Here is a 114,230-nt window from a genome sequence, read left to right as displayed (position 1 = left end):
GACGACGTCTGACCGACCAAGGCTTCCTCGGCGTCGCCGGGTGCCGCTGCGGACCCCACTTGCCGCTCTCAGCCCAGAGCGGCGCGATTTGCCCGTTTCGCTGCGCCTGCGGCCGAAGCCGCCGGGCGACGAACGGGCGCCCCACCTGTGCTCATCATCACCGCGCGGATGCCGAAGCGGTCATTAGCGCAATCAACGACGAGCTCAATCACACAGGAACACGAAGGGACCTCAAGCCGCCTTCGCTTCCTTGCTCTCGGGCGTTTGCGCGACCTCATGATTCGCCATGATTTCGAGCGCGCGCACCATCGCCGAGTGATCCCACGCCTTGCCGCCGTTTGCCGCGCACACGCTGAACAACTGCTGCGCGCTCGCAGTATGCGGCAGCGCGATGCCAAGCTTGCGCGCGCCATCGAGCGCGAGATTCAGGTCCTTCTGATGCAGCTCGATGTGAAAGCCCGGATTGAACGTGCGCTTCGTCATGCGCTCGCCATGCACTTCGAGAATTCGCGACGACGCGAAGCCGCCCATCAACGCGCGGCGCACGCGCTCCGGGTCGGCGCCCGAGCGCGACGCGAACAGCAGCGCTTCCGCGACCGCTTCGATGTTCAGCGCGACGATGATCTGGTTGGCGACCTTGCAGGTCTGACCCGCGCCGTTCTCGCCGATCAGCGAGATGTTCTTGCCCATCAGTTCGAACAGCGGCTTGGCTAAAGCAAAGGCTTTCTCGGGACCGCCGACCATGATCGTCAGCGTCGCGTCGCGCGCGCCAATTTCGCCGCCGGACACCGGCGCATCGAGATAGTCGACGCCGAGCGCGTTGATCTTCTTCGCGAACGCCTGGGTGTCGAGCGGCGAGATCGAGCTCATGTCGATCACGAGTTTGCCTTTGGTGAGGCCAGCGGCGACGCCGTCATCAGCGAACAACACGTTGGCGACGTCCGGTGTGTCCGGAACCATGATGATGACGATGTCGGCGGCCTGTGCGACGGCGGTCGAACTGGCGACCACACTCGCGCTTTTCGCGATGTCGTCCGGTACCGGATAGGCGCCGTTCACGAACAGCGTGTGACCGCCTTTGATGAGGTTGCGCGCCATGTGCGCGCCCATGATGCCGAGCCCGATGAAGCCGATCTTTGCCATGTGTGTGAATCTCCAGGGTTATAGGGGGCGTGCATTGAGCCTGACGCGTCTCAAGCCGCCGCATGTGCCGCGCCGCGTGCCTGACCAGCGACGCTTTGCACCCAGCCGAGGCCGGCTTCGGTCGTCGTGCGCGGCTTGTATTCGCAACCGACGTAGCCGTCGTAGCCGAGCGAGTCGAGCAGCGCGAACAGATACGGATAGTTGATCTCGCCGGTGCCCGGTTCATGCCGTCCGGGGTTGTCCGCAAGCTGGATATGCGCGATCTGCGCGAGGTTCTTTTCGATCGTCGCCGCGAGTTCGCCTTCCATCCGTTGCATGTGATAGATGTCGTATTGCAGGAACAGATTGTCCGAGCCGACTTCGCGAATCACGTCGAGTCCGTCGCGCGAACGGTTCAGCGCGAAGCCCGGAATGTCGTACGAGTTGCACGGCTCGACGAGCAGCCGGATGCCGGCCTTCTTCAACTCGCGCGCGGCAAAGCGCAGGTTCTCGACGATCGTCGCGCGGGCGGTGTCGGCAGACACGTTCACACCCGGAATGCCGACGAGGCAGTTCAGTTGCGGCACCTTCAACGCGCTTGCGTATTCGATCGCGCGGCCGACGCCTTCCTGGAACTCGGCGACCCGATCCGGCAGACACGCGATGCCGCGTTCACCGGCTTCCCAGTTGCCCGCCGGCAGGTTGTGCAGCACCAGCTTCAGGCGGTTCTGCTGCAGACGTTCGCTCAATTCGGCGATCGAATACGGATACGGGAACAGGAATTCGACGGCATGGAAGCCGGCATTGGCTGCTGCCGCGAAACGGTCGAGGAACGGCACTTCGTTGAACAGCATCGTCAGGTTCGCTGCGAATTTCGGCATGGTGCTTTTGTCTCTCAGGTCGGTCAGGGAATGGCGCGCTGGGCATGATGAGGCGAGGGCGCGGAGCATGAGCTCGGCCCTCGCGCATCGTGCGCGCTGAATGCTGCGGGTACTGCGAACGCGCGACGCTCAGTCGAGCAGGCTGATCGCCGTCGGCGCGTCCTCGCGCTTCTCGGCGAGTTCCTCGAACTCGTTGATCGCGTCGATCTCGGTGCCCATCGAGATGTTGGTCACACGTTCGAGAATCACTTCGACGATCACCGGCACGTTGAACTCGGCGAGCATCGACTGCGCTTTTTGCAGCGCCGGCTTCAGCTCTTCGGGCTTGAACACGCGAATCGCCTTGCAACCGAGACCTTCGGCGACCGCGACGTGATCGACGCCATAGCCGTTGGTCTCCGGCGAGTTGATGTTCTCGAAGCCGAGCTGCACGCAGTAGTCCATTTCGAACGCGCGCTGCGCCTGGCGGATCAGCCCGAGGTACGAGTTGTTCACGACGACATGCACGTACGGCAGCTTGAATTGCGCGCCGGCCGCAAGCTCTTCGATCATGAACTGGAAGTCGTAGTCGCCCGACAACGCGACGATCGGCCGTTGCGGGTCGGCCGCGCGCACGCCGAGCGCCGCTGGAATTGTCCAGCCGAGCGGGCCGGCCTGGCCGCAGTTGATCCAGTTGCGCGCCTTGTACACGTGCAGGAATTGCGCGGCGGCGATCTGCGACAAGCCGATCGTGCTCACGTAGCAGGTGTCGCGGCCGAACACCTGGTTCATCTCTTCATACACGCGCTGCGGCTTCATCGGCACGTTGTCGAAGTGCGTCTTGCGCAGCATCGTGCGCTTGCGTTGCTGGCAATCGGCGACCCATGCGCTGCGATCCTTCAACTTGCCCGCGGCCTTCCATTCGCCGGCGACTTCGACGAACAGTTCGAGCGCGGCCTTCGCGTCCGACACGATGCCGAGATCCGGACCGAACACGCGGCCGATCTGCGTCGGTTCGATATCGACGTGCACGAACTTGCGGCCCTTCGTGTACACATCGACGCTGCCGGTGTGACGGTTGGCCCAGCGGTTGCCGATGCCGAGCACGAAGTCGGATGCGAGCATCGTCGCGTTGCCGTAGCGGTGCGAGGTCTGCAGACCGACCATGCCGGCCATCAGCGGATGGTCGTCGGGAATCGCGCCCCACGACATCAGTGTCGGGATCACCGGCACGCCGACCGTTTCGGCGAACTTCACGAGCAGGTTTTCGGCGACCGCGTTCAATACGCCGCCGCCCGAGACGATCAGCGGCTTGTCGGCATCGTTGAGCAGCGCGAGCGCCGCTTCGATCTGCTTGCGGGTTGCCTTCGGCTTGTAGACCGGCAGCGGTTCGTACGTGTCGATATCGAATTCGATTTCGGCCAGCTGCACGTCGATCGGCAAGTCGACCAGCACCGGACCCGGACGGCCCGAGCGCATCAGATGGAACGCCTGCTGGAACACGCGCGGCACCAGCGCCGGCTCGCGCACGGTCACGGCCCACTTGGTGACGGGCTTCGCGATCGCTTCGATATCGACGGCCTGGAAGTCTTCCTTGTACAAACGCGCGCGCGGCGCTTGACCCGTGATAGCCATAATAGGGATCGAGTCAGCCTGGGCGGAGTACAAACCGGTGATCATGTCGGTACCGGCAGGGCCCGACGTGCCAATGCATACGCCGATGTTGCCCGGCTGTGCACGCGTATAGCCCTCGGCCATGTGCGATGCGCCCTCGACGTGACGCGCGAGCACGTGGCTGATGCCGCCGGCTTTGCGCATCGCCGAGTAGAACGGGTTGATCGCGGCGCCCGGCACGCCGAACGCGGTATCGATGCCTTCTTTTTCGAGCACCAGAACGGCGGCGTCGACGGCTCTCATCTTGGCCATGGATGTCTCCTCAATGTCGGTAATTACGTCGGTTGAGGGACACTGTAGGCCTGCGCCAAAGGTTTGATAAGATCAGTCCGGGTCGCTTATTCCGAAACAAAAAGTATCGAATGGCATGGCGCCCGGCGCACGGCCGGCATCATCAGCCCGGCAAGAGACAGGTGGGAGACGAGCATGGACCGCTTCAAACAGATCGAAACCTTCGTGCGGGTTGCCGATGCGGGCAGTCTCGCGGCGGCGGCGCTGGAGGAGGGCGTTTCGCCGGTGATTCTCGGGCGGCGCATCGACGCGCTCGAGAAGCGCCTCGGCGTGAAGCTGATGTATCGCACGACGCGGCGGCTGGTGGTCAGCGAGGACGGCGCGGCCTTTCTCGAACGCTGCCGCGGGCTCCTCAGCGAGTGGGATCAGGCGGAAAACGAACTGAGCGCGGGGCGCCGCGCGGTGAATGGCCATCTGATCGTGTCGGCGCCGGCCGCGTTCGGCCGCAAGCACGTCGCGCCGCTCGCGCCCGCATTTCTGCGCGACAAGCCCGGGTTGCAGATGTCGTTCAATCTGACCGACCGGGTCGTCGATCTGGTGCGCGAGGGCTACGACCTGTCGATTCGCATCGGCGGCACGGTCGATCCGAACTTCGTCGCGGTGAAGCTCGCGTCGAACCGGCGCGTGGTGTGCGGTACGCCCGAGTATTTCCGCCTTCACGGCAAGCCGAAGACGCTCGAGGATCTGCCGGCCCACAACTGCCTCGCGTTCAATCTGCAAGGCGGGCAGAACCGCGGCTGGTACTTCCGCCGCAACGGCAAGCTCGCGACGGTGCGGGTGGGCGGCTCGCTCGACTGCAACGATGGCGAACTGCTGCATCGCTGGGTTTCGGAAGGGCTCGGACTCGGCTGGCGCTCGACATGGGAAATCCAGCAGCAGCTCGCGCGCGGCGAGCTCGAAACCGTGCTCGATGAGTATGCGCTGCCCGATTACGACATCCTCGCGGTCTATCCGCAGCAGCGCTACGTGCCGGCGCGGGTGCGCTATTTCATCGACTATCTGAAAGACGTGTACGCCAGCGACGACTACTGGAACCGGCCGTCGTACTAGCGGGCGTATTGGTTGGCGAGAGAGGTGGCGAGAGAGTTGGCGAGAGGCGCGCGGGCGAGCCCGAACTTTTTGGGATTGCTGGCGGAACTCGGGAATAAACTGGGTCTATGGCCAGTTCTGCTGTGAAAGACAGCAACGACACCACGCGGGGCGCTCGACAGCAGCGACCCGCACGACGCAGCCGCCATGCCCTTGGAGGGACCCACGTGGTCCAGACCGACTCAGACGCCGCCCACGCGCGCGGCGAGCCAGATGCCGGCGCCGACGCCGATGCAGCGAAAAGCCGCCGCTTCCAGCAGCTGGCGTTGCCGCATCTCGACGCCGCGTACAACCTTGCGCGCTGGCTGTGCGGCAATCCGAACGATGCCGAGGACGTCGTGCAGGAAGCGTTCATGCGCGCGTTCCGCTTCTTCGATACGTTTCGCGGCGACTCCGCGCGGCCGTGGCTGCTCGCGATCGTGCGCCGCACCTGGTACACGGAATGGCGGCGGCGCGCGCCGTCGCACGACATGCTCGAATTCGACGAAACGATGGACGACGCGACCCTCGACGGCTGGAGCGCAGGCGGTGACGATCCGCAGACGCTGCTGATCCGCGACGAGGATGTGCGACTGGTGCACGATGCGCTGGCGCTTTTGCCGGTCGAGTATCGTGAGGTGCTGATCTTGCGTGAGCTCGAAGAGATGGGATATCGGGAGATCGCGGTGGTGGCCGATGTGCCGATCGGTACGGTGATGTCGCGGCTCGCGCGTGGGCGGCGCAAGCTGGCGGAGGTGTTGATGGCGCAGCAGCGAGGCGGAGGGGAGCCAGTCGGCAAGGCGCGTAAAGGCGGGCAGGGCAGCCGGCAGGAGGGGCCGCCGGATCGGGACGCGCAGTCCGGGCGACTCGCACGGTCTGCGGCCACCGCGGCCCCTGCACCTTGCGTCCAGCCGGCCAGAAGTTCAGGCGACGGTCGCCCGGCCTCGTCGGCGGGTATGCCCGCCACCGCAACAGTGACACAGCTCCGGGCGTTTGCCGACGGCCGGCCCCTCAACATTCCCGGCGCTGCCGCCGACCCCGCTCAGGAGACGCCGGATGGACTGTAACGAAGCTCGGCCGCTCCTCGATGCGAATGCCGATCACGAATTGCCGGCGCCCGATGCGCGCCGCGTCCAGCAGCATATCGAGAGCTGCGACGATTGCCGGCGCGCGAGCGACAACGTGCGTGCGCTGAGTGGCGCGCTGCGCGCGGCGCCGTATCATCGGGCGCCGCAGTTGTTGCGGGCGCGGATCGTGGCGGGTTTGCCCGGCGTCGTCGACGAAGGGGGCGTGGTCTCGGCCGCGACGGGTGCGCCTGACGATGTGCCGAAGCAGTCCGCCTCCGGGATGACGCAGCCGGCGACGCAGCAACCTCGGCGTCAGCGTCGCGCGGCGAGGTGGTCCGTGTGGCTCGACGGCTGGCTCGGGGGCTTCGGCGGCCCGCTCGGCGCGGGCGGGGCAAACCGCGCGGCCGCGCGCGGCGGTCTTGTGGCACTGGTGATCGCGTTGTGCGCAGCCGCCGCGGTCCTGACGCTGACACTGCACCGTCCGGCCGAATCCTCGCCGTTCACCGACGAACTCGTCGAAAGCCACGTGCGCGCGCAGGTCTCCGGCCGCGACATCGACGTGATTTCGACAGACCGTCACACGGTGAAGCCATGGTTCAACGGCCGACTCGACTATTCGCCGCCGGTCGAGGACCTCGCGGCGGCCGGCTTCGCGCTTCAGGGTGGCCGGCTCGACTACCTCGCGCATCAGCGGGTCGCGGTGCTCGTGTACCGCTACGGCAAGCACGTGATCGACGTGTACGTGTTTCCGCAGTCCACGGCGGGGGGCGCGGCGCCGGCGGCGCTTGGTCACGACGGCTATTCGATCGCACACTGGGACGCGGCGGGCATGACCTGGTGGGCGATCACGGACGCCGCGCCCGATGCGCTCACGGGCTTCGAAGCGGCGCTCAGAGCGCGGTTGCAGAGCGGCAGCCAACGCAGGGAAGCGGGTTGAGCGGCTGCCGCGGCCGGATTTCCCCGGTTCTGTAATCCCTAAGCTCTTGAAAACACATTCGATTCCATGGCCGAATCGGCGGAATGCCTTGCAACCCCTCACCATTCGGGTTACACTTTTGGGCTTCTCACTTGCCGCACCGGTTCCGACGCCCGGGCGGCTTCTATCCAAAAGTCAGCACAAGGAGTGTGTAATGCGTCATTACGAAATCGTCTTTATCGTGCATCCCGATCAAAGCGAGCAAGTGCCCGCCATGATCGAGCGTTACAAGAGCACGATCACGTCGCACGGTGGTCAGATTCACCGCGTCGAAGACTGGGGCCGTCGCCAACTGGCCTACATGATCGAGAAACTCGCGAAGGCTCACTACGTCTGCATGAACATCGAATGCGACCAGACCACGCTCGACGAGCTGGAACACGCGTTCAAGTTCAACGACGCCGTTCTGCGTCACCTGATCGTCAAGATGAAGAAGGCCGAAACCGGCCCGTCGCCGATGATGAAGGAAGTGCAGCGCGAAGAAGCCAAGAAGTCGGCAGCCGCTCAGCCGACCGAAGCGCAGGCTTAAGACACACTATTTAAGCTACCAGACACGCAGCGTCGCTCCGCTCACGTACACGAAGGCATCTCAAGTACATGAACCGGCTGCAACTTACGGCGAGCGTCGTCGAACGCGAAGCGGTGCGGTACACCCCCGCCGGCGTTCCGATTGCGAGCTGCACGTTGCACCACCGCACGGAAGTCGTCGAGGCGGGCATTGCCCGTCAGGTCGAACTAACCATGCAGGCGGTCGCCGCGGGCGAAGCGAGCGGTAAGCTCGAAAACTGTCAGATGGGCGTCGAAACGCTCTTCACAGGTTTTCTGGCTAAAAAGCACCGTAACGCGCGAACTCTGGTATTTCACATCACAGCATTGCAGGACATTGGAAAGGACTAATCATGCCCCGCCCGACTGGTAAGAAATTCGACAAGCGTCGTCAGCAACAGAACCCGCTCTTCAAGCGCAAGAAGTTCTGCCGTTTCACGGCCGCTGGCGTCGAGTACATCGACTACAAAGACATCGAAACGCTGAAGGACTTCATTGGCGAGAACGGCAAGATCACGCCGGCACGTCTCACGGGTACCAAGGCGCACTATCAACGCCAGCTGGACACGGCTATCAAGCGCGCGCGTTTCCTCGCGCTGATGCCGTACACCGACCAGCACAAGGCCTAACCCGACGACGCGATAAGGAGCATCCGAATGCAAATCATTCTTCTGGAAAAAGTCGTCAATCTGGGTAACCTGGGCGACATCGTGAAGGTCAAGGACGGTTACGCACGTAACTTCCTGATCCCGAACAAGCAAGCTCGCCGTGCAACGAAGGAAGCCCTGGCTGAATTCGAAGTGCGCCGCGCAGAACTCGAAAAGGTCGCCGCTGAAAAGCTGGCAGCCGCTCAGGCTCAAGGCGAAAAGCTGGCAGGCCAAACCGTTCAGATCAATCAAAAGGCTGGCGTCGACGGCCGTCTGTTCGGTTCGGTGACGAACGCCGACATCGCCGAAGCACTGGGCAAGCAAGGCTTCGCAGTGGAAAAGGCGCAAGTGCGTCTGCCGGAAGGCCCGCTGAAGATGGTTGGCGAGCACCCGGTTCAGGTTTCGCTGCACACCGACGTTCTCGTCGATCTGACGGTGGCTGTGATCGGCGAGCACGTCTAAGTCGAGCGCTGAGCATCACGCAGGATCAGCCAGCACTTCGCTGGTGAAGGGCAGGGGCCGGGTAACCGGCCCCTGCTTTTTTTGTGCCCGACTATCGTCGTGTATCCCCCGAGTTGGCGTTTTTTCCGCTCGCAGCCGTCGTCGGATTGCCCGATAATTCCTCCCCATGAACGCACCGTCCAAAGATCCCCAACTCGAGTCGCTGAAAGTCCCCCCGCATTCGATCGAAGCCGAGCAATCGGTGCTGGGCGGCCTGCTGCTCGACAACGCGGCGTGGGACCGCATCGCCGACTTCCTCGCGCAGAGCGACTTCTACCGTTACGACCACCGCATCATCTTCGAGCACATCGGCAAGCTGATCGCGGCCACGCGTCCGGCCGACGTGGTCACCGTCTATGAAGCGCTCGGCACCTCGGGCAAGGCGGAAGAGGTCGGCGGCCTTGCTTACCTGAACGCGCTCGCGCAGAACACGCCGAGCGCCGCCAATATCCGCCGCTACGCGGAAATCGTGCGCGACCGCGCGGTGCTGCGCCGGCTCGTGTCGGTCGCCGATGAAATCTCCGCCGACGCGTTCAACCCGCAAGGCAAGGAAGTCCGGCAATTGCTGGACGAAGCGGAATCGAAGGTGTTCTCGATCGCCGAAGACGGCGCGCGCGGCACGCAGGGCTTCCTCGAGATCGGGCCGCTGCTGACCGAAGTGGTCGAACGGATCGACACGCTCTATCACACCGCCAATCCGAGCGACGTGACCGGTACGCCAACCGGCTTCGTCGATCTGGACCGCATGACCTCGGGCATGCACGGCGGCGAGTTGATCATCGTCGCGGGCCGTCCGTCGATGGGTAAGACGGCGTTTTCGATGAACATCGGCGAGTACGTCGCGGTCGAGTACGGACTGCCGGTCGCGGTGTTCTCGATGGAAATGCCGGGCACGCAGCTCACGATGCGTATGCTGGGTTCGGTTGGCCGGCTCGATCAGCATCGCATGCGGACCGGGCGTCTGACCGACGAGGATTGGCCGAAGCTCACGCACGCGGTGCAGAAAATGAGCGAGGCGCAGATCTTCATCGACGAAACCGGCGGTCTGAACCCAATGGAACTGCGCTCGCGCGCGCGCCGGCTGTCGCGCCAGTGCGGCAAGCTCGGGCTGATCATCATCGACTATCTGCAGCTGATGAGCGGCTCGTCGGCGGGCGAAAACCGCGCGACCGAAATCTCGGAAATCTCGCGTTCGCTGAAGAGCCTCGCGAAGGAGCTCGACGTGCCGGTGATCGCATTGTCGCAGCTGAATCGCGGCCTCGAGCAGCGGCCAAACAAGCGGCCGATCATGTCGGACCTGCGCGAATCGGGCGCTATCGAACAGGACGCCGACGTGATCCTGTTCATCTACCGCGACGAAGTGTACAACCCGGACAGCCCCGACAAGGGCACTGCGGAGATCATCATCGGCAAGCAGCGGAATGGTCCGATCGGCCCCGTTCGGCTCACGTTCCATGGTCAATACACGAAGTTCGACAATTTTGCGGGTGCGCAGAACTTCTACGGCGGCGAGTGAGGCGAGGCGCCGTGGGCTGTTGTAACGGCGCTGTTGCGAGTGCGGCAATGATGGCGGAACGGTACAATATGGCGGTTTTATGTCAGCCATTACGTGACCCATTTCCAGGATCCCAATGTTCGGTCGATTCATGCCCACCGAGGGCAAGTTCTTTGAAATCTTCAATTCGCACGCAACGTGCATCATCTCGGCGAGCCGCGAACTCGAGCTCCTGATCGACAATCTGCAGGACGCCGAAATCCACAAGCAAAACGTGCAAAAGGCCGAGAAAGCGGCCGACAAGCTCACGCACGAAGCCATCGACCTGCTGCACAAGACTTTCATCACGCCGCTCGACCGTGACGAGATCCACAAGCTGATCACGACGATGGACGACATCCTCGACCTGATGGAGGACGTCGCCACCGCGATCTCGCTGTACGACGTGCAAGCGGTCACCTCGGAGGCGAGCCAGCTCGCGCATATCTGCACGGCGACCTGCGAGCGCGTGCAGTTCGCGGTCAGCCTGCTGTCGGACATGAAGGAGGCGCGCCAGATCCTGAAGGCCTGCGAGGAAATCGACCGGCTCGAATCGGAAGCCGACCGCGTGCTGCGCGCGGCGATGTCGAAGCTGTTCCGCGAGGAAGACGACGTCAAGGTCCTGATCAAGCTGAAGGCGATCTACGAGCTGCTCGAAACGATCACGGACAAGTGTGAGGATGTGGCGAACATCATCGAAGGCATCGTGCTGGAAAACGCATAATGCAATCGATACAACTCGCTATCTGGGTCGTAACCGGCCTGGTTGCCATTGCGCTGGTGTTCGACTTCATGAACGGCTTTCACGACGCGGCGAATTCGATCGCCACGGTCGTATCGACCGGCGTGCTGAAGCCGCAGCAGGCGGTGGCGTTCGCGGCGGCGTTCAACGTCATCGCGTATTTCGTGTTTCACCTGAAGGTGGCCGCAACCGTCGGCAGGGGCACGATCGATCCGGACATCGTCGATCATTACGTGATCTTCGGCGCGCTGGTCGGCGCGATCGCGTGGAACGTGATTACCTGGGTCTACGGCATTCCGTCCAGCTCATCGCACGCGCTGATCGGCGGCCTCGTCGGCGCGGCGCTCGCCAAGTCGGGCTGGGGATCGCTGAACTGGGACGGCCTGATGAAGACCGTCGCGTTCATCTTCATTTCGCCGCTGCTCGGCTTCGTGCTCGGTTCGTTTTTCATGCTGCTGGTGTCGTGGCTGTACTTCCGCACGCCGCCGAGCAAGGTCGACAGGCGCTTCCGCCGCCTGCAACTGCTCTCCGCCGGCCTGTACAGCCTCGGTCATGGCGGCAACGACGCGCAGAAGACAATCGGCGTCATCTGGATGCTGCTGATCGCAACCGGGTTTGCGTCGATGAAGGCGGATGCGCCGCCGCTGTGGGTGATCGGCGGCTGCTATCTGTCGATGGGTCTCGGCACGCTGTTCGGCGGCTGGCGCATCGTCCGCACGATGGGACAGAAAATCACGAAGCTGAAGCCGGTCGGCGGCTTCTGTGCGGAGGCGGGCGGAGCGCTTACCCTGTTCACCGCGTCGGCGCTCGGCATTCCCGTCTCCACCACCCATACGATCACCGGCGCGATCGTCGGGGTCGGCGCGACGCAGAAGTTGAGCGCGGTGCGCTGGGGCGTGGCCGGTAACATCGTGTGGGCGTGGATTCTGACGATTCCGGCATCCGCGCTGCTGTCCGGCGGAGCCTGGTGGCTGGGTCACCACTTCCTGTAATCGCCGTGCGATGCAGGCCTGCGCTGCTGGATTTGGCTGACTCTGGCTGAACCGCACGCGCGGGCTTCGGCTTCATGCCGCCCGTTGCATCGCACCGGTTTCCCTGCATAGTTCGATTGAACGCGCGACTGCGCCGTCCTGAAGGCCGTCGCGTCGCTCTTTCCGTTCAGATCAGCGGTGCGTTTGCGCCGTCCATCGGGATGATCGCGCCCGTCACATAGCTTGCACGGCGACTCGCGAGGAACAGCGCCACGTCGGCGATTTCCTCCGGCTTTGCGTAGCGGCCGAGCGGCGTCCTGGCCTGGCCGCGCGCGAGCGCTTCGTCGTTGCCGATGCCTTGTTGCGCCGCCTCCAGCCGAACCGCTTCCTCGACGCGCTCGGTCAGCGTCGCACCCGGATTGATCGCGTTGATGCGGATGCCATAGCGCGCGTAGTAGTGCGCGAGGCCGACGGTCGCGAGCATCAGCGCCGCGTTGGCCGCGCCGCCTGCGATATGGATGTCGCTCGCGATCTTGCCGCCCATGCCGATGATATTGACGATCGTGCCCGGCTCGGCACCGCCGTTGGCCTTCGCGCGCTCGGCCATACGGCGCAGCACCTCCTGCTGCGGATAGATATACGGGAAATACTTCGCCTCCATCGTCGCCCGAAATGCGTCGGCATCGAGCGTCTCGGGGTCGTACCGGCGCGCGGCGCCGGCGCTATTGATCAGCACGTCGATCGGGCCTACCGCGGCGCTGACTTCCTCGACGATATCGGCGGCACTGTGCGGCTCGTGCAGGTCGGCACGCGTGCGATGCACGTGGAATCCTTCCTGTTTCAGCTGTTCGTAAGCGCGCGCGAGGTTGGCGGGGTCGCGCGACACGATCGCGACCTTCGCGCCTTCCTGTGCGAAGGCCCGCGCGCAGGCGAAACCGATGCCTTTGCTGCCGCCGGTGATGAGCACCACCTTATTTTTGAGCCCGAGTTCCATGGTCGTTACCCGCCGTCGAAAGAATATCGATGACGATAGCAGATCACGACGTCAGAAGTTGCCGTTCGCGAAACGGGCGATCGGGTCGTCGCTGCTTTGCGCGGGGGCGGGCACGCCGTGGGAAACCGTCGACGCGCGCATCAGCTGCACGGCGCCAGCGCCGTCGGTCTGCTGTGCCTGGCGGGCCTGGCGTTCCGCGATGGATGCGGGCGGCGGCGGCTCGAATGCATCGGCGGCGGCGTCGATTGCGTCGGGTGCGGTTGGCGGGAGGACGCGGGCAGTCGTGGCTGGCTGGATCGGTTGAGCGGATGAAGGAGCGCCGCTTTCATACGTGCGTGTCTGAGCCACCGGGACCAGCGGCGGTGCCACCGCGCCCGCCGAGCGCGCCTGCAGTTGCGCGGCGCTGAGGCCCGACGGCGGCGGCTCGAATTGATCGGATTGCGCGACGGGCGTGCCGCTGCCTGCACCGGTCGGCGGGATCGTGCCGACATAGGTCGACGCTGGTCGAACCGCCACCGTCGCCGCCGCGCCCGCGGCAGCGCGCTCCGTTTGCGGCGCGGCCGCCTGATAGCTCGGCGTATCGAACGGCGCGGGCGTCGCCGCCGGTCCCGCCATCCGGCGGATGCCGTCGAAACGCTTCGCCCAGTAGGGATTGGTCAGATAGTCGAGCCGCACTGTGCCGCCGGTCGATGGCGCGTTGACGAAGCGCAGCTTGCCCACGTAGATGCCGACGTGCGAATGCGCGCGCCCGGTAGTATTGAAAAAGATCAGATCGCCGGGCGCGATTTCGTCCGGCTCGACGGATTCGCCGCGCCCGCTCATCTCGGCCGTCGTGCGCGGCAGGTTCACCGACGCCGCGCGCAGCACCACATAGCGCACCAGACCGCTGCAGTCGAAGCCGCTGTCGGGCGTATTGCCGCCCCAGCGGTAGGGCACGCCGACGAGGCTCATCGCCTGAATCGAGATTTCCTCGCGGCCGATGCTGTGATCGACGAAATGGGGGAAGCCGGGCGGCGGCTCGTGGTAGGCGCCGTTCGCGACGACGGTGCCGCCGGACCCGCGCGACGTCTTTTGCGGCGCGCCGGCGCAAGCGGCGAGCAGCAGGACGGGCAGCAGCGATAGGGCGAGTCGGCGCATGAAGACAGCACGGGCGGTAAGCGCCCATTTACTCACTGACGATGTCGGGATGGTAGCCGCCCAACAAGGCTGCCGCAAGGATTGTTGATAAATTACTTGAAGTTTGTGCGCTAAGTGTTGCCTGCGGAGAACGTCGGCGCAATAAAAAAGCCGCGTCCGGATCGAACCGGACGCGGCTTGCGATGAAAGCCGGAAAAAACCTGCGAACGCCTAGAGAATCTCCGACGCGTAGTCAGCGAGGCGCGAGCGCTCGCCGCGCGCGAGCGTCACGTGTCCGCTGTGCGCCCAGCCCTTGAAGCGGTCGACCACATAGGTCAGGCCCGAACTACCCTCGGTCAGGTAAGGCGTGTCGATCTGCGCGATGTTGCCGAGGCAGATGATCTTCGTGCCCGGACCCGCGCGCGTGACGAGCGTCTTCATCTGCTTCGGCGTCAGGTTCTGCGCCTCGTCGATGATCAGATACTTGTCGACGAACGTGCGGCCGCGCATGAAGTTCATGCTCTTGATCTTCAGGCGCGAGCGGATCAGCTCCTGGGTCGCGGCGCGGCCCCATTCGCCGGCGGCGTCGTCGGTTTTCTGCAGCACTTCCAGGTTGTCGTCGAACGCACCCATCCACGGCTGCATCTTTTCCTCTTCGGTGCCCGGCAGGAAGCCGATGTCTTCGCCGACCGGCACGGTCGCGCGGGTCACGATGATCTCGTTGTAGCGCTTGTCGTCGAGCACCTGCGCGAGGCCCGCCGCGAGCGCGACCAGCGTCTTGCCGGTGCCGGCCTGGCCGAGCAGCGTGACGAAGTCGATTTCCGGATTCATCAGCAGGTTCAGCGCGAAGTTCTGCTCACGATTGCGCGCCGTGATTCCCCACACGTTGTTCTTGTGGTGGCCATAGTCACGCAGCGTTTGCAGCAGCGCGGTCTTGCCGTTCAGCTCGCGCACCAGTGCATGAAACGCGGGCTCGCCGTTCTGCGGCTCCAGATAAACGAACTCGTTGACCAGCATCGATGCGCACAGCGGACCCGTCACACGGTAGTACGTGGTGCCGGTTTTGGTGTCCTGCCAGCTTTCCATGCCCTTCGCGTGCCTGGTCCAGAAGTCTTGCGGCAGCGCGCGGATGCCCGTGTACAGCAGGTCGCTGTCCTCGAGCACCTGGTCGTTGAAGTAGTCTTCGGCGGGCAGGCCGAGCGCATGCGCCTTGATGCGCATGTTGATGTCTTTCGACACCAGCACGACCTGGCGATCCGCGCGATCGCGCTGCAGCGCGCGCACGACGCCGAGGATCTGGTTGTCGGCCTTGCCTTCGGGCAGCCCTTCGACGGGCTCGATCGCGGTCAGCCGGGTCTGGAAGAACAGCCGTCCGGAGGCCTCGCGGCTGCCCAGCCGCGCGAGCGAAATGCCGTCGGTGATGTCGCCCGCGTTCGCGACCAGCGCGTCGAGCGTGCGGCTCACCTGACGCGCGTTACGCGCGACTTCCGACATCCCCTTCTTGTGGTTGTCGAGCTCTTCCAACGTCATCATCGGCAGATAGACGTCGTGTTCCTCGAAGCGGAACAGGCAGCTCGGATCGTGCATCAGCACGTTGGTGTCGAGCACGAAAAGCTTCTGCACCTCGACTGGCGCGGCGCCGGTGCCGCGTTTCTTGCGCGTGGCGGCCGGGGTCGCCGCGGCGGGTGCGGCGGCTGTTTCGGCCGTGGGGTGCTTCGCGCGTGCCACGACCGGTTGAGCTTCGGCCGCGTCGGCGTCGAGCTGCGCATGCGCGGACGGAACCGGCTGCAACAGCGCGGCGGTCTGCCTGGTCTTGCGGCCGCGCGCCGGCGCGGGTTGCGCGGCGGGCGGCGATTCGACGGCGGGCACGGGCCACAACGTGGTGGCGGCGTTGGCGGCGTGCGCCATCGGGGTGGCAACATTGGCGCGGCCGTAATCGGCCGACTCTGCGGATTCCCCTTCACGCGCCTGTTTATTCGCAGTGGAGCGCGCGGGCGTGACGGCTTTGGCCTTGTATTCGTCAGGCGACAAAAGATTGCCGAGCTTGCTGGGGGGAGTAGGCAAAGGCATGGTTTCCCTCGAAATGATCGGGTCACATATCGTGCGCCGCCCGTCGCATTCTGACGATGTCCTCATGGGACACCCAGTCTGCGCGAGGAGGCGCGCATTCGGTCTAGAGATGCCGGTTCGCCTGGTCTTCGATAGGCTCCTTGACGGAAGCGCGCGAACCAGTGAACGAGCGGCTGCGCGCAATTAAAAAAGCCGCCGCCCCGGCATTCGGGGCTAGCGGCTCGACGATGATGCTCGCATTGCGCCTCACGCTCCGAACGGCACCGGTGGATCCGGTCAAGCGGCCGTCAGAGCTGGCGCAGCGGAGAAAAATATGGGGTGGACAGGCACTCATTGCGGCCCAATATAACGCGCATCAAAGCGCTTGTACAGCCTCCAGAATTTCGTCGACGTGGCCCGGCACCTTGACGCCGCGCCACTCCTCGCGCAGCACGCCAGCGGCGTCGATGAGGAACGTGGAGCGCTCGATTCCCCGTACCTCTTTGCCATACATTTTCTTCATTTTGATGACGGAAAACAGCGCGCACAGCGTTTCTTCCGGATCGGAAATCAGCGGGAAGGGTAGTTCGAGCTTGGCCTTGAAGTTGTCATGCGAACGCAAGCTGTCGCGCGATACGCCGATCACTTCCGCGCCGGCCTTCTTGAACTTCGGATACAGATCGCGGAACTGCAGACCTTCGGTCGTGCAGCCCGGCGTGTTGTCCTTCGGATAGAAATACAGCACCACCTTTTTGCCCCGCAGCTTCGACAGCGTGATTTCGCCGCCCGTCGCGGCGGCGGTGAAGTCGGGGATGGGTTGGTCGACTGCGATGGACACGAGGTTCTCCGGTGGTTGGGGCCGGCGTCGCTAGGTGCCGCGGCGTCGGCCGGTCTGTCGTCGAGGTTGTTGTTGTTCGGGGATTCGGTCAGCGTGCGGCTTGCGGTTGCCTTGAGGTTGCCTTGCGGCTGCCCGATCGGCAGGCCACGCGGCGAACGGGCAGGCAGCAAGCGGCGTGCTTACCGACGACTTTCGCGCCGCGCCGCAGCCCTTCAGGGCTGGACGATCAGTTCGCCGGAGCGCCCCGGAATCTCGCCCCACGTAACAGGGTACGATGGCAGCGTGGCGCGGTCTAGCGTGGCGTAGTAATCGCCCATCGTGGCGAACGTGTGGCCCTGCGCGCGCCAGCCTTCGAGCAACTGTTCGAATACCGGCGCGAGCTTCTGTCCTTCGAGCTCCGCGTGCAGCGTGAACACCTGGTCGTGCGGATTTTTTTCGGTTTGTTTCAGCATCCACGCGGCGACGTTGTGCGTGTCGACACCATCGACACCGAGCACTTCGTCGAGCGTCGGCAGCGTGGTCGGCATCTGCACGTGCTTGAGCGTCCTGCCGTCGACCACCGGCAGATACGGCGAGTGGCCGCGACCATCAGACGCGTAGTGCATGCCCCACGCGTCGATCTGCTCGAACGCGTGGCCGTTCATCTGCCAGCCCGCCGCACCGTGCGTGACAGGCGGCGCGCCGAATACCTCGATGAAGCGCGCGTGGCTCTGCTGCATCTGCGCGACGGTCCACGCGCGATCTTTGGCGCGCACGTTGTCCTGCCAGTACACGTGATCCCACGTATGGATGCCGCACTCGAAGCCGGCTTCGTGGATCGCGCGCATTTCGGCCGCGGCTTTCGCGCCGATGTCCGGACCGGGCAGCAGCACGCCGTACATCAGCTGTTTGACGCCGTAATGCTCGACCACCGACGTGCGCGACACCTTCTTCAGAAAACCCGGCCGCAGCACACGGCGCATCGCCCAACCAGTGTGGTCGGGTCCGAGGCTGAACAGGAAGGTGGCGCGCGCCTTGAAACGGTCGAAGATGCGCGCGAGATTCGGCACGCCTTCGCGGGTGCCGCGCAGCGTGTCGACGTCGATCTTCAGGACGATGCGAGCCAAGGACGCGCCCTTTTATTGCTGTTCGACGAGTGCGCGGGCGTCCGCGACATGGCCGCGATACGCTTCGAAAATCTTGCGCAGCGCTTCGTCGAAAGTCGACGTGGGTGCCCAGCCGAGTTCCTGCTTCGTGTTGTCGATCTTCGGCACGCGGTTCTGCACGTCCTGATAGCCGTTGCCGTAGTACGCGCCCGACGACGTTTCGACCAGTTGTACTTTCTTGGCCGAGTCCGCGTATTCGGGGAATTCGGCCGCGAGTGCCAGCATCTTGTGCGCGAGCTCGCGCACCGAGAAGTTGTTGGTCGGATTGCCGATGTTGTAGATCTTGCCGGTGGCGACGCCGTTCTTGTTCTCGATGATCTTCATCAGCGCGCTGATGCCGTCGTCGATATCCGTGAATGCGCGCTTTTGCGCACCGCCGTCGACGAGGCTGATGTTCTCGCCGCGCACGATGTGGCCGAGGAACTGCGTGACCACGCGCGAGCTACCTTCCTTCGGCGTGTAGATCGAGTCGAGGCCCGGGCCGATCCAGTTGAACGGACGGAACAGCGTGAAGTTCAGGCCTTCCATGCCGTAACCCCAGATCACGCGGTCCATCAGCTGCTTCGAGCACGCGTAGATCCAGCGCGGCTTGTTGATCGGGCCGTACGACAGCTGCGATTCTTCCGGATCGAACTGCTCGTCCGTGCACATGCCGTAGACCTCGGAGGTCGACGGAAACACGAGGTGCTTGCCGTACTTGACGGCCGAACGCACGATCGGCAGGTTCGCTTCGAAGTCGAGTTCGAACACGCGCAGCGGCTGCTTCACATAGGTTGCGGGCGTGGCGATCGCGACGAGCGGCAGGATCACATCGCACTTCTTGATGTGATATTCGACCCACTCCTTGTTGATCGTGATGTCGCCTTCGAAGAAGTGCATCCGCTCATGATTGACGAGGTCGCCGAGACGTTCGGTCTGCATGTCCATCCCGAACACTTCCCAGTCGGTCGTTTCGAGAATGCGTTTGGACAGGTGATGGCCGATAAAGCCATTCACACCCAGAATCAGGACTTTTTTCATGAATGAGATTGGATGAGCTGGGCGAATTTCGCCGGACTGACGGCAGTCTCGCCGCCATCGTGCTGGTGCCGCAATTCGTGGATGTTGATCGCGCGGCCGTCGCCGCAAATTGCGAAAACGGCATTATCGCTTACGTGCAGGCCCGGGGGCAAATCCGAGCGGAGCGCGCCGGGCACGGCCAGACGCGCGCGTGCGACGATGAACCGATGGCCGTTCAGATCGGTGAAAGCGCCCGGATACGGCGGCGCGACCGCGCGGATCAGGTTGTAGATCTGCTGCGCGGACTGGCTCCAGTCGATGCGGCCGTCTTCCGGTTTGCGCCCGCCGTAGTAGCTGCCGTGTGCGAGATCGTTCGGCAGATGCGGCGCCTCGCCTGCGAGCAGCGCCGGCAGCACCCGCCACAGCGTTTGCTCCGCCGCGACCGTTACCTTGTCGAAGACCTGTGCGGCGGTGTCGTCGGGCAGGATCGGCACCGGGGTTTGCGCAATGATCGCGCCGGCGTCGGGCTTCGCGGCCATTTCGTGCAGCGTCGCGCCGGTTTCGCTCTCGCCGTTGAGCACCGCCCAGTTGGTCGGCACGCGGCCGCGATACTTCGGCAGCAGCGAGCCGTGCATGTTGTAAGCGCCCCGTGCGGCGATCGCGAGCAGATCGAGCGGCAGCATGTGGCGGTAGTAGAACGAGAAGATGAAGTCCGGCCGCGCGGCGCTCACCGCGGCGCGCAGTTCCGGACTCTTCGGATCGGCCGGCGTGACGACGGCGATGCCGTGCTCGGCCGCGACCGATGCCACGCTGCCGAACCAGATGTTCTCGCTCGGGTTGTCTTCGTGCGTGACGACGAGCGCGACGTCGACGCCGCGCGCGAGCAGCACCTGCAGGCAGCGCACGCCGACATTGTGATACGCGAATACGACGGCGCGCGGCTTCATGGCTGACGTCCCTGATCGGCGACCGGCACCGGCTGCACGCCTTGCGCGACGGTCTGGCGCGGTGCTTCGGCGACGGCGCCGCCGTCGCGTTCTTCGAGAATGGTCTGCACCAGATAACGCGGCCGCGCACGCACCTGCTGATAGATCCGGCCGATGTACTCACCGAGCAGGCCGAGCGCGAAGATGATCACGCCGAGCAGGAAGAAGGTGATAGCGAACAGCGTAAACACACCTTGCACTTCCGCGCCGATGATGAAGCGCCGAATCAGCAGCAGGACGAACAGCGCCGCGGAGCCTAGCGACAGGATCACGCCGATGAACGACAGCCATTGCAACGGCACCACCGAGAAACCGGTGACGAGGTCGAAATTCAGGCGGATCAGCGAGTACAGCGAGTACTTCGACTCACCGGCGAAGCGTTCTTCGTGCGCGACCTCGATTTCCACCGGATTCTGCGCGAACGTGTACGCGAGCGCGGGGATGAACGTGTTGATCTCGCCGCAGCGGTTGATCGTATCGATGATGTGACGGCTGTACGCGCGAAGCATGCAGCCCTGGTCGGTCATCTTGATGCGCGTGATGCGCTCGCGCAGATGATTCATCGCGCGCGACGCCTTGCGGCGCCACAGGCTGTCCTGGCGCTGCCGACGGATCGTGCCGACGTAGTCGAAGCCCTCGCGCATTTTCGCGACGAGCTTGCCGATTTCCTCGGGCGGATTCTGCAGGTCGGCGTCGAGCGTGATCACGATGTCACCCCGCGACTGCTCGAAGCCCGCGAGAATCGCCATGTGCTGGCCGTAGTTGCCGTTCAGCAGGATCACGCGCGTCGTGTCGGGCCGCGCGCGGAACTGCCCGGCAAGCAGCGCCGCGGATTTGTCGCGGCTGCCGTCGTTGATGAAGATCACTTCATAACCGGTGCCGAGCGCGTCGAGCGCCGGATAGAGGCGCGCGAACAGCGCGGCCAGTCCGGCTTCCTCGTTGTACACCGGAATGATGATCGACACTTCCGGTGCGACGGCGCGATGTTCCGAATAAGTCATGTCCGCTTACTTTCCGTAGTGTTCGCAAATTTCGTTGACCGCGCGGCACACGCGCTCGACGTCGCCTTCGTTCATCAGCGTGAAGAGCGGCAGCGTGACGGTGGTGGCGCCGAAGCGTTCGGCATGCGGGAACATGCCTTCCTTGAAGCCGCGCGCACGGTACAGGGAAAACAGGTGCAGCGCCGGGTAGTGCACGCCCGAGCCGATGCCGCGCTCCTTCAGCTCGCCCATGAAGCCGGCGCGGTCGATCGACAGCTTTTCGAGCGGCAGCGTGATCTGGAACATGTGCCAGTTGCTGTTTTCGAAGTCTGCGACAGGCAGGCCGACGCCGAGCTTCACGGCCGCGCCGCCTTCGAGCTGCGCGAAGTACGCGCGCGCGAGCTTCTTGCGCTGCGCGATGAAGCGCTCCAGATGCGGCAGCTGGCCGAGCCCGACGCGCGCGGCGACGTCGGTCAGGTTGTACTTGCCGCCGAGCACGTCGCAGTCCATGCCGTCGAAGCCGGTGCGCGTGATGCCCTGCAGCCGGTACTTCTGCGCGAGCACCGCTTCTTCCTCGTTGTTGAGCACGAGCGCGCCGCCTTCGACCGAGGTCAGGTTCTTGTTCGCGTGGAAGCTGAACGACACGATGTCGCCGAGCTTGCCGATGCGCTCGCCGCGCCAGGTCGAGCCGAATGCCTGCGCGGCGTCTTCGATCACGCGCAGCTTGTGCTCGCGGGCGATCGCGTACAGACGGTCCATGTCGACCGGCAAGCCGGACAGGAACACCGGCAGCAGCGCCTTGGTGCGCGGCGTGATGGCTTTTTCGAGCAGATCGAGATCGATGTTGCGCGTGACCGGGTCGATGTCGGCGAACACCGGCGTCGCGCCGGTTTCGAGGATCACGTTGCAGGTCGACACCCAGGTGGCCGGCGTCGTGATGACTTCGTCGCCGGGACCGACGCCGGCGATGCGCAGGCCGATTTCGAGCGTCGCCGTGCCGGAATTGAACGTGCGCACCGGGCGGCCGCCGCAGAATTCGGACAGCGCGGCCTCGAACTTCTGGTTCTGCGGGCCGGTGGTGATCCAGCCGGAACGCAGCACGTCGGCGACGCCCTGGATCGTTTCCTCGTCGATCTCGGGTTTGACAAACGGCAAAAACGGGACTTGTGACTGGCTCATGAATGCATCGCTCGATTGAAAGGGGCGCGGCCCGACGGGCGCGAAGTAAACCACAAACTACGCGCAAACCCAAGGCCGCGGCGGAAAAAACGCAACCGTGCAGCTTACCGCGCCCTACCTTACGTCAGGCTTAGGCGGCTCGTGCGCCGCGCGGGTTCCTGCGCGAGGCGCCGCGCCTAGCTGCGCGCGAGCACGACCACGCCGACCAGAATGATGCCGATGCCGACCAGCTTCTGCACGGACATCACTTCGCCGAACAGGTACCACGCGGCGATCGCGTTGACGACGTAGCCAAGCGACAGCATCGGATAGGCGATCGACACGTCCACCCGCGAGAGCCCGATGATCCACACCGCCACGCTGATCACGTAGCAGGCGAGCCCGCCGATGATCGGCGGCTGGGTTGCCAGCTTGAAGCCGATGGGCAGGATGTTCGCACGGGTGAATTCGAAGTGTCCAACGGCATTCGTGCCGGCCTTGAGCAGCAGCTGCGCGCCGGCGTTCAGCGTGACGCCGGCGAGGATGCAGAAGAGGGAAATCGGGTTCATCGAACGGTCTGGTTCTCTATAGGGTTAGGGCTTTGCCGCGGGCGTGGAGGCGGGGGCAGCGGCGGCGGGAGTCGCGTCGGCGAGCGGCTTCATCACCACCACGCGACGCGAATCGCGCGCGATCACCTGCATCGGCACGCCTTGCTTGACGAAGCGCTCGTAGGTCGGCGGCGGGATCAGCGCGAGCGCGTAGCGATCGGCCTTCCAGCGCTCGATCCACTCGTCGACCGTCGGCACCCATTTTTGCGGCTCGACGGACACGCCGAAGGCGAGCTCGTCCGGGTGCGCGACCATGATCATCGTGTGGCCGATGTAGAACGGCAGCGTATGGTCGAGCACGCCGACCGAGTAGAACGGCGTGTCGGGCGGCAGCTGCGCGAGTTTTGCCTTGATCGCGGGCGCGAGCGGCGCGCCGGAGCTCAGGCGTCCGAACACGTCGTGGCCGGTGCCCGCGATCGTGGCGAGCAGCAGCCAGCCCGCGCCGAACGCGGCGAGACTGCCGAGGCCGGCCCGTGCGTTGGCGCCTGCGCCATTCTCACCGCGACGGTTCAGCCACAACGCGACCAGCGTGAGCACGAAGGCCACGGCCAGCCCGGCGAGCACCCACACGCGGAACTCGGCGTACAGCGCGGCCGGATTGCGCTCCGAGCCGAGGCGCGACAGGAACAGCGCCGCAAACGCGGCGACTACGAAAAACAGCGCGTAGCCCGCCAGATGCCGGCGCAGCTGCTCGCGCGTGACGAGCGGCAGGTACATGCCGATCAGCATTGCGATCGGCGGCGCGATCGGCAGCGTGTAGGACAGCAGCTTCGAGTGCGACGCGCTGAAGAACAGGAAGATGAAGACGATCCACGTGAGCATCAGCGTTACCGGCGCGAAGCCGTTCGGCTGACGCGGCTGACGCCACGCATGGCGCACGCTTTGCACGGTTACCGACAGCCACGGCAGGAAGCCCACCAGCAGCACCGGCACGAAGTAGTAGAACGCGCCCGGGCGATTCTGCTCGGGCGTCAGATAGCGCTTGAACTGCTGGACGATGAAAAAGAAGTTCAGGAATTCAGGATTGCGCTGCTGCACGAGGACGAACCACGGCGTGACGATCGCGAAGAAGACGATCAGGCCGCTCACCAGGTGCAGTCGCTTCCACAGCGCCCAGTCGCGGGCAATCAGCGTGTAGAGCACCAGCACCGCGCCCGGCAGGATCAGCCCGACGAGACCCTTGGAGAGCACCGCCAGCGCCATCGACGCCCAGCACACCCACATCCAGCCGCGCACGCACGGGGGGCGCAGGTTCGGCCGCTGCGCGAGCAGCAGCGCGCAAAGCGTGAGCGTCATCCAGAACGACAGGCCCATGTCGAGCGTGTTGAAGTGGCCCATCAGGTTCCAGTACGGCGCGCAGGCGAGCACGAGCGCCGCGAACACGCCAGTCGCCGCGTTGAACACGCGCGCACCGGTGAAGCCGATCAGCAGCACGCCGGCGAAGCCCGTCAGCGCGGTATAGAGGCGCGCCTGCCATTCGCCGATGCCGAACCACGCGAACGTCAGCGCGTTCGCCCAGGTTTGCAGCGGCGGCTTCTCGAAGTACTTGTAGGCGTTGTAGCGCGGCGTGATCCAGTCGCCGGTCAGGAACATTTCGCGCGCCATTTCGGCGTAGCGGCCTTCGTCGCTCGGCAGCAGATGGCGCCAGCCGAGCGGCACGAACCAGATCACGGCGAGAACCAGCACCAGCAACAGGATGGCGGTGCGGTTGAGCGGTAGCCTCGACGGCGTATCGTTCATGAAATATCAACCCTTCTTGTTATCGACGACGCGCGCACAGGCGCGGCGCGGGGGCCAGAACGGGGCCGGCCGGGCGCCGGCTCGCGCGGGATGCGCCGGCGCCGGGCCCGCTCAGGCTTCGATCAGCAACGCGGCCGCGACCTTGCGGCCCTCGGCCATCAGAATGTTGTAGGTGCGGCAGGCGGCCTTGAAGTCCATCGTTTCGACGCCGATGCGTTTCGCGGTGAGTGCGGCGGTCAGCCGCGGGTGCGGAAAGCGCAGCCGCTCGCCGCTGCCGAACACGACCACTTCGGGCGCGGCGTCGACCAGCATCGCGAAATGCTCGGCGCTCAGCTGCTCGAACGACGAGACGGGCCAGGGAATGACCGGCGCGTCCGGCAGCACGAGCAGACTGCCCGCGTGACGCACCAGATTGATTTCGACGTAGTCGGCGCCGTAGCCGGTAACGGTATTCAGCGCGCCGCTGGAATCCTGATGTAATTTCAAATTGGTTTTCCGAAGTCGTCGTGAGACGTCATGCGTATGGCCGGCCTGGATGCACGTCGCACAGGGCGCGCGGTTCGACGCGTGTGACACACGAGAAGGCCGAAAAGGCTTGCCGTTGCGGGTGGTGCATTGCGGAAGTCGGCCAAAATCCGCTAAATTATAACTTTTTAGCCGCCTTGCGGCGCCCCTCGCTCAAGTGCCGCCACAAGCTGCGCTGGGCACATCGGCGTGGCCCACCGGCTACCTGTGCTGGCATCGCCCGCTTTCGCTGCGTTTTTTCCCCGCGCCGGAACCCGGAAAGCCGCGGCCGCTCGACAGTTCGACCCCATTTCGCAGTTGGCCGCCTTCGCTGGCGCCGCCGCGTCCGAATTCCCGTATCGGTGAATCCGAGCGGCCCGGCGCCGTCAGCCGGGCCCCGTTTGCCCAAGGTTTGCCCCCAGCCATCAACCAGGATGAAGTGCCCGCCGTGAAACCGATTCTCAAGTCCAATAAATTGTTGAATGTCTGCTACGACATTCGCGGGCCCGTCCTCGAACACGCGAAGCGGCTCGAAGAAGAGGGCCACCGCATCATCAAGCTGAACATCGGCAATCTGGCGCCGTTCGGATTCGAGGCACCCGATGAAATCATTCAGGACATGATCCTGAATCTGCCCAGCTCGTCGGGCTACTCCGATTCGAAGGGCGTGTTCGCCGCGCGCAAGGCGATCATGCACTACACGCAGCAAAAGGGCGTGCACGGCGTCGAGCTCGACGACATCTACATCGGCAACGGCGCGTCCGAGCTGATCGTGATGGCGCTGCAGGGCCTCGTCAACGACGGCGACGAAGTGCTGCTGCCCGCGCCCGACTACCCGCTGTGGACCGCCGGCGTGAGCCTCGCGGGCGGCACGCCGGTGCACTACATCTGCGACGAGTCGAATAGCTGGATGCCGGACCTCGACGACATCCGCGCGAAAATCACGCCGAACACGCGCGCGCTCGTCGTGATCAACCCGAACAACCCGACCGGCGCGCTGTATTCGGACGAACTGCTGCTCGGCCTGATCGAGATCGCGCGCCAGCACGGCCTCGTGATCTTCGCCGACGAGGTGTACGACAAGATCATCTACGACGGCAAGAAGCACACGTCGATGGCGTCGCTGTCCGAAGACGTGCTGACTGTCACGTTCAACAGCCTCTCGAAGAGCTACCGCTCGTGCGGCTACCGTGCCGGCTGGATGGCCATTTCGGGCCTGACCGGCGAGAACCGCCGGCTCGCGAAAGACTATCTGGAAGGCCTCGGCATCCTCGCGTCGATGCGGCTGTGTCCGAACGTGCCCGGCCAGTATGCGATCCAGACCGCGCTCGGCGGCTATCAGAGCATCAACGACCTGATCGTGCCGAGCGGGCGCCTGTACAAGCAGCGCGAACTCGCCTATGACATGCTGACCGCGATCCCCGGTGTAAGCTGCGTGAAACCGGAAGCGGCGCTCTACATGTTCCCGCGCCTCGACCCGAAGGTGTATCCGATCCAGAACGACCAGCAGTTCATCCTCGACCTGCTGCTCGAAGAGCGCGTGCTGCTCGTGCAGGGCACCGGCTTCAACTGGAAGACGCCGGATCACTTCCGCGTCGTGTTCCTGCCGAACGTCGACGACCTCGCGGATTCGATCAACCGGATCGCGCGCTTCCTCGATGGCTACCGCAAGCGTCACACAGCCTGAACCGCCCTCGCGTACGATGTGGCGCGTGACGTGGCGCATCAGGCGCGCCGCTCGTGCCACCCTTGACACCCTTTTCAAACCTCTATTAGAAACACACGCTGCATGGAACCGATCAAAGTTGGACTGCTGGGCTTCGGCACGGTAGGCAGCGGCACCTTCACGGTACTGCGCCGCAATCAGGAAGAAATCAAACGTCGCGCGGGTCGCGGCATCGAGATTGCGCGCATCGCCGTGCGCAACCCGGCCAAGGCGACCGCGGCGCTCGGCGGCGAAGCCGGCAGCGTAGCGCTGACCGATGACTTCAACGCGGTCGTCGACGATCCGTCGATCGCGATCGTGGCGGAAATGATCGGCGGCACCGGCATTGCGCGCGACCTCGTACTGCGCGCGATCAACAACGGCAAGCACGTGGTCACCGCCAACAAGGCGCTGCTCGCCGTACATGGCACGGAGATCTTCCAGGCGGCGCGCGCGAACGGCGTGATGGTCGCGTTCGAAGCGGCGGTGGCGGGCGGCATTCCGATCATCAAGGCGTTGCGTGAAGGGCTGACGGCGAACCGTATCCAGTACATCGCCGGCATCATCAACGGTACGACGAACTACATCCTGTCGGAGATGCGCGACCGCGGGCTCGATTTCGCCACCGCGCTGAAGGCCGCACAGGAGCTCGGCTACGCGGAAGCGGACCCGACCTTCGACATCGAAGGCGTCGACGCCGCGCACAAGGCGACGATCATGAGCGCGATCGCGTTCGGCGTGCCGGTGCAGTTCGACCGCGCGTACGTCGAAGGCATCAGCAAGCTCGCCGCGATCGACATCAAATACGCCGAGGAACTCGGCTATCGCATCAAGCTGCTCGGCATCACGCGGCGCACCGATAAAGGCATCGAACTGCGCGTGCATCCCACGCTGATTCCGGAAAAGCGCCTGCTCGCGAATGTGGAAGGCGCGATGAACGCGGTCGTCGTGCACGGCGACGCGGTCGGCACGACGCTGTACTACGGCAAGGGCGCGGGCGCGGAGCCGACGGCTTCCGCGGTGGTCGCCGATCTGGTCGACGTGACTCGTCTGCACACGGCCGACCCCGAGCATCGCGTGCCGCATCTGGCGTTCCAGCCGGACAGCCTGTCGAACACGCCGATCCTGCCGATCGAAGAAGTCACGAGCGGCTACTACCTGCGCCTGCGCGTCGCCGACGTGACCGGCGTGCTCGCCGACATCACGCGCATTCTGGCGGACACCGGCATTTCGATCGACGCGCTGCTGCAAAAGGAATCGGAACTCGTCGACGCGAACGGCAAGGGCGAAACCGACATCCTGCTGATTACGCACGAGACGGTCGAAAAGCAGGTCAACGCCGCGATCAAGTCGATCGAAGGGCTCGAGACCGTCGTCTCGCAAGTCACGAAGCTGCGCATGGAAGCGCTGAACTAGGCCGAACTATGAACTACCTCTCCACGCGCGGCGCCGGAGCCGGCGAGCGCCATACCTTCTCCGACATCCTGCTCGGCGGTCTCGCGAAAGACGGCGGACTGTATCTGCCGGCCGAATATCCGCGCATCACCGCGGACGAACTCACGCGCTGGCGCACGCTGCCGTACGCGGATCTCGCGTTCGAAATCCTGTCGAAGTTCTGCGACGACATCCCCGCCGACGATCTGCGCGCGCTGACCCGCAAGACCTACACGGCCGCGACCTACTGCAACGTGCGCGACGACGAAAGCGCCGCGCAGATCACGCCGCTGAAGACGCTCGGCGTCGAAGACGGCGCGCCGCTGTCGCTGCTCGAACTGTCGAACGGGCCGACGCTCGCGTTCAAGGACATGGCGATGCAGCTGATCGGCAACCTGTTCGAGTACGCGCTCGCGAAGCACGGCGAAACGCTGAACATTCTCGGCGCGACCTCGGGCGATACCGGCAGCGCCGCTGAATACGCGATGCGCGGCAAGAAGGGCATCCGCGTGTTCATGCTGTCGCCGCACAAAAAGATGAGCGCGTTCCAGACCGCGCAGATGTACAGCCTGCAAGACCCGAACATCTTCAATCTCGCGGTGGAAGGCGTGTTCGACGACGCGCAGGACATCGTGAAGGCGGTGTCGAACGACCACGCGTTCAAGGCGAAGTACAAGATCGGCACGGTGAATTCGATCAACTGGGCGCGCGTCGTCGCGCAGGTCGTCTACTACTTCAAGGGCTACTTTGCCGCGACGAAGTCGAACGACGAGCGTGTGTCGTTCACGGTGCCGTCGGGCAACTTCGGTAACGTGTGCGCGGGTCATATCGCGCGCATGATGGGTCTGCCGATCGAGAAGCTCGTCGTCGCGACCAATGAGAACGATGTGCTCGACGAGTTCTTCCGCACCGGCATCTACCGGGTGCGCAAGGCAGCAGAGACGTATCACACGAGCAGCCCGAGCATGGACATCTCGAAGGCGTCGAACTTCGAGCGTTTCGTGTACGACCTGCTCGGCCGCGATCCGGCGCGCGTGCTGCAACTGTTCCGCGACGTCGAGGAGAAGGGCGGTTTCGACCTCGCGGCGAGCGGCGACTTCGCGCGCGTGAGGGAGTTCGGTTTCATGTCCGGCAGCAGCAGCCACGACACCCGCGTCGAAACGATCCGCGACGTGTTCCAGCGCTACGACACGATGATCGACACGCACACGGCCGACGGCGTGAAGGTCGCGCGCGAGCATTTGCAACCGGGCATTCCGATGATCGTGCTCGAGACCGCGCAGCCGATCAAGTTCGGCGAGACGATCCGCGAAGCGCTGCTGCGCGAACCGGAGCGGCCGGCGGCGTTCTCGGGACTCGAAGCGCTGCCGCAGCGCTTCGAGGTCGTGCCCGCGGATGCGCAGAAGGTGAAGGACTTCATCGTCGCGAATACCGGCGCATAAGGGCGACCGGCGACGTCAAACGGGCCGCGCGGGCCGTTTTCGGCTCACGCGGCATCCCGCTGCCGTGTCGATTCGCGTTAATCGACTCCCACGCCCGCACTACGAAAAAACGCTGGCCGCACCCTCGGCGGCCACGCAGCGAAAATCACAAAAAGCTCTCCATGACGCCCGGCCGCCCAGGCTAACGGCATCGGCCGCTACAATGTTCTTTTAACCTGCGGCTTCGACACATCCCGATGTCCACACCCACGCCCCGCGCCCCGATGCTCGCCACTGCCGATGCGTTGGCCATCCTGCTCGACGCCGCCCGCGCAATCGACGGTATCGAAACGCTGCCGACGCTCGACGCGCTGAATCGCGTGCTCGCCACCGACGTCACGTCGCCGCTCGACGTGCCGCCGATGCACACGAGCGCGATGGACGGCTACGCGGTTCGTATCGCCGATCTCGCGCACGGCAGCCGCCTGCCGGTCTCGCAACGGATTCCGGCCGGCCATGCGCCGGCGCCGCTCGCGCCCAATAGCGCGGCACGCATCTTCACCGGTGCGACGGTGCCCGCTGGTGCGGACGCGGTCGTGATGCAGGAGCAGACCGAGGCGGCCGGCGACGAAGTGACGATCGTGCATCGTCCGCAGGCGGGCGAGTGGATCACCGCGCAGGGCGCCGATATTCGCGCGGGCTCGGTGATCCTGCCGGCCGGCACGCGGCTCACGCCGCAGGCGTTGGGGCTTGCCGCGTCGGTCGGATGCGCGCGGCTCGAGGTGCGCCGGCGCGTGAAGGTCGCCGTGTTTTTCACCGGCGACGAACTGACGATGCCCGGCGAGCCGCTGAAGCCCGGCGCGATCTACAACTCGAATCGCTTTACGCTGCGTGGCCTGCTCGAGAAGCTCGGCTGCGACGTGACCGACTACGGCATCGTCGCCGATCAGCTCGACGCGACCCGCGCAACCCTGCGCGAGGCCGCTGAGGCGCACGATCTGATTCTCACCTGCGGCGGCGTGTCGGTCGGCGAGGAGGATCATGTGAAGCCGGCGGTCGAGGCCGAAGGGCGTCTGTCGATGTGGCAGATCGCCATGAAGCCGGGCAAGCCGCTCGCGTTCGGCGCGGTGCGCCGTGGCGCGGGGGGCACGGCGGAAACGTTTTTCATCGGCCTGCCCGGCAATCCGGTGTCGAGCTTCGTCACGTTCCTGCTGTTCGTGCGTCCGTTCGTTCTGCGGCTGGCCGGGGTGCAGACGGTCGCGCCGCGCGCGTTGTCGCTGCGCGCCGACTTCACGCAGGGCAAGGCCGATCGCCGCAACGAATTCCTGCGCGCGCGCGTCAACGCAGCGGGCGGGCTCGATCTGTTTGCCAATCAGAGCTCGGCCGTGTTGACTTCGACCGTGTGGGGCGACGGCCTGATCGACAATCCGCCGAACCATGCGATCAGCGCCGGCGAAACCGTGCGCTTCATTCCGTTTTCCGAACTGCTGAACTGAGGCCGGCTATCCGCGGCATGCACCGCATGCGCGGCACAAACCGGCGGTATCCCGATGAAGATTGAACTTCGATACTTTGCGAGCGTACGTGAAGCGCTCAATACCTCCGACGAAACCGTCGAGGTGCCCGACGGCATCGCGACCGTCGGCGACGTGCGCGCGTGGCTGCGCGTGCGTGGCGGCATCTGGGCCGAGACGCTTGCCGAAGGCCGCGCGCTGCGCATGGCCTGCAACCACGTGATGACCGACGCGAGCACGCGTATCACCGAGGGCTGCGAGGTCGCGTTCTTTCCGCCCGTCACCGGCGGCTGAGCCGGGCTCAAGCCCATCATCACGTCCACGCCAGCGTCACAAGCCCTCAGGAGTCGTCCATGCCCGTTCGCGTCCAGACCGAAGACTTCGACCTCAGCGCCGAGGTGGCCGCGCTGCGCGCGCGCAATCCGAGGATCGGCGCGATCGCGTGCTTCGTCGGCACCGTGCGCGACCTGAACGAGGGCAGCGCGGTCGAGACGATGGAGCTCGAACACTATCCGGGCATGACGGAGAAGTCGCTCCAGGCTATCGTCGAGCGTGCGCGCGAACGCTGGCCGGGCATCGAGGTGCTGATCGTGCATCGTGTCGGCAAGCTTTATCCGCTCGATCAGATCGTGCTTGTTGCGACGACGGCCGCGCATCGCGGCGATGCGTTTGCGTCGTGCGAATTCGTGATGGACTATCTGAAGACCGAAGCGCCGTTCTGGAAGAAAGAGAAAACCGACGCGGGCGAGCGCTGGGTCGACGCGCGCGTGACCGACGATGCCGCGCTCGCGCGCTGGGGCGTCGAATCGGGGAACCAGACTGCGGAGTAGCCGAACCGCGGGCCGCGGCGCTGCGGTGGCGCACGCGGCGTGTTTGTGTCAGGCGCGTCGGCGCCGACCGACGTTCACTGATCCCTTGAGCGTCCGATGATCGGCACCGGAAACGGCTCCCCAGCCGGCCGCGACGGATGCTCGCCATCGTCGTCAGCATCGCGGGGCCGACGCTTCGGCGCCACCCGCTCGAGCAGCGCCTGCTGCTCCGCCGGAATCTTGTAATCCCAGCCGTAACGGCTCAGCTGCAGACTCTGCGCAATCCGTAGTGCCGGCTCCATGAAACGGATCGCTGCGGCCGGTTGATAGCGCGATTCGACCGTATCCAGGAACAGATACAGCCAGCGGCTGAAGTGCTGCGGCTCGATGCCTTCGAGCGGCTGATGCACCTGCTGCACGTTGCCGCGATATTGCTTCGCACCCAGCACGAGGCTGTTCCAGAACGTGCACATCTTCGGCAGATGGTCGTCCCAGCGGCCCTCGAGCTTCGCGTCGAAAACCGGACCCAGCAGCGGATCGGCGCGCACCCGATCGTAAAAGCCGTAGACGAGCTCGCGGATATTGGCCTCGGTGGGTTCGGCCGCGCGCTCGACCGGTGGCGCGGCGGGGAAAGACGGATTCATGCGGATTCCAGAAAAATACGTTTGCCGGTGGCGGTTGACTGAACTTCGAACCCCCCGTTTTTCTAACAAACGGTTGATGCGGAAAAAGCTACTATTGCTATCCGATACAGTTTTGCAACGCGATTCGAGGAACGACGCCGCCAGCCAGTGATGTTAGGGCGCGGCGCAGGTTCACCGCAACCCTTGCGTCGACGCGGTTTTCGGGCACGTTCAACGCACTTGCTCGCAGCTTTTCAAGCTATACCAGGACCTATGAGACTTACCGACTATACGGATTACGCGCTGCGCGTGCTGCTGTACCTCGCGGTGCGGGGCGACGGATTATCGACGATCCACGACATTTCGGAAGCTTACGGGATCTCGAAGAACCATCTGATGAAGGTCGTGCAGCAACTGGGCGAACTCGGCTGGGTCGAGACCGTGCGCGGCCGCAACGGCGGGTTGCGGCTCGCCGCACAGACGCTGTCGCTGACCGTCGGCGACGTGGTGCGGGTCACGGAAAGCGACTTCGCGCTGGTCGGCTGTCTGCCGGACCGGCAGGGCCAACAGCGGCCTTGCGTCATCACGACGCACTGCCGGCTGCGCGGCGCGTTGCAGGCGGCGAACCTCGCTTTTCTCGCCGAACTCGATCGCTTTACCATCGGCGAAGTCGCGCAACCGAAAAGTCCGCTCGCGGCATTGCTCGGGTTGGGACCCAATATTCAGAGGGTGCCGCTGCCGATTCCGGTGGCATCGGATGGCACGCGTGGCGGCAGTTCGGCGACGTTGGGCCACAAGAGCTAGAACCTCGGGCCGGTTCCAGGGTGCGCAAACCACTCCGGTCGCCCCCGGGGAAGGATCGCGGCAGTTCTTGCGCTCAAATGTTAAATAGTTGCGACCGAGGCCAAAAAAGCGCTTGAAACCCTAATAAATCGCCTCATTTTGGTGGTAATCGAAATTGGAGGTCTCTTGATGAGAATCGACAAACTCACCACTAAATTCCAGGAAGCGCTCGCGGACGCCCAGAGTCTGGCGGTTGGCCACGACAATCAGTACATCGAACCCGTCCACGTGCTCGCGGCACTCGTCGCGCAGCAGGACGGCTCCGCCCGCTCGCTACTATCGCGCGCCGGCGTGCATGTACAACCTCTACAGACCGCACTGAACGACGCGATCACGCGACTGCCCCAAGTGCACGGCACCGACGGCAACGTGCAGATCGGCCGTGAACTGACCGGTCTGTTGAATCAGGCCGACAAGGAAGCGCAGAAGCTCAACGACACGTTCATCGCGAGCGAAATGTTCCTGCTCGCGGTCGCCGACGATAAGGGCGACGTGGGCCGTCTCGCGCGCGAGCACGGCTTGTCGCGCAAGGCGCTCGAAACCGCGATCGCCGCGGTGCGCGGCGGCTCGCAGGTGCATAGCCAGGACGCCGAAAGCCAGCGCGAAGCGCTGAAGAAATACACGATCGACCTGACCGAGCGCGCCCGCGCCGGCAAGCTCGACCCGGTGATCGGCCGCGACGACGAAATCCGCCGTTCCATCCAGATCCTGCAACGCCGCACCAAGAACAACCCGGTGCTGATCGGCGAGCCGGGTGTGGGCAAGACCGCGATCGTCGAAGGGCTCGCGCAACGGATCGTCAACGGCGAAGTGCCGGAAACGCTGAAGAACAAGCGCGTGCTGTCGCTCGACATGGCCGCGCTGCTCGCGGGCGCCAAATATCGCGGCGAGTTCGAGGAGCGCCTGAAGGCCGTGCTCAACGACATCGCGAAAGACGAAGGGCAAACCATCGTCTTCATCGACGAGATTCATACGATGGTCGGCGCAGGCAAGGCCGAAGGCGCGATGGACGCAGGCAACATGCTGAAGCCGGCGCTCTCGCGCGGCGAACTGCATTGCGTCGGCGCGACCACGCTCGACGAATACCGCAAGTACATCGAGAAGGATGCCGCGCTCGAGCGCCGCTTCCAGAAGGTGCTGGTGGACGAACCGTCGGTCGAGGCGACCATCGCGATCCTGCGTGGTTTGCAGGAGCGCTATGAGTTGCACCACGGCGTCGACATCACCGACCCGGCGATCGTCGCGGCGGCGGAGCTGTCGCATCGCTACATCACGGACCGCTTCCTGCCGGACAAGGCGATCGATCTGATCGACGAAGCCGCCTCGAAGATCAAGATGGAAATCGACTCGAAGCCGGAGGAGATGGACCGGCTCGACCGTCGTCTGATCCAGCTGAAGATCGAACGCGAAGCGGTGAAGAAGGAGAAGGACGAAGCGTCGCAGAAGCGTCTGCAGCTGATCGAAGAGGAAATCGAGCGCCTGAACCGCGAATATTCGGACCTCGAAGAAATCTGGACCGCCGAAAAAGCAGCGGTCCAGGGCAGCGCGCAGTTGAAGGAAGAGATCGAGAAGACGCGCGCGGAAATTGTGCGTCTGCAGCGCGAGGGCAAGCTCGAGAAGGTCGCCGAACTGCAGTACGGCAAGCTGCCGGGGCTCGAAGCGCAGTTGAAGGAAGTCACGCGCGCCGAAGCCGAGGAGCAGAACAGTCCGAAGCGTCCGCGTCTGTTGCGCACGCAGGTCGGCGCGGAAGAGATCGCCGAGGTCGTGTCGCGGGCCACCGGTATTCCGGTGTCGCGCATGATGCAAGGCGAGCGCGAAAAGCTGCTGCAGATCGAGTCGAAGCTGCATGAGCGCGTGGTCGGCCAGGACGAGGCGATCAGCGCAGTCGCCGATGCGATCCGCCGCTCACGCGCGGGTCTGTCGGACCCGAACCGTCCGTACGGATCGTTCCTGTTCCTGGGGCCGACCGGCGTCGGCAAGACCGAGCTGTGCAAGGCGTTGGCGTCGTTCCTGTTCGACTCGGAAGAGCACCTGATCCGTATCGACATGAGCGAGTTCATGGAGAAGCACAGCGTCGCGCGACTGATCGGCGCGCCGCCGGGATACGTCGGCTACGAGGAGGGCGGTTATCTAACCGAGGCCGTGCGCCGCAAGCCGTATAGCGTGATCCTGCTCGACGAAATCGAGAAGGCCCATCCGGACGTGTTCAACGTGCTGCTGCAGGTGCTCGACGACGGCCGCATGACAGATGGCCAGGGCCGCACCGTCGACTTCAAGAACACGGTGATCGTGATGACCTCGAACCTCGGTTCGCAGGTGATCCAGGCGATGGTCGGCGAGTCGCAGGAAGCGATCAAGGACGCGGTGTGGGAAGAGGTGAAGCTGCACTTCCGGCCCGAGTTCCTGAACCGGATCGACGACGTCGTCGTGTTCCATGCGCTCGACCGCTCGAACATCCAGTCGATCGCGCGGATCCAGTTGCAGCGTCTGCACGAGCGGCTCGCGAAGCTCGACATGCAGCTGGTGGTATCGGACGCGGCGCTCGAGCACATCGGCAAGGTCGGCTACGACCCGCTGTTCGGTGCGCGGCCGCTGAAGCGCGCGATCCAGCAGGAGATCGAGAACCCGATCGCGAAGCTGATTCTGGCCGGCAAGTTCGGTCCGAAGGATGTGATTCCGGTCGAAGTGGACGACGGCCAGCTGCGGTTCGAACGCGTCGTGCACTGAGCGCGATGGCCTGATGACGTGACGGGGCGGCGGCGGTCGAGCCGTTCCCGCCAATGTTAAGAAACCGGCAACGAAGGCGACTTCGTTGCCGGTTTTCTTTTGCCCGCCGTTCTCAAACCGGGCGTCGACCCGGACCGGCAGCCTGAGCCGCCGTCAGCGCATCGCGCACAGCGTGTTCAAGCGTTGCCCTTGTTGCCGAGCAGCGCCGACAGGCCGCCGAGCGCGCCGAGCACCGTGGTCGCGTTCAGCTTGCCATCGGCCGGCACCTCGCCTTCCGGCGTCGCCGCGTTGACGACGTGCGGCAGGATCTGCGACAGCAGCCCCGTCACCTGATCCGGCTGCACGCCGGCCTTGGCGGCGAGGCCGCTGACGGCCTCGGAGCCGAGCACGTTATGCAGCGCGTCGGGCGCGATCGGCTGGTTTTCGCCGTTGCCGACCCACGACGACACGACGTCGCCGAGGCCTTTTTCCTGGAAGCGCTGGATCAGGCCGTTCAGGCCGCCAGGCTGGTTATTGACGAATTCGAGCGCGGCTGCGATCAGCGCTTGCTGGCCGCCGCCTTCTGGCGATTTGCCAAGCAGGGAACCGATGGTGTCGAGTAGGCTCATGACGGTCTCTCTTGAATGCCGGCGCGTGCATGACGGCCGGGCGGGTGACGACGACGCGCGGTTGCGCGTCGCGGTGAAACGCAAGGGCGGCAGCCCGCCGGCCTCAAGCGCCGGACGCGGCCGCGGCGGATGCCGCGTTGCTCTTCTTCGTTTTCTTCTTCGAAGCCTTGGTGCCGGATGCTTCGGCCGGTGCGCTAGCTGCCGCGGCGGCCGGCGCCGCAGCAGCCGCCGCTTCTGATGCAGCGGCCTTCTTCTTCGATTTCGACGGCTTCGCGGCCGACGCGGGAGCGGCCGCGGCCGGCGCTGCTGTCGTGGCGGCGGGCGCGGCCCCGGTGGTTGCCGCGGGAGCCGCTGGCGTCGTTTTCGTGGTCGACCTGGTCGACGTCTTCGCGCCGGTCGGCGGCGCCGACGAGCCGTTGATCGTCAGTCCGGCCGCTTCGAGGTTCTCGACCGACTTCTGGCCGATGCCCTTCACGCGCGCGGCGAGATCGTCGGCGTTCTTGAACGGGCCGTTTTTGGCGCGTTCGTCGAGGATCGCTTTCGCATGCACGGGGCCGATGCCCTTGACCGATTCGAGCGCGGCCTGATCGGCGGTATTCACTTCCACTGCCGCGGCAAATCCGGCCGACAGCGACAAAGCCACAGCGACGCAAAGCATGAAAAGCTTCTTCAGCATGGCAAGCACTCCATTGAGGGCAAAAAGTTAGCCGGGAACGGTCGACCTATCCTGTCAGCGGGCGCTGCGTTTAAGCATAGGACAAATCACAGGCCCGATTCGAGATAGCGGTCGATTTATACCGATCGATCGATGACAAGTAAATCCGGCCACACAATCTTTAAAACTTTTAGCGGCAGGTTATTTCCGATGATTTATCGGTCGATACCCGTCGCGATAATGCTTTTGCGATAAAGAATCGGTAACGCTGACGGACCACACCGTCCGACGCTTGACTTGGAGTGCACTCGAAGTCCTAAGCTGAGTCCGTCATGTCGAAACACTCGACCGCGCTCACCATCGGTCAGGTTGCCGAAACGTGTTCGCGGCGCGGGAAGAAAGAGCAGGTCGCGGCCGCAGCGTGAGAGGGCCCGGCTGCGCGGGGAGGGGAAAAGGGGATGCGGAGCGGGTTTGTCTCACTCAGGATGGGACGCAACTAACCGTCCGATTGATTCCGTTCGGGGCCTTCTGAGACCCCATGCCTCATACAGCCGAATCGACCCGCACTGCAGCGGTCTCGTGCAAATAGCGCTGGCTCACGATCCGCCAATACACCAGCAAGCCGACCCCGGCAATCGCGAGACTCGCGGTATTCGCGACCCAGAATCCGCGCGCGCCGGTCAGCCAGGGTGGTGTGAGGCCGGTCGTATCGAAGCCGAGCGCATAGCCGCCGCCGAGCCCGACACCCCACAGCGCGACCGCATAGATGACGGTCGGCACGACTGCGACCTTGTAGGCACGCAGCACGAACGCGGTCGTGATCTGCAAAGCATCGAACAGGTGGTAGCAGGCGACGATCAGCACCAGCGGCAACGCCTTCGCCGCGACCTGCGCGTTCGTCGTATAACCATCGACGATATACGGCCGCAGCACCAGCACGAGCGCGCCATAGCAGCACGCGATCGCAACCGCCATCGCGATGCCGTGACGCGACAGCGTGCGCGCCGCTTGCGGCCGATGCGCGCCTAGCGCCTGCGCGACCAGCGTCGACGACGCGATGCCGATCGACAGCGGCGTCATATAAAGCACCGCGCCGATATTGCCGGCGATCTGATGCCCGGCGAGCGTCGTCGTGCCGAAGCGCGCGATGAAGAGCGCCATGAACGTGTACGACGTGACCTCGATCAGATACGACAACCCCATCGGAATACCGAGCCGCAGTTGCGCGGCCTGGCGCTTCCAGACCGGCCAGCAGAACTGCGTGAAGATACCGAGCGCCTTGAAATCGTCGATGCGCGCGAGCAGCAGCATGCCGAGCGCCGCGAGCGCCCAATTGAGAAGCGTGCTCGCGAGCGCGCAGCCCGGACCGCCCAGCGCCGGCACGCCGAGGCCGCCGAAAATGAACCAGGTATTGAGCGGAATTTTCAGCAGCAGCGCGGCGATCTGCAGGAACATCACGAGCCGCGGTTTGCCGAGCGCATTGGCAACGGAACTGTAGACCCGGAACGCGAGGCCGGCGGGCAGCCCGAACGCGAGAATCCGCAGATACGCGAGCGTGCGCTCGTGCAGCGCGTCGGGCACGTGCGACAACGACAACAGCGGCCCGGGGAAGAACAGGATCAGAAAGCCGATCACCGTCAGCGCGGCGGCGAGCCACCATGACTGGCGCACCTCTTCGCCGATCTCGCCGTAGCGGCGCGCGCCGTACAGTTGCGCGGTAATCGGCTGCAGCGCGGTCAGGATGCCGGTCAGGCCGATATAGACCGAGACGTAGATCGACGAGCCGAGCCCGAGAGCGGCCAGATCGACGGCCGAATAGCGTCCGACCATCGCCGTGTCGATCACGCCGAACGCGATGATGGCCAGTTGGCCGATCAATACGGGCCACGCGAGCGCGGCGATTTTCCGTACGTCGGCGAACATGGTCAGTTGGGCTTCTTGTGCCAGTTGCGGTGCTTGCCGGGCGGCGGCTTCGGACGGTCGATGCGCACGTACAGGCGGAAGCGCTCGTCGCGGTCGGCCGCGCGGCGGCCTTCCCACACGAGCTTCCAGATGTAGTCGGGCAGCGCGCTGGGGTCGCCGTAGTCCTGCGAGTCCTGGCGCAGGATCACATCGCAGTCCTGGTCGAACGAGAAGTGCATGTCGCCGAAATACGCGAACGTCGCGATCTGCGCATTGCCGAGGCGCACCGGCGAGATGCAGGTGTAGTCATCAGGCAAGTGGTTGGCGATCTGCTGCGCGACGTCGCGATAGGTACGGCTGTAGTTGACCACCGGCAGCCATAGCGTCATCAGCAGCACCCACATCAGCGTCGTGCCGGCGCTCGACAGCACCACGCTACGCCACAACACCTTCGGATGACGCGCGAGGCGCCAGCGCACCAGCAGGAACCAGCAGACGGTTACCGCGATCGCGCAGATGAACGACAGAATCTTGAATTGCGGCACGAAGCCGGGCGCGAGCCGCGCGAGATTGCGCGCGAGCGGGTGCGGAAAACCGGTCAGACTCGCCGCATACACGGCCCACACGAAGCTGCCGAGGATCGTGAAGCTCAGCAGCGCGAACCAGTCGATCGCGTTGATCGCGCCGCGCTTGAGCGTCGGCAGCGCGAAAGTGGCGAGCACCGCCAGCGGCGGCAGCAGCAGCATATAGAGTCGATTCGATTGATGGCTTTGCAGCACCACGAGTACAAACAGCGGTCCGATCACCGACAGCGGAATCGCCACGTGCGGCGCGCGCCGCAGACCCTTCCAGCTGAACCACGACCACAGCGCGAGCGGCCAGGCGGGCCACGTGAAGAGCGGCAGGTTTTTCAGTGCATACGCGGCGACGGAGCCGGGTGGGCCCGCGAACGAGCTCAGGCTCACGTGCAGCCATTGGTTCAGGTACCAGACGGCGTCGTCGGGGAAAGCGGCAAGCGCGATGATCGGCCACGATACCGCGAGCACCAGCGCGACGGGTAGACCCGCGAGCAGCAGCGAGCGCGAACGCGTTTCGCGCACGATCAGCGTCATCGCGAGCGTGCCGAGCAGCAGCGCGCCGACCAGCACCGGGCTGCTCGCGAGTGTGACGAGGCCGATCGCGAGGCCCCAGATCAGCGCTCCCTGGATCGGCTTGTCGATCATGCGCACGAGGCCGTACACGAGCATCGCGATGCAGACGAACTGGACGAGCTGCGGCGTGGTTTCGTGGCCGCGCTCGGCGAGGCCGAAGCACGCGAGCAGGATCAGCAGTGCGCCATCGGCGAGCGTGCGGCCATAGTCGCGTGGTTCGGGCTCGCCGCCAAACGCGTATTTGAACGGCTGCACTTCGGCACGCCGGCCGAGCAGATACGCCGCGTACCAGACGAACGCACAGCCCGCGCAGAACAGCAGACCCGTGAACACGCGCGACGCGTTGCTCGCGTCGACCCATGGCGCAAGGACCCGGATCGCGCTCGCGCCGAGCCAGTAGCCGAGCGGGCCGTCCTCGGTCAGATATTTGCCGACGAGATTCGGCAGGAGCCAGTCGTGCGCGCCGCCATTCGCCATCGTCCACATGACACCGAAGCCGGCCGCGTCCTCGTTCTTCCACGGATCGCGGCCGAACAGGCCGAACGAGGCGTAGACGATACAGATGGCCAGCAGCAGCCAGCGCGGCAACGCACTGGTCGCAGAGGCGGTGAGGCGGACGACAGGTCTCATGCGGTGTGTGGAGTCTGGATAAACGATGCGGCCGGAGCGACTTGGCAAGTCAGGGCGGGAGGGCCCGTTTCGAGCATCCGGCATTGTAGTCGTGCGGTGCGATGCACGTCACGGCCGGTAACGCCCGGCAACGTCGATGGACAACCTGTAACAGGTGTCGTGAAAGCGCGGTGTGCTGGTTCCGGGTTATGCCATCGCAAGTGTGCGACGCAGCGGCCGCCCGCGCGTGGGCGACAAAAAAGGGCAGCTCGCGCTGCCCTTTCTGTTTGCTCCGTTGCCGGCCGGAAGCCGGCACCGTTGCCGTATTACTTTGCTGCCTTGCCCGAAGCGCGGGAGCCGAACTTCTTGTTGAACTTCTCGACACGGCCGGCCGTGTCCATGATCTTTTGCTGGCCGGTGTAGAACGGGTGCGATTCCGACGACACTTCGATCTTCGCGAGCGGGTAGGTCTTGCCGTTGAATTCCGCGGTTTCGCGCGTTTGGATGGTCGAGCGGGTCACGAACTTGAAGTCGTTCGACATATCGATGAACAGGACTTCGCGGTAATCCGGGTGAATGCCTTCTTTCATGGTCTTTCCTTTAATCTGGCGGTAGCCAACCCGCGTGCAGCCTTAAATTAGACTGCCTTCAGGCGCGAGCCACTTGCCTACGGTCGAAAAACCGCGATTATGCCAGAAAATCAGTCCCTTGGCGATTTTTCTGCCACCAGATTCTATTGTGGCGCAAGCGGCGCCGGTTCGCAGCGTCTCAAACCGGCGTGAATGTCAATCCGACGCGCGCTGGGTCTTGCCGGTAGTAGCGCGCGAGCAGCCGGTAGAGTTCCGGATACTCCGCCTCGAACGCTTGCGGCTTCACGAACAACGCCTCGCTGCACACGGCGAAGAATTCCGACGGATGGTCCGCCGCATACGGATCGATCAGCGACTCGCGTTCGAAACGCGTCCAACGTCGCTCGGGCACAGCGTCGACTTTCGCGCAGAAATGATCGTATGCGTGGTCGAACACGTCGGCCCATGCCTGCGTATCGAGCGGCGAGTGCCAGCGGCGCATCAGCGGTGGGTGGCCATCCGCTTCGCCGTTCAACATGTCAATCTTGTGCGCGAACTCGTGGATCACGACGTTGTATGCGTCGCTGCCGTCGGTCATCTGCGCGTCTTCCCACGACAGCACCACCGGGCCGCCTTCCCACGCCTCGCCACTGGCGTCGTGTTCGATCTCGTGCACGACGCCGTCTTCGTCCTCGACGGTCTTGCGGATCACGAACTCGCCCGGATAGACGATTACGCCAACCCAGCCGCGATACAGATCGAGGCTGAGGTTCAGCACCGGCAGGCACGCCTGCGCGGCGATGGCGACCGTCATCGCGTCGGTCAGTTCGAGTTCGTGCGCGGTCGAGAATTCCTTCTGCGCGAGGAAGAGACTCGTCAGTTCGCGTAGCCGCGCGAGATCGGGGGCTTCCAGATGCGTGAGAAAGGGCAGACCAGCGAGTGTTGCCTGCCACAAGGAATCGTCGATCGCGTAATCGCGCAGCGCGCGCTCGCGACGCCGTGTGCCCAGCCAGTTCGTGAGTTTCGACAGCATGCTTGAGCCCACCTTCAGTCGATCTGTTTTTGCCACGCGGCGAACAGGCCGCCGCATATCGCGACGCCGATCAGAAAATCGAAGCCGTCGAGCGACGCGAGGAAATTGGCCTGCTGTGCGACCAACCGGCTGATCGACGCGATTCGCGAGCGTGTTCTGGTAGACCGGATTGTACGGATTCACGGACGCCGCGAGGCGACTTTGATGCAGCGCGAGCCGGTGCTGGTCGATGATGATCACCGAGGCAGTCGCGAAGGAGATGGTCAACTGCCGCACGATGTTCTTCAACCGGTAGCCGTGCATGGACTCTTCGATCGCGAAGATAGCTGGCGAAAAACGAGAACGTCGCGTTGTGCGAAATTGTCGAGACTGGTGACGCCGCATTGTCCAGGTGGGCGGGCGGCGAAAAAAAACCGCTCGCAATCTGCGAGCGGTTTTTCATGCGATGCAGTTGCCGGCGACTACGGCCAGCACGAACGTCGCGCGTTAGCTGCCGCCACCACGACGCATCATGTCGAAGAACTCGGAGTTGCTCTTCGTCTGGCGGATCTTGTCGAGCAGGAATTCCATCGACTCGACTTCGTCCATGTCGTGAATGAACTTGCGCAGCACCCAGATCTTTTGCAGCACTTCGGGCTTGATCAGCAACTCTTCGCGGCGCGTGCCCGACTTGTTCAGGTTGATCGACGGGTAGACGCGCTTCTCGGCGAGACGGCGCTCGAGGTGCACTTCCATGTTGCCGGTGCCCTTGAACTCTTCGTAGATCACGTCGTCCATGCGGCTGCCGGTTTCGATCAGCGCCGTGCCGATGATGGTCAGCGATCCGCCTTCCTCGATGTTGCGCGCCGCGCCGAAGAAGCGCTTCGGACGCTGCAGCGCGTTCGCGTCGACACCACCCGTGAGCACCTTGCCGGAGGCCGGCACCACCGTGTTGTATGCGCGCGCGAGACGTGTGATCGAGTCGAGCAGAATCACGACGTCGTTCTTCATTTCGACGAGGCGCTTGGCCTTCTCGATCACCATTTCGGCGACCTGCACGTGACGCGCAGCGGGTTCGTCGAACGTGGAGGCGATCACTTCGCCTGCCACCGAACGCTGCATTTCTGTCACTTCTTCCGGGCGCTCGTCGATCAGCAGCACGAACAGCACGACGTCGGGATGGTTCTGCTTGATTGCGTGCGCAATGTGCTGAAGCATCACGGTCTTGCCCGACTTCGGCGAGGCGACGAGCAGGCCGCGCTGACCCTTGCCGATCGGCGCGATCATGTCGATGATGCGGCCCGTGACATTCTCTTCGCCACGCATTTCACGTTCGAGCAGCAGCACCTTGTTCGGGTGCAGCGGCGTCAGGTTTTCGAACATGATCTTGTGCTTCGAGGCCTCCGGCGGCTGGCCGTTGACCTTGTCCACCTTCACCAGCGCGAAATAGCGCTCGCCGTCTTTCGGCGTGCGCACTTCGCCTTCGATCGTGTCGCCCGTATGCAGATTGAAGCGGCGGATTTGCGACGGGCTGATGTAGATATCATCCGTGCTGGCGAGGTAGGACGTTTCAGGCGAACGCAAGAAGCCGAAACCGTCCGGCAGCACTTCGAGGGTGCCGTCGCCGAAGATCGTGTCGCCCGCTTTGGCTCGTTTTTTTAGAATGGCGAACATCAATTCCTGCTTGCGCAGGCGGTTCGCGCTTTCGATCTCGAGGCCATTGGCCATCTCGATCAATTGGGACACGTGCAGAGTCTTAAGCTCGGATAAATGCATACGGAGAACCCGCAGGAGAAGGTGCGACGAAATGAAATCTGGGAGGAGGGTGAGCGGAACCGCTCAAAGACTTACACGTCTTTTCGACGTTTTCTGGATTCTAGCATAGCACACGCCAATTTCCGCCAGTGCGGCGGAGTGGCATCTTTGTCGTAAAGCGTGTTGCCGGCTGACAACACGCTCGACCGGCGGGCGCGGTGATATGCATCCACCGATGCGCCCGATTCCTGATGGCTCGCGGCGGGCGATGAACCCGCGAGCGCCGCGAGGTACTTCTGTATGTATTACAGGTTGCCGTCGAGGAACGCTGTGAGTTGCGACTTCGACAGAGCGCCGACCTTCTGAGCGGCGACGGCGCCATTCTTGAACAGGATCAGCGTGGGGATGCCGCGCACGCCGAACTTGACCGGCGTGGACTGATGCTCGTCGACATTGATCTTCGCGACTTGCAGGCGATCGGCGTAGTCCTTCGCGACTTCGTCGAGGATCGGCGCGATCATCTTGCAGGGACCGCACCATTCGGCCCAGAAATCGAGCAGCACGGGTTTATCGGATTTCACGACGTCCTGTTCGAACGATGCGTCGCTAATATGCTTAATTTGTTCGCTCATTTATGAATACCTCTGTCGGTTCGAGGCCCGCCTGAATTGCTCGCCACGATACGTCAAAAACCGGGAAAATTTCCGTTCGCTATGCCGCATCCGGAGACTTGCCGGGCATGCCTGTGAAAATCAGAAAAAACGTCTGAAAAAACGCCGGATTTTCACGGAATGCGCGGAAAGAGTCGCGTATGCGGGTCTTTCAACTGGCAGTGTAGCTTAATTCGCTATGCGTTGCCGATGGCGATAGTACTCATCAGGTCAGTGTGGCTAATAGGTCGCCGCCGCGGCGTCGGCCGGTGTCTGCGGCTCACGGATGCCGCGTTGCAATCTAAATGGTGGCGGGCCCGGCGAACTCAAGTGCCTCGCGTGGCGGGCGGCGTCGCGGCGCTGCGAGCTCGTCGGGCGGCGCGCAGGACGCGGGTGTAAACAGTACGAAGCCGTTCGAGGCCGAGCGTCGTTCGCGTTTTGCGCGTATCAACAGTCGCACAATGCGCGCGGCAATGATAGAATCTTTCGTGACGGGCCTCCTCGCATGGAGGGATGGTCAACCTGGTCAGGTCGGGAACGAAGCAGCCACAGCCGTTTTCCACCAGTGCCGAGGGTCGGGCTCGTCACCTTCCGTTTGCTTTTTTCTCCACTGCCGTTTTCTCGGCTTCTCTGCAGTTTCCCCGCAGTCATTCCCAGCTTCCGTATTGATCGTTCGCCGTATTCGGATGGCGCATCGTCGTGGCCATGTCGCGCGTTCGCGCGTCTTGCCGAATCGGTTTTGCGCGCCATTGTTACTGATACAATTTCCGGATGACCTATCAAGTTCTCGCACGCAAATGGCGGCCGAAGGATTTTGCTTCGCTCGTCGGACAGGAGCACGTGGTGCGCGCGCTCACCCATGCGCTCGACGGCGGCCGTCTGCACCATGCCTATTTGTTTACAGGTACGCGCGGCGTCGGCAAGACCACTCTGTCGCGTATCTTCGCGAAGGCACTCAATTGCGAGACCGGCGTGACGTCGACGCCGTGCGGCGTGTGCCGTGCGTGTCGCGAGATCGACGAAGGGCGCTTCGTCGATTACGTCGAGATGGACGCGGCGAGCAATCGCGGCGTCGATGAAATGGCCGCGCTGCTCGAGCGCGCGGTGTATGCGCCCGTCGATGCGCGCTTCAAGGTCTACATGATCGACGAAGTGCACATGCTGACGAACCACGCGTTCAACGCGATGCTGAAGACGCTCGAAGAGCCGCCGCCACACGTCAAGTTCATCCTCGCGACCACCGACCCGCAGAAGATTCCGGTCACCGTGCTGTCGCGCTGTCTGCAGTTCAATCTGAAGCAGATGCCGGCCGGCCATATCGTGTCGCATCTCGAACGCATTCTCGGTGAAGAGAACGTGCCACACGAGGCGCAGGCGTTGCGGCTGCTCGCGCGCGCGGCCGACGGTTCGATGCGCGACGCGCTGTCGCTGACCGATCAGGCGATCGCCTATTCGGCGAACCAGGTCAGCGAAGACGCGGTGCGCGGCATGCTCGGCGCGCTCGACCAAAGCTATCTGATCCGTCTGCTCGACGCGCTCGCGCAAGGCGACGGCGCGGCAGTGCTCGCGGTCGCCGATGAAATGGCCTTGCGCAGCCTGTCGTTTTCGACGGCGCTGCAGGATCTGGCGAGCCTGCTGCATCGGATCGCGTGGGCGCAGTTCGCACCTTCGTCGGTGCTCGACGAGTGGCCGGAGGCGGCCGACTTGCGCCGCTTCGCCGATACATTGAGCGCCGAGCAGGTGCAACTGTTCTATCAGATCGCGACGATCGGCCGAAGCGAACTGGGCCTCGCGCCCGACGAATACGCGGGCTTCACGATGACGCTGCTGCGCATGCTCGCGTTCGAACCGGCGCCGACGGGTGGCGGTGGCGGGGCGGCGGGAGCCGCTGGCACGCAGACCGGTGCGGCCGGCGCCGGTGCGAAGCGTTCTGGTGCACCGACGGTTGCCGCGCTGCGCGCGCTGTCGCCTTCGTCGGCGACGGCCATGGCAGCCGCTGCGCCGACTCGTGCAGTTCCGGTGGGCGTTGCCGGCGAGGAGCAGGACGATGCGATGAAATTGGCTGTGCCGGTTGCAAAGCCGATCGCTAAGCCCACGGCCGACACCGCGCAAGCTGAAGCAGCGCGCGTGACAGACGCACCGGCTATGCCCGCACGTCCGCTAGCACCGTGGGAAGATGCGCCCGCGAATGACGGTGCCGCGATCGCCAGTTCGACTGCGCCGGTCTCGAACGAATCTTCTGAAATTGCGCCTAGGTCCGAGCCGAGCGCGCTGACCCGCGCGGAAGAGACCGCGCCACCGGAACCGGAAGCGCGCCAGGAATTGACTGCCCCTGCTTCAACGGCGGCACCGGCGGCCTCGGCGGCCTCGGCCGAATCCGCGCCGCGTCGCGCAGGCGGCGCGAGCGCCGCGCTCGACGTGCTGCGCAACGCCGGCATGAAAGTATCGTCCGACCGCGGCCGCGCCAATACGCCCGCGGCCGCGAAGCCGGCCGCGCCGGTCGCCCCAAAACCCGCCGCGCCGCGCGTGGTCGTGCCGGTGCCGACGCCCGGTGCGCCCCGCCGCGCGTCGCAAGACAGCGCCGCTCAGGCTGCGCCCACTCGCGACGCCCGCAGCGACGCCAGCAACAACGCGCAACAGAACAGCCCGTCGAGTGCACCTTGGGACGACATGCCGCCGGACGACTATATGCCACTGTCGGCCGCAGACGACGCGTACTTCATTCCGCCAGACGACAACTTCGTGCCAGTGTTCGACCGCGGCCCCGACGACGTCCGCATGGACGGCCCGGCCGCGCAGGCCGCCGCACCGGCGCCGGTCGTCGATACGCGCCCGCTGCCGCCCGCCGTGCCGCTCGATCCGCTCGGTTTCACCGGCGACTGGCCCGCGCTCGCGGTCGATCTGCCGCTGAAGGGCATCTCGTATCAGCTTGCGTTCAACAGCGAACTGATGGCGCTCGAAGGCAAGACGCTGAAGCTCAACGTGCCGGTGCCGCAATACGCGGAAACGTCGCAGGTCGCTAAACTGAAAGCAGCGCTCGTCGAGCGGCTCGGCCAGAACGTCGACGTGCAGGTCGAAGTCGGCCCGGCGCGCCGTACCGCTGCCGCGCACGACGCGAAGTTGCGCGCGCAGCGCCAGCAGGAGGCCGAGCGCGAAATCAGCGCCGATCCGTTCGTGCAGTCGCTGATTCGCGAGTTCGGCGCGAGGATCGTGCCGGGCTCGATCCGCCCAATTACCCCGGATGCCGCCCCGAACGGCGCGGCGCCGGCCCACTGATCCATCGTTCGCGGCGTCGTCGCAGAGCGGCGCCGGAATGCCAGATTTCACGCTATCTAGAAGGAGCACGTCCATGATGAAAGGCCAACTCGCCGGGCTGATGAAGCAAGCCCAGCAGATGCAGGAAAACATGAAGAAGATGCAGGAGCAACTCGCGCAGATCGAAGTCGAGGGGCAGTCGGGTGCCGGTCTCGTCAAGGTGACGATGACCTGCAAGAACGACGTGCGCCGCGTGTCGATCGACCCGAGCCTGCTCGCGGACGACAAGGACATGCTGGAAGATCTCGTCGCCGCCGCGTTCAACGACGCCGTGCGCAAGGCCGAGGCGACCGCGCAGGAAAAGATGGGCGGCATGACCGCCGGCCTGCCGCTGCCGCCGGGCTTCAAGCTGCCGTTCTGAATCTGCTCTGATTGAGACCCGGCTGAGCGGTTGAGCGCCGCGGCGGTTCATTGCCGCGGTGCGAAAGCGCGCCCCGCTCCGCCACCACTTCGCATCCCGATTCGCCTACCCGAGCACCATCCACGTCGACGCCGATCCGCATGAAACAACCTTCCGCCCTGTCGGCGCTCGTCGAAGCGCTGCGTGCGCTGCCCGGTGTCGGGCCGAAGTCCGCGCAACGCATGGCGTATCACCTGATGCAGCACGATCGCGAAGGCGCCGAAAAGCTCGGCCGCTCGCTGTTGTTCGCGACCGAGCATCTGCGCCACTGCGAAAAGTGCAACACCTTTACCGAAGCGCAGATCTGCGAGGTCTGCCTCGATGAGGAGCGCGATCCGTCGCTGCTGTGCGTCGTCGAAACGCCGGCCGACCAGATCATGCTCGAACAGACGATGACCTATCGCGGCCTCTATTTCGTGCTGATGGGGCGGTTGAGTCCGCTCGACGGCATCGGCCCGAAGGAGATCCATTTCGACCGGCTCGTGAAGCGAGCGTCGGATGGCGTCGTCAAGGAAGTCGTGCTGGCCACCAATTTCACCAACGAAGGCGAAGCTACCGCGCATTACCTCGGACAGACGCTGAAGGCGCGCGGCCTTGCCGTCACGCGTCTCGCGCGGGGCGTGCCGGTGGGCGGCGAGCTCGAATATGTCGACGCGGGCACGATCGCGCGCGCGATGCTCGACCGTCGTTCGATGTAGCCACGCGGTTTGTTGGCCGCCGCGGCACCCGTGAAGCCACGCGTCATCGCCAGCCGTGATGCAGACCGCGCGCACGGCGATACAAAACAATGCAACCCACTTGCAGGGGACCAGAGTAAGCGCCGCTGTGCACCAACTCTGGCCGACAAAGGAGACTCATGAGCGCCAACCCCGATTCAGGCGCGAGCACCGCACCGCATGACGCACGCGGTCCGCTCGCCGGCGTCAAGGTGCTGGAACTCGGTACGCTGATCGCCGGGCCGTTCGCCGCGCGTTTTCTCGGCGAATTCGGCGCCGACGTCATCAAGATCGAAGACCCCAAAGGCGGCGACCCGCTGCGCAAATGGCGCAAGCTGTATCCGGAAGTGGGCGGTACGTCGCTGTGGTGGGCCGTGCAGGCGCGCAACAAGAAGTCCGTCACGGTCAACCTGAAAGCCGAAGAGGGCAGGCAGATCGTGCGGCGGCTCGCGAAAGAGGCCGATATCGTCGTCGAGAATTTCCGGCCCGGGCTGCTCGAAAAGCTCGGGCTCGGCTACGACGTGCTGTCCGCCGAGAACCCCGGCCTCGTGATGGTGCGTCTGTCGGGCTACGGCCAGACCGGGCCGTATCGCGATCGGCCCGGCTTCGGTGCGATCGCCGAATCGATGGGCGGTCTGCGCCATATCACCGGCTATCCGGACCTGCCGCCGCCGCGCATCGGCATTTCGATCGGCGATTCGATCGCTGCGCTGCACGGCGTGATCGGCGCGCTGATGGCGCTGCATCACAAGCAGGTGAACGGCGGCAAGGGGCAGGTCGTCGACGTCGCGCTGTACGAGGCCGTCTTCAACATGATGGAAAGCGTGGTGCCCGAATACGGCGTCTACGGGATGGTGCGCGAGCGTACCGGCGCGTCGCTGCCGGGCATCGTGCCGTCCAATACGTATCCGTGCCGCGACGGCAGCATCGTGATCGGCGGCAATAGCGATCCGATTTTCAAGCGGCTGATGATCGCGATCGAACGCGACGATCTCGCGAACGATCCGGCGCTCGCGCATAACGATGGCCGCGTGCCGCGCACGCAGGAAATCGACGCCGCGATCGCCGCGTGGCTGTCCACGCGCACGATCGACGAAGCGCTCGCGGTGCTGAACGCGGCCGATGTGCCGGTAGGCCGCATCTACAGCGTCGCCGATATGTTCACCGATCCGCAGTTCATCGCGCGACAGATGATCCAGCGGTTCAAGTGGCAGGACGGCAAGGAAATCACGCTGCCCACGGTCACGCCGAAGCTGTCGGCGACGCCCGGCGAGACGCGCTGGCTAGGGCCGGAACTGGGTGAACATACCGATGAAGTCCTTCAATCACTAGGTTATGATGCTGATGGCATCGCGCGGTTGCGGGCGCAACAGATCGTCTGATGCGCACAATGCAACGCATTGAGAAGAGCGCTTAAGGCGCGGCGCTGACGCACGATCCGCGCCGCGCGACCGGCAAGCCACACACCATGTCCAAGCGCGTGCGCAATGCGCACACGGGCGGTGAAAAGCCGGACTAAAAAAATCTGGAGACGACGGACCATGCAACGCAGAACCTTCCTCGCAGGCGGTGCGGCGCTCGCGGGCGCCTCGCTCGCGGCCACACCGTTCGCTTTCGCGCAGGCCAAACCCGAGACCACCAAGGTCGCCATCGCGGTCGGCGGCAAGAACCTGTTCTACTACCTGCCGCTGACGATCGCCGAGCGCCGCAACTACTTCAAGGACGAAGGGCTTGAAGTCGAAATCTCCGACTTCGCGGGCGGCTCGCAGGCGCTGAAGGCGGCCGTCGGCGGTAGCGCCGACGTGGTCTCCGGGGCATTCGAACACACGCTGCTGTTGCAGGCGCAAAAGCAGATGTTTCGCGAATTCGTGCTGCAAGGCCGCGCGCCGCAGATCGTGCTCGCGGTATCGAAGAAGACGATGCCGAACTTCAAATCGATCGCCGATCTGAAGGGCAAGAAGATCGGCGTGACGGCGCCGGGTTCGTCGACGTCGATCATGGCGAGCTTCGTGCTCGCGAAAGCCGGGCTCAGTCCGAAAGACGTCGCGTTCATCGGCGTGGGCGCGGGTGCCGGTGCGATCGCCGCGCTGCAGTCCGGGCAGATCGACGCGATCGCCAATCTCGATCCGGTCGTCACGCGCCTCGAGCGCGCCGGCGAAGTGCGCGTCGTGTCGGATACGCGCACGCTCGCCGATACGCACACCGTGTTCGGCGGCGATATGCCGGCGGGCTGCCTGTACGCGTCGCAGTCGTTCATCACGAAGAACCCGAACACCACGCAGGCGCTGACCAATGCGATGGTGCGCGCGCTCAAGTGGCTGCAGAACGCGAGCGGCAGCGAACTGATCAACACCGTGCCGGAAAGCTATCTGCTCGGCGACCGCGCACTCTATCTCGACGCGTGGCAGCACGTGCGCGAAGCGATGTCGCCCGACGGCCTGATGCCCGCCGACGGTCCCGCGACGTCGCTGAAGACGCTGAAAGCGTTCGATCCGATGATCCAGAACGCGCAGATCGATCTGTCGAAGACTTGGACCAACGACTTCGTGAAGAAGGCACTGACGACCGTCAAGGCGTAAACGACGCGGTGCGCGCGTAGGTGTATCGAAGAGGACGTGGGCCGGGCGATTCGCCTTGTCCACGCCCACCGCCTTCAGCGTCGCCGCCACAACTCCCCGCAAACCCGATCCCTGAAGCGAGCCGTACGATGACCGTTGCTGCCCTGGCGCTCGAAAACATCACCTGCACGTTCGCTGCGCGCGACAACCGCGCGCAGCGCTACACAGCGGTCAAAGACACGACGCTGCGTATCGAGCCGGGCGAGTTCGTGTCGGTGGTCGGGCCGACTGGCTGCGGCAAGTCCACGCTGCTGAACATCGGCGCGGGGCTGCTGCAGCCGTCGACGGGCGCGGTCAGCGTGTTCGGCGAGAAGCTCGATGGCCTGAATCGCCGCGCGGGGTACATGTTCCAAGCCGATGCGCTGATGCCGTGGCGCTCGGCGCTCGACAACGTGATGGCCGGCCTGTCGTTTCGCGGTATGTCGGCCGCAGACGCGCGCGCGAAGGCCGAAGAGTGGTTAAAGCGCGTCGGACTCGGCGGCTTCGGCGACCGCTATCCGCATCAGCTGTCGGGCGGCATGCGCAAGCGCGTCGCGATGGCGCAAACACTGATCCTCGATCCCGACATCATCCTGATGGACGAGCCGTTTTCCGCGCTGGATATTCAAACGCGGCAGCTGATGGAAAACGAACTGCTGGATCTCTGGGTCGCGAAGCGCAAGGCGGTGCTGTTCATCACGCACGATCTCGACGAAGCGATCGCGATGTCCGATCGCGTGGTCGTGCTGTCGGCCGGGCCCGCCACGCATCCGATCGGCGAGTTCCGGATCGATCTGCCGCGGCCGCGCGATGTCGCCGAAATCCGCTCGCATCCGCGCTTCGTCGAATTGCACGCGCAGATCTGGGGCGTGCTGCGCGATGAAGTGCTCAAGGGGTATCAACAGCAGCTCACCGCTGTTTGAGTGTGCCGCGCATCCCTGCATGCGTATTTAAAGAGAAGACGCGTTCAACAATCGTCCAAGGCAATCCAAGTCATGTGGAAGACGTTGCGCCCAAACCGGGCGAATCTGGTGATCTGGCAGTGGCTGCTGCTCGTGCTGTGCTTCGTGCTGTGGTACGTGCTGACGAGTCCGACGCTGATGCCGCCGTTCTATTTCGACGATCCAAACAAGGCGGCCTTCTTCTTCGGCGAGCCGCAGAAAGTGCTGCAGCGGATCTGGGAGTGGTTCACCGGCGGCGAGATCTATCTGCACCTGTGGATCACGCTCGTCGAGACCGTGCTCGCGTTCGTGTTCGGCACCGCGATCGGGCTCGGCGTCGGCCTGTGGCTTGCGCTTGCGCCGACCGCGAGCGCGCTGTTCGATCCATACGTGAAGGCCGCGAACTCGATGCCGCGAGTGATTCTCGCGCCGATCTTCGGCGTGTGGTTCGGCCTCGGCATCTGGTCGAAGGTTGCGCTCGGCGTCACGCTGGTGTTCTTCATCGTGTTCTTCAACGTCTACCAGGGCGTGAAGGAAGTGAGCCCGGTCGTGCTCGCGAACGCGCGCATGCTCGGCGCGAACCGCAAGCAGCTGCTGCGCTTCGTGTATCTGCCGAGCGCGATGAGCTGGGTGTTTTCGAGCCTGCATACGTCGGTGGGGCTTGCGTTCGTCGGCTCGGTGGTGGGCGAGTATCTGGGCTCGGCGCGCGGCGTCGGCTATCTGATCCTGCAGGCCGAAGGCACCTTCGATATCAACACCGTGTTCGCGGGCATTCTGGTGCTCACCGCCTTTGCGCTGATTCTCGACGCGATCGTCGGGATCGCGGAGCGGCGTTTGATGAAGTGGCAGCCGCGCACCGGAGATACCGAGAAGCTGTGAGCGTGGATCGCAAGCGGCGCGGCGCCCGAAATCGCCTTCGGGCGCCGCGCCGTTTTTCACGCTGCCTGATTGGTTGCACTATGGCGTGATCACCACCTTGCCGATCACGCGACGCTCGGCCATATCGCGCAACGCGCGGCCGGTGTCCTCGAGCGAATAGCGGGCCGATACGTAAGGCTTGAGCTTGCGTTCGCGAATCCAGCCGGTCATCTGCTCGAATGCCGCGCGGTTGCGCTGCGGCTCGCGCCTGGCGAAATCGCCCCAGAACACGCCGACCACGCTCGCGCCCTTGAGCAACATCAGGTTCAGCGGCAGCTTCGGGATCTCGCCGTTGGCAAAGCCGACCACCAGATAACGCCCCCGCCAGCCGATGCTGCGAAACGCCGGTTCGGCATACACGCCGCCGACCGGGTCGTAGATCACATCTGGGCCTTTGCCGTCGGTGAGCGTCTTGATGCGCTCGCGCAGATCCTCGCTGCTGTAGTTGATCGTCGCGTCCGCGCCGTGCTTGACGCAGGTCGCGAGCTTCTCGTCGTTCGATGCCGCCGCAATCACGCGCGCGCCGAGCGCCTTGCCGATTTCGACCGCAGCCAGCCCGACGCCGCCAGCCGCGCCGAGCACGAGCATCGTCTCGCCAGCCTGCAGCGCGCCGCGATCGACCACCGCGTGATGCGAGGTGCCATACGCGAGCGTGAACGCGGCCGCGAGTTCGAACGACACATCGTCGTCGAGCGGCACGCAGGCCGCGGCGGGTGCGAGCGCCTGCTCGGCGAAACCGCCGGAGCCGGTGAACGCCGCCACGCGAGAACCCGGCTTGAACTGCGTGACGCCTTCGCCCACCGCGCGCACGATGCCCGCGGCTTCCGAGCCCGGCGTGAACGGCAGCGGCGGCTTGAACTGGTATTTGTTCTCGATGATCAGCACGTCGGGAAAATTGACGGCTGCGGACTTCACGTCGATCACGACGTGGCCTGGCGGCGGTTCGAGATCCGGCAGGTTATCGACGACCAGGCTCTCGGGCGGCCCGTACTGCTTGCAGCGAATCGCACGCATCGTGTCTCCATATCGTTCAGGGTTCGCAACGGTTTCGAGTGTAAAGCAAAGCGCACGACCGTACGATTTATTGCGCTGCGGGTTGCGACGCAAGGCAGCATCTTTGCGCTCGACGCAAGCATCCGCGCACCTGAAAAACACCAGCTCGCACGACGCTCGTGCACGCCACGCCGACACCCCGAGCATGCCGTTCGCGTGCCATCTTTCCTCGGTTACAATCGGCGCATGCGAATCCTACTCAGCAACGACGACGGTTATCTGGCGCCGGGCCTCGCCGCGCTTTACGAAGCGCTGAAGCCGATCGCCGACGTCACCGTGATGGCTCCCGAACAGAACTGCAGCGCCGCGTCGAATTCCTTGACGCTGTGGCGGCCGCTCTCGGTCCTGCGTTCGGCGAATGGCTTCTACTACGTGAACGGCACGCCGACCGACTCGGTGCACATCGCACTGACCGGCATGCTCGACCATACACCGGACCTCGTCGTGTCGGGTATCAACAACGGCCAGAACATGGGCGACGACACGTTGTATTCCGGCACCGTTGCGGCCGCCACCGAAGGCATCATGTTCGGCGTGCCGGCCATCGCGTTTTCACTGGTCGACAAAGACTGGGTGCATCTCGAAGACGCGGCGCGCGTTGCCGCCGAAATCGTCGCGCATTATCTCGAACGGCCGTTGCCGGGGCATCCGCTGCTGAACGTCAATATTCCTAACCTGCCGTATGACCAACTGCGCGGCTGGGAGATCACCCGACTCGGCAAACGTCATCCGTCGCAGCCGGTGATCCGCCAAACCAATCCGCGCGGCGAACCGATCTACTGGATCGGCGCCTCGGGCCAGGCGCGCGACGCGAGCGAAGGCACGGACTTCCACGCGGTCGCGAACGGCGCCGTGTCGATCACGCCGCTGCAGCTCGATCTGACTTACACGCAAATGCTGCCCGCGGCGCGCGACTGGCTACGCGCCGGGAGCGGCAGTTCATGACCGGCGAGCGCGCGAAGCGCTTTCCGCTAGGTCTCGAGGACCTGGTGCGCGAACCGCGCCGGCCCGAGGGACGTCCGGGGGAGATGCGCGCGGCGGCGCTCGCGGCGAGCGCGGCGTTGAATGCGCGGCAGCAGTCGGCGAAACCGACGCAGGGCGGCGCGGCCGCACGAGCGCAAGCGAGGACTTCCGCTGCTGCCCAATCCACGCCGACGACACGACCCCAGGTGATTCCCCAGGCGAAGACGCAAAGCACTACGTTGGGCACGCCAACGGGAACCACCGGTGCGATGCCGCCGAAGCCGCAGGCCGCGCCAGTCGCAAAGACAACGGCGAATTCGTTGTCCGGTGGATTGGCGGGGCAGCCTGTCAAGCAAGCACCGAAGTCGTCGGTCAAGCCAGGCAAAACCTCGACGCATGCGTCTGCACACAGCGCACGTCCGACACCATCACCACTTCAGCCGCAACTGCAGCAAAGCGCGAAACCCGCGTCGAACGCCGCGCTAGCCGGTGCAATGAGCGGCGCATTCGGCGGCGCGAGCAGCGGCGCGATGAACAACGCCCTCGCGCTGACCTCGGAACGGGTTCGCGAACGCATGGTCGAACGCCTGCGAGCCAATGGCGTCAGCGACCAGCGTGTGCTGAACGCGATGGCGGCGGTGCCGCGCCACATGTTCGTCGATCCGGGGCTTGCGGCCCAGGCGTACGAAGATGCCGCGCTGCCGATCGGTCATCACCAGACCATCTCGAAGCCGTCGGTGGTCGCGCGGATGATCGAACTCGCGGCGGCCGGGCGCGCGCTGAACACGGTGCTCGAAATCGGCACCGGTTGCGGCTATCAGGCAGCGGTGCTGAGCCAGGTCGCGCGCGAGGTTTATTCGATTGAACGCATCAAGCCGCTGTCCGAGCGCGCGAAGACCAATCTGCGTCCGCTGCGCATTCCGAATATCCGGCTGCACTACGGCGACGGTCGGCTCGGCTTGCCGTCGGCGGCGCCGTTCGACGCGATCGTGATCGCGGCTGCCGGGCTCGACGTGCCGCAGGCATTGCTCGAGCAGCTTGCGATCGGCGGACGTCTGGTTGCGCCGGTCGGCTCGCAGGAAGGACAGAGCCAGGTGCTGACGCTGGTCGAGCGCCTCGGGCCCGCGCAATGGCGCGAGTCGCGGCTTGATCGCGTTTTCTTTGTACCCTTAAAATCCGGAGTGATTTGACACCGATGAGTATGTTGCGCGCGATGCAGAGAACCACCCCGAATACCCCCCTGACCGTAACCCAGCGCAGCGTGTGCGTGCTCGCCTTGTCCCTGTTGATGACGGCCTGTGCATCCCGGCTCGACCAGGCGCCCGTCGTCGACCGCTCCGGCGGCGGCGTGCTCTCCACCGCGCAGGGCGCGGCGCAACCGGCGGTGCCGCTCGGCCCGCCGCCGCCCGGTTACTATCGCGTGAAGCCGGGCGATACGCTGTACCGCATTGCGCTCGAGAACGGCCAGAATTACCGCGACATCTCGACGTGGAACAACCTGACCAATCCGAATCAGATCGAAGTCGACCAGTTGCTGCGCGTCGTGCCGCCGGGTGCGAATACCGCGGCCATGACGCCGGGCGTGTCGACCGCGCCGATCGGCAGCTCGGGCGCGGTGCAAAGCGCGCCACTGAATAACAACGCACCGGCCGCGGTCGGCGCCGCGATGCCGCCGCTCTACGGCGGCGCGACGAACGGAACGCCCGCGAATGGTGCGGTAGCTGCGCCTGCGGCCAATTCCTCTGCGGCGAACGCCGAGCTCGGCAGCGCGGCGGCGGGCAACGTAGCATTTGCATGGCCGGTGCGCGGTCCGCTGCTCAACACCTTCAACGACTCGACCAATAAAGGCGTCAATATCGGCGGCTCCGCGGGCGAGCCGGTTAAAGCGTCGGCCGATGGTCGCGTCGTTTATGCCGGAAATGGGCTGCGTGGTTACGGCAATCTCATTATCATCAAGCATGATGCAACTTATCTCACCGCGTATGCACACAACCGCGCTTTGATGGTAAAAGAGGGGGACGCGGTAACGAAAGGGCAGAAGATCGCTGAGATGGGCAATAGCGATTCCGACCGCGTGATGTTGCATTTCGAAGTTCGCCGACAGGGTAAACCAGTCGACCCACTGAAGTATTTGCCGCCGCAATAAGCGATACGACCATGCCGAAATCGAAGCGCCGCCCGCCGCAAGCCGAGTCTGAGACGATCAGCGAAGTCACGTCCGCCGCAGTGGACGAAAGCGGCGCTTCGGAAGTGGAAGAGGAGATCGTCGAGGAGCGCGATCTCGACGAACGCCAGAGCGGCCTCGACGACAGCGAGGGCGCCGACGCGCGCGAAAGCACCAGCGACGCGCTGCCCGACGCCGACGACTTCCGCGCACTGCTGCAGGCCGAACTCACGGCCGACACGATCCAGCATTATCTAAACCGCATCAGCGTGAAGCCGCTGCTCACCGTCGAGGAAGAGCAGAAATATTCGCGCCTTGCCAAGGCCGGCGAGTTCGAAGCGCGGCAGGTGATGATCGAGCGCAATCTGCGGCTGGTCGTCAGCATTGCCAAGGGTTATCTGAATCGCGGCGTGCCGCTGCTCGATCTGATCGAGGAGGGCAATCTCGGCCTGATGCACGCAATCGAGAAATTCGATCCGACGCGCGGCTTCCGTTTTTCGACTTACGCGACGTGGTGGATTCGCCAGAGCATCGAGCGCGCGATCATGAACCAGGCGCGCACCGTGCGCTTGCCGGTGCATGTGATTCGTGAGCTCAACCAGGTGTTGCGGGCGAAGCGCCATCTGGAAAAGAACTCGATGAATTCGGGGGAAGCCGCCGAGCGCCGCGACGCGAGCATCGACGACATCGCCTATCTGACCGGCAAGACCACCGACGAAGTCACCGACATCCTCGCGCTGAACGAGCACACCGCGTCGCTCGACGCGCCGCTCGACCTCGATCCGGCGAGCAGCCTGCTCGATCTGCTGTCGGACGACCAGAGCCAGTCGCCAGACGCCGAGGTGCAGCATCGCGAGCTCGAAACGCTGACACGCGCATGGCTCGCGCGTTTGTCGGACAAGCACCGCCATGTGATCGAGCGGCGCTTCGGTCTGAATCATATCGAGCCCGCCACGCTCGAAGAGCTGGCCGACGAAATGGGCCTCACGCGCGAGCGTGTGCGCCAGATCCAACAGGAAGCGCTGGTGCGACTGAAGCGCTTCTTCGCCTCAAACGGTGTCCGCAAAGACGCCGTTCTCTGACCTGATGACACCGATTCTTGTTTTCGACATCGAGACGATTCCCGATGTCGCCGGCATCCGCCGTCTTGAAGATTTGCCCGCGTCGATGAGCGACGCCGAGGTCGCCGAGCACGCGTTCGCCGCGCGCCGCGAAAAAACCGGCAGCGATTTTCTGCCGCATCACCTGCAACGGGTCGCGGCGATTTCCTGCGTGTTTCGCGACAACAACGGTTTTCGCGTGCGCTCCCTCGGCACGCCCGAGGACGGCGAGGCGACGCTCGTGCAGTCTTTCTATCGCGTGATCGAAAAGTACACGCCGCAACTCGTGTCGTGGAACGGCGGCGGTTTCGATCTGCCGGTGCTCAACTATCGCGCGCTCGTCAACGGCATCCCCGCCTATCGGTTCTGGGATGTCGGCGAGGACGACCGCGACTTCAAGTGGAACAACTACATCAGCCGCTACCACGCGCGCCATACCGACCTGATGGACGTGCTCGCGATGTACCAGGCGCGCGCCAACGCGCCGCTCGACGCGCTCGCGAAGATGTGCGGCTTTCCGGGCAAGATGGGGATGGACGGCAGTCAGGTGTGGCAGGCGTTCCAGCAAGGCCGCATCGAGGAAATCCGCAATTATTGCGAGACCGACGTCGTCAATACGTACCTGCTGTATTGCCGCTTCCAGCTGATGCGCGGCGGCTTTTCGCCGTCGGAGTATGCTGATGAGATCAACCTCGTGAAGAACGCGCTCGCGCTGGAAACCGCGCCACAGTGGGCGGAATATCTGGCGGCGTTCGAGCCGTAAGGGCGGCGCGCGAGTAGGGCGTCCGCCGGGGCGCCGCGCTGCAATCCGGGCCGCGATATGGACACGCTCCGGGCGCGGTCCACGCCACGCCACTGGCAAGCCCGGCGCTTCGTCTACAATCTCGCCTTTCCCCATAGTTTGCCAGGAAGTCCGCAGGTGTCCCGAACTGCCCCCCAACGTCGCTCGCCGCGGCGCTCATCGAAGCATGCCAGGGCGCACGCCCCGGCGCCGGCGCCCGCCATTACCGGCAACGAACCAGTCATCGAAATCGTTTCGCTCGATATGGAAGCGCGCGGCGTGGGCCGCACCGCGGGCGAAGACGGCACGCCAGGCAAGGTCGTGTTCGTCGAAGGCGCACTGCCGGGTGAACTCGTCAGTTATTCGACGCATCGCAGCAAGCCGAAATTCGAGCAGGCCGAAGTCGTTCAGGTGTTCCGCGAGAGCGTGACCCGCACGACGCCGAAATGCACGTACTTCAACATCTGCGGCGGCTGCTCGATGCAGCATCTCGACATGCGCGCGCAGGTCGCGGTCAAGCAGCGTGTGCTCGAGGACAACCTGCAGCATCTGGCGAAGCTGCGCCCCGAAACGGTGTTCCGGCCGATTCACGGACCGTCCTGGGGTTACCGCTATCGCGCGCGGCTCGCGGTGCGCTATCTGCCGGAGCGCGGCGGCATGCGCATCGGCTTTCACGAGAAGAAGAGCAGCTATATCGCCGACATGAAGACTTGCGAGGTGCTGCCGCCGCATGTGTCGGCGATGCTGATGCCGCTGCGCTTCATGGTCCGCAAGCTGTCGATCTACGACCGTATGCCGCAGCTCGAGCTCGCGGTCGGCTCGTCGGTCACGGCGCTCGTCGTGCGCAACCTGGAACCGCTGACGGCCGCGGACGAGCAGGTGCTGCGCGAGTTCGCGGACGAACACAAGGTGCAGTTCTGGGTCCAGCCGGGCGGTCCCGACACGGTCACGCCGCTTTATCCGCTCGACGTGCAGCTCGACTACACGCTGCCGGAATACGGCATCCGCATGCCGTTCAAGCCGACTGATTTCACCCAGGTCAATCACGCGATCAACCGTGTGCTGGTGAGCCGCGCGTTGCGCCTGCTCGCGCCGGCGCGCACGGACCGCGTGCTCGACCTGTTCTGTGGGATCGGCAACTTCACGCTGCCGCTCGCGCGAATCTCGCGGGAAGTGGTCGGTATCGAGGGCAGCGAAGTGCTGACCCAGCGCGCGCTCGCGAACGCGGAGCTGAACGGCGTCGCCGGCCATACGTCGTTCGCGTGCCGCAACCTGTTCGAAGTCACCGCCGACGACCTGCGCGCGCTCGGCCATTTCGACAAGTTCCTGGTCGATCCGCCGCGCGAAGGCGCGCTCGCGATCGCGAAGGCGCTCGCGGAGATCGCCCAGAGCGGCAACGGGCCGCTGCCGAAGCGCATCGTCTACGTGTCGTGCGCGCCGGGCACGCTCGCGCGCGATGCCGGGCTGCTCGTGCATGAGGCCGGCTATCGGCTGGTAGGCGCGGGCGTCGTCAACATGTTCCCGCATACGTCGCACGTGGAATCGATTGCGCTGTTCGAGCGCGATTGAGTCTCGCCGCGCGCACAAACGAAAACGCCACGACCGAGCTCGTGGCGTTTTCGTTTTCAGACGACGGTCTATGCCGTCGGCGCGTGAGGCGTCAGAACTGCCACCACGACTTCGCGGTGCCGGGCCGTGCGTGGCCGGTCACGTACGGGCTGTCGGGGAAAGTGCCGGCCAGCACGCGGCGCGTGTCGTCAGCGAGTTGCTGGTTGTTCAGCTTCTCGTACGACAGAATCATGATATGCAGCGCGTCTTCGATGGCCGGCGCGTTCTTGTACTCGCGCAAGGCGAGCTGTGCGCGGTTGATGGCGGCGACATAGGCGCCGCGGCGATAGTAATAGTCCGCCGCGTGGACTTCGTGCGATGCCAGCGCATTCACGATGTAGCGCATGCGCTGCGCGGCGTCCGGCGCGTACTTGCTGTTCGGGAAGCGGTCCACCACGACCTTGAACGCGTCGTACGACTCGCGCAGCGATTTCGGATCGCGTTCGCTCATGTCCTGGCCCGAGAAGCGGCCGAACAGACCGAGGTCGTCGTTGAAGTGGATCATGCCTTTCAGGTAATACGCGTAGGCGATGTCCGGGTGATCCGGGTGCAGCTGGATGAAGCGGTCGATGGCCTGGTCGGCGGCGGCGTTTTCGTTGTCTTTCCAGTTGCAGTACGCGACGTTGATCTGCGCCTGCTGCGCGAAGTGGCCGAACGGGTCGCGGCCTTCGAGCAGCTCGAAATACTTCGCGCATTTGCCCCAGTCACCACCGGTCAAGGCGTCGTTCGCCTCCGTATATAATTTGTTGTTATTCCACGTTGCCGTTTCGTCGGTCTTCTCCGGCAGGCCGTGGCAAGCCGCAACAGCGACGACGGCCGCGGCGCACGCAATGTATCCGGCCACTTTCCGGGCCGCCTTCTTGATGGCCGCCATATTGATCGCCGCTTCAGTGATGGTGTTCAAGGCTCGCATTTTCCAGTCTAGCTTTACGTCCAGGTGACCCAGATTCAATGACCCGCTCAAATACTCCAGGCACCGCAGGCGCCGGGAATAGCAACAAAGATTATAGCGTAAGCGCCGACCCGGCCGACGCGTTGGGCGTCGATTCCCTCGATGACGATTTCGCCGGCGACGCGCTCGCCGAAAGCGGTCCGCAAGGCTCCGCGGCCACGGCGGCGCCCGTGCCCGTGCGCGCGGCCGACGAAGCGCCGCGCAGCGTCGTGGTGCCCGACGAACTGGCCGGCGAGCGCCTCGACAAGGTGCTCGCCAAAGTGTTCCCGGAGTTCTCGCGCAGCCGTCTGCAAAGCTGGATCGAGGCGCAGCGGGTGCGAGTCGACGGCAAGCCGGCGAAGATCCGCCAGCCGGTGCCGCTCGGCGCCACGATCGAGCTCGTGCCCGATCTGCTGCCCGAGCAGCTCGCGTTCACGCCCGAGCCGGTGCCGCTCGAGATCGTCTACGAGGACGACACGCTGGTCGTCATCAACAAGCCGGCCGGCATGGTCGTGCATCCGGCGGCCGGCAACTGGAGCGGCACCGTGCTGAACGGACTGCTGCACCGCTATGGCGAGGCCGCGGCGGGTCTGCCGCGCGCGGGCATCGTGCACCGGCTCGACAAGGAGACCTCGGGGCTGATGGTGGTCGCGCGCACACTCGAGGCGCAGACCGACCTCGTGCGTCAGTTGCAGGCGCGCACGGTCAAGCGCCGCTACCTCGCGCTCGTGTGGGGCAACATGCCCGACGAAGGCACGATCGACGCGCCGATCGGCCGCGACCCGCGCGAGCGCACGCGCATGGCCGTGGTGACGGGCGCGGCAGGCAAGCCGGCGCGCACGCATTTCCGGCGCGTGGCCGCGGCGATCTGGCAGCGTCAGCCGGTCACGGCGATCCACTGCGATCTGGAGACGGGCCGCACGCATCAGATTCGCGTGCATTGCGCGCATATCGGTCATCCGCTGCTCGGAGACCCGGTGTACGGACGCGCGCGCGGCAAGCGCTCGGTCACGCCGCTGCCGGACGGCTTCGCGCGCCAGGCGCTGCACGCGTGGCGGCTCGGCCTGATCCATCCGAAGACCGGCCGCTCGATGCAATGGCGCGCCGACGTGCCGGCCGACATCGAGGCGTTGTCGGCAGCGCTCGGCCTGGGTCGCGACGACACGGGCGAGTTCGACGACGCCTATGACGAGGACGAGGACTACAGTGCATCGTTCGACGACGGCGCGTACGATGAAGACAGCGACCACGACGAGGACGATCACGCATGAGCGCCAATCTGCCTGAGCTGGGTTTTGCCGATGTCGTGCAACCCGCATGGAACGTCTCGCCGCGCGTGCGCGCGCTCGTGACCACGCGCGACGGCGGCGTCAGCGACTCGCCGTTCGGCCGCTGGCGCGACGGCGCCGACCAGCCCGGCGGGCTGAACCTGGGCCTGAAGACCGGCGATGATCCGGCCGCGGTCGCGAGCAATCGCGCACGGCTCGTCGCGCTGACCGGTGTTCGCGAAACCGCGTGGCTCGAACAGATTCACGGCGCCGGCATCGTGCGCGCCGAGGACGCCGTCGCGCACGCGCGCGAGCACGGCGCGCCGCCGCGCGCCGACGCGAGCGTCACCGATCGCGCGGGCGTCGCGTGCGTCGTCATGGTGGCCGATTGCATGCCGGTGCTGTTGTGCGACGAAGCGGGGCGCGCGGTCGGCGCCGCGCATGCCGGCTGGCGCGGACTCGCGGCAGGCATCGTCGAGCAGACTGCCGCGCGGGTCGCGGCGCTGGCGGGCGTGCCGGCCGCCGAGTTGCATGCGTACCTCGGACCGTCGATCGGGCCCGACGCATTCGAAGTCGGTCCAGACGTGCGTGACGCCTTCATGACTGATGTCGACGGCGCACAACGCGATGCGACCGCGAAGGCGTTCGTCGCGCATCCCGCGAATGCCGGCAAATATCTCGCCGATCTGCCGGCGCTGGCGCGCCTGCGCCTGCAGCGGCTCGGCCTTACGCGTATCGGCGGCGGCGATCTGTGCACGGTCACGCTGCGCGAGCGCTTTTATTCGTATCGCCGTGACCGCGAAACCGGCCGTATGGCCGCGTTGATCTGGATCGACGAACAGGCGCAATCGATTGCCGATTAATTCGGGGTGGCGCGCGCGCATCTTGTCATATTTTTAAAATCGAACGGTTGCTTATTTTGCGTGAATGCGCACCGGTTCGAGCTTCACGAATGGCACTGCAGAACCGTCACTGAAGGCCTTGCCCGGCCTTCAGACACATTTTTTGTTGCACTGCCGGAAGGATTGCCGATAGCGCGAATTCCCCGCCTGCTCTGTGGGCGACCGAACGAATAAATATGCTTAAGTACCATGCGCCGCAGGACTTTTTTCGATTGGCGTGCGGCATGGAACATTTATTCGCAAAAGCGCGATTTGCCATACAGGGAAAACGATAATTAAAAAAATATCGCACTGCGGCAAAATCGGGAGCAAGCATTGACATGCCTTGTGATGGGGAGCAAGAATGTTCCTTCTAAGCTCCTCCTCGTTCATGGGACAGGGTGTGACGAAGTCGCGAGCAATCGCTCCGTGCGCACGAACCTGCCTCTCAACCCGTCCGCAAGGACTTACCGGTCAAAAGCAGGCATGGCAGCATCTCATTCCTCAGCTTCCCCCAGCACGGACTCCTCGAAGGAGCAGACGCAGCAGGCCGGTACGAGCGGTGCATCGTCAGCCGCAGGCATGCAGCAATTTCTCGACGCCTGGATGAACGCCTGGCGTTCGTTCGGCGCTCAGCCCAATGGCGCGGCATTCCAGATGCCTTCAATGCCGCAGATGCCGGACCTCGCGCAGATCACGGCGGGCTTTCCGCAAATCCCGGCATTTCCCGGCATGCCCGACTTCAGCAAGTTGGCCGCCGGCGCGCTGCCGGGGTTGAGCATTCCCACCGCCGCGATTCCGCCCGAGCGTTTGCAGAAGCTGCAAACCGACTATTCGCGCGAGGCGATGGAACTGATCCAGCAGGCCACCACCTCGGCGATCAAGGCGCCCGAGCTCAAGGACCGGCGCTTTAGCGCGGACGCCTGGAGCCAGGCGCCCGCTTACGCGTTTACCGCCGCGTGGTATCTGCTGAACGCGCGCTATTTGCAGCAGATGGTCGACGCGCTCGATACCCAGCCGAAAACCCGCGAGCGCATTCGCTTCGCGGTCCAGCAGTGGACCGCGGCGGCCTCGCCGAGCAACTTCTTCGCGCTGAATCCCGAAGCGCAGAAAACGCTGCTCGACAGCAAGGGCGAGAGCCTGCGCCAGGGCGTGATGAACCTGCTCGGCGATATGCAGCGCGGCAAGATTTCCCAAACCGACGAATCGCGTTTCACGGTCGGCGAGAACCTCGCGAACACCGAAGGCTCGGTCGTGTTCGAGAACGATCTGCTGCAGCTGATCCAGTACAAGCCACGCACGGCGACCGTGCGCGAGCGGCCGCTCCTCATCGTGCCGCCGTGCATCAACAAGTACTACATCCTCGACCTGCAGCCTGAAAACTCGCTGGTCGCGCACGCGCTCGATTCGGGCCACCAGGTGTTCCTGATTTCGTGGCGCAACGCGGATCAGTCGATCGCGCACAAGACGTGGGACGACTACATCGGCGAGGGCGTGCTCACTTCGATCGACAAAGTGCGCCAGATCAGCGGCCGCGAGCAGATCAATACCCTCGGCTTCTGCATCGGCGGCACCTTGCTCGCCACCGCGCTCGCGGTGGCCGCGGCGCGCGGCGAACATCCGGCCGCGTCGATGACGCTGCTCACCGCGATGCTCGACTTCTCCGACACGGGCGTGCTCGACGTCTTCGTCGACGAGGCGCACGTGCAGATGCGCGAGCAGACCATCGGCGGCAAGAACGGTGCGCCGCCCGGGCTGATGCGCGGCATCGAATTCGCGAACACGTTCTCGTTCCTGCGCCCGAACGACCTCGTGTGGAACTACGTCGTCGATAACTACCTGAAGGGTCGCACGCCGGTGCCGTTCGACCTGCTGTACTGGAACAGCGACTCGACCAGTGTGCCGGGGCCGATGTACGTCTGGTATCTGCGCAACACGTATCTCGAGAACAAGCTGCGCGAGCCGGGTGCGCTGACCACCTGCGGCGAGCCGATCGATCTGTCGAAAATCGACGTGCCGACCTTTATTTACGGTTCGCGCGAAGACCATATCGTGCCGTGGCAAACCGCGTATGCGTCCGCGCCGCTGCTCTCCGGGCCGCTGAAGTTCGTGCTCGGCGCGTCGGGTCATATCGCCGGCGTGATCAATCCGCCCGCGAAGAAAAAGCGCAGTTTCTGGAAGCTCGAGAGCGACGCGAAGACGCTGCCCGCAAGCGCGGACGAATGGTTCGACGCGGCGACAGAAGTGCCCGGCAGCTGGTGGCCCGAATGGACCGAGTGGCTCGATCAGTACGGCGGCAAGAAGGTGAAGCCGCGCGCCACGCTGGGCTCCGACGAATTCCCGGTCATCGAGCCGGCGCCGGGCCGCTATGTGCGGCAACGGGAGTAGCTTTCACGCACGGGCTCGACGCGCCGTCCGGAGTTGCTGCGCAGTCGGCCGGTGCATAGGTGTTTGGCAGGTGAATGAGCGTCTGGTTGATGAAGGCGTGAGAGCAACGCAAGTTGCAACGCAATTTTTAACGTAACGGGCTGCGGCGCAGTTTGCCGGGATGCCCTGAGGATATGGAAATGACTGATGTTGTGATCGTATCGGCCGCTCGTACTGCAGTGGGCAAGTTTGGTGGGTCGCTGGCGAAGGTTGCCGCACCTGAACTCGGAGCGATCGCGGTGCGCGCCGTACTCGAACGGGCAGGCGTGAAGCCGGAACAGGTGAGCGAGGTTATCCTGGGCCAGGTGCTGACGGCGGGCTCCGGTCAGAACCCCGCGCGTCAGGCGCTGATCAAGGCGGGTTTGCCGTCGGCCGTGCCGGGCATGACGATCAACAAGGTTTGCGGCTCCGGTCTGAAGGCCGTGATGCTCGCGGCCAACGCGATCATCGCCGGTGATGCGGACATCGTCGTCGCAGGCGGCCAGGAAAACATGAGCGCCGCGCCGCACGTGTTGCCGGGTTCGCGCGATGGTTTCCGCATGGGCGACGCGAAGCTGATCGACTCGATGATCGTCGACGGCCTGTGGGATGTGTACAACCAGTACCACATGGGCGTGACGGCTGAGAACGTCGCGAAGGAACACGGCATCACGCGCGAACAGCAGGACGCGTTCGCGGCGCTGTCCCAGAACAAGGCGGAAGCCGCGCAGAAGTCGGGGCGCTTCAACGACGAAATCGTGCCGGTCGAGATTCCGCAGCGCAAGGGCGAGCCGCTGCGCTTTGCCACCGACGAATTCGTGCGTCACGGCGTGACGGCGGAATCGCTCGCGGGCCTGAAGCCGGCGTTCTCGAAGGAAGGCACGGTCACGGCGGCGAATGCGTCGGGCCTGAACGACGGCGCGGCCGCGGTGCTCGTGATGTCGCTGAAAAAAGCGGAAGCGCTCGGCCTCACGCCGCTCGCGCGCATCAAGGCGTACGCGAATGCGGGTGTCGATCCGAAGGTGATGGGCATGGGCCCGGTGCCGGCTTCGCGCCGCTGCCTCGAGCGCGCGGGCTGGACGCCGGCCGACCTCGATCTGATGGAAATCAACGAAGCGTTTGCCGCACAGGCGCTCGCCGTGCACAAGCAGATGGGCTGGGACACGTCGAAGATCAACGTGAACGGCGGCGCGATTGCGATCGGCCACCCGATCGGCGCGTCCGGCTGCCGGATTCTCGTTACGCTGCTGCACGAAATGCAGAAGCGCGATGCGAAGAAGGGGCTGGCGTCGTTGTGTATCGGCGGCGGCATGGGTGTCGCGCTCGCGGTCGAGCGAGTTTAAAGTACGCTGGGTACGCCGCGCGCGATCGCGACCGTTCGCGCGCGGCCTTCGCCGGCACAGGCATCTGGCCGCGCCGCACGCCAACTGGCGGTGCGGCGCGCTGCAACAGATGACTCGTGTCGGCAGCGCGCGTTGCCAGACGGTCGCCCGGCGGCAACGTGAACCGGCATCAGGCCAGGCACGAGGCCGCCGGCAGGCGCCTCGACAACGATAACGGAGTGTGGTTTATGACACAGCGAATTGCGTACGTAACGGGCGGCATGGGCGGCATCGGCACCAGCATCTGCCAGCGTCTGCACAAGGAAGGCTTCAAGGTGATCGCGGGCTGCGGCCCGAATTCGCCGCGCCGTGCGAAGTGGCTCGACGAGCAGAAGGCGCTTGGCTTCGACTTTGTCGCCTCCGAGGGTAACGTGGGCGACTGGGAGTCGACCAAGGCCGCGTTCGACAAGGTCAAGGCCGAAGTCGGCGAGATCGACGTGCTGGTCAATAATGCCGGAATCACGCGCGACGTTGTGTTCCGCAAGATGACGCACGAAGACTGGACCGCGGTGATCGACACCAACCTGACGAGTCTGTTCAACGTCACCAAGCAGGTGATCGACGGCATGGTCGAGCGTGGCTTTGGCCGCGTGATCAACATTTCGTCGGTGAACGGCCAGAAGGGCCAGTTCGGCCAAACCAATTATTCGACGGCGAAGGCAGGCATCCACGGCTTTACGATGTCGCTCGCGCAGGAAGTCGCGACCAAGGGCGTGACCGTCAACACCGTGTCGCCGGGCTACATCGGCACCGACATGGTCAAGGCCATCCGCCCGGACGTGCTGGAAAAAATCGTCGCGACGATTCCGGTGCGTCGCCTCGGTCAGCCGGACGAAATCGGCTCGATCGTCGCATGGCTCGCGTCGGACGAATCGGGCTTCGCCACCGGCGCGGATTTTTCGCTGAATGGCGGCTTGCATATGGGCTGAGCTATCGGCGCGCCGGACCGGAAGGCGGCGCGCTTCGGCTCAGATGGTTTCGCCGGCGTCCCGGCTGCGCAATCGATTCGATCGCACAGCCCGGACGCCGTTTCCGCGTTTGCTTAACTCGAGCTTAAAGGCGTTACATGACTACTACTACAAAGAAAACGGCCGAACGACTGATCAAGAAATATCCGAATCGTCGGCTCTACGACACGGAGACGAGCACCTACATCACGCTGACTGATGTGAAGCAGCTCGTGCTCGATCAGGAAGATTTCAAGGTGATCGATGCCAAGAGCAACGAGGACCTCACGCGTTCGATCCTGCTGCAGATCATTCTCGAAGAGGAGAGCGGCGGCCTGCCGATGTTCTCTTCTTCGATGCTGTCGCAGATCATCCGGTTCTACGGTCATGCGATGCAGGGCATGATGGGCACGTATCTGGAAAAGAACATCCAGGCCTTCATCGACATTCAGGCGAAGCTCGCCGACCAGTCGAAGAATCTGTATGAAGGCAAGGCGATGAACCCTGAAGTCTGGTCGCAGTTCATGAACATGCAGGCGCCGATGATGCAGGGCATGATGACCAGCTATATCGAGCAATCGAAGAACATGTTCGTGCAAATGCAGGAGCAGATGCAGAACCAGGCGAAGACCATGTTCGCCACGTTCCCGTTCACGCCGGGCGGCGCGGTCAATGCGAACAACGCGAGCAATGCGCCCGCTACGCCACAGGGCAATCCGGAGCCGGAAAAGAAGTGAGCGAGTGAATGGCGGCGAGATCCGCTCGGTTCGACCGGGGCTTCCGGGTAGCCCGCGGACGCGCAGCCGGCCTTCATAGCTGCAGCGGCATCGCGCGACCTGGCTGAGCGAGCTACTGGCCGTCGGCGTACCGTTGGCATCCGGCTGCTGCGTTGCCAATCTCCCAGATGGCTCGCAGGAGTGCGCAGCCACCGGCGCGCTACAATATCGGCCCGCGCGTGGGGACGCTTTTCCGTCGGAACCGGATTCAGGCCGCGGTTTAAGGTCCGTCGCGCCCCTCTGCCGGCACATCGCTGCTAGCGCCGTTATCGTTTTCCTTCCGCTGACCCGCCTTATGTTTCAGACCGTCTCCCCGATCGCGTCCGAGTCTTCCGTTGCGAAGGCCGCACGGATCGTTCTTCGCTGATCCGCCGTTCACCCATATTCTCATGAGCCGGCTGTTTCTCGCCCCAATGGAAGGGCTTGCGGACTACGTACTGCGCGACGTGCTGACCAGCGCGGGCGCTTTCGACGGCTGCGTGTCCGAGTTCATCCGCATCACGGGCTCGATGCTGCCCACGCGCGTCTATGAGCGCGAGGCGCCCGAGATCCTGCACGCGAGCGTGACCGCCAGCGGCACGCCGATGGTGATCCAGCTGCTCGGCAGCGATCCCGAGTGGATGGCACGCAATGCCGCGTACGCCGCCACGCTGTCACCGTACGGTATCGACCTGAACTTCGGCTGTCCCGCCAAAGTCGTCAATCAGCATGGCGGCGGCGCGATGCTGCTCGCGATCCCGAAGCTGCTGAACCAGATCGTCTCTGCCGTGCGCGCCGCGGTGCCGGCCGATATCGCGGTGACGGCAAAAATGCGCCTCGGCGTGTCCGACACGTCGCGGGCGATCGAATGCGCGCTGGTGGACGGCGGCGCGGCCTCGCTCGTCGTGCATGCGCGCACGCGCGACGACCGCTACCGGCCGCCCGCCCACTGGGAGTGGGTCGCGCGCATCGACGACGCCGTCGATGTGCCCGTCATCGCGAACGGCGAGGTCTGGACGGTCGCCGACTGGCAGCGCTGCCGCTCTGTCAGCGGCTGCGCGGACGTGATGATCGGCCGCGGCGCGGTGTCGGACCCGTTCCTCGCGCAGCGAATTCGCGGGCGCATGGACCCGTGCCCGTCGGCCGGCGAATGGCCGCAGGTGCTGGGTTCGATCGCCGGCTATCTGAACAAGCTGCGGGCGCACGGTTCACTGACCCATGAGCACGGCCGCGTCAAGCAGTGGCTCAGCTACCTGCAGCGGACCTGGCCGCAAGCGGCCGAGCTGCATGCGGCGATCCGGCGAGTGCAGGACTCTGACGAAATTCTTACGGTGATCGGCCAGGCGCTGGCGGCCGCAGGCGCATCGGCGCCGACGCGTGAGCACGTTTTGAGCGCCGAAAACAGCGAGCTGAATCAACCCGATCCGGCCGAACTGATCCCCGTTTGAAGACTAGAATTCAAAGACTTACGAGCGGTGGCGGTGGCGAACCGCTACAATTCACGGTTTAACGTCTTCAAGCGGTTCCCCATGTCTTCCACCCCCTCGAACGCTCCGGCCGCGCCGGGCGCCACGCCGAAAGTCGGCTTCGTTTCCCTCGGCTGCCCCAAGGCCCTCGTCGATTCCGAGCAGATCATCACGCAACTGCGCGCCGAAGGCTACGAGATCTCCGGCACCTATGACGGCGCGGACCTCGTGGTCGTCAACACCTGCGGTTTCATCGACGAAGCTGTGCAGGAAAGCCTCGACGCGATCGGCGAAGCGCTCAACGAAAACGGCAAGGTGATCGTCACCGGCTGCCTCGGCGCGAAGAAAAGCGCGAGCGGTTCCGGGCTGATCGAGGAAGTGCATCCGAAGGTGCTCGCGGTGACCGGCCCGCACGCGGTCGGCGAGGTGATGCAGGCGGTGCACAGCCATCTGCCGAAGCCGCACGATCCGTTCGTCGATCTTGTGCCTGCCGCCGGCGTCAAGCTCACGCCGCGCCACTACGCGTACCTGAAGATTTCCGAAGGCTGCAATCATCGCTGCACGTTCTGCATCATCCCGTCGATGCGCGGCGATCTGGTGTCGCGTCCGGTCGCCGAAGTGATGCTCGAAGCGGAGAACCTGTTCAAGTCCGGCGTGAAAGAACTGCTCGTGATTTCGCAGGACACGAGCGCATACGGCGTCGACGTCAAATACCGCACCGGGTTCTGGAACGGCAAGCCGATCAAGACGCGCATGACGGATCTGGTCGCCGCGCTCGGTGAACTCGCCGCGCAATACGGCGCGTGGGTGCGTCTGCACTACGTGTATCCGTACCCGAGCGTCGACGAAGTGATTCCGATGATGGCCGCGGGTCCGTACAAGGGTCACGTGCTGCCGTATCTCGACGTGCCGTTCCAGCACGCGCATCCGGAAGTGCTCAAGCGCATGAAGCGCCCGGCCAACGCGGAGAAGGTGATGGAGCGCGTGAAGGCGTGGCGCGAGATCTGCCCGGATCTGACGATCCGCAGCACGTTCATCGCCGGCTTTCCGGGCGAGACCGAAGAGCAGTTCGAGACGCTGCTCGATTTCATCCGCGAGGCGGAGCTCGATCGCGTCGGCTGCTTCGCGTATTCGCCGGTCGAAGGCGCGAGCGCGAACGAACTCGACGGCGCATTGCCCGACGAAGTGCGTGAGGAACGTCGCGCCCGTTTCATGGAAGTGGCCGAGCAGGTGTCGGCGAAGCGCATCGCGAGGAAGGTCGGCAAGACGCTGAAGGTGCTGGTCGACGAGATCAACGCGGACGGCGGCATCGGCCGCACCGCGGCGGATGCGCCGGAGATCGACGGCGTCGTCTATATCGCGCCGTCCACCAAGGCGTCGAAGCGCTACAAGGTCGGCGATTTCGTGTCGGTGAAGATCACTGGCGCGGACGGCCACGATTTGTGGGGCGAGGTCTAAGCGATGACGCCCGGCGCGGCCGCACGGCCTGAAGCTCAAACACCGGACATCCTCGCGCTCGGCGAGGCGATGATCGAATTCAACCAGTCGGCGAAGGATCAGCCGAACTACTTGCAAGGCTTCGGCGGCGACACGTCGAACTTCTGCATCGCGGCCGCGCGCCAGGGTGCGAGGACCGGCTTTGTATCGGCGGTCGGCGCCGATCATTTCGGACGCCTGCTGGTCGACCTGTGGGAGCGCGAGCAGGTCGACACGTCGTTCGTGCGTATCGATGCGCAAGCGTCGACAGGCGTCTATTTCGTATCCCACGGTCCCAACGGCCACGCGTTCGACTATCTGCGCGCGGGCTCGGCGGCGAGCCGCTATGCGCCCGCCGATCTGCCGCGCGACGCGCTCGCGGCGGCGAAGGTCATCCATCTGTCCGGCATCAGTCTCGCGATCAGCGTCAGCGCTTGCGACGCCGCGCTCGAGGCGATCGCGCATGCGCGCGCGAATGGCGTGCGCGTGAGCTTCGATACCAATCTGCGTCTGAAGCTGTGGCCGCTCGCGCGGGCGCGCGCGGTGATGCTCGAGGCGATCCGCCAGACCGACATCTGCCTGCCGAGCTGGGACGACGTCACCGAACTGACCGGGCTGACCGGCCGCGACGAAATCGTCGATTTTCTGCTGTCGCACGGGCCGAGCGTGGTTGCGCTGAAGCTCGGCAAGGACGGCTCGTATATCGCGACACCTAACGAACGACGCGTCGTGCCGGGTTACGTCGTCGATGCGGTCGATGCGACCGGCGCCGGCGACTGCTTCGGCGGCGCATTCATCGCGCGCATCGTTGCGGGCGACGATCCATTTGCCGCCGCGCGCTACGCGAACGTCGCCGCCGCGCTGTCGACGCAAGGTTATGGCGCGGTCGCGCCGATCCCGTCGCGCGAGACCGTCGAGCGGCTTCTGGCAGGCTAGATATCACGTAAGCCGCGCGCGGCGCAGCATGGCCCGCGTTGGCGCAATCATCCAGGCGAACTGGAGACAACAGGAGGGGCAAGCGATGCAACGGGACGTAGTGGTGGTAAGCGGTGTGCGCACGGCAATCGGCACGTTCGGCGGCAGCCTGAAGGATTTTGCCCCGACCGATCTCGGCGCGCGCGTCGTGCGCGCAGTGCTGGAGCGCGCGAGCGTATCGGGCGATGAAGTCGGGCATGTCGTGTTCGGCAACGTCGTGCACACCGAGCCGAAAGACATGTATCTCGCGCGCGTCGCGGCGATCAACGGCGGGGTCGCGCAGCATACGCCCGCGCTGACGGTGAACCGGCTGTGCGGCTCGGGCTTGCAGGCCATCGTGTCGGCCGCGCAAAGCGTGCTGCTCGGCGATGCCGATATCGCGATCGGCGGCGGCGCCGAAAACATGAGCCGCGCGCCGTACTCGATGCCGGCCGCGCGCTTCGGTCAGCGCATGGGCGATGCGCGTCTGGTCGACATGATGGTCGGCGCGCTCAACGATCCGTTCCAGTCGATCCATATGGGCGTGACCGCCGAGAACGTCGCGCGCAAGTACGACATCTCGCGCGACGCGCAGGACGCGCTCGCGCTCGAATCGCACCGTCGCGCGGCCCACGCGATCACGAGCGGCTACTTCAAGGAACAGATTCTGCCGATCACGCTCGCATCGAAGAAGGGCGACATCGTATTCGACACTGACGAGCACGCGCGGCTGAACGCAACCGCGGACGACTTCGCGAAGCTCAAGCCGGTGTTCGTGAAGGAGAACGGCACGGTGACGGCGGGCAACGCGTCGGGCATCAACGACGCGGCCGCGGCCGTCGTGCTGATGGAGCGCAGTGTCGCCGAGCGGCGCGGCGTGAAGCCGTTGGCGCGGCTCGTGTCGTACGCGCATGCGGGCGTCGATCCGGCGTATATGGGCATCGGGCCGGTGCCGGCGAGCCGCAAGGCGCTCGAGCGGGCAGGTCTGACGGTCGCCGATCTCGACGTGATCGAGGCCAACGAGGCATTCGCCGCGCAGGCCTGCGCGGTCAGCAAGGAGCTCGGTCTCGATCCGGCCAAGGTCAATCCGAATGGCTCGGGCATTTCGCTCGGCCATCCGATTGGCGCGACCGGCGCGCTGATCACCGTGAAGGCGCTGTACGAGCTGCAGCGCATCGGCGGGCGCTATGCGCTCGTCACGATGTGCATCGGCGGCGGCCAGGGCATCGCGGCGGTTTTCGAGCGTCTGTGACCGCGCACGGCAGGCCGGCCCGGCATAGGTAGCAAGCAGGAACCAGCAACAAGGATCGACAGGATGCGGGAAGCGAAAGTGACGAAGGGTTCGGTAGCGCGCGCGTTGCGTCAGCGCGCCGGCGTGGCGGCAAGCGCCGTCGCGCTGCTGTGTGCCGGCACGGTGCTGTGGATGCCGTCGCAGGCGTGGGCGGAAAGCGATGCGGTCAAGGAGCTGGCCGCGCCGCCGCCGATCCAGCTGCCGCTGAAACCGAGCCCCGAGTTCGCGAAGTTTCCGCGCTACGTGGGCACGCTCGGCGCGCGGCCGATCGTGCTGCGGCTCGGGCCCAAGACCGACGATCCTTCCGGCGTGCACGGCGAGTATCAGTACACCGATAACGGCGAGGTGATCCTGATCGCGGGCGACCGCGTCGGCGATACGCTCGAAGTCGAGGAATCGAACGACGGCACGCATATCACCGGCAACTGGGTCGGCAAGTTCGCGGCGGACGGCTCGCTCGAAGGCGACCGCATGAACGTCGACGATTCGAACCCGCAGGAATTCAACCTGAAGCCCATGGCGGCGGGGCAGGCGGTACCTGCGGCCGGTTCGGCCGGCGCGGCGGCCAAGGCGGCTACCCCCACTCCGCAGCCGGCTGCTGCGAACGGCGCAGTGGCGGCTCCGGCGCCGGCATCCGCTGTCGGCGGGCACCCGGTGGGCGGCGTCAGCAACCTGCAAACCGGCGACTGATGCGTACGCACGCCGGGCATCTTGAGTCGCGCGGCGCGGCCGTTGCTTCAGGCCCGCTTCTCCGTGTTTTTCATCGAGCTCTACATGACTGAATCCAAACTCAAACACCGCCTGCAGACTCGCATCGTGCGTGCCGAGGACGACATCACGCCGGGCTTCGAATCGTTTTCGACGCCGGTCACGCGGGCGTCGACGGTGGTGTTCCCCGATCTCGCGGCGATGCGCGCGCTCGACTGGAAAAACGACGCGCAATGGCGCTACGGCCTGCATGCGACACCGACGCAGATCGCGCTCGCGCAGCGCCTTGCCGCGATCGAGGGCGGCAAACATGCGCTGCTGCAGCCGTCGGGGCTGTCGTCTATCTCGAACGTCTACTTCGGCCTCGTGAAGGCCGGCGACGACGTGCTGATCCCCGACAACGTCTATTCGCCGAATCGCGACCACGGCGACTGGCTTGCGCGCGATTTCGGCATCACGGCGCGCTACTACGATCCGCTGATCGGTGCGGACATCGCCAGGCTGATCCAGCCGAACACGCGCCTGATCTGGATCGAAGCGCCCGGCTCGGTGACGATGGAAGTGCCCGACGTGCCGGCCATCACGGCGGCGGCGCGCGCGCGCAACGTCTTCACCGCGATCGACAACACATGGTCCGCCGGCCTCGCGTTCCGGCCGTTCGACCACGGCGTCGATATCTCGGTGCAGGCGCTGACCAAGTACCAGTCGGGCGGCGGCGACGTGCTGATGGGCGCGACGATCACGGTCGACCGCGACGTGCATGTGAAGCTGAAGGCGGCGCGTATGCGCATGGGCATCGGGGTGTCCTCGGACGACTGCTCGCTGATCCTGCGCAGCCTGCCGAGCATGCAACTGCGTTTTGCTCAGCACGATCGCGCGGCGCTGTCGCTCGCGGCGTGGTTGAAGAACCGGCCGGAAATCGTCGCGGTGCTGCATCCGGCGCTCGCCGACTGTCCGGGGCACGAAGTGTACAAGCGTGATTTCACCGGCGCGGGCGGCCTGTTCTCGGTCGTGTTCGACGAGCGATACAGCGCGGCGCAGATCGACATGTTCTGCGAATCGCTCGAACTGTTTTCGCTCGGCTGGAGCTGGGGCGGCGCGCATAGCCTCGCGATGCCGTACGACATCGCGTCGATGCGCACGGCGGCTGAGTGGCCGCACCGCGGCACGCTGGTGCGTTTCTATATCGGTCTGGAAGACGAGGCTGATCTGCGGGCGGATATCGAGCAGAGCCTCGCTAAGCTCGCTTAATACGCGTCAGCCTGTTCGACACGTTGTTCGAGAAGCCCGTCGGGATGCGTTCCCGGCGGGCTTTTTTGTTGCCCGGAGTATCGAGCAGATCTGACCGATTGCCCGAATGTTCGATACGGGTGCGCGACGCTACGATCGTGTGCTTGCCGAATAACGTTGCCGCGCTCGGGGAGAGGCTTCGATGAATCTTTTCTTCTGGGTGTTGCTGAATCTCGCGGTGCCGATTGTCGGGCCGATTTTTACGCTGGCGCTCGTTGCGCCCGCGTATGGCTGGCGCATTGCCCCACAGCCGTGATGGCATGCTTGCTCAAGGTGCGGCAGGATGGCTTCGTCACCGCTCTCGATGACAGGCAGACCGAGTCCATGGTTGGCGCGCTTTCACGTGGGGCGATAAGCGCGTCGATTTTCACGATCTGCCTGGCGGCGTTTCTATTCGCGGCCCTACACATTTACCTCAATTAGATTTATTGGATAGTGCAGCGCTTATACTTGCTTCGTCTTGCGGAGGAGCTTATGAAACAATTTATCCTGTCGTTGGAAATAGGCAAAAATCACGACCGCATCATGAAGGGCGTGTTGATCTTCAACATCCTGATTTCCATCGGCATGTTCGCCCTGTTTCTGCCGGCCATTTTCAACCGATAACAACACGGTTCGCGCATTTCGCTAACGCGTCGGCCGTTGTGCCGACGCGATAACGAGCCCCTCGAGCACCAGCCTCAAAACAACCGCAGCAACCCGTCCAGTCCAACGAAATTGAACGACACGCTGGCTGCTTCGCGCACCACCGGCTTCGCGCGGAATGCAACGGAAAGTCCCGCTTCGGCCATCATTTTCAGGTCGTTCGAGCCGTCACCCATCGCAATGGCGCGCGAAGGCTCGATCCCGAGCGTCGCGCAGGTTTCGCGCAGCGTGCGCGCTTTCACGTCGGCATTGACGATCTCCCCAATCACGTTGCCGGTCAGCTTGCCGTCGACAATTTCAAGCGTATTCGCACGCGTGAAATCGAGGCCGAGGCGCGCCTTCAGCTTCGCGGTGAAGAACGTGAAGCCGCCCGACACGAGCAGCGTTTTCAGGCCCGCCTGTTTCGCGCCGGCGAGCATGCGTTCGGCGCCCGGCGACAACTGCAGCCGCTCTTCGTACACGCGTTCGAGCGCGCTGGCGTCGAGCCCCTTGAGCAGCGCGACGCGGCGCGTCAGGCTTTCGTTGAAGTCCTTGATCTCGCCGCGCATCGCAGCCTCCGTGATCGCCGCGACTTCGGCTTTGAGCCCGCAGAAATCGGCGATTTCATCGATGCACTCGATCGTGATCAGCGTCGAATCCATGTCCATCGCGACGAGTCCGAAGTCGCGCAACTGGCGGCCGGCTTCGACAAACGCGTAGTCGAGTTGATGCGTGTAGCAATACGCTTCGACGTCGGCGCGTTGCGCGAGGGTCGCGCCGGCGATGCGAATCGCGTTCTCGTCGATGACGGCGGGTTGCGAGCCGCGCGCGAGCGCGGCGAGTGTTTTGTGGTGGTCGGCGGAAAGGGGGGCGACGCTTTGAATGACGAGGTTCATGGACGACCAGTGACGCGGGAAGAAAGAGGCGCGTGGCGCGCGGAAAATCCCGCTATTGTATCGGTTCTGTCCGCCGCGCCGTCGCGGGCGGCCGTAGCGGGCGGGTTGGCCGTGCGCTCCGGCAGTGCACAGTTCATACTGACGCATCGAATCGTGTGGCGCAGTCGTCGTCAGGTTGATTGAAGTCGGCGGTCTGCGTATCGCCGTAACGGAACAGACCGAACAAATACGGTCACACGAACCCGCCACATCACAGGCGCAACAAGACGCCCCACGGAGACAACGCATGACCCCGGCAACCGCCAGCGACGCTTCCTCCCTTGCCCGCGACTTCGATCTGCGTCATCTGAGTCCCGCGTTCTACGCCGATCCCTATCCGGTCTATCGCGCACTGCGCACCTATGAGCCGATCCGCCGCATGCCCGACGGCTCGCTGTTCCTGACGCGCTTTCGCGACGTCCAGGCGGTCTACCGCGACCCGAAGACCTTCAGTTCCGACAAGACCGTCGAGTTCCGCCCGAAATACGGCGACTCGCCGCTTTACGCGCATCACACCACGAGCCTCGTGTTCAACGATCCACCGCGCCATACTCGCGTGCGCAAGCTGATCGCCGGCGCACTGACCGCGCGCGCGATCGCGGCGATGGAGCCCGCGTTGATCCGGCTCGTCGACGACCTGCTCGATGCGGCCGCGCAGCGCAGGCGGATCGATCTGATCGGCGAGTTCGCGTCGGCGATTCCGGTCGAGGTCATCGGCAATCTGCTCGACGTGCCGCACGACGAACGCGCGCCGCTGCGAGACTGGTCGCTCGCGATACTCGGCGCGCTCGAGCCGTCGCTGAGCGACGCGCAGTTCGAGCGCGGCAATCGCGCGGTCAGCGAATTCGTCGACTATCTGCGCGGCCTCGTCGCACGCCGCCGCCGCGAGCCCGGCGATCCGCAGCACGACGTGCTGACGCGGCTGATTCAGGGCGAGGGCCCGCACGAGCAGCTATCGGAGGCCGAGCTGCTGCAGAACTGCATTTTCATCCTGAACGCGGGGCACGAAACGACCACCAACCTGATCGGCAACGGGCTCGTGACGCTGAGCCAATGGCCTGACGAGCGTGCCGCGCTGCTGCGCGAGCCCGAGTTGATCGGCACCGCGGTCGAGGAGTGTTTGCGCTTCGAAAGTTCGAACCAGCTCGGCAACCGCATGACCACGGTCGATACCGAGATCGGCGGCGTCGCGGTCGCGCGCGGCACGCCGGTCACGCTGTGCATCGGCGCGGCCAATCGCGATCCCGAGCAGTTTGCCGAACCGGACCGCTTCGACATTCGCCGCGATCCGAACCGGCATCTCGCTTTCGGCTTCGGGATTCATCAGTGCGCGGGCCTGTCGCTGGCGCGGCTGGAGGCGCGGATTGCGATCGGGCGCTTCGTGCGGCGCTTCCCGGCGTATCGCGTCGATGGCGAGCCGACGCGGGGCGGGCGCGTGCGGTTTCGCGGGTTTGCGTCCGTGCCGGTCCTGCTCGAGCCTTGATACGACCTCCGGGTAGCGCGCGCGAACAAGGACAGCCGTAGCTTTTGCCGCTTCGTCGCAAGACTTACAGCCTTATGACAGCACGCCGCCGAGCGGACCGGCGCATGCTTTAAGCGTGGCAGCAGCCCAAAACCCGCCAAAACGCGGGCACGCTTGCTGCTTCGCCTGATATCTCAGGGCCATGGGACAGGGGAGCGCGCGATGGCACATATGATCTGGAAGGGCGCAATCAGTTTCGGGCTGGTTCACGTACCGGTGCAGCTTTATCCGGCGACGCAGTCGGAGAAGGTCGGCTTCAATCTGCTCGACAAGCGCACGATCGACCCGATCGGCTACAAGCAGATCAATAAGCGCACCGGCAAGGACGTGACCCGCGAGAACATCGTGCGCGGCTTCGAATACGAGAAGGATCGCTACGTCGTACTGTCGGACGACGAAATCCGCTCGGCGAATCCCGAGTCGACGCAGACGGTCGACATCCTCGCGTTCGTCGACGCAGCCGATATCTCGTTTCTCTATCTCGACACGCCGTATTTCCTGACGCCCGACCGCAAGGGCGAAAAAGTCTATGCGTTGTTGCGCGAGGCGATGACGGCCTCGGGCAAGATCGGCGTCGCGAGCGTCGTGCTGCACAACAAGCAGCATCTGGCCGCGCTGATTCCGCTCGGTCCGATGCTCGCGCTGAACACGCTGCGCTGGGCCGACGAGGTGCGCAGCCTCGACGAATTCAAGGTGCCGCCCGAAGGCATGAAGGCCACCGGCGTGTCGGCCAAAGAACTCGACATGGCGAAAAAGCTGATCGACGACATGAGCGAGACGTGGGACCCGACGCAGTATCACGACACGTTTCGCGACGACATCATGGCGCTCGTCGAGCGCAAGATCCAGGCAGGCAAGACCGAGGAGGTCACCGAGGTCGAAACGCCGCACGAGTCGCGCAAGTCCGCCGACATTCTCGACCTGTCCGATCTGCTCAAACGCAGCCTCGGCCGCGGCAAGGGCAAGCAGGCGGCCACTGGCCGCAAGCGCGCCGCCGGCGAGGACGAGGATCAGGCCGATAGCGAAGCCGAGTCCGATGAAGAGGCGGCCGCGCCCGCGCGCAAAAAGGCTCGCGCGACGAGCACCGCGCGCAGTCGCAGCGGTAGTGGCAGCAGCGCCCGCACCACTTCGAAAACCACCGCAACGTCGCGCAAACGGCGCGCGGCGGCCTGAACGCGCGGCCGACCCGCCTATCGCACTCACGCACCGGAGTCATCGCCATGAACGACCGACTCGAGCTCTATCACCGCAAGCGCCGCTTCGAAGACACGCCGGAGCCATCCGGCGCGACGACCCGCAAGCGCGCGGCTAGCAAGACGGGCAAGAGCGCGACGCGTGCCGCGCCCGACACACTGTCCTACGTGATCCAGGAGCACGACGCGCGGCGTCTGCACTACGACTTCCGGCTCGAACTGAACGGCGCGCTACTGTCGTGGGCGGTTCCGAAGGGGCCAAGCCTCGACCCGTCGGTCAAGCGGCTCGCGGTGCACGTCGAAGATCATCCGGTCGAATACGGTACCTTCGAGGGCGAGATTCCGCCGGGCAACTACGGTGCGGGGACCGTGATCGTGTGGGATCGCGGCACGTGGGAGCCGGCGGGCGGCGTGGCCGAAGCCGCGCGCTCGTACGCGGCCGGCAAGCTCAAGTTTCATTTGCACGGCGAGAAGCTGCACGGCGGCTGGACGCTGGTACGCAGCCATATGCGCGGCAGCGGCGACAAGGAGCAATGGCTGCTGATCAAGGAGCGCGACGAGGAAGCGCGCGACGAAAGCGACTACGACGTGCTGAAAGAGCTGCCCGGCAGCGTGCTGGCCGACGGCGCTTCGAAAGGCAGGAAAACGAAGCAAGCGAAAGCGCAGACGAAAACCTCGGGCGACGGCAAGGTCACGAGCGCGGGCCGGCCGTCGCAATCCGCATCCTCGCGCCGCGCAGCCGATCCCAAACGCCCCGACATCGTCGCGACGCGTACCGCGCAGTCGTTACGCGAACTCGCCGCATCGCCATCGATCGAAGGCGCGGTCAAAGCCGCGCTGCCCGCGAGCCTGACGCCGGAGCTGGCGACGCTCGTCGACACTGCGCCGCCTGGCGACGACTGGTTGTACGAAATCAAGTTCGACGGCTACCGCGTGCTCGCGCGCATCGACCACGCGTCGAAAAAGAAGGCTGGTGCCGTCAGCGTTTTCACGCGCAACGGCAACGACTGGACCACCAGGTTCAGCAAGCAGATCGAGGCCATCGCCGGGCTCGACATGCAAAGCGCGTGGCTGGACGGCGAAGCGGTCGTGCTCGATGAACGCGACGTGCCGAGCTTCCAGTTGCTGCAAAACGCGTTCGATGCGCATCGCCCGCAGGACATCGTGATCTATCTGTTCGATCTGCCGTTCCTGAACGGCTACGACCTGCGCGGCGTGCCGCTGGAACAGCGCCGCGCGATTCTGCGCGCGCTGCTCGAAGGCGTCGACGATCGCGTGCTGCGCTTTTCGAACGACTTCGCGTTCAGCGCCGGCGAGCTGCTCAAGAGCGCGTGCGACATGGGGCTCGAAGGCATCATCGGCAAGCGGCGCGACAGCCGCTATGTGTCGGGCCGCGCGCCGTCGTGGATCAAGCTGAAGTGCCGGCGGCGCCAGGAGTTCGTGATCGGCGGCTATTCGGAGCCGGCCGGCAGCCGCGAGGCGTTCGGCGCGCTGCTGCTCGGTGTCTACGACGCCGACGGCCAACTGCAGTACGCGGGGCGCGTCGGTACCGGCTTCGACGCCGGGTTGCTGCGCTCGGTCAAACAGGCGCTCGACGCGCACGCGAGCAAGCGCATGCCGTTCGCGAGCGCGCCGCGTGAGCGCAGCCGCACGCCCGTGCATTGGGTCGAGCCGGTGCTCGTCGCCGAATGCAACTTCGCCGAATGGACGAGCGATGGCATCGTGCGCCAGGCGTCTTTCGTCAGTTTGCGCGACGACAAACCGGCGCGCCAGATCGTCAGGGAAACCGCCCGACAAGGAGCCGACGTGCAACAGCAAACCGAAACCGCCGCCGACGATGCGCGGCAACCAGGCGCGCCGAAAAAGCGCGCAGCCACGAAAACCAGCAAGACCGCCAAGACCGCCACGCCTGCCGTGACGGAACGCGCGTCCGCCCGAACCACGGCAACACGCTCGCGCACGCAAAGCGAAATCGCCGGCGTGCGCATCTCGCATCCCGATCGCGTGATCGACAAGAGCAGCGGCGCAAGCAAGCTCGAACTGGTGCAGTACTACGAATCAATCGCCGAATGGATGCTGCCGCATCTGCGCGAGCGGCCTGTCGCGCTGGTGCGCGCGCCCGAGGATATCGGCGGCGAGCTGTTCTTCCAGAAGCACAGCCAGAAGCTGTCGATTCCAAACGTCACGCAGCACGAAGGACTCGACCCGGGCCATCCGGCGCTGATCACGGTCGACACGCTCGCCGCACTGGTCGGCGCCGCGCAGATGGGCACCGTCGAATTTCACACGTGGAATGCGCTCGCGTCGAATATCGAAAAGCCCGATCGGATGGTGTTCGATCTCGACCCGGACCCGTCGCTCGGCTGGGAACGGATGGTCGAGGCCGCGCAACTGACCCGCTCGCTGCTCGACGAACTGGGCCTGAAGTCGTTCGTCAAGACGAGCGGCGGCAAGGGCTTGCACGTGGTCGTGCCGCTCGCGAAGCAGGCCGGCTGGGACGAAGTGAAGGATTTCTCGCAGGCGGTCGCGCAGCATATGGCGACGACGCTGCCGCAGTATTTCAGCGCAAAGATGGGTGCGCAGAACCGCAAGAAGAAAATCTTCATCGACTATCTGCGCAACAACCGCGGCTCCAGCACGGTGGCCGCATTCTCGGCGCGGGCGCGGCCGGGACTCGGCGTGTCGGTGCCGCTCGCGTGGGACGAACTCGACAGCACGACGAGCGGCGATCAATGGGGCATCCGCAACGTCCACGAGCGCGTGGACGGCCTCTCGAACGACCCGTGGGCCGACTATGCGAAGACCCGTCAGCGCATCACCGCGGCGATGAAAAAACGTCTGGGCGTCGCGTGATGCGCGCTCGTCCAGGTGGCTGAATCAACCCGCGAATTCGCCGTGCGCACTCAGTGCGCGAACGCGCTTCGCGAAGGAGCAATGCAATGAAGACCCAGCCGCAATCGACAGATGGCGACTCGCAAGCCGACCCGCACGCGAACAAGGACCCGGAGTCGTTGCAGGAAGCCGCGGCGCCGCTGCCGCATGAAACCGACCAGCATCCGGAGTCACAGCACGAAGACAATCCGCGCCATGTCGGCAAGCAGGCGCATGAGGATATCGAGCATGGCTTGCAGGATACCGACCGCCGCGGCGGCGGCGAGTATCAGCAGCGCACGCAGAACGACTCGCATACCGATGTGAACTCGGATCGCAAGCAGGGCGGCGCGAAGGGCGGCAAGCGCTGACGCCGCTTAACGGGCGTGACGCTTACGCGCCCGCCGCTCCAACCGGCTCACGATCCCAATACGGCGGATCGCCGAAATGCGCGGCGACGAAGTCGATGAATGCGAGCGTCTTCGGCGGCATGAACGCGCGGCTCGGGTACACGGCCCAGATCGCGACGTCGTCCGCGAGCGGATAGCTGTCGAGCACGCTGACGAGTTCGCCGCTGCGCAGATAGGGCGCCACGTCCCATGTCGATTTCAGCGCGATGCCGAAGCCCGCGAGCAGCGCGTCGCGAATCACCTCGCCGTTGTCGGTGACGAGGCGGCCGCTCACGCGCACGTCGAGCGGGCCAGTGGGCGTCACGAAACGCCAGTCGCGCTGCTCCGACAGGATGATGCACTCGTGCCGCGCCAGATCCGACGGATGATGCGGCGTGCCGTGCGCGGCCAGATAGGCGGGGGCCGCGCACAGCACGCGGCGGTTGACCGCGAGCCGCCGCGCGACCAGCGACGAATCCTTCAGCACGCCGACGCGGATCGCGACATCGATGCCCGCGTCGACCAGATCGACCACCTGATCCGTCAGGCGCAGATCGACGCTGACACCCGGATAGCGGCGCAAAAACTCGCTGATCACCGGCGACACATGCTGGCGCCCGAACGACGACGGCATCGTCACGCGCAGCCGTCCCTGCGGCTCCGCCTGCGCGCGGCCGACCGATGCGCGCGCGGCGCCGGCCGCGTCGAGCAGCGCCTCGGCGCGCGTCATGAACACTTCACCGTCCTGGGTGAGGCTGATGCGGCGCGTGGTCCGATGCAGCAAGCGCGCGCCGAGCAGCTTTTCGAGTTGCGCGATCCGCGCGCTCGCGACCGCCGCCGACAAACCGAACTCGCGCCCGGCCGCCGACACGTTGGCAAGCAGCGCGGCGCGCACGAACAGCGCGACATCGAGCAGGTCGAGCCGTTCGCGCTCGCTGGGCAGGGACCGGCCAGCCGGATTTGAATCGTTCATTATTCTGGAAAACAAAAAAATGTTTCAGTGATTATGACTGTTTTAACAGAATAAGAACCGTCTTACGATTCTGGTCATGCTTGCACATCAACCGAACCCACAAGGAGCAGCCATGAAAGCCGTCGGACTCTACCGTTATCTGCCAATCGATCACGCCGAAGCGCTCGTCGACGTCGAGATCCCGAAACCCGAAGCGAGCGGCCGCGATCTGCTGGTCAAGGTCGAAGCGATTTCCGTGAACCCGGTCGACACCAAGGTGCGCGCGCCGAAAGACAGCGTCGAGAAGACGCCGCGCGTGCTCGGCTGGGATGCGGCCGGCACCGTCGTCGCGGCCGGGCCCGAGGTCACGCTGTTCAAGGTCGGCGACCCGGTGTTTTATGCGGGCAGCATTACCCGGCCTGGCGCCAACAGCGAGTTTCATCTGGTGGACGAACGGATCGTCGGACACAAGCCGGCGTCGCTCGATTTCACGCACGCGGCCGCGTTGCCGCTGACCGCGATCACCGCATGGGAAGCCTTGTTCGACCGCCTCGGCGTATCGCCGCAGGGCGCCGACGCAGGCCGCACGGTGCTGATTTTCGGCGGCGCGGGCGGGGTCGGCTCGATCGGCATCCAGCTCGCGAAACAGCTCGGCAAGCTGAAGGTGATCGCGACCGCGTCGCGGCCCGAATCGGCGAAATGGGCACGTGAGCTCGGCGCGGATCACGTCGTGGATCACTTCGGCGATCTGCCTGCGCAGATGAAAGAGCTCGGCATCGAAGAGGTCGACTACGTGCTGATCTTCAACGACACCGACCGCAATTTCCCCGCTGCCGCCCAACTGATCAAACCGCAAGGCGGTATCTGCACGATCGTCGAGAACAGCGCCGCGGTGCCGGTCGAATTGCTGAAGGCGAAGAGCGCCGCGTTTCACTGGGAATTCATGTTCACGCGCTCGATGTTCGGCACGCCCGACATGATCGAGCAGCACAAGCTGCTGACCGAGGTCGCGCGCCTCGTCGACGCGGGCACGTTGCGCACGACGCTCGGCCAGGACCTGGGCCGCATCAACGCGGAGAATCTGCGCCGCGCGCATCAGTTGCTCGAAGCAGGACGCGCGATCGGCAAGCTGGTGCTGACCGGCTTCTGAGATGAAATCGACGCGCAGAAAGCGCGTCGCCGCAAGCGGGTTAACACCCGAGCCGACACGACACGCGCGCCAGCGCGCTTGGCGTTAGACTGACGACGCAGCATGCCAAAACGGTTGCGTGTCTTGCGGCGAGGCCAGCCAGTGTGAACCGGCCGGGCCTCGGCAGTGCACGGGCAGTCGCGTCGACGCGAGCGCGCAGCGGCACAACAACGAGGTGACAGTATGAGCTTCAGCTTCAAACTCTCCGCCGTTTCGGTTGTCGCTTCTCTCGCTTGCGCGCTCGTGCCGGCTGCTCACGCAGCCACGCCGATCACGGTGACCAACAAGGCCGCGCTCGACGGTCCGATCCGCTACACCGTTCGCGTCACGTCGAAACAGTTCGGCAATTCCCAGGAGACTCGCACGATCCGCTCGGGCGAAACGGACGACTTCACCTGGAAGACCGTGCCGCCCGGCGGTCCGGTGCCCGCTACCGATGCATGCCCGGACTATGCGTCGCTGCCGGTCGACGAGAATGGCGCGATGATTCGCCAGACGCAGATCCGACTCGCACCGGTGGTGGCGAGCGACGGCACCGCGACCGTACAGCTGAGCTTCCAGGCGCAGACGCCGCACGGTGTCAAAACCGTGACGAGCGGCGGCAAGACGCTCAAGTGTCCGAACGATGTGCGTATGAGTCAGATCGTGCGTTTCACGATGCCGGTCAACGGCACGACGAAAACGCTGACGCTGAGCGATGGCACTGAGGTGGCCATCACCGCTAAGCGTTGAACGGTCGAGCGCACGCGGCGTGATGGCCGCGTGCGCGAGCCGTAGCACGCTTGAGCGCGTCATCCCGGTGAGTCATCCTTTGCGTGCGTCACGCTCGACGAGCCGCGCCGGCAAGAACTGATGCTCAGCCGAAAACAGTCGCCTGTACGTGAGCAGCACCGCGCCCACCGTCCCCAGCGCCGACGCCGCCGCGATCAGAAACATGATGACGATCTGATAGCGCACCGCCTGCAATGGAGATTGCCCGGCCAGCACCTGGCCGGTCATCATGCCCGGCAAACTGACCACGCCGACCACCGCCATCTGATTCAACGTCGGCATCATGCCCGCGCGCACCGCCTGACGCGCCGGCGCCTGCGCGGCCTCCCAGCGTGTCGCGCCGAGCGCGAGCGCCATGTCGACGCGGTCGCGCCGCGCGGTCAGCTCCTCGGTCATCCGCTCGATGCCGAGCGATACACCGGTCAGCGTGTTGCCGAGGATCATGCCGAGAATCGGAATCGCATATTGCGGCTCGTACCACGGATGGATGCGGATCACGACGAACAACCCCACCGCGGCCACGAGCCACGAGCTGACCCAGATCGACAGCAAGCTGTCCGCGCGTTGTCCGGCATAGGTGTGACTGCCGCGCTGCGCGCCGGCGAAACCCGCGATCAGCGTCATCACGATCATCAGCGGCAGCACCACGTACCAGCGAGCGAAACTGAACACCCAGCCGAGCACATAGCCGATCGCGAGCAACTGGAGCACGGTGCGCACCGCCGCCCATGCGAGCTTGCGTTCGAGATCGAGCTTCAGCGCGACCGACACCGCGCCGTTCACGACGATCAGCAGCGTCGCAATCGCGACGTCCCACAAGCTCAGATTCTGCAGGCTCATGAGCGGGACTCCCGGCGCAGCTCCGCGGCATCGCGTTGGTCCGCGTCGCGTCGCACCGTGGTGTGTTCGGCCAGCACGCCGGCGCGCATCGTCAGATGCCGTTCGCTCATGCGTGCCGCCTGCTCGGGATCGTGCGATACCCATATCGATGCGTGAGCGCGAGGCGCGGCATCGAACCATGCCTGCACGAGCGCTTCGATTGCGCGCGATGAAGCCGGGTCGAGCGACGCGGTCGGCTCGTCGAGCAACAACACTTCGGGCGCGAGTTGCAGCACCCGGATCAGCGCGGCGATCTGCGCTTCGCCGCCCGACAATTCGCTTGCGCGCTTGCCGAGAAAGTCCTCGCCGCGGCCGGCCTGCATCGCAAGCCTGGCCGCTCGCGCGCGATCGAAGCGCGCGTCGCGATACGCGCGCAGCTCGAATGGATAGCGCAGATTGTCTTCGACGCTGCCGTCGATCAGCGCGGGCCGCTGCCGGATATACGCGACGCCGCGCCGATAGCGCGGAATCGCCGCTCGCACGAGCGGCGCACCATGCCACAAGATGCGCCCCGCATCGATCGGATCGAGCAGCGCGAGCGCGCGCAGGAACACGCTCTTGCCGGAGCCGGACGGTCCGGTGATCGCGACGCGCTCGCCGGCGCGCAGCGCGAAGGTGGTCTGCTGCAACAGCGTCTGGCCGCGCTGCGCATCACGCCGCACGATGCCGTCGGCGAGGAGGAGGGGAACATCGGTCATGGTTGGAACGTCGTGGGGAGGGTGTCGCTTCGTGCCGGCGCGACGGCGTCAATGCGCCGGTCGGTCTGTCGGCAAAGCGTGCGCCATGATAAAACGACGAGGCGCAATAGCGCACACAACCCACCGGCTCGACGATTCATTGCCACGCGCCAGGCACGATAACTGCTGCACGGTGCACAACGTAGAACAACACGCGGAGCCTTTCAATGGCAGTGTCGAGCAGCATCGGACGACGGGTCGGAAAAATCCTTGCATGGCTGCTGGCCGTGCTCGTCATCCTGATCGTCGCGCTCGTCATCTTCATCCTGACCTTCGACTGGAACCGCGCGCGGCCTTACATCGACGACAAGGTGAGCCAGGCGATCGGCCGGCCGTTCGCGATCCACGGCGATCTGAAGGTGGGCTGGCGTCATGCGGTCGGCGAAACCGGCTGGCGCGGCTGGGTGCCCTGGCCGCGCTTTTCGGCGGCCAATATCACGATCGGCAATCCCGACTGGGCCAAACAGCCGCACTTCGCGACACTCGACGAAATCGACTTCGAGGTCGAGGTGTTGCCGCTGCTCACGCACGACATCGTGATTCCGGCGATCAACCTCGTGAATCCATTCGTCGATCTCGAACGTCTTGTCGACGGGCGCAATAACTGGACCTTCAAACTGCCGTCGTCGACCGGGCCATCCGAGTGGAAGCTCGATCTGCACGATATCGCGTTCGCGAAGGGCAATATCGCGCTGTCGGATCAGCAGAAGAAGGTCGACGTGCAGATGGTCGTCGATACGCTCGGGCAGCCGATCCCGATCGGCGACGCGTTGAAGCAGCAGGAGGCGGCCTCGCGCAGCGCGTCGGCGCAGGCGGTCGGCCGCGCGGGTGCGAGCAAGCTTGCCGCACAGGCCGAAGCGCAGGCGGCTTCGGAAGCGAAGGCGGCTTCCGCAGCGGCCGCTTCCGGAGCACAGACCCCGGCGCAGGCGTCGGCAGCCTCGGGCCCGGGCGCAACATCAGGCGCGCTTGCGACGAGCGGCGCGGCCAGCGAGAGCGCCAGCACGCCTGCGGCCGTCTCGGCCGCGAGCGGCACCGCACCCGGCGCGCCACGCGCGACACCGCTCTATGCGATCGCCTGGACCGTCAAGGGCACCTACAACCGCACGCCGGTGTCCGGCAGCGGCAAGCTCGGCGGCGTGCTCGCGCTGCAGGACGCGAACCGGCCGTTCCCGGTGCAGGCCGACGTGAAAGCCGGCGACCTGCATATCGCCTTCGTCGGCACGGTCACCGATTCGGCGCATCTCGCGGCGCTCGATCTGCGTCTCTGGCTGCAAGGCAACAGCATGGCGCGGCTGTATTCGCTGACCGGTGTGACCTTGCCCGAGACCCCGCCGTACGCGACCGAGGGCCATCTGATCGGCCGGTTCAAATCGAGCGGCAACGTGTTCACGTATGAAAACTTTACAGGCCGGGTCGGTGGCAGCGATCTGAACGGTTCGCTGACCTATACCGGCCGCCAGCCGCGTCCGCTGCTGAAGGGCGAACTCGAGTCGCATCTGCTGCAGTTTTCGGATCTTGCGCCGGTGATCGGCGCCGATTCGAAGGCGAGCAAGGCGAAGCGCGGCGGCGCGGCCGCGCAGCCGGGCAACCGCGCGCTGCCGGTCGAGGAGTTTCGCACCGACCGCTGGAAGGCGATCGACGCCGACGTCAAGTTCACCGGCCGGCGCATCATCAAGAACTCGAATTTGCCGATCACGGATCTGTACACGCACGTTGTGATGACCGACGGCGTGCTGTCGTTGGTGCCGCTGAAATTCGGCGTCGCGGGCGGCTCGCTCGCGTCGGACATTTATCTCGATGGCAGCGGGGCGCCGTTGAAGGGGCGCTTCGCGATGTCGGCGCGGCATCTGAAGCTCAAGCAACTGTTCCCGAACTTCAAGACGATGCAGAGCGCGCTCGGCGAGATCAACGGCGACGCGTCACTGTCCGCGACCGGCAACTCTCCGGCGGCGCTCGCCGCGACTTCGAACGGCGAGCTGAAGGCGCTCGTGACCGAGGGCACCGTGAGCCGTCTGCTGATGGAGGCGGCCGGCCTGAACGTCGCGAACGTGGTCTATGAAAAGCTGTTCGGCAATCGCGACGTGAAGATCAACTGCGCGGCCGCCGATTTCGTCGCGACCGATGGCGTGCTCGAAGCGCGTGTGTTCGCGCTCGATACCGGCGATGCGGTGATCAACATCGACGGTCACATCAATCTGCGCGACGAAACGATGGACCTCGGCGTGCATCCGCATACGAAGGGCTTCCGGGTCTTTTCGCTGCGCTCGCCGCTGTACGTGAAAGGCACCTTCAAGGACCCGCACGTCGGCGTCAATGCGGCCGCGCTCGCACTGCGTGGCGGCGCGGCGGTCGGGCTCGGGCTGATCAATCCGTTCGCGGCGCTGATCCCGCTGCTCGCGCCGAGCAACAACAAGCCGCTGCCGTGCACGCAACTGCTCGCGCAGGTGCGGCAGATGCCGAAGGCGCCGCCGCCGGGCGTGAAGCAACAGCCGAAGGCGCCGATGTCGCTGGAGGGCGCGCCGGTCAACAAGTCCTCGGGCGGCGCGTCGTCGCCGGCCGCGACGGATAGCAATCGCAAGCCCGCGACACAGTCGCCGGCGAGCGCGGCCGAATACAAGGGCAGCTGATGTTGTCGGGTTTGCCGGTGGACTCGTTGAACTGGGGCCTCGGCGGCGGCCTGTGCGTGATCTTTCTGTGGCCGATCAGCGTGCCGCCCGCGCGCGAGCGCGTCGATGATGCGATGGCCGAATGAATGGCACGATGCCGCGCGCAACTGCACGCGGCGGCCGTGAAAGCCCGTGTTTCAATGCAATGAAGCGGACAGGAAAGCAGCGCAGCGCCACCGAAGTCGCCAGCGATGCGTGACGACATCGGCTGTCGAAACCGCCGATGGATGACGACGAAACGACCTGTCAGTAACCCTGAACTTCAGGGTATCTGATCGGCGCTATCTGAGCGAGCGCGGTGTTGCATCGCCCGACGCATCCTGGCGACGCACGCCGCGGCGAGTACCGATCCGCGTCGCGCCGAACTCCGTCAGAATCTTGCCGCGCGCACGACTCGCGAACACGAGGAAGCCGAAGCCGTCGGCCTCGTACCAGTAGCCGCCGTTCTCGAGACCATCGAGCGGTTGCTCCAGTGCGTTGGTTATGGATTCGATGCAGCGCCGCCGCAATTCGGCTGGTGCGGGGTAGGGCGGCTGCGCGCCGCGCACACTGCATAGAAGTACGTCGAGTCCGGGCAGTACGTGTGCATAGAGCACCGGTTCGTCCTGCGCGCGAGCCCGCGCAATCTTGGTGTCGAGTTGACCGAACGGCTTGAAATGCCGCAGAACCGCGAGGAACGACTCGTCGCCGTCCACCTTCGCGCGTCTACGCTTTTTCGGGAAGGACATAAAAATTCGCCTGAAAAAGAATTGCAAGAAACGCTGCGTCCTCATGCGACCACTCCCGGCTTTCGCGCGCCGCACGTCGATCTTTTATAGCATACGACAAGGCCGGATTCACGATGATTCGACGCTGCTGCATCGCTCCACCGCTCCCGCACGAATCATGCCGAACCGCCTCGCCGCGCGCATTCGCATCCCAGCACACCTTGTCTCCATCATAGACGCAGGCGGCGCCGAAAAAACATCCCATCCCAATAAAAAAGTCATTTTTGTGTGGTCGAGCGCTTGCAGGCGCGCCGTTGAAATATCTCTGGTTCACGTCGATAATGGCCCGTCCGGCCGCGCGGCGCCCGCCTTAACAGGGCGCCACGGGTGTGCGCGAGCCCCGCCGTTCGAGTGACAGCCTGAACCACAGCCTGAACGCCCTGACGGAACCATGAAACTATTCACCAAAGGCCTGCTGCTGATCGCGATACCGAGCGTGGTCGAACTCGCGCTGCTCGGGGTCGTCTTCGATACCCAGGAGCGCACCGCGCAGGCCGCGCGATGGGTCGACAACAGCAAGCAGATCCTCTACGAGTCGTCGGCCATCGTCGACCCGCTGCTGCGCCAGGCCGCGCGCGTGCGCACCGCGATGGTGACGGGCGAGGCGTCGCTGATCGACCGCCACGCGGTGTGGGTCGACCTGAACGACCGGCTCGCGAAGCTCGATGCGCTCGTCGCCGAAACGCCGGCCCAGGCCGAGCGCGTACGCAGCATGCGGCGCGCGATCGACGCGTATCGCGCACACAGTGTGGCGATCTCGCAGGCCTTGCACGAAGGGCGCAGTCTACGTCCCTATATCGCGCTCGAAACCGGCGAGTTGCCGGAGCAGATCGCCGTGTTCCGCGAGGAGCTGGCCCAGTTCGACGCGGCGGCGTCGGTGCTCGATGTCGAGCGCTCGAGCGCGCTCGGCGAGCGTCGCGGGCTTCAGCAGCGCGCGCTGATCGCCGCGGCGTTCAGCTCGATGCTGATCTGGGCGGTCACCGCCTTCGTGTTCGCGCGCGGCATCGGCCAGCGCCTCGAAGTGCTGACCGATAATGCCGAGCGGCTCGGCAGCGGCCGGCCGCTCGCGGCGCCGTTGTCGGGCAGCGACGAAATCGCCGCGCTCGACACGGTGCTGCATCAGACCGATGCGCGTCTGCGCGAGGCGGAAGCCGGGCAACAGGCCCTGAAGACGGAGCTCGAGGCACGCGCGCGCGAACTGGCGGGCGTCAATGAGGAATTGCGCCAGGAAACGCAGGACAACGAGATGTTCATCTACAGCGTGTCGCATGATCTGCGCTCGCCGCTCGTCAATCTGCAAGGGTTTTCGAAGGAACTGCACGTGTCGTGCGACGAACTCGACGGCCTCGTCGGGCAGGCTCGCTTGCCTGAGAACGAAGCGCGGCGCATGACGCAGATTCTCGATGGCGACGTGCGCGAGTCGTTGCACTATTTGCGCACGGCGGTTGCGCGCGCGGCGGCGATCATCGACGCGTTGTTGCGCATCTCGCGCGCGGGACGGCTCGAATACCAATGGCAGCGGGTCAGCGTCGGGCGCGCGGTGGCGCAGATCGTCGATGGGCTGCAAGGCACGATCGAGCAGCGCGCCGCGAGCGTCACGGTGCGCGAGCTGCCGCCCGCATGGGGCGATCCGGCGGCGGTCGAGCAGATCTTCCGCAACCTGATCGGCAATGCGCTGACTTTTCTCGATCCGGCGCGCAGCGGGCGCATCGAGGTCGGCGCGCTGGCGCCCGAACCCGTCGATGAAACCGAGCCGCGCGCGGTCCGTATGCGCACCTATTACGTCCGCGATAATGGGCTCGGCATTCCGGCCGCGTATTTATCGAAAGTGTTTCGCGCGTTCCAGCGTCTGCATGCAGACGTCGCGAGCGGCGACGGGATCGGCCTCGCGGTGGTGCGGCGCACGGTCGAGCGGCACGGCGGGCGCGTCTGGGTCGAATCGGCCGAAGGCGCCGGCTCGACTTTTTTCGTGGTGCTGCCCGAGCAGCCGGTGCGCTTCTGAGCGGCGCGCATGCCGGCGCGGGCATGGATGACGAATCGTTGGCACGGAGAGCCTATGAATCACGCGCAAACGGTCAGCATCGTTCTGATCGAAGACGACGACGGCCACGCGACGCTCGTCGAGCGGAATCTGCGCCGTGCCGGCATTTCGAACGGCTTCGTGCGCTTTCGCGACGGCCAGCAGGCGCTCGATTACTTCTTCGGCCCCGCGTCCGCTGAGACATTGACCGACACCGACGGCCAGCCGTATCCGCCGCGCCAGAATCTGGCGAATTTCGTCGTGCTGCTCGATCTGAAGATGCCGTGCGTCGACGGCTTCGAGGTGTTGCGGCGTCTGAAGAAAGACCCCGAGACCGCCGCCGTGCCCGTGATCGTGCTGACCACCACCGACGATCCGCGCGAAATCGCGCGCTGCTACGAACTCGGCTGCAACGTCTACGTCTGCAAGCCGGTCGAATACGATACGTTCGTCGAAGCCGTGCGCCGGCTGGGCTTTTTTCTGCAAGTGGTCAAGCTGCCGCCGGGGCATCGGCTCGCGCCGGCCTGAAGGCGTCCGAAAGCCGTTCATGACAACATAAGCACTGACCTTAGCCACAGAGCATTCTGCATGACCGAAGAAGTGTCCACGCCGCATGCCGCTTACGTGCTCGTCGTCGATGACGACGAGGGCATCCTGCGGCTCGCGCGCAAGTCGCTCGAACGCGCCGGTTGCCGGGTGGCGATCTGCGCCGGTGTCGAGGCGGCCCGCGAGCGGCTCGCGGGTGGCGGCCTCGATCTGCTGGTGCTCGACTATCAGTTGAACGGGCCGGAGACCGGGCTCGATTTCTTCCGGCGTCTGCGCGCGGAGGGCGTGCGCATTCCGGCGATCCTCGTGACCGGCTTCACCGACGAGTCGCGCGTGATCGAAGCGCTGCGCGCGGGCGTGTCCGACGTGGTGCCGAAGTCGGGCGACTATCTCGACTATCTGCCGGAGGCCGTGGAGCGCGTGCTGTCGCAGGTGCGGCTGCAACGCGCGTCCGACGAAGCGCTGCTGCTGCGCGATCGCGAGCTGCATTACCGCACGCTGTCGGAGACGTTGCCGCACCTGGTGCTGACCTGCGATGCGGCCGGTGATTGCGACTTCCTGTCGAAGCAATGGTACGACTACACCGGCTTGCCCGAACACAGCTCGCATGGTCTTGCGTGGCTCGACGCCGTGCATCCCGGCGATCGCGAGCAGATCCGGCAAAGCTGGCTCAAAGCCGTGGCGAGCCGCGACGGCGACTATCGGCACGAGATGCGGATTCGCCGCCACGACGGCGAGTACCGCTGGTTCGATATGCGCGTGGTCGCGTTGCGCGATGCCGATGGCAACGTCAGCAAATGGTTCGGCAGTTGTACCGACATTCACTCGCAGCGCGAGGCGATCGAGGAGCGCGAGCGGCTGCTCGAGTCCGAGCAGGCCGCGCGCCAGGCCGCCGAAGAAGCGAACCGCGCGAAGGACCGCTTTCTCGCGATGCTGTCGCACGAATTGCGCACGCCGCTCACGCCGGTGCTGGCGGGCGCGAGCGTGCTCGAGATGATCTCCGATCTGCCCGAGCAGGCGCGCGCGAGCGTGCGGATGATCCGCCGCAACGTCGAGCTGGAGGCGCGGCTGATCGACGATCTGCTCGATCTGACGCGCGTCGCGAACGGCAAGCTGCGGCTGTCGCTGGAAACCGTCGACGTGCACGACGTGATCGACAGCGTGCTCGAACTCTTTCGCAGCGAAATCCAGGTCAAGCAGCAGGACGTGCATGTCGACAAGCGCGCGACGCATCACTACGTGCTCGCCGATCGCGCGCGTCTGCAACAGATGCTGTGGAACCTGATTCGCAATGCCGCGAAGTTCACGCCGGACGGCGGCCACATCTATGTCCGCACGCGCGACGAACGCATGCAGGTGCAAATCTCGGTCGAAGACACCGGCATCGGCATCGAGCCGGAGCAGATCGGCAAGCTGTTCAACGCGTTCGAGCAGGGCGACCAGAGCATGACGCGGCAGTTCGGCGGGCTGGGTCTCGGTCTCGCGATCACGAAGGCGCTGACCGACGTGCACGGCGGCACCGTGACCGCGCAGAGTCCAGGACCGCATTGCGGCGCGACCTTCACGATCACGCTGCCGACCGCGGCCGCGCCGGCCGCCGCGCCGCCGGTCATCGTGCCGAGCACCGTGCAGCCAGCGAGTTCGCTGACCGTGCTGCTGATCGAGGATCATGCCGATACCGCCGACGTGATGGCCCAATTGATGCGCGGCTTGGGTCATCAGGTGACGGTGGTCGGGCGCATCGACGATGCGCTTGCGGCGACGCAGTTGCAGAGCTTCGATCTGGTCGTCAGCGATGTCGGGTTGCCCGATGGCACCGGCCTCGATTTCATCGAGGCGTTTCGCGAACGTTCCGACGTGCCAGCCGTCGCATTGACCGGCTTCGGCACCGACGAGGACGTGCGCCGTTGTTTGAGTGCGGGCTTTACTTCGCATCTGACGAAGCCTGTCAATTTCGGCCAGCTCGAAGCGATGATCGAAAGCGCCGCGCAATTGAAGGCGCAAAAGAATGCGTGAAGCTCGATAAAGGGTAGTGCGCTGAAAGCAAAGTGAAAAGACAAAGGCCTGTTGCGAAGTGAGTCGCAACAGGCCTTTTTTATTTCACCGGCTCGGGTGTTTGAAACCGAGCTTTATTTAACAATTAACGCTGCTGGTTTTTTAGCGAATCGCGGATCTCGCGCAGCAGCAGCACGTCTTCCGGCGTCGGCGGCGGTTCCGCCGGAGCAGCTTGCGGCTCCTTGCGCAGTTTGTTGATGAACTTGACCATCAGAAAGATGATGAACGCGAGAATGATGAAATTGATCGTCGCGGTAATGAACGAGCCGTAACCGAACACCGCCACGCCGGCCGTCTGCAGGTCTTTATACGATTCGGGGTTGCCTTTGTAAGTCGGCGGAATATGACCGAGGCGAACGAACAGATTGGAGAAATCGAAGCCGCCGGTAGCGAGCCCGACGACCGGCATAATCAGGTCTTTAACCACGGAATTGACAATGGTGGAAAATGCGCCGCCAATAATCACACCGACCGCCAGATCCATCACATTGCCTTTGAGGGCAAATTCTTTAAATTCCTGGATCATGCTCATACACACACCTCCCTGATATGAATAGCCGAATCATACCAACCTGAAGCGGATAGGCTAGTGCTTTGGTCCTGACGCAACAAGTGCATTCGCCGCGCGTCGTTAATGAGGAAACTGTGACTCGCCATGACGCGCACGCTCCAGATGCGCGGCAAAACTGACCGGGTCGATGTTCGCGCCGCACAGCAGTACGCCCACGCGTTTGCCCTGCAACTGTTCGCGCAACGGTCCGAGCAAGGCGGCGGTGGCGGCCGCGCAAGCCGGCTCGACCGCGAGCTTCAGCTGATTGAACAGGATCAGCATCGCTTCGCGCAACTGATCGTCGGACACCGTGACGAGCCGATCGATATGGCGGCGGCACAACTCGTAGCTGTATTGCTCGGTATGCGGCGACATCAGCGAATCAGCGATGCTGTACATATGGCCCATTCGGACCGTATGGTTGGCGGCAAAACTCTTGCTCATCACATCCGAGCCTTCGGGTTCGACGCCGTACACGTGTATGTTCGGATTCGCGAGCCGCAGCGCGGTGGACACGCCGGCCGCGAGTCCGCCGCCGCCGATCGGCACGATCACCGCTTCGAGGTCGGGGGTTTGCGTCGCCCATTCGTAGCCTAGCGTCGCCGAGCCGAGCACCGTGCGATAACCGTTGAACGGATGCACGAAATAACGGCCTTCCTCGGCCTCGATGCGTCGCACCAGTTCGAACGCTTCAGCGAGATCTTCGGCATAGACGATGTCGGCGCCGTATGCACGGCACAACGCGACGCGCGCCGGGTTCGCCGCGCTGAACAGCACGACCTTCGCGCTGACGCCGAGCCGCATCGCCGCATAAGCGACCGCCACCGCGTGATTGCCGCCCGACACGCAGGTCACGCCAGCGCTCTTCTGCGCGTCGTCGAGCGCGAGCAGGTTGGTGAAGGCGCCGCGCGCCTTGAAGCTGCCGCCCGCCTGCAAGAGTTCGAACTTGAAATTGACGACGGTGCCGCGCAGCGACGAGAAGTCGAGCCGGTCGAACACCGGCGTGCGCGCGACCCACGGCGTCAATGCGAAATGCTGCGCGGCGATGTCGTCGAGCGTAGGGATCGGCTCGCCGTCGATTGTGTGATCCGTGTGCTGCTGCATGGCGCTGGACATGGCGGTCGCTCCGGAGTCGTCGATGTCGCTCAGACCCGTGGCGCGGCGCGCAGGTTCACCGCGGCTGCGCGCCGCTGCAACGAGACGGGCTAAGCGGCGTCGACCGACATGCTGTGAATGAACTTGCGCAGGAAGCGCTCGCATGCGACGAGCTGCTCGAGCTCGACGAATTCGTTCGCCTTGTGCGCCTGCTGGATGTCGCCGGGACCGCAGACGATGCTCGGAATCCCCGCGTTCGAAAACAGGCCTGCCTCGGTGCCGTACGCAACCTTGCGCTTGTCCTGGTCGGCCGTCAGCGCGCGCACGAGTTGCGTGATCGCGGCCTGCTCAGACGAATCGAGTCCGGGTGCCGCGGCGATCTTCGTGATCTCGATCGCGGCCGATGGATGCTCGCGCAGCATTTTCGGCAGCAGCGTGTCGCGCGCGTAGCTGTCGATGCGCGCGAAGATCTGCTCGGGATCGAGCGTCGGCAGATTGCGGAATTCGAACTGGAACTGGCATTCGGCCGGTACCGTGTTGATCGCGTTGCCGCCCGTGATCGTGCTGGTCTGCGCGGTGCTGAACGGCACGTCGTACAGTTCGTCGAACGGGCCTTGCGCGCGGAACTGGTCGGCCATGTCGCGGATGTAGCAGATCAGGCGCGCCGCGTACTCGATCGCGTTCAAGCCCTTCGGCGTCAGCGACGAATGCGCGGCCTGGCCGCGCACGCAGCACTGATACGCGTTGATGCCCTTGTGCGCGATGATCGGGCGCATGCTGGTCGGCTCGCCGACGATACAGCCGTCCGGCTTCACGCCGCGCTTCATCAGATCGGCGATCATCAGCGGCGCGCCGACGCAGCCGACTTCCTCGTCGAACGACAGCGCGAAGTGGATCGGTTTCGCGAGCCTGGTACGCTGCATGTCCGGCACCAGCGCGAGCGCCGCGCCGATGAAACCCTTCATGTCGCAGGTGCCGCGGCCGTAGAGCTTGTCGCCGCGAATCTCGGGCTTGAACGGATCGCTGTCCCATTGCTGGCCGTCCACCGGCACGACGTCCGTATGGCCCGACAGCACGACACCGCCGTTCGTTTCGCCATCGTGCGCGGGAATCGTCGCGAACAGGTTCGCCCATTTGCCGCCCTTGCCGTGCGTCAGCGTCGCGTCGATACCGACCGCGCGCAGTTCGTCGCGCACGGTTTCGATCAGGCCGAGATTCGGATTGCGGCTCACCGTGTCCATCGACACGAGACGGGTGACCCAGGGCAGAGATACCGGAGAAGCGGGAGCAGCGGAGGAGGCGGACGACTGCGACGATTGCGCTGTTTCAGCGACGTGAGACATGACATGACTCCATCATTTTGTGTCTATCGATCATATCCCATATTGCATTTTGGTAAGGTAGCCAAAAAGTCCGCCGTGCGTTGGCGCAGCGCAGCATCGATGCAAAAAACGGGGGACGTCCCCCCGTTTTATTGCTGCTTCAGGGCCCTCAGCGCGCGGGCGCCGCCGCCGTGCCGCGGCTCGGCGAACCGAGCGCGCGCAAGGTCTCCTTGACCGTCGCGACGCGCACCGCGAGATCCGGGCTGCGCGTTTCGATACGCAGCTTGTCCTGACCTGCGAGCTTGATGTGCTTGTGCTTCTGCACCATCTCGATGATCCGCATCGCGTCGACGGGCGGATTAGGGATGAACTGCAGGCCGATCACCGCTTCGCCGGCATCGATCTTCGAAATGCCGAGCGGTTTCGCGGCGAGCCGCAGACGATGCGTCTCCACCAGCGCATGCGCCTGCGGCGGCAGCTTGCCGAAGCGGTCGATCAGCTCCTCCTGGATGCCGTCGATCGAATCGCTGTGTTCGCAGTTCGCGAGGCGCTTGTACAGCGACAGACGTTCCTGCACGTCGCCGCAATAGTCCGACGGCAGGATCGCTGGCGAATGCAGGTTGATCTCGGTGGTCGCCGCGAGCGGCGCGGTGAGGTCCGGTTCCTTGCCGTTCTTCAGCGCCTTCACCGCGTCATTGAGCATGTCGGTATAAAGCTGGAAGCCGATCTCGTGAATCTCGCCCGACTGCTTGTCGCCGAGCACCTCGCCGGTGCCTCGAATCTCGAGGTCGTGCATCGCGAGATAGAAGCCCGAGCCGAGTTCCTCCATCTGCTGGATTGCTTCGAGCCGTCGTTGCGCCTGCTTGGTGAGCCCCTGCGGATCATGCACGAGCAGATATGAATACGCCTGGTGATGCGAGCGGCCGACGCGGCCCCGCAGCTGATGCAATTGCGCGAGACCGAACTTGTCGGCGCGATGGATCAGGATCGTGTTCGCGCTCGGCACGTCGATGCCGGTTTCGATGATCGTCGTGCACAGCAGCACGTTCGCACGTTGCGCGACGAAGTCGCGCATCACCCGTTCCAGTTCGCGCTCGTGCATCTGGCCGTGCGCGACCGCGATGCGCGCTTCGGGCACGAGTGCTTCGAGCATCTGCCGGCGGTTCTCGATCGTCTCGACTTCGTTGTGCAGGAAGTAGACCTGGCCGCCGCGCTTCAGCTCGCGCAGCATCGCTTCGCGAATCACGCTGTCTTCCTCGCGCCGCACGAAGGTCTTGATCGCAAGGCGTTTTTGCGGCGCCGTTGCGATCACCGAGAAGTCGCGCAGGCCTTCGAGCGCCATGCCGAGCGTGCGCGGAATCGGCGTCGCGGTCAGCGTCAGCACGTCGACTTCCGCGCGCAGCGCCTTCAGCGCTTCCTTCTGACGCACGCCGAAGCGATGCTCCTCGTCGATGATCACGAGCCCGAGCCGCTTGAACTGCACATCGGACGACAGCAGCTTGTGCGTGCCGATCACGATGTCGACCGAACCTTCGTTGATCTGCTGGATCGCCGCGTTCACTTCCTTGGTCGACTTGAAGCGCGACAGCTCGGCGATGCGCACCGGCCAGTCGGAGAAGCGGTCACTGAAGGTTTGCGTGTGCTGTTCGGCGAGCAGCGTGGTGGGCGACAGCAGCGCGACCTGCTTGCCGCCCATCACCGCGATGAACGCCGCGCGCAGCGCGACCTCGGTCTTGCCGAAGCCGACGTCGCCGCACACGAGCCGGTCCATCGGCTTGCCGCCCGTCATGTCGCCGATCACGGCCGCGATCGCGGCGGCCTGGTCCGGCGTCTCCTCGAAGCCGAAGCTCTCGGCGAACTTCACATAGTCCTTCGGTTCGAGCGCGAACGCGTGGCCTTCGCGGGCGGCGCGGCGCGCGTACAGGTTGAGCAGTTCGGCGGCGGTGTCGCGGATCTGCTGCGCGGCCTTGCGTTTGGCCTTTTCCCACTGGCCCGAACCCAGCGAGTGCAGCGGCGCGCTTTCCGGATCGGCGCCGCTGTAGCGCGAGATCACGTGCAATTGCGCGACCGGCACGTAGAGCTTGCTGTCGCCCGCGTATTCGAGGTGCAGGAACTCGGTTTCGCCTTCGCCGAGGTCCATCGTCACGAGACCCATGTAGCGGCCGATACCGTGCTGCGAATGGACCACCGGATCGCCGACCTTCAGCTCGGACAGATCGCGCACCATCGAATCGACGTTGCTCGCCTGTTCCTGGCGGCGGCGTCCCGCGCGGCGCGCGAGCGGTCCGTACAGCTCGGTTTCGGTGATGATTGCGATGCCGTCGCCCGGCACCGCGAAGCCGTTCGCGAGCGGCGCGACGCCGAGCGAGAACGGCGCATCACTCTTGAGCCAGTCGGCGAAGCTGTCGGCCGAGGCGGGCTTCAGCTGGTTGTCGGCGAGCAGTTGCAGCAGCGTCTCGCGGCGGCCCGCCGATTCTGCGGCAAACAGCACGCGGTTCGGCGTCGTGCTCAGGTACGCGCGCAATGCCGAGACAGGGTCGTCGGCGTGACGGTCGATCGCGAGGTTCGGCAAAGCGATCGACCAGGCGCCGCCGCCGTTGCTGGGCAGCACGAGACGTGCGAACGGCTTCGCGAACGTGAAGAAATCCTCGTCCGACAGGAACAGCTTCTGCGGTTCGAGAATCGGCCGGTCGCGGTCGTGCGACAGGAAGTTGAAGCGCTGCTTGGTGTCGTTGGTGAAGCGCCGGATCGCCGCGTCCAGATCGCCGACGAACGCGAGCTGCGAACCGTCGGGCAGGTAATGGAAGAGGGTGGCCGTTTCCTCGAAGAACAGCGGCAGATAGTATTCGATGCCCGCCGACGGCACGCCGTTGCCGATGTCTTTATAGATCGACGCGCGGCTCGGATCGCCCTCGAAGGTCTCGCGCCAGCGGCTGCGGAATGCGGTGCGCGCGGCTTCGTCGAACGGGAATTCGCGGCCCGGCAGCAGACGCACGTCCTTGACCGGATAGAGGCTGCGCTGCGTGTCGGGGTCGAACGCGCGGATCGAGTCGACCTGGTCGTCGAACAGGTCGATCCGGTAGGGCAGCGGGGAGCCCATCGGGAACAGATCGAGCAGCGAGCCGCGCACGCAGTATTCGCCGGGACGCACGACCTGGCTCACGTGCTCGTAGCCGGCGAGCGTCAGCTGCGCCTTCAGCTTCGCTTCGTCGAGCCGCTCGCCCTGCGAGAACGAGAACGTGTAGGCGGCGAGGAACGACGCCGGCGGCATCCGGTACAAGGCCGTCGTGGCCGGCACGAGCAGGATGTCGCAGCGGCCTTCGCCGAGATCGTGCAGCGTCGCGAGACGCTCGGACACGAGGTCCTGGTGCGGCGAAAACGTGTCGTAAGGCAGCGTTTCCCAGTCGGGCAGCAGGCGCACGCGCGCGTCGGGCGCGAAGAAGCCGATTTCCTGCGACAGCCGCTGCGCGTCGACCGCGCTTTCGCAGACCACCGCCAGCAGCGGCATCTTCTCTCGATAGCTGAGATGGTAGCGGGCGATCAGCAGCGCGTCGGACGAACCGCGCGTGCCGTCGAAGGCGAAACGCTGGCCGGCCTTGACGAGCGCGACGGGCGAGGAGGACTGCGAGGTTGCGGCGATGTCTGGCATAAAGGAGAGAAAGCGGCTCGGGGCTCACACGACGGCCAAGTTTACGCGTCCACGGGCGTGAATGCGAAGGACGTATTATAAAATCCGTCCTTTACTTTGACCTGGCGGCATCCGCACTCGTGACTTCCCGTCTCTTCGCCCTGATCCCGTGCGCGGGCACCGGCAGCCGTTCCGGCGCCGCGATGCCCAAGCAATACCGCACTGTCGCCGGCCGCGACATGCTGCACTACTCGCTCGCCGCGTTCGACGCGTGCAGCGAATTCACGCAGACGCTAGTCGTCATCGCGCCCGACGACCAGCACTTCGACGCGCGCCGCTTCGGCAATCTGCGTTTCGCGGTGCGGCGCGTGGGCGGCGCGTCGCGCCAGGCGTCGGTGCTCAACGGTCTGCACGCGCTCGCCGAGTTCGGCGCCCACGACGACGATTGGGTGCTCGTGCACGACGCAGCCCGGCCCGGCATCACGCCGGCGCTGATCCGCACGCTGATCGGAACGCTAAAGGACGACGCGGTCGGCGGCATCATGGCGCTGCCGGTCGCCGATACATTAAAGCGTATCGACCGCGCGTCGGCCGATGGCCGCATCGCCCGTACCGAGGCACGCGACGGCTTGTGGCAGGCGCAGACCCCGCAGATGTTCCGCATCGGCATGTTGCGCGAGGCGATCCTGCGCGCGCAGGCCGACGGCCACGATCTGACCGACGAAGCGAGCGCGATCGAATGGTCGGGGCATGCGCCGAAGCTTGTGCAAGGCAGTCTGCGCAATTTCAAGGTCACGTATCCGGAAGATTTCGATCTGGCCGAGGCGATTCTGAGCCGCGCCGGCGGTTCGTGATACCTCGTATTTGCTCAATAGAAAGATTTGAGAAGGCTTTAAAGAAGCTTTAAAAGCTTCAGCACTTGAGGATGCATATGGATTTCAGAATTGGGCAAGGCTACGACGTGCATGCGCTGGTGCCGGGACGCGCGTTGATCATCGGCGGCGTGACGATTCCGTACGAGCGTGGGCTGCTCGGTCACTCGGACGCGGACGTGCTGCTGCACGCGATCACCGACGCGCTGTTCGGCGCGGCCGCGCTGGGCGATATCGGCCGCCACTTCTCCGATACCGACGCGAAGTTCGCCGGCGCCGACAGCCGCGTGCTGTTGCGCGAATGCGTGGCGCGCGTGAAGGCGGCGGGTTTTGCGATCGGCAACGTCGATAGCAGCGTGATCGCGCAGGCGCCGAAGCTCGCGCCGCATATCGAAGGGATGCGCGCGAATATTGCGGCGGACCTCGGCCTGCCGATCGAGCGCGTGAACGTCAAGGCGAAGACGAACGAGAAGCTCGGGTATCTCGGCCGCGGCGAGGGCATCGAGGCGCAGGCCGCGGTGTTGCTGGTCAGGAACTGAGAGGGCTTTTTGTTTGAGTGACCGGCGGTTCCGCTTACAGCGTCGCGCCGCCGATCGTCCGATTGCTCGGACACAGTTCGTCCGTTTGCAGGCCGTCGAGGATGCGCAGCACTTCCTGGGGATTACGGCCCACGTATAGATTGTTGACCGACACGTGCTGGATCGTGTTGTCCGGATCGACGATATAGGTCGCGCGCAGCGCGACACCCGCCTCCTTGTCGCGCACGCCGAGCTGGTCGATCAGCTCGCCTTTCACGTCGCCGAACGAGTAGTGGTTGAGCCTGTCGAGCGCCTTGTCCTCGCGGCGCCACGCGAGCTTCACGTATTCATTGTCGACGCTGCCGCCGAGCAGCACTGCCTCGCGGTCCTCGAACTCCTTGACGAGCTTGCTGAAATCGACGATTTCCGTTGGGCAGATCAGCGAAAAATCCTTCGGATAGAAGTAGATGATTTTCCACTTGCCTGGAAACGATTGATCGGTGATGTATTCGAACGCCGAGACGCCGTGTTCTTCGTGATGATTGAAGCCCGGTTTCGCGGCAATGACGGTGAACGCTTCGAGTTTGTCGCCAACGGTTTTCATGCAAAGGCTCCTTCGGAAGTCGTACAAAGCGTCGTGCTTCGAATCACGACGGCGCGCCGTGTCGCGCGCCGTCGACTCACGCGCTCTTTGCGAGCGGAAACTCGATCGTCACTTCAAGCCCAGGTCCGGGCGAGCGGTTGCGCAACCGCAGCGCGCCGCGATAACGCGCGACGAGCCGCTGCACGATCGCCATGCCGAGGCCCGTGCCGTTGGCCTGGGTGCGCGCCGAATTCACGCGATAGAACGGCCGCGTGACGAGCGCGAGCTGGTCTTCGGGAATGCCGGGGCCTTCGTCGACCACCGACAGTTCGACGCGCGAATGCGACACGCGCGTTTCGAGAATCACGTGTGGCACACCATCGCCGTCGCTAAGACCATATTTGCGGGCGTTCTCGAGCAGATTACCGACCACGCGGCGCATGTCGGTTTCATCGGCCTCGATCACCGCCGACGGAGCGAGCCGTGTGATCAGCCGCATGCTGTCCTCGCTTTGCATCCGCGCGGCGAGCTCGCTTGCGATCACCGACAGGTCGACCGGTTCCGGCACGCGCTGCACCGGACGCGCGTAGTCGAGGAAGCGGCCGATGATCATGTCCATCTGCTCGATGTCGTCGACCATCGCGTCCTTGGTGGCCTGATCGGACGGGCTCATTTCGGTTTCGAGCCGCAGCCGCGCGAGCGGCGTGCGCAGATCGTGCGAGATGCCCGCGAGCATCAGCGCGCGATCGGCCTCGAGCTGTTCGAGGTCGCGCACCATCTGGTTGAAGCTTCGATTGGTTTCGGCGGCGACGCCCATGCCGCGCTCGGGGAGCGGCTCGGGTGATTGCCCCGAGCCGACCCGGCGCGCGGCCATCGCGAGACGCGCAAAAGGCCGGTTCACCAGACTCGTGATGAACGCCGCGCCGAACAGCGACAGCGCAAGCGCGAACACGCCCCAGCCGGCCCACTGAAGGCCGGTCGCGTTATCGAGCTGATCGCGGTCGAGCGCGACCCAGTAGTCGTCGTCGTCGATCTTGAAGCTGATCCATACGCCGTTGATGTCGTTGACGCTCTGCGCGATCACGGTGTCGTCGCCGAGACGGCCGCGGATGTCGTGCTCGATCAGACGATTCAGCGATTCGTCGGGCTGGAGTTTGTATTTGTCGGTGGCTTCGCGCGGGTACACGCGCACCCCTTCATTGCTCTCCAGATCCTGCAGCAGCGCGCGACGCAGGTCGGGATCGGAATAGAGGAGTGCGGTGCGCGTGAGTTTGACGATCGCGACGAGTTGCAAAGCCACGCGCTGCGCACGCGGCTCCCGCTCGATCACGCGAAAGCTCTGGAACCACGCGGCGAGACTGACTGCGATCAACAGCGCGATCAGCAGAAAGGTCCGCCAGAAAAGGCCGCCGAACGCGAGCGTCAGGAGGCGCCGGTCGATCCGCATGGGCCCTTCTTATCTGGAGTCAAAGACAGAAACTATATGGGACCGAAGCAGGCGCTTTGCATGGGACCAGGTGACGCACTGAAGCGCGAACTCTGATCGACAGCTAAAACGCCTACTCTGGTCGACATGAAAACGGAGCACAAACTCAGGCTGCGCCGTCGGGAATGAACACGTAGCCGAGGCCCCACACGGTCTGAATGAAGCGCGGACTGCCCGGATCCGGCTCGATCAGCTTGCGCAGACGCGAAATCTGCACGTCGAGGCTGCGGTCGAAGACTTCGTATTCGCGGCCGCGTGCGAGCTCCATCAGCTTTTCGCGCGACAGCGGCTGACGCGGATGACGGGCGAACACCTTCAGCACCGAGAATTCACCGGTGGTAAGCGGAATTTCCTGGCCGGCCTTGGTCAGCGTGCGGGTGGCGAGATTCAGTGCGAACTCACCGAACTCGAAAACCTCGGTGGTCTCGGACGGCGCGCCCGGCAACTCGGACGGCGACTGACGGCGCAGCACCGCGTGAATGCGCGCGACCAGTTCGCGCGGGTTGAACGGCTTGGGCAGGTAGTCGTCGGCACCCATCTCGAGTCCGACGATGCGATCGACATCCTCACCCTTGGCCGTCAGCATGATGATCGGCGTACGGTCGTTGCTGCCGCGCAGACGGCGGCAGATCGACAGGCCGTCCTCACCGGGCAGCATCAGATCGAGCACCAGCAGATCGAAGCGCTCGCGCACCCAGAGCTTGTTCATTGACGGCGCATTTTCGGCGACGTAGACGTTAAAGCCCTGCTCACCGAGGTAGCGGCGCAGAAGATCGCGCAGGCGTGGATCGTCGTCGACGACGAGGATTTTCGAAGGGTTTTTGGTTTCCATGGTCGGCATCTTAGCGCGATTAGAAAGTGGTGCGCGGTTACACCATTTCTGGGGTTACAGTCAGTTACAAAATTTACCCGCGGTATGGCGCGACGTAAAGTATGCGCGTTTAGACTCCTTTACTGAATGCGGCTGTTCGGTGGATACTTCACTCGACAAAACTCTCGTACCCGGCTGTTACCGGGGTTTGTATACGCATCTGAGGTAGCCGGTTGCCGCGCCACGAAGGGAACAAAATGAAGGGAGGGGTTTGGCCAAATGTGCGCCTGAGCGTGATTGCACTGGCGGTTGCCGGTACGCTCGCAGGCACACTGGGCCCGACGCTCGCCCATGCGCAGCCGTCCGCGGATAGAGCGGCGAGCGAGCATGCGCCCCGCTCCGGCAATGGCAAACCCAGCCACCGCAACCCGAGCATCGATCACCCCGCTTCAGACGTGATGTTGCGTACCGCGGTTCCCCCTGACCTCGATCAACGTCGCCGCGACGGGCATATGACGCCCGAAGAGCGTCGGCTGCTGCGGCAGCACATCGAAGACGCCGTGCGCGAGTTGTACAAGCGTTGATCTCAGCGCGCGCATCGTCGCATGAGTAGTCCTGTTGCACCTTCCGCTTCCACTTCCTGATCCGCTGCTCCGTTGAGTCGCCAGCATCTGCTCGAGTTGTGACTCGTAATGGACCCGCGTTGGCGAACCATTTCAACGTGTGTGTTGAGCGTCGCGCGAAAGCTCCCGCAGCCAAGCGAAATCACCGCTTTCCGACTGGGTGTTCGAGCCGATTCCAATGCGCGCCGAGCGCATCACATGGAGGCCGGGTCAGCGTCGCGAGCAACGAATGCGGCTCGAACAGCGTTACGGACTATTACGTGCAAGCTGAGTGCGAGAGGGTCGGACATGCCTTCGCCGCCAGTCGAGTTCATGATCGGCGCGTTGCGCGCATTCGATGTCGGTTACGACGACCTAGCGGTTCGTCGCACCGATTCGCGCGTTCGGTCGCGGATCAGTAGCTCGACGCTGCTCGCACACAGGCAGTTCGTCGACCAACTGGTTCGCGCAACCGGCAGTGCAGGGGCGCCGCGCATGAATGGCGCGCCAGCGCTTGCCGCGAATCAGGTCCGCCCGCCGCTGCAGCGCGTCATGGCGCGCAATGGCCGGGGTGGCGTACGCTTTGACATCGCGATTTGGCTCGCGCATATGCAACGGGCGGCCCGACACGCGCCATCATGATCACGACGAGGTGCAGCATGGAACGACGCAGCTTTTTGTCGATGAGCGCGGCCGCCGGTGCATCGCTGTGGTTGTGTCGCGGGATCGGCGCAGAGGACGCGAACGCTGCGCAGTGGGGGGATGAATCGAAAGCGCCGTTCGTGCGGGGGCGTGGTTACAGCAACCTGCTGATACTGATCGAACTCAAAGGCGGCAACGACGGTTTGAACACCGTGATCCCGTTCTCCGATCCCGCGTACTACACGCTGCGCAAAAACATCGGCATCAGACGCGAACAGATGATCCAGCTCGACGAGCGCACCGCGCTGCATCCCGCGTTGCAGCTGTTGATGCCGTTGTGGCGCAGCCGGCAACTCGCGATCGTGCAGGGTGTCGGCTACGCGCAGCCGAACCTGTCGCATTTCCGGTCGATCGAGATCTGGGATACCGCGTCGCGCGCCGATCAGTATCTGCGGGACGGCTGGCTTACGCGCGCGTTCGCGATGAAGCCGGTGCCCTTCGATTTCGCTGCCGACGGCGTCGTCATCGGCAGCGCCGAAATGGGGCCGCTCGCAAATGGCGCGCGCGCGATCGCGCTGGTCAATCGCACGCCGTTCGTCGGGGCATCGCGACTCGCGACGCCGGTGCCTGAGTTGAAGACCGCATTTCCAGGTGGCGCGTTCGGCAGTTCGATCAAAACGGCGATGCAGGTGCTGGCCGCTTCGGACAGCCGGAGGATGGTTGCGGCCGGACGCAAGCGAATGGAACCGCCGTGGAGCGGCCAGGGCGTGGCCGTGATCCGGCCAACGCTGAACGGTTTCGATACGCACCAGAACCAGCGCGGACAGCACGCCGCATTGCTTCAACACTTCGCGGAAGGGATGATGGCGATGCAGGCCGCGCTCGTCGAGTTGGGCCGCTGGAGCGATACGCTCGTGATGACGTATGCGGAGTTCGGGCGCCGTCCGCGCGAGAATGAGAGCAACGGCACCGACCACGGCACGGTGGCGCCGCACTTCGTGACGGGTGCTCGCGTGCGGGGCGGTTTGTATGGCGTATCGCCGATGCTCGCGCGGCTCGACGGAAATGGCAACCTGCCGGTCGGCGTGGATTTTCGCCACATTTATGCGACAGTGCTCGGGCCCTGGTGGGGGTTAGACGCATCGACGATTCTGCAGCAGCGGTTCGAGTCGCTGCCGTTGCTGCGGGTGTGAGCGGACGGGCGCGAATCGACGCGCCTCGCTGTCAGGCTACTTCGCGCGCCACGCGATCCATAGTTTGCGGATCGGCGTCAACGCGATGCGTTGATGCAGCACGTGATAGCCGTCGCGCTCGATTTCATCGAGCAGCGCCAATGCGAGCGCCGCGAGCGCGAGCAGCGTGCGCTGAGCGCGCCGCGCGCTGGCGGGCACCGCGGCGAGCGCGCTCTGCACGGCATCGCGCGCGCGGTGCGTCTCGAAGCGCATCAGCTCGGTGAACGCGTCGGTGTATTTGCGGTTGATCAGATCGGCGGCGGTGACGTTGTAGCGCTGCATCTCGTCGATCGGAACGTAGATGCGGCCGTGCCGCGCATCGTTGCCGGTTTCGGCGACGAACTGCGCGAGCATCAGCGCCTCGCCGAGCGGAGCCGCCCACGTCGACGCTTGCGCGGCATCGTCGGTCGATCCGGCTGCCGCAGCGCGCGACACCAGCGACGCAAAATTGCCGCCAACCCCGCGCACATAGCGGCGCAGGTTCGGATAGTCGAGATAGCGTGCCTGGTCGAGATCCATCTCGAAGCCCGCGAGCAGTTCCTGTAGAGCGGGATACTCGGCCTGCGCGTCGGGCAGGTAGGCCGCGAGCGCCTTGGACACCGGATGCGACGGCGAGCCCGCGGCGAGCGCCGCAATTTCTTTCTGCCACCACGCGAGCTTGGTGCGGCCGACCGCGGGATCGCTCGTCTCCTTGACCGTTTCCTCGAACTCGCGACGCAATGCGAAGAGCGCCGTCAACAGCGGCTGACTGGCTGCGCGCGCCTGGCGAAGCGCATAGTAGGTGCTCGATCCTGGGGGCGCCGCTTTCTGCTGGCAATAGTCGTCGAAATTCACGGGATGAGAGTGTGGGGAAGGGCTGGCGAGAAGGGCGCTGGCGTCCTTTGCGGCGCCCGTCCCGGCGAGCCGAAAATTGTAGCATCGGCGCCGCGCGCGCAGATACCGCTGGGTGCAGACAAGCGCGAATCAATCGGTTAGAATCTCGCGCTTACGCTTTCGGGCACGTTGTTTGGCGCGTCTGGAAGTGCACAGGACATCGGGCACGACGCATTGCGGCGTACCCGGCTGCGAGGGTGGCGAAATTGGTAGACGCACCAGGTTTAGGTCCTGACGCCCGCAAGGGTGTAGGGGTTCGAGTCCCCTCCCTCGCACCATTTATTGGAGTCAAGAAAAACCCCGTCAAGTCCTTGGACCGGCGGGGTTTTTTCTTTGCTGCACGGTCTCTGCAAGGCCGCAGCATTGCCCCGCGGCCTGTCATTGCGAGCACGCGACTCAGGCGCCCGGTGTTCCCGGCGCTTCCTGCGAACCCGGCAACTCCGCATGCGCGGCACCTTCGAGGAAGCGGCGCGTCGACTCGAATGCCTGCAGCATCTGGTCCGGCCACGGCGTTTGCAGCATCACGGCCTGATGATTTTCAAATGCCGACGACAGCAGTTTCGCCAGTTCCGGCGAACGAAGATGACGCAGCACGACGCTGACCGCGATTGCGGTTGCCTGGCTCGCGCCGGCGGTCTGGAGTTCCGACGCGGTGAGCGCCGCTACCTGTTTGTTGATGTCCACTGAAACGTCCCTGGATGAAAAAGAGGGTGAAGGCGCGTTGGCCAATGCTCAATTTTGACACGCGCCGCCCGATGCCGTCGGGCGGCGCTCTTCAAACATGGCCGGTTCGTCTCGCGCCATCACTCGCGCGCGTTCATCGCGCGGATCACCTTGTCGAGCGCCGCGCCGAAAGCGGCCCTTTCTTCTTCGTCTAGACAGTCGAACATATCGCCGTTCCATTTGCGCGCGATCGGCATCACCTTGCGATACAGCGCGCGGCCTTCCTGCGTGAGCGAGACCAGCACGACGCGGCCGTCTGCGGCGCTCGTCTCGCGCTGCACGAGTCCCTGCCGGATCAGCGCTTCGGCTGCGCGACTCGCCTGGCTTTTGTCCAGATTGGCATGGCGTGCCAGTTCCATGATCGAGAATGGTCCGAACGATCCCACCGACGCAATCACACGCGCTTCAGGCAGCGTTACGTCGAGCTTCGCCGCGTAGCGCGCGCTGATGCCGCGCTCGGCCAGTTTGTTCAAAACATGCAGACGATACGTGAGGAACTGCTCGAGCCCGGCTTTGGCGGAGTCCTTCATGGTCACCCCGTGATGAGTGGAACCGTCGTGGCGCTGTGATTGTTGCGGCAACCGTTTCGCGGGTCAACGCGCGCCGTATTTCAGGCGCGTCAACTGCTCGGCCTCGTTGGCGAGCAGGCGCGCTGCGTCGCGAATCGCGACGTCGAGCGTGATCGGCCCAGGCGCCGGCGAAAAGCAGCCGTTGAAGTGTTCGGCAAGACGCGGCAGTGCGGCGGGGTCGACCGCGCCGGACAGCAGCGTGGCGGGCACGCCCGCGGCTCGTGCATGCGCGCACGCGATGAAGGGCGCCTTGCCGTGCAGCGTCTGTACGTCGGAGCGGCCTTCGCCGGTGATCAGCCAGTCGGCGCCGGCGAGCGCCGCGTCGAGGCCGATTTGCCGCGCGACCGTTTCCGCGCCCGGCTCGAACTGAGCGCCGAGCATGTGCAACGCGAAGCCGAGGCCGCCTGCCGCGCCCGCACCCGGCAGGTCCCGCGCGCTGTGGCCGAGCGCGGCTTCGAGCAGATCGGCGAAGCGCGCGAGCGCCGCGTCGATCGGTGCGACCTGTTCGGGCTTTACGCCTTTTTGCGGTCCGAAGATCGCGGTCGCGCCGTGCTCGCCGGTCAGCGGATTGTCGACGTCCGACATGCCGACGAACTGCGTGTCGGCAAGCCGCGCGTCGAGCAGCGACGCATCGACCCGGGCCACACGTGCAAGCTGCTCGGGCGTGCCTTCGAGCGCGTTGCCTTGCGCGTCGAACAGTTGGAGGCCGAGGCCGCTCAGCAGACCGGCGCCGCCGTCGTTCGTGCTGCTGCCGCCGAGCGCGACGAAAAAGCGCCGCACGCCGGCGTCGAGCAGCGCGCGAATCGCTTCACCCATGCCGCGCGTGCTGCGCGCCTCGACCGGCACGCCCATGCCCACTGGGTCTGTAATACCGACGATTTCCGCCGTCTCGATGATTGCGCTGCCGTCCGCGAGCAGGCCTGTGAGCGCCGCGCGCGTCGGGCCGGCCGCGCCGCGCACGCTGAGCGTGCGGCGCTCGCCACCGCTCGTGAGCATGGCGTCGAGCGTGCCTTCGCCGCCGTCAGCCATAGGACAAATGCGCACGCTCGCGTCGGGGCGTGCACGCTGGATGCCGGATGCGATCGCCTGCGCGACCTGTTCCGCGCTGAGCGAGCCTTTGAATGAATCGGGAGCGATGACGACGACAGGCGAGGGCGACGAATTCGGCATGGTGTCTCTGAGAGGTTTGAGTCG

102 protein-coding genes, 1 tRNA gene, 1 other RNA gene and 1 pseudogene are annotated in these 114,230 nt (G+C 64.8%); 61 read left to right on the top strand and 44 right to left on the bottom strand.

From position 1 onward, the window contains the following. Positions 1 to 231 precede the first annotated feature (231 nt). The 3 genes from ACLFKU_RS11745 to gcl form a co-directional block, all read right to left on the bottom strand. On the bottom strand, positions 232 to 1,143 hold the full coding sequence (locus ACLFKU_RS11745) for a 2-hydroxy-3-oxopropionate reductase (RefSeq protein WP_410849189.1): 912 nt from the start codon (positions 1,141 to 1,143) through the stop codon (positions 232 to 234). Between the two features lie 50 nt (positions 1,144 to 1,193). Continuing rightward, complete coding sequence (gene otnI, locus ACLFKU_RS11740) at positions 1,194 to 2,003, bottom strand: 2-oxo-tetronate isomerase (protein WP_410849188.1); 810 nt, start codon at positions 2,001 to 2,003, stop codon at positions 1,194 to 1,196. 129 nt (positions 2,004 to 2,132) lie between these two features. Beyond that, entirely contained in the window at positions 2,133 to 3,908 is a 1,776-nt protein-coding gene (gcl, locus tag ACLFKU_RS11735; protein WP_410849187.1) for a glyoxylate carboligase, read from the bottom strand. Positions 3,909 to 4,082: 174 nt separating this feature from the next. Between gcl and ACLFKU_RS11730 the strand changes: the two genes are divergently transcribed. The 10 genes from ACLFKU_RS11730 to ACLFKU_RS11685 all read left to right on the top strand — a co-directional run bounded on the left by ACLFKU_RS11730 (position 4,083) and on the right by ACLFKU_RS11685 (position 12,020). Continuing rightward, entirely contained in the window at positions 4,083 to 4,997 is a 915-nt protein-coding gene (locus tag ACLFKU_RS11730; RefSeq protein WP_410849186.1) for a LysR family transcriptional regulator, read from the top strand. A gap of 206 nt (positions 4,998 to 5,203) precedes the next feature. Then, a complete protein-coding gene (locus ACLFKU_RS11725; RefSeq protein ID WP_410849185.1) occupies positions 5,204 to 6,082 on the top strand; it encodes an RNA polymerase sigma factor in 879 nt (292 codons plus the stop codon). Then, complete coding sequence (locus tag ACLFKU_RS11720) at positions 6,072 to 7,019, top strand: anti-sigma factor family protein (RefSeq protein WP_410849184.1); 948 nt, start codon at positions 6,072 to 6,074, stop codon at positions 7,017 to 7,019. The genes ACLFKU_RS11725 and ACLFKU_RS11720 overlap by 11 nt, the downstream gene beginning before the upstream one ends. 193 nt (positions 7,020 to 7,212) lie before the next feature. Beyond that, positions 7,213 to 7,587, top strand: coding sequence for a 30S ribosomal protein S6 (gene rpsF, locus ACLFKU_RS11715; protein WP_013089311.1), 375 nt, complete (start codon positions 7,213 to 7,215; stop codon positions 7,585 to 7,587). A 68-nt stretch (positions 7,588 to 7,655) separates the two neighbouring features. Beyond that, on the top strand, positions 7,656 to 7,955 hold the full coding sequence (priB, locus tag ACLFKU_RS11710) for a primosomal replication protein N (RefSeq protein ID WP_176108684.1): 300 nt from the start codon (positions 7,656 to 7,658) through the stop codon (positions 7,953 to 7,955). A 2-nt stretch (positions 7,956 to 7,957) separates the two neighbouring features. After that, positions 7,958 to 8,233, top strand: a complete 276-nt coding sequence (gene rpsR, locus ACLFKU_RS11705; RefSeq protein ID WP_008922421.1) for a 30S ribosomal protein S18 — start codon at positions 7,958 to 7,960, stop codon at positions 8,231 to 8,233. A gap of 27 nt (positions 8,234 to 8,260) precedes the next feature. Then, on the top strand, positions 8,261 to 8,713 hold the full coding sequence (gene rplI / locus ACLFKU_RS11700; RefSeq protein WP_410849183.1) for a 50S ribosomal protein L9: 453 nt from the start codon (positions 8,261 to 8,263) through the stop codon (positions 8,711 to 8,713). A 166-nt stretch (positions 8,714 to 8,879) separates the two neighbouring features. Then, positions 8,880 to 10,268, top strand: a complete 1,389-nt coding sequence (locus tag ACLFKU_RS11695; protein WP_368582857.1) for a replicative DNA helicase — start codon at positions 8,880 to 8,882, stop codon at positions 10,266 to 10,268. A 115-nt stretch (positions 10,269 to 10,383) separates the two neighbouring features. Further along, the gene (locus ACLFKU_RS11690) at positions 10,384 to 11,010 is read left to right on the top strand and encodes a DUF47 domain-containing protein (RefSeq protein WP_410849182.1); all 627 of its coding nucleotides are present in this window, start codon (positions 10,384 to 10,386) and stop codon (positions 11,008 to 11,010) included. Further along, on the top strand, positions 11,010 to 12,020 hold the full coding sequence (locus ACLFKU_RS11685) for an inorganic phosphate transporter (protein ID WP_368582859.1): 1,011 nt from the start codon (positions 11,010 to 11,012) through the stop codon (positions 12,018 to 12,020). The genes ACLFKU_RS11690 and ACLFKU_RS11685 overlap by 1 nt, the downstream gene beginning before the upstream one ends. Before the next feature lie 166 nt (positions 12,021 to 12,186). Here ACLFKU_RS11685 and ACLFKU_RS11680 read toward each other — a convergent pair whose 3' ends face one another. The 12 genes from ACLFKU_RS11680 to ACLFKU_RS11625 form a co-directional block, all read right to left on the bottom strand. Beyond that, positions 12,187 to 12,993 (bottom strand): SDR family NAD(P)-dependent oxidoreductase, encoded by an 807-nt coding sequence (locus ACLFKU_RS11680; RefSeq protein ID WP_368582860.1) that lies wholly within the window; start codon positions 12,991 to 12,993, stop codon positions 12,187 to 12,189. 51 nt (positions 12,994 to 13,044) lie between these two features. Further along, the gene (locus ACLFKU_RS11675) at positions 13,045 to 14,130 is read right to left on the bottom strand and encodes an NlpC/P60 family protein (RefSeq protein WP_410849181.1); all 1,086 of its coding nucleotides are present in this window, start codon (positions 14,128 to 14,130) and stop codon (positions 13,045 to 13,047) included. Between the two features lie 210 nt (positions 14,131 to 14,340). Beyond that, positions 14,341 to 16,179, bottom strand: coding sequence for a PhoH family protein (locus ACLFKU_RS11670; protein ID WP_410849180.1), 1,839 nt, complete (start codon positions 16,177 to 16,179; stop codon positions 14,341 to 14,343). A 355-nt stretch (positions 16,180 to 16,534) separates the two neighbouring features. Then, the gene (locus ACLFKU_RS11665) at positions 16,535 to 16,996 is read right to left on the bottom strand and encodes a peroxiredoxin (protein WP_410849179.1); all 462 of its coding nucleotides are present in this window, start codon (positions 16,994 to 16,996) and stop codon (positions 16,535 to 16,537) included. Between the two features lie 212 nt (positions 16,997 to 17,208). Further along, positions 17,209 to 18,102 (bottom strand): polysaccharide deacetylase family protein, encoded by an 894-nt coding sequence (locus ACLFKU_RS11660; protein WP_368582867.1) that lies wholly within the window; start codon positions 18,100 to 18,102, stop codon positions 17,209 to 17,211. Positions 18,103 to 18,114: 12 nt separating this feature from the next. Beyond that, the gene (locus tag ACLFKU_RS11655; protein ID WP_176108676.1) at positions 18,115 to 19,161 is read right to left on the bottom strand and encodes a bifunctional UDP-4-keto-pentose/UDP-xylose synthase; all 1,047 of its coding nucleotides are present in this window, start codon (positions 19,159 to 19,161) and stop codon (positions 18,115 to 18,117) included. Then, positions 19,158 to 20,087: a formyltransferase gene (locus ACLFKU_RS11650; RefSeq protein WP_410849178.1), complete on the bottom strand. Its 930-nt coding sequence runs from the start codon at positions 20,085 to 20,087 to the stop codon at positions 19,158 to 19,160. Before ACLFKU_RS11650 ends, ACLFKU_RS11655 begins: the two co-directional genes overlap by 4 nt. Next, on the bottom strand, positions 20,084 to 21,127 hold the full coding sequence (locus tag ACLFKU_RS11645; protein WP_368582870.1) for a glycosyltransferase: 1,044 nt from the start codon (positions 21,125 to 21,127) through the stop codon (positions 20,084 to 20,086). Before ACLFKU_RS11645 ends, ACLFKU_RS11650 begins: the two co-directional genes overlap by 4 nt. 6 nt (positions 21,128 to 21,133) lie before the next feature. Further along, a complete protein-coding gene (locus ACLFKU_RS11640) occupies positions 21,134 to 22,285 on the bottom strand; it encodes a DegT/DnrJ/EryC1/StrS family aminotransferase (RefSeq protein ID WP_410849177.1) in 1,152 nt (383 codons plus the stop codon). 176 nt (positions 22,286 to 22,461) lie between these two features. Next, on the bottom strand, positions 22,462 to 22,833 hold the full coding sequence (locus tag ACLFKU_RS11635) for an SMR family transporter (RefSeq protein ID WP_013089326.1): 372 nt from the start codon (positions 22,831 to 22,833) through the stop codon (positions 22,462 to 22,464). 24 nt (positions 22,834 to 22,857) lie between these two features. Next, positions 22,858 to 24,612: a glycosyltransferase family 39 protein gene (locus ACLFKU_RS11630; RefSeq protein WP_410849176.1), complete on the bottom strand. Its 1,755-nt coding sequence runs from the start codon at positions 24,610 to 24,612 to the stop codon at positions 22,858 to 22,860. A 111-nt stretch (positions 24,613 to 24,723) separates the two neighbouring features. Continuing rightward, complete coding sequence (locus ACLFKU_RS11625; RefSeq protein ID WP_230560588.1) at positions 24,724 to 25,098, bottom strand: Mth938-like domain-containing protein; 375 nt, start codon at positions 25,096 to 25,098, stop codon at positions 24,724 to 24,726. A gap of 457 nt (positions 25,099 to 25,555) precedes the next feature. Between ACLFKU_RS11625 and ACLFKU_RS11620 the strand changes: the two genes are divergently transcribed. From ACLFKU_RS11620 to ACLFKU_RS11595, 6 genes are all read left to right on the top strand, one after another. Beyond that, the gene (locus ACLFKU_RS11620; RefSeq protein WP_368582873.1) at positions 25,556 to 26,803 is read left to right on the top strand and encodes a pyridoxal phosphate-dependent aminotransferase; all 1,248 of its coding nucleotides are present in this window, start codon (positions 25,556 to 25,558) and stop codon (positions 26,801 to 26,803) included. 102 nt (positions 26,804 to 26,905) lie between these two features. Then, complete coding sequence (locus ACLFKU_RS11615; protein WP_410849175.1) at positions 26,906 to 28,237, top strand: homoserine dehydrogenase; 1,332 nt, start codon at positions 26,906 to 26,908, stop codon at positions 28,235 to 28,237. Between the two features lie 8 nt (positions 28,238 to 28,245). Then, complete coding sequence (gene thrC, locus ACLFKU_RS11610) at positions 28,246 to 29,697, top strand: threonine synthase (protein ID WP_410849174.1); 1,452 nt, start codon at positions 28,246 to 28,248, stop codon at positions 29,695 to 29,697. A 263-nt stretch (positions 29,698 to 29,960) separates the two neighbouring features. Then, the gene (gene glp / locus ACLFKU_RS11605) at positions 29,961 to 31,172 is read left to right on the top strand and encodes a gephyrin-like molybdotransferase Glp (RefSeq protein ID WP_368582913.1); all 1,212 of its coding nucleotides are present in this window, start codon (positions 29,961 to 29,963) and stop codon (positions 31,170 to 31,172) included. Between the two features lie 54 nt (positions 31,173 to 31,226). After that, positions 31,227 to 31,484, top strand: coding sequence for a molybdopterin converting factor subunit 1 (gene moaD, locus ACLFKU_RS11600; RefSeq protein ID WP_176108666.1), 258 nt, complete (start codon positions 31,227 to 31,229; stop codon positions 31,482 to 31,484). A gap of 59 nt (positions 31,485 to 31,543) precedes the next feature. After that, complete coding sequence (locus ACLFKU_RS11595; RefSeq protein ID WP_410849173.1) at positions 31,544 to 32,020, top strand: molybdenum cofactor biosynthesis protein MoaE; 477 nt, start codon at positions 31,544 to 31,546, stop codon at positions 32,018 to 32,020. Positions 32,021 to 32,094: 74 nt separating this feature from the next. On the opposite strand, the gene ACLFKU_RS11590 is transcribed toward ACLFKU_RS11595, so the two are convergent. Further along, on the bottom strand, positions 32,095 to 32,643 hold the full coding sequence (locus ACLFKU_RS11590; RefSeq protein ID WP_368582878.1) for a group III truncated hemoglobin: 549 nt from the start codon (positions 32,641 to 32,643) through the stop codon (positions 32,095 to 32,097). 252 nt (positions 32,644 to 32,895) lie between these two features. Here ACLFKU_RS11590 and ACLFKU_RS11585 point away from each other — a divergent pair, with 252 nt between their 5' ends. After that, the gene (locus ACLFKU_RS11585) at positions 32,896 to 33,426 is read left to right on the top strand and encodes an Rrf2 family transcriptional regulator (protein ID WP_410849172.1); all 531 of its coding nucleotides are present in this window, start codon (positions 32,896 to 32,898) and stop codon (positions 33,424 to 33,426) included. A 168-nt stretch (positions 33,427 to 33,594) separates the two neighbouring features. Beyond that, complete coding sequence (clpB, locus tag ACLFKU_RS11580; protein WP_368582880.1) at positions 33,595 to 36,192, top strand: ATP-dependent chaperone ClpB; 2,598 nt, start codon at positions 33,595 to 33,597, stop codon at positions 36,190 to 36,192. Positions 36,193 to 36,368: 176 nt separating this feature from the next. Here the strand turns inward: clpB and ACLFKU_RS11575 are convergent, their stop codons facing one another. From ACLFKU_RS11575 to trxA, 9 genes and pseudogenes are all read right to left on the bottom strand, one after another. Then, positions 36,369 to 36,884, bottom strand: coding sequence for a YidB family protein (locus ACLFKU_RS11575; protein ID WP_373685672.1), 516 nt, complete (start codon positions 36,882 to 36,884; stop codon positions 36,369 to 36,371). 19 nt (positions 36,885 to 36,903) lie between these two features. Further along, positions 36,904 to 37,476 carry a ComEA family DNA-binding protein gene (locus ACLFKU_RS11570; protein ID WP_410849171.1) on the bottom strand — a complete coding sequence of 191 codons (573 nt, stop codon included), beginning with the start codon at positions 37,474 to 37,476 and terminating at the stop codon, positions 36,904 to 36,906. A 522-nt stretch (positions 37,477 to 37,998) separates the two neighbouring features. Further along, positions 37,999 to 39,378: an MATE family efflux transporter gene (locus tag ACLFKU_RS11565; protein WP_410849170.1), complete on the bottom strand. Its 1,380-nt coding sequence runs from the start codon at positions 39,376 to 39,378 to the stop codon at positions 37,999 to 38,001. Between the two features lie 2 nt (positions 39,379 to 39,380). Continuing rightward, positions 39,381 to 41,138 carry an ArnT family glycosyltransferase gene (locus tag ACLFKU_RS11560; RefSeq protein WP_368582884.1) on the bottom strand — a complete coding sequence of 586 codons (1,758 nt, stop codon included), beginning with the start codon at positions 41,136 to 41,138 and terminating at the stop codon, positions 39,381 to 39,383. A 305-nt stretch (positions 41,139 to 41,443) separates the two neighbouring features. Continuing rightward, positions 41,444 to 41,707 carry a type B 50S ribosomal protein L31 gene (locus ACLFKU_RS11555; RefSeq protein WP_368582886.1) on the bottom strand — a complete coding sequence of 88 codons (264 nt, stop codon included), beginning with the start codon at positions 41,705 to 41,707 and terminating at the stop codon, positions 41,444 to 41,446. Positions 41,708 to 41,885: 178 nt separating this feature from the next. Beyond that, entirely contained in the window at positions 41,886 to 42,719 is an 834-nt protein-coding gene (locus ACLFKU_RS11550; RefSeq protein ID WP_368582887.1) for a zinc-dependent peptidase, read from the bottom strand. A 14-nt stretch (positions 42,720 to 42,733) separates the two neighbouring features. Continuing rightward, positions 42,734 to 43,043: pseudogene (locus ACLFKU_RS11545) on the bottom strand (MFS transporter); the annotation flags it as partial. 162 nt (positions 43,044 to 43,205) lie between these two features. Continuing rightward, a complete protein-coding gene (gene rho / locus ACLFKU_RS11540; RefSeq protein ID WP_008921615.1) occupies positions 43,206 to 44,474 on the bottom strand; it encodes a transcription termination factor Rho in 1,269 nt (422 codons plus the stop codon). Positions 44,475 to 44,758: 284 nt separating this feature from the next. Beyond that, positions 44,759 to 45,085 (bottom strand): thioredoxin TrxA, encoded by a 327-nt coding sequence (gene trxA, locus ACLFKU_RS11535; protein WP_013089343.1) that lies wholly within the window; start codon positions 45,083 to 45,085, stop codon positions 44,759 to 44,761. Between the two features lie 508 nt (positions 45,086 to 45,593). On the opposite strand from trxA, the gene ffs reads away from it, so the two are divergent. The 8 genes from ffs to ACLFKU_RS11495 all read left to right on the top strand — a co-directional run bounded on the left by ffs (position 45,594) and on the right by ACLFKU_RS11495 (position 53,951). Continuing rightward, an RNA gene (ffs, locus tag ACLFKU_RS11530) (signal recognition particle sRNA small type) lies at positions 45,594 to 45,692 on the top strand. Positions 45,693 to 45,874: 182 nt separating this feature from the next. Beyond that, complete coding sequence (locus ACLFKU_RS11525; RefSeq protein ID WP_410849169.1) at positions 45,875 to 48,379, top strand: DNA polymerase III subunit gamma/tau; 2,505 nt, start codon at positions 45,875 to 45,877, stop codon at positions 48,377 to 48,379. A 73-nt stretch (positions 48,380 to 48,452) separates the two neighbouring features. After that, positions 48,453 to 48,779, top strand: coding sequence for a YbaB/EbfC family nucleoid-associated protein (locus ACLFKU_RS11520; protein WP_008923976.1), 327 nt, complete (start codon positions 48,453 to 48,455; stop codon positions 48,777 to 48,779). A gap of 140 nt (positions 48,780 to 48,919) precedes the next feature. Beyond that, positions 48,920 to 49,516 carry a recombination mediator RecR gene (gene recR, locus ACLFKU_RS11515; RefSeq protein ID WP_018418135.1) on the top strand — a complete coding sequence of 199 codons (597 nt, stop codon included), beginning with the start codon at positions 48,920 to 48,922 and terminating at the stop codon, positions 49,514 to 49,516. 158 nt (positions 49,517 to 49,674) lie between these two features. After that, positions 49,675 to 50,916, top strand: coding sequence for a CaiB/BaiF CoA transferase family protein (locus tag ACLFKU_RS11510; protein WP_368582890.1), 1,242 nt, complete (start codon positions 49,675 to 49,677; stop codon positions 50,914 to 50,916). 159 nt (positions 50,917 to 51,075) lie between these two features. After that, a complete protein-coding gene (locus ACLFKU_RS11505; protein ID WP_013089347.1) occupies positions 51,076 to 52,113 on the top strand; it encodes an ABC transporter substrate-binding protein in 1,038 nt (345 codons plus the stop codon). 128 nt (positions 52,114 to 52,241) lie between these two features. Next, positions 52,242 to 53,054: an ABC transporter ATP-binding protein gene (locus ACLFKU_RS11500; protein ID WP_410849168.1), complete on the top strand. Its 813-nt coding sequence runs from the start codon at positions 52,242 to 52,244 to the stop codon at positions 53,052 to 53,054. Positions 53,055 to 53,126: 72 nt separating this feature from the next. After that, positions 53,127 to 53,951, top strand: coding sequence for an ABC transporter permease (locus ACLFKU_RS11495; RefSeq protein ID WP_368582892.1), 825 nt, complete (start codon positions 53,127 to 53,129; stop codon positions 53,949 to 53,951). A 78-nt stretch (positions 53,952 to 54,029) separates the two neighbouring features. On the opposite strand, the gene ACLFKU_RS11490 is transcribed toward ACLFKU_RS11495, so the two are convergent. Beyond that, entirely contained in the window at positions 54,030 to 55,004 is a 975-nt protein-coding gene (locus tag ACLFKU_RS11490; RefSeq protein WP_410849167.1) for an NADPH:quinone oxidoreductase family protein, read from the bottom strand. 225 nt (positions 55,005 to 55,229) lie between these two features. On the opposite strand from ACLFKU_RS11490, the gene surE reads away from it, so the two are divergent. From surE to rlmD, 6 genes are all read left to right on the top strand, one after another. Further along, positions 55,230 to 55,988, top strand: coding sequence for a 5'/3'-nucleotidase SurE (gene surE / locus ACLFKU_RS11485; protein ID WP_013089351.1), 759 nt, complete (start codon positions 55,230 to 55,232; stop codon positions 55,986 to 55,988). Continuing rightward, the gene (locus tag ACLFKU_RS11480; RefSeq protein WP_410849166.1) at positions 55,985 to 57,196 is read left to right on the top strand and encodes a protein-L-isoaspartate(D-aspartate) O-methyltransferase; all 1,212 of its coding nucleotides are present in this window, start codon (positions 55,985 to 55,987) and stop codon (positions 57,194 to 57,196) included. Before surE ends, ACLFKU_RS11480 begins: the two co-directional genes overlap by 4 nt. 5 nt (positions 57,197 to 57,201) lie before the next feature. Beyond that, on the top strand, positions 57,202 to 58,152 hold the full coding sequence (locus ACLFKU_RS11475) for a peptidoglycan DD-metalloendopeptidase family protein (RefSeq protein WP_410849165.1): 951 nt from the start codon (positions 57,202 to 57,204) through the stop codon (positions 58,150 to 58,152). An 11-nt stretch (positions 58,153 to 58,163) separates the two neighbouring features. Beyond that, positions 58,164 to 59,252, top strand: a complete 1,089-nt coding sequence (gene rpoS, locus ACLFKU_RS11470; protein ID WP_368582899.1) for an RNA polymerase sigma factor RpoS — start codon at positions 58,164 to 58,166, stop codon at positions 59,250 to 59,252. Positions 59,253 to 59,256: 4 nt separating this feature from the next. Then, the gene (locus ACLFKU_RS11465) at positions 59,257 to 60,033 is read left to right on the top strand and encodes a 3'-5' exonuclease (RefSeq protein ID WP_368582901.1); all 777 of its coding nucleotides are present in this window, start codon (positions 59,257 to 59,259) and stop codon (positions 60,031 to 60,033) included. A gap of 156 nt (positions 60,034 to 60,189) precedes the next feature. Further along, on the top strand, positions 60,190 to 61,620 hold the full coding sequence (rlmD, locus tag ACLFKU_RS11460; RefSeq protein ID WP_368582902.1) for a 23S rRNA (uracil(1939)-C(5))-methyltransferase RlmD: 1,431 nt from the start codon (positions 60,190 to 60,192) through the stop codon (positions 61,618 to 61,620). Positions 61,621 to 61,711: 91 nt separating this feature from the next. On the opposite strand, the gene ACLFKU_RS11455 is transcribed toward rlmD, so the two are convergent. After that, complete coding sequence (locus tag ACLFKU_RS11455; protein WP_410849214.1) at positions 61,712 to 62,533, bottom strand: outer membrane protein assembly factor BamD; 822 nt, start codon at positions 62,531 to 62,533, stop codon at positions 61,712 to 61,714. A 77-nt stretch (positions 62,534 to 62,610) separates the two neighbouring features. On the opposite strand from ACLFKU_RS11455, the gene ACLFKU_RS11450 reads away from it, so the two are divergent. The 13 genes from ACLFKU_RS11450 to ACLFKU_RS11390 all read left to right on the top strand — a co-directional run bounded on the left by ACLFKU_RS11450 (position 62,611) and on the right by ACLFKU_RS11390 (position 78,020). Further along, positions 62,611 to 63,861 (top strand): RluA family pseudouridine synthase, encoded by a 1,251-nt coding sequence (locus ACLFKU_RS11450; RefSeq protein WP_410849164.1) that lies wholly within the window; start codon positions 62,611 to 62,613, stop codon positions 63,859 to 63,861. Continuing rightward, on the top strand, positions 63,858 to 64,721 hold the full coding sequence (gene pgeF / locus ACLFKU_RS11445; protein WP_368585973.1) for a peptidoglycan editing factor PgeF: 864 nt from the start codon (positions 63,858 to 63,860) through the stop codon (positions 64,719 to 64,721). Before ACLFKU_RS11450 ends, pgeF begins: the two co-directional genes overlap by 4 nt. Before the next feature lie 600 nt (positions 64,722 to 65,321). Further along, positions 65,322 to 67,127: a class I poly(R)-hydroxyalkanoic acid synthase gene (phaC, locus tag ACLFKU_RS11440; RefSeq protein WP_410849213.1), complete on the top strand. Its 1,806-nt coding sequence runs from the start codon at positions 65,322 to 65,324 to the stop codon at positions 67,125 to 67,127. Positions 67,128 to 67,306: 179 nt separating this feature from the next. Next, a complete protein-coding gene (locus tag ACLFKU_RS11435; RefSeq protein ID WP_018432060.1) occupies positions 67,307 to 68,488 on the top strand; it encodes an acetyl-CoA C-acetyltransferase in 1,182 nt (393 codons plus the stop codon). 227 nt (positions 68,489 to 68,715) lie between these two features. Further along, a complete protein-coding gene (locus ACLFKU_RS11430; RefSeq protein ID WP_176108639.1) occupies positions 68,716 to 69,456 on the top strand; it encodes a 3-ketoacyl-ACP reductase in 741 nt (246 codons plus the stop codon). 137 nt (positions 69,457 to 69,593) lie between these two features. Further along, complete coding sequence (gene phaR / locus ACLFKU_RS11425; RefSeq protein ID WP_176108638.1) at positions 69,594 to 70,211, top strand: polyhydroxyalkanoate synthesis repressor PhaR; 618 nt, start codon at positions 69,594 to 69,596, stop codon at positions 70,209 to 70,211. Between the two features lie 428 nt (positions 70,212 to 70,639). After that, positions 70,640 to 71,677: a tRNA dihydrouridine synthase gene (locus ACLFKU_RS11420; RefSeq protein WP_410849163.1), complete on the top strand. Its 1,038-nt coding sequence runs from the start codon at positions 70,640 to 70,642 to the stop codon at positions 71,675 to 71,677. 81 nt (positions 71,678 to 71,758) lie between these two features. Then, on the top strand, positions 71,759 to 73,153 hold the full coding sequence (gene rimO, locus ACLFKU_RS11415) for a 30S ribosomal protein S12 methylthiotransferase RimO (RefSeq protein WP_368585971.1): 1,395 nt from the start codon (positions 71,759 to 71,761) through the stop codon (positions 73,151 to 73,153). Between the two features lie 3 nt (positions 73,154 to 73,156). Beyond that, positions 73,157 to 74,107: a sugar kinase gene (locus tag ACLFKU_RS11410; protein ID WP_368585970.1), complete on the top strand. Its 951-nt coding sequence runs from the start codon at positions 73,157 to 73,159 to the stop codon at positions 74,105 to 74,107. Positions 74,108 to 74,192: 85 nt separating this feature from the next. Further along, complete coding sequence (gene bktB, locus ACLFKU_RS11405; protein ID WP_410849162.1) at positions 74,193 to 75,377, top strand: beta-ketothiolase BktB; 1,185 nt, start codon at positions 74,193 to 74,195, stop codon at positions 75,375 to 75,377. Positions 75,378 to 75,440: 63 nt separating this feature from the next. Continuing rightward, entirely contained in the window at positions 75,441 to 76,106 is a 666-nt protein-coding gene (locus ACLFKU_RS11400; RefSeq protein ID WP_410849161.1) for a hypothetical protein, read from the top strand. 84 nt (positions 76,107 to 76,190) lie between these two features. Next, complete coding sequence (locus tag ACLFKU_RS11395) at positions 76,191 to 77,375, top strand: cystathionine beta-lyase (RefSeq protein ID WP_410849160.1); 1,185 nt, start codon at positions 76,191 to 76,193, stop codon at positions 77,373 to 77,375. Between the two features lie 513 nt (positions 77,376 to 77,888). After that, on the top strand, positions 77,889 to 78,020 hold the full coding sequence (locus tag ACLFKU_RS11390) for a hypothetical protein (RefSeq protein WP_410849159.1): 132 nt from the start codon (positions 77,889 to 77,891) through the stop codon (positions 78,018 to 78,020). Between the two features lie 74 nt (positions 78,021 to 78,094). Here the strand turns inward: ACLFKU_RS11390 and serB are convergent, their stop codons facing one another. After that, a complete protein-coding gene (gene serB, locus ACLFKU_RS11385) occupies positions 78,095 to 78,934 on the bottom strand; it encodes a phosphoserine phosphatase SerB (RefSeq protein WP_410849158.1) in 840 nt (279 codons plus the stop codon). A 286-nt stretch (positions 78,935 to 79,220) separates the two neighbouring features. On the opposite strand from serB, the gene ACLFKU_RS11380 reads away from it, so the two are divergent. From ACLFKU_RS11380 to ACLFKU_RS11365, 4 genes are all read left to right on the top strand, one after another. Then, the gene (locus tag ACLFKU_RS11380; protein ID WP_410849157.1) at positions 79,221 to 80,456 is read left to right on the top strand and encodes a cytochrome P450; all 1,236 of its coding nucleotides are present in this window, start codon (positions 79,221 to 79,223) and stop codon (positions 80,454 to 80,456) included. 201 nt (positions 80,457 to 80,657) lie between these two features. Continuing rightward, positions 80,658 to 81,668 (top strand): Ku protein, encoded by a 1,011-nt coding sequence (locus ACLFKU_RS11375; protein ID WP_410849156.1) that lies wholly within the window; start codon positions 80,658 to 80,660, stop codon positions 81,666 to 81,668. Positions 81,669 to 81,715: 47 nt separating this feature from the next. After that, positions 81,716 to 84,541: a DNA ligase D gene (gene ligD, locus ACLFKU_RS11370; RefSeq protein WP_410849155.1), complete on the top strand. Its 2,826-nt coding sequence runs from the start codon at positions 81,716 to 81,718 to the stop codon at positions 84,539 to 84,541. 86 nt (positions 84,542 to 84,627) lie between these two features. Beyond that, the gene (locus tag ACLFKU_RS11365) at positions 84,628 to 84,930 is read left to right on the top strand and encodes a hypothetical protein (protein ID WP_368585962.1); all 303 of its coding nucleotides are present in this window, start codon (positions 84,628 to 84,630) and stop codon (positions 84,928 to 84,930) included. Between the two features lie 22 nt (positions 84,931 to 84,952). On the opposite strand, the gene ACLFKU_RS11360 is transcribed toward ACLFKU_RS11365, so the two are convergent. Then, positions 84,953 to 85,921, bottom strand: a complete 969-nt coding sequence (locus ACLFKU_RS11360) for a LysR family transcriptional regulator (protein WP_410849154.1) — start codon at positions 85,919 to 85,921, stop codon at positions 84,953 to 84,955. Between the two features lie 112 nt (positions 85,922 to 86,033). Here ACLFKU_RS11360 and ACLFKU_RS11355 point away from each other — a divergent pair, with 112 nt between their 5' ends. Beyond that, entirely contained in the window at positions 86,034 to 87,050 is a 1,017-nt protein-coding gene (locus ACLFKU_RS11355; protein ID WP_368585960.1) for a zinc-binding alcohol dehydrogenase family protein, read from the top strand. Between the two features lie 222 nt (positions 87,051 to 87,272). Beyond that, positions 87,273 to 87,821 carry a DUF6013 family protein gene (locus ACLFKU_RS11350; RefSeq protein WP_368585959.1) on the top strand — a complete coding sequence of 183 codons (549 nt, stop codon included), beginning with the start codon at positions 87,273 to 87,275 and terminating at the stop codon, positions 87,819 to 87,821. A gap of 72 nt (positions 87,822 to 87,893) precedes the next feature. Here the strand turns inward: ACLFKU_RS11350 and ACLFKU_RS11345 are convergent, their stop codons facing one another. Together ACLFKU_RS11345 and ACLFKU_RS11340 are read right to left on the bottom strand one after the other, a co-directional pair. Next, entirely contained in the window at positions 87,894 to 88,700 is an 807-nt protein-coding gene (locus tag ACLFKU_RS11345; protein ID WP_410849153.1) for an ABC transporter permease, read from the bottom strand. Next, the gene (locus ACLFKU_RS11340; protein WP_410849152.1) at positions 88,697 to 89,437 is read right to left on the bottom strand and encodes an ATP-binding cassette domain-containing protein; all 741 of its coding nucleotides are present in this window, start codon (positions 89,435 to 89,437) and stop codon (positions 88,697 to 88,699) included. The genes ACLFKU_RS11345 and ACLFKU_RS11340 overlap by 4 nt, the downstream gene beginning before the upstream one ends. Positions 89,438 to 89,643: 206 nt before the next feature. On the opposite strand from ACLFKU_RS11340, the gene ACLFKU_RS11335 reads away from it, so the two are divergent. Next, on the top strand, positions 89,644 to 92,103 hold the full coding sequence (locus tag ACLFKU_RS11335) for an AsmA family protein (RefSeq protein ID WP_410849151.1): 2,460 nt from the start codon (positions 89,644 to 89,646) through the stop codon (positions 92,101 to 92,103). Continuing rightward, on the top strand, positions 92,103 to 92,228 hold the full coding sequence (locus ACLFKU_RS11330) for a hypothetical protein (RefSeq protein WP_410849150.1): 126 nt from the start codon (positions 92,103 to 92,105) through the stop codon (positions 92,226 to 92,228). Before ACLFKU_RS11335 ends, ACLFKU_RS11330 begins: the two co-directional genes overlap by 1 nt. A 195-nt stretch (positions 92,229 to 92,423) precedes the next feature. On the opposite strand, the gene ACLFKU_RS11325 is transcribed toward ACLFKU_RS11330, so the two are convergent. After that, the gene (locus ACLFKU_RS11325) at positions 92,424 to 92,915 is read right to left on the bottom strand and encodes a hypothetical protein (protein ID WP_013089382.1); all 492 of its coding nucleotides are present in this window, start codon (positions 92,913 to 92,915) and stop codon (positions 92,424 to 92,426) included. Further along, positions 92,848 to 93,183 (bottom strand): hypothetical protein, encoded by a 336-nt coding sequence (locus ACLFKU_RS11320; protein WP_368585954.1) that lies wholly within the window; start codon positions 93,181 to 93,183, stop codon positions 92,848 to 92,850. Before ACLFKU_RS11320 ends, ACLFKU_RS11325 begins: the two co-directional genes overlap by 68 nt. Before the next feature lie 117 nt (positions 93,184 to 93,300). On the opposite strand from ACLFKU_RS11320, the gene ACLFKU_RS11315 reads away from it, so the two are divergent. Genes ACLFKU_RS11315 through ACLFKU_RS11305 form a run of 3 tightly spaced genes read left to right on the top strand, consistent with a single transcriptional unit; the run spans position 93,301 to position 97,491 of the window. After that, on the top strand, positions 93,301 to 94,911 hold the full coding sequence (locus ACLFKU_RS11315) for a sensor histidine kinase (protein WP_410849149.1): 1,611 nt from the start codon (positions 93,301 to 93,303) through the stop codon (positions 94,909 to 94,911). A 54-nt stretch (positions 94,912 to 94,965) separates the two neighbouring features. Then, positions 94,966 to 95,457, top strand: coding sequence for a response regulator (locus tag ACLFKU_RS11310; RefSeq protein ID WP_368585952.1), 492 nt, complete (start codon positions 94,966 to 94,968; stop codon positions 95,455 to 95,457). A gap of 60 nt (positions 95,458 to 95,517) precedes the next feature. Next, positions 95,518 to 97,491, top strand: coding sequence for a response regulator (locus ACLFKU_RS11305; RefSeq protein ID WP_410849148.1), 1,974 nt, complete (start codon positions 95,518 to 95,520; stop codon positions 97,489 to 97,491). A gap of 124 nt (positions 97,492 to 97,615) precedes the next feature. On the opposite strand, the gene mscL is transcribed toward ACLFKU_RS11305, so the two are convergent. The 4 genes from mscL to mfd all read right to left on the bottom strand — a co-directional run bounded on the left by mscL (position 97,616) and on the right by mfd (position 104,146). Continuing rightward, a complete protein-coding gene (gene mscL / locus ACLFKU_RS11300) occupies positions 97,616 to 98,062 on the bottom strand; it encodes a large conductance mechanosensitive channel protein MscL (RefSeq protein ID WP_368585950.1) in 447 nt (148 codons plus the stop codon). A 99-nt stretch (positions 98,063 to 98,161) separates the two neighbouring features. Continuing rightward, the gene (locus tag ACLFKU_RS11295) at positions 98,162 to 99,196 is read right to left on the bottom strand and encodes a threonine/serine dehydratase (protein ID WP_176377838.1); all 1,035 of its coding nucleotides are present in this window, start codon (positions 99,194 to 99,196) and stop codon (positions 98,162 to 98,164) included. 89 nt (positions 99,197 to 99,285) lie between these two features. Continuing rightward, on the bottom strand, positions 99,286 to 100,518 hold the full coding sequence (gene argE / locus ACLFKU_RS11290) for an acetylornithine deacetylase (protein ID WP_410849147.1): 1,233 nt from the start codon (positions 100,516 to 100,518) through the stop codon (positions 99,286 to 99,288). 148 nt (positions 100,519 to 100,666) lie between these two features. Then, the gene (gene mfd / locus ACLFKU_RS11285; protein ID WP_368585948.1) at positions 100,667 to 104,146 is read right to left on the bottom strand and encodes a transcription-repair coupling factor; all 3,480 of its coding nucleotides are present in this window, start codon (positions 104,144 to 104,146) and stop codon (positions 100,667 to 100,669) included. Between the two features lie 119 nt (positions 104,147 to 104,265). Between mfd and ispD the strand changes: the two genes are divergently transcribed. Together ispD and ispF are read left to right on the top strand one after the other, a co-directional pair. Next, positions 104,266 to 104,979, top strand: a complete 714-nt coding sequence (gene ispD / locus ACLFKU_RS11280) for a 2-C-methyl-D-erythritol 4-phosphate cytidylyltransferase (protein WP_368585947.1) — start codon at positions 104,266 to 104,268, stop codon at positions 104,977 to 104,979. Between the two features lie 77 nt (positions 104,980 to 105,056). Further along, positions 105,057 to 105,536 carry a 2-C-methyl-D-erythritol 2,4-cyclodiphosphate synthase gene (gene ispF, locus ACLFKU_RS11275; protein ID WP_368612116.1) on the top strand — a complete coding sequence of 160 codons (480 nt, stop codon included), beginning with the start codon at positions 105,057 to 105,059 and terminating at the stop codon, positions 105,534 to 105,536. A 34-nt stretch (positions 105,537 to 105,570) separates the two neighbouring features. On the opposite strand, the gene ACLFKU_RS11270 is transcribed toward ispF, so the two are convergent. From ACLFKU_RS11270 to ompR, 3 genes are all read right to left on the bottom strand, one after another. Continuing rightward, positions 105,571 to 106,119 (bottom strand): peroxiredoxin, encoded by a 549-nt coding sequence (locus ACLFKU_RS11270; protein ID WP_368585945.1) that lies wholly within the window; start codon positions 106,117 to 106,119, stop codon positions 105,571 to 105,573. Between the two features lie 76 nt (positions 106,120 to 106,195). Next, on the bottom strand, positions 106,196 to 107,545 hold the full coding sequence (locus ACLFKU_RS11265) for an ATP-binding protein (protein WP_013089393.1): 1,350 nt from the start codon (positions 107,543 to 107,545) through the stop codon (positions 106,196 to 106,198). 145 nt (positions 107,546 to 107,690) lie between these two features. Next, positions 107,691 to 108,425, bottom strand: coding sequence for a two-component system response regulator OmpR (gene ompR / locus ACLFKU_RS11260; protein ID WP_006048917.1), 735 nt, complete (start codon positions 108,423 to 108,425; stop codon positions 107,691 to 107,693). A 227-nt stretch (positions 108,426 to 108,652) separates the two neighbouring features. Between ompR and ACLFKU_RS11255 the strand changes: the two genes are divergently transcribed. Then, positions 108,653 to 108,979 carry a hypothetical protein gene (locus ACLFKU_RS11255; RefSeq protein WP_176108610.1) on the top strand — a complete coding sequence of 109 codons (327 nt, stop codon included), beginning with the start codon at positions 108,653 to 108,655 and terminating at the stop codon, positions 108,977 to 108,979. Positions 108,980 to 109,656: 677 nt separating this feature from the next. After that, entirely contained in the window at positions 109,657 to 110,832 is a 1,176-nt protein-coding gene (locus ACLFKU_RS11250; protein WP_410849146.1) for a DUF1501 domain-containing protein, read from the top strand. 36 nt (positions 110,833 to 110,868) lie between these two features. Here the strand turns inward: ACLFKU_RS11250 and ACLFKU_RS11245 are convergent, their stop codons facing one another. Beyond that, on the bottom strand, positions 110,869 to 111,705 hold the full coding sequence (locus tag ACLFKU_RS11245; RefSeq protein ID WP_410849145.1) for a squalene/phytoene synthase family protein: 837 nt from the start codon (positions 111,703 to 111,705) through the stop codon (positions 110,869 to 110,871). A gap of 230 nt (positions 111,706 to 111,935) precedes the next feature. Here ACLFKU_RS11245 and ACLFKU_RS11240 point away from each other — a divergent pair. Then, positions 111,936 to 112,022, top strand: a tRNA-Leu gene (locus ACLFKU_RS11240). Positions 112,023 to 112,140: 118 nt separating this feature from the next. Here ACLFKU_RS11240 and ACLFKU_RS11235 read toward each other — a convergent pair. From ACLFKU_RS11235 to ACLFKU_RS11225, 3 genes are all read right to left on the bottom strand, one after another. Beyond that, entirely contained in the window at positions 112,141 to 112,428 is a 288-nt protein-coding gene (locus ACLFKU_RS11235) for a hypothetical protein (RefSeq protein WP_368585941.1), read from the bottom strand. 119 nt (positions 112,429 to 112,547) lie between these two features. Next, on the bottom strand, positions 112,548 to 112,997 hold the full coding sequence (locus tag ACLFKU_RS11230) for a MarR family winged helix-turn-helix transcriptional regulator (RefSeq protein WP_368585940.1): 450 nt from the start codon (positions 112,995 to 112,997) through the stop codon (positions 112,548 to 112,550). 63 nt (positions 112,998 to 113,060) lie between these two features. After that, on the bottom strand, positions 113,061 to 114,206 hold the full coding sequence (locus ACLFKU_RS11225) for a glycerate kinase (protein WP_410849144.1): 1,146 nt from the start codon (positions 114,204 to 114,206) through the stop codon (positions 113,061 to 113,063). Positions 114,207 to 114,230: the final 24 nt, after the last annotated feature.

It is taken from the genome of Paraburkholderia sp. EG304, from assembly GCF_046543485.1.
Classification (GTDB): Bacteria; Pseudomonadota; Gammaproteobacteria; order Burkholderiales; family Burkholderiaceae; genus Paraburkholderia; species Paraburkholderia youngii.
Note: the sequence above shows the minus strand (reverse complement) of the source record. Positions and strands in the feature narration are given on the sequence as shown.

Bases quoted from the DNA above. Each gene is read 5' to 3' on its own strand.
- ACLFKU_RS11745 (WP_410849189.1), bottom strand. From the start codon at position 1,143: ATGGCAAAGATCGGCTTCATCGGGCTCGGCATCATGGGCGCGCACATG.
- otnI (WP_410849188.1), bottom strand. From the start codon at position 2,003: ATGCCGAAATTCGCAGCGAACCTGACGATGCTGTTCAACGAAGTGCCG.
- gcl (WP_410849187.1), bottom strand. From the start codon at position 3,908: ATGGCCAAGATGAGAGCCGTCGACGCCGCCGTTCTGGTGCTCGAAAAA.
- ACLFKU_RS11730 (WP_410849186.1), top strand. From the start codon at position 4,083: ATGGACCGCTTCAAACAGATCGAAACCTTCGTGCGGGTTGCCGATGCG.
- ACLFKU_RS11720 (WP_410849184.1), top strand. From the start codon at position 6,072: ATGGACTGTAACGAAGCTCGGCCGCTCCTCGATGCGAATGCCGATCAC.
- rpsF (WP_013089311.1), top strand. From the start codon at position 7,213: ATGCGTCATTACGAAATCGTCTTTATCGTGCATCCCGATCAAAGCGAG.
- priB (WP_176108684.1), top strand. From the start codon at position 7,656: ATGAACCGGCTGCAACTTACGGCGAGCGTCGTCGAACGCGAAGCGGTG.
- rpsR (WP_008922421.1), top strand. From the start codon at position 7,958: ATGCCCCGCCCGACTGGTAAGAAATTCGACAAGCGTCGTCAGCAACAG.
- rplI (WP_410849183.1), top strand. From the start codon at position 8,261: ATGCAAATCATTCTTCTGGAAAAAGTCGTCAATCTGGGTAACCTGGGC.
- ACLFKU_RS11695 (WP_368582857.1), top strand. From the start codon at position 8,880: ATGAACGCACCGTCCAAAGATCCCCAACTCGAGTCGCTGAAAGTCCCC.
- ACLFKU_RS11690 (WP_410849182.1), top strand. From the start codon at position 10,384: ATGTTCGGTCGATTCATGCCCACCGAGGGCAAGTTCTTTGAAATCTTC.
- ACLFKU_RS11685 (WP_368582859.1), top strand. From the start codon at position 11,010: ATGCAATCGATACAACTCGCTATCTGGGTCGTAACCGGCCTGGTTGCC.
- ACLFKU_RS11680 (WP_368582860.1), bottom strand. From the start codon at position 12,993: ATGGAACTCGGGCTCAAAAATAAGGTGGTGCTCATCACCGGCGGCAGC.
- ACLFKU_RS11675 (WP_410849181.1), bottom strand. From the start codon at position 14,130: ATGCGCCGACTCGCCCTATCGCTGCTGCCCGTCCTGCTGCTCGCCGCT.
- ACLFKU_RS11670 (WP_410849180.1), bottom strand. From the start codon at position 16,179: ATGCCTTTGCCTACTCCCCCCAGCAAGCTCGGCAATCTTTTGTCGCCT.
- ACLFKU_RS11655 (WP_176108676.1), bottom strand. From the start codon at position 19,161: ATGAAAAAAGTCCTGATTCTGGGTGTGAATGGCTTTATCGGCCATCAC.
- ACLFKU_RS11650 (WP_410849178.1), bottom strand. From the start codon at position 20,087: ATGAAGCCGCGCGCCGTCGTATTCGCGTATCACAATGTCGGCGTGCGC.
- ACLFKU_RS11645 (WP_368582870.1), bottom strand. From the start codon at position 21,127: ATGACTTATTCGGAACATCGCGCCGTCGCACCGGAAGTGTCGATCATC.
- ACLFKU_RS11640 (WP_410849177.1), bottom strand. From the start codon at position 22,285: ATGAGCCAGTCACAAGTCCCGTTTTTGCCGTTTGTCAAACCCGAGATC.
- ACLFKU_RS11635 (WP_013089326.1), bottom strand. From the start codon at position 22,833: ATGAACCCGATTTCCCTCTTCTGCATCCTCGCCGGCGTCACGCTGAAC.
- ACLFKU_RS11630 (WP_410849176.1), bottom strand. From the start codon at position 24,612: ATGAACGATACGCCGTCGAGGCTACCGCTCAACCGCACCGCCATCCTG.
- ACLFKU_RS11615 (WP_410849175.1), top strand. From the start codon at position 26,906: ATGGAACCGATCAAAGTTGGACTGCTGGGCTTCGGCACGGTAGGCAGC.
- thrC (WP_410849174.1), top strand. From the start codon at position 28,246: ATGAACTACCTCTCCACGCGCGGCGCCGGAGCCGGCGAGCGCCATACC.
- glp (WP_368582913.1), top strand. From the start codon at position 29,961: ATGCTCGCCACTGCCGATGCGTTGGCCATCCTGCTCGACGCCGCCCGC.
- moaD (WP_176108666.1), top strand. From the start codon at position 31,227: ATGAAGATTGAACTTCGATACTTTGCGAGCGTACGTGAAGCGCTCAAT.
- ACLFKU_RS11595 (WP_410849173.1), top strand. From the start codon at position 31,544: ATGCCCGTTCGCGTCCAGACCGAAGACTTCGACCTCAGCGCCGAGGTG.
- ACLFKU_RS11590 (WP_368582878.1), bottom strand. From the start codon at position 32,643: ATGAATCCGTCTTTCCCCGCCGCGCCACCGGTCGAGCGCGCGGCCGAA.
- ACLFKU_RS11585 (WP_410849172.1), top strand. From the start codon at position 32,896: ATGAGACTTACCGACTATACGGATTACGCGCTGCGCGTGCTGCTGTAC.
- clpB (WP_368582880.1), top strand. From the start codon at position 33,595: ATGAGAATCGACAAACTCACCACTAAATTCCAGGAAGCGCTCGCGGAC.
- ACLFKU_RS11570 (WP_410849171.1), bottom strand. From the start codon at position 37,476: ATGCTGAAGAAGCTTTTCATGCTTTGCGTCGCTGTGGCTTTGTCGCTG.
- ACLFKU_RS11565 (WP_410849170.1), bottom strand. From the start codon at position 39,378: ATGTTCGCCGACGTACGGAAAATCGCCGCGCTCGCGTGGCCCGTATTG.
- ACLFKU_RS11560 (WP_368582884.1), bottom strand. From the start codon at position 41,138: ATGAGACCTGTCGTCCGCCTCACCGCCTCTGCGACCAGTGCGTTGCCG.
- ACLFKU_RS11555 (WP_368582886.1), bottom strand. From the start codon at position 41,707: ATGAAAGAAGGCATTCACCCGGATTACCGCGAAGTCCTGTTCATCGAT.
- ACLFKU_RS11550 (WP_368582887.1), bottom strand. From the start codon at position 42,719: ATGCTGTCGAAACTCACGAACTGGCTGGGCACACGGCGTCGCGAGCGC.
- rho (WP_008921615.1), bottom strand. From the start codon at position 44,474: ATGCATTTATCCGAGCTTAAGACTCTGCACGTGTCCCAATTGATCGAG.
- trxA (WP_013089343.1), bottom strand. From the start codon at position 45,085: ATGAGCGAACAAATTAAGCATATTAGCGACGCATCGTTCGAACAGGAC.
- ACLFKU_RS11525 (WP_410849169.1), top strand. From the start codon at position 45,875: ATGACCTATCAAGTTCTCGCACGCAAATGGCGGCCGAAGGATTTTGCT.
- ACLFKU_RS11520 (WP_008923976.1), top strand. From the start codon at position 48,453: ATGATGAAAGGCCAACTCGCCGGGCTGATGAAGCAAGCCCAGCAGATG.
- recR (WP_018418135.1), top strand. From the start codon at position 48,920: ATGAAACAACCTTCCGCCCTGTCGGCGCTCGTCGAAGCGCTGCGTGCG.
- ACLFKU_RS11510 (WP_368582890.1), top strand. From the start codon at position 49,675: ATGAGCGCCAACCCCGATTCAGGCGCGAGCACCGCACCGCATGACGCA.
- ACLFKU_RS11505 (WP_013089347.1), top strand. From the start codon at position 51,076: ATGCAACGCAGAACCTTCCTCGCAGGCGGTGCGGCGCTCGCGGGCGCC.
- ACLFKU_RS11500 (WP_410849168.1), top strand. From the start codon at position 52,242: ATGACCGTTGCTGCCCTGGCGCTCGAAAACATCACCTGCACGTTCGCT.
- ACLFKU_RS11495 (WP_368582892.1), top strand. From the start codon at position 53,127: ATGTGGAAGACGTTGCGCCCAAACCGGGCGAATCTGGTGATCTGGCAG.
- ACLFKU_RS11490 (WP_410849167.1), bottom strand. From the start codon at position 55,004: ATGCGTGCGATTCGCTGCAAGCAGTACGGGCCGCCCGAGAGCCTGGTC.
- surE (WP_013089351.1), top strand. From the start codon at position 55,230: ATGCGAATCCTACTCAGCAACGACGACGGTTATCTGGCGCCGGGCCTC.
- ACLFKU_RS11480 (WP_410849166.1), top strand. From the start codon at position 55,985: ATGACCGGCGAGCGCGCGAAGCGCTTTCCGCTAGGTCTCGAGGACCTG.
- ACLFKU_RS11475 (WP_410849165.1), top strand. From the start codon at position 57,202: ATGAGTATGTTGCGCGCGATGCAGAGAACCACCCCGAATACCCCCCTG.
- rpoS (WP_368582899.1), top strand. From the start codon at position 58,164: ATGCCGAAATCGAAGCGCCGCCCGCCGCAAGCCGAGTCTGAGACGATC.
- ACLFKU_RS11465 (WP_368582901.1), top strand. From the start codon at position 59,257: ATGACACCGATTCTTGTTTTCGACATCGAGACGATTCCCGATGTCGCC.
- ACLFKU_RS11455 (WP_410849214.1), bottom strand. From the start codon at position 62,533: ATGGCGGCCATCAAGAAGGCGGCCCGGAAAGTGGCCGGATACATTGCG.
- ACLFKU_RS11450 (WP_410849164.1), top strand. From the start codon at position 62,611: ATGACCCGCTCAAATACTCCAGGCACCGCAGGCGCCGGGAATAGCAAC.
- pgeF (WP_368585973.1), top strand. From the start codon at position 63,858: ATGAGCGCCAATCTGCCTGAGCTGGGTTTTGCCGATGTCGTGCAACCC.
- phaC (WP_410849213.1), top strand. From the start codon at position 65,322: ATGCAGCAATTTCTCGACGCCTGGATGAACGCCTGGCGTTCGTTCGGC.
- ACLFKU_RS11435 (WP_018432060.1), top strand. From the start codon at position 67,307: ATGACTGATGTTGTGATCGTATCGGCCGCTCGTACTGCAGTGGGCAAG.
- ACLFKU_RS11430 (WP_176108639.1), top strand. From the start codon at position 68,716: ATGACACAGCGAATTGCGTACGTAACGGGCGGCATGGGCGGCATCGGC.
- phaR (WP_176108638.1), top strand. From the start codon at position 69,594: ATGACTACTACTACAAAGAAAACGGCCGAACGACTGATCAAGAAATAT.
- ACLFKU_RS11420 (WP_410849163.1), top strand. From the start codon at position 70,640: ATGAGCCGGCTGTTTCTCGCCCCAATGGAAGGGCTTGCGGACTACGTA.
- rimO (WP_368585971.1), top strand. From the start codon at position 71,759: ATGTCTTCCACCCCCTCGAACGCTCCGGCCGCGCCGGGCGCCACGCCG.
- ACLFKU_RS11410 (WP_368585970.1), top strand. From the start codon at position 73,157: ATGACGCCCGGCGCGGCCGCACGGCCTGAAGCTCAAACACCGGACATC.
- bktB (WP_410849162.1), top strand. From the start codon at position 74,193: ATGCAACGGGACGTAGTGGTGGTAAGCGGTGTGCGCACGGCAATCGGC.
- ACLFKU_RS11400 (WP_410849161.1), top strand. From the start codon at position 75,441: ATGCGGGAAGCGAAAGTGACGAAGGGTTCGGTAGCGCGCGCGTTGCGT.
- ACLFKU_RS11395 (WP_410849160.1), top strand. From the start codon at position 76,191: ATGACTGAATCCAAACTCAAACACCGCCTGCAGACTCGCATCGTGCGT.
- ACLFKU_RS11390 (WP_410849159.1), top strand. From the start codon at position 77,889: ATGAAACAATTTATCCTGTCGTTGGAAATAGGCAAAAATCACGACCGC.
- serB (WP_410849158.1), bottom strand. From the start codon at position 78,934: ATGAACCTCGTCATTCAAAGCGTCGCCCCCCTTTCCGCCGACCACCAC.
- ACLFKU_RS11380 (WP_410849157.1), top strand. From the start codon at position 79,221: ATGACCCCGGCAACCGCCAGCGACGCTTCCTCCCTTGCCCGCGACTTC.
- ACLFKU_RS11375 (WP_410849156.1), top strand. From the start codon at position 80,658: ATGGCACATATGATCTGGAAGGGCGCAATCAGTTTCGGGCTGGTTCAC.
- ligD (WP_410849155.1), top strand. From the start codon at position 81,716: ATGAACGACCGACTCGAGCTCTATCACCGCAAGCGCCGCTTCGAAGAC.
- ACLFKU_RS11365 (WP_368585962.1), top strand. From the start codon at position 84,628: ATGAAGACCCAGCCGCAATCGACAGATGGCGACTCGCAAGCCGACCCG.
- ACLFKU_RS11360 (WP_410849154.1), bottom strand. From the start codon at position 85,921: ATGAACGATTCAAATCCGGCTGGCCGGTCCCTGCCCAGCGAGCGCGAA.
- ACLFKU_RS11355 (WP_368585960.1), top strand. From the start codon at position 86,034: ATGAAAGCCGTCGGACTCTACCGTTATCTGCCAATCGATCACGCCGAA.
- ACLFKU_RS11350 (WP_368585959.1), top strand. From the start codon at position 87,273: ATGAGCTTCAGCTTCAAACTCTCCGCCGTTTCGGTTGTCGCTTCTCTC.
- ACLFKU_RS11345 (WP_410849153.1), bottom strand. From the start codon at position 88,700: ATGAGCCTGCAGAATCTGAGCTTGTGGGACGTCGCGATTGCGACGCTG.
- ACLFKU_RS11340 (WP_410849152.1), bottom strand. From the start codon at position 89,437: ATGACCGATGTTCCCCTCCTCCTCGCCGACGGCATCGTGCGGCGTGAT.
- ACLFKU_RS11335 (WP_410849151.1), top strand. From the start codon at position 89,644: ATGGCAGTGTCGAGCAGCATCGGACGACGGGTCGGAAAAATCCTTGCA.
- ACLFKU_RS11330 (WP_410849150.1), top strand. From the start codon at position 92,103: ATGTTGTCGGGTTTGCCGGTGGACTCGTTGAACTGGGGCCTCGGCGGC.
- ACLFKU_RS11325 (WP_013089382.1), bottom strand. From the start codon at position 92,915: ATGAGGACGCAGCGTTTCTTGCAATTCTTTTTCAGGCGAATTTTTATG.
- ACLFKU_RS11315 (WP_410849149.1), top strand. From the start codon at position 93,301: ATGAAACTATTCACCAAAGGCCTGCTGCTGATCGCGATACCGAGCGTG.
- ACLFKU_RS11310 (WP_368585952.1), top strand. From the start codon at position 94,966: ATGAATCACGCGCAAACGGTCAGCATCGTTCTGATCGAAGACGACGAC.
- ACLFKU_RS11305 (WP_410849148.1), top strand. From the start codon at position 95,518: ATGACCGAAGAAGTGTCCACGCCGCATGCCGCTTACGTGCTCGTCGTC.
- mscL (WP_368585950.1), bottom strand. From the start codon at position 98,062: ATGAGCATGATCCAGGAATTTAAAGAATTTGCCCTCAAAGGCAATGTG.
- ACLFKU_RS11295 (WP_176377838.1), bottom strand. From the start codon at position 99,196: ATGTCCAGCGCCATGCAGCAGCACACGGATCACACAATCGACGGCGAG.
- argE (WP_410849147.1), bottom strand. From the start codon at position 100,518: ATGTCTCACGTCGCTGAAACAGCGCAATCGTCGCAGTCGTCCGCCTCC.
- mfd (WP_368585948.1), bottom strand. From the start codon at position 104,146: ATGCCAGACATCGCCGCAACCTCGCAGTCCTCCTCGCCCGTCGCGCTC.
- ispF (WP_368612116.1), top strand. From the start codon at position 105,057: ATGGATTTCAGAATTGGGCAAGGCTACGACGTGCATGCGCTGGTGCCG.
- ACLFKU_RS11270 (WP_368585945.1), bottom strand. From the start codon at position 106,119: ATGAAAACCGTTGGCGACAAACTCGAAGCGTTCACCGTCATTGCCGCG.
- ACLFKU_RS11265 (WP_013089393.1), bottom strand. From the start codon at position 107,545: ATGCGGATCGACCGGCGCCTCCTGACGCTCGCGTTCGGCGGCCTTTTC.
- ompR (WP_006048917.1), bottom strand. From the start codon at position 108,425: ATGCCGACCATGGAAACCAAAAACCCTTCGAAAATCCTCGTCGTCGAC.
- ACLFKU_RS11255 (WP_176108610.1), top strand. From the start codon at position 108,653: ATGAAGGGAGGGGTTTGGCCAAATGTGCGCCTGAGCGTGATTGCACTG.
- ACLFKU_RS11250 (WP_410849146.1), top strand. From the start codon at position 109,657: ATGGAACGACGCAGCTTTTTGTCGATGAGCGCGGCCGCCGGTGCATCG.
- ACLFKU_RS11230 (WP_368585940.1), bottom strand. From the start codon at position 112,997: ATGAAGGACTCCGCCAAAGCCGGGCTCGAGCAGTTCCTCACGTATCGT.
- ACLFKU_RS11225 (WP_410849144.1), bottom strand. From the start codon at position 114,206: ATGCCGAATTCGTCGCCCTCGCCTGTCGTCGTCATCGCTCCCGATTCA.